General features: G+C 67.7%; 104 protein-coding genes, 2 tRNA genes and 4 pseudogenes (1 of these 110 running past the window's edge). 39 read left to right on the top strand and 71 right to left on the bottom strand.

Annotated elements, in window-relative coordinates; translation table 11 throughout:
* From ACWEQQ_RS37980 to ACWEQQ_RS37960, 5 genes are all read left to right on the top strand, one after another.
* Positions 1–224 carry the end of an alpha/beta fold hydrolase gene (locus ACWEQQ_RS37980; RefSeq protein WP_452341207.1) on the top strand. It extends 478 nt beyond the left edge of the window, so the window shows 224 of its 702 coding nt (coding positions 479–702); the start codon falls outside the window, past its left edge; its stop codon occupies positions 222–224.
* Between the two features lie 311 nt (positions 225–535).
* Positions 536–1,366, top strand: coding sequence for an LppX_LprAFG lipoprotein (locus ACWEQQ_RS37975; RefSeq protein WP_452351583.1), 831 nt, complete (start codon positions 536–538; stop codon positions 1,364–1,366).
* A 377-nt stretch (positions 1,367–1,743) separates the two neighbouring features.
* Positions 1,744–3,153 carry a fatty acid desaturase gene (locus tag ACWEQQ_RS37970; RefSeq protein WP_354846237.1) on the top strand — a complete coding sequence of 470 codons (1,410 nt, stop codon included), beginning with the start codon at positions 1,744–1,746 and terminating at the stop codon, positions 3,151–3,153.
* 137 nt (positions 3,154–3,290) lie between these two features.
* Positions 3,291–4,457, top strand: coding sequence for a type III polyketide synthase (locus tag ACWEQQ_RS37965; RefSeq protein WP_452341226.1), 1,167 nt, complete (start codon positions 3,291–3,293; stop codon positions 4,455–4,457).
* 36 nt (positions 4,458–4,493) lie between these two features.
* The gene (locus ACWEQQ_RS37960; RefSeq protein WP_452351582.1) at positions 4,494–6,416 is read left to right on the top strand and encodes an ATP-binding cassette domain-containing protein; all 1,923 of its coding nucleotides are present in this window, start codon (positions 4,494–4,496) and stop codon (positions 6,414–6,416) included.
* 71 nt (positions 6,417–6,487) lie between these two features.
* On the opposite strand, the gene uvrA is transcribed toward ACWEQQ_RS37960, so the two are convergent.
* Positions 6,488–9,487, bottom strand: a complete 3,000-nt coding sequence (gene uvrA, locus ACWEQQ_RS37955) for an excinuclease ABC subunit UvrA (protein WP_452341203.1) — start codon at positions 9,485–9,487, stop codon at positions 6,488–6,490.
* Between the two features lie 107 nt (positions 9,488–9,594).
* Complete coding sequence (locus ACWEQQ_RS37950) at positions 9,595–10,437, bottom strand: sigma 54 modulation/S30EA ribosomal C-terminal domain-containing protein (RefSeq protein ID WP_452351581.1); 843 nt, start codon at positions 10,435–10,437, stop codon at positions 9,595–9,597.
* A 253-nt stretch (positions 10,438–10,690) separates the two neighbouring features.
* Here ACWEQQ_RS37950 and ACWEQQ_RS37945 point away from each other — a divergent pair, with 253 nt between their 5' ends.
* Both ACWEQQ_RS37945 and ACWEQQ_RS37940 read left to right on the top strand, forming a co-directional pair.
* Positions 10,691–11,338: a response regulator transcription factor gene (locus ACWEQQ_RS37945; RefSeq protein WP_452341201.1), complete on the top strand. Its 648-nt coding sequence runs from the start codon at positions 10,691–10,693 to the stop codon at positions 11,336–11,338.
* Between the two features lie 72 nt (positions 11,339–11,410).
* Complete coding sequence (locus ACWEQQ_RS37940) at positions 11,411–13,141, top strand: GAF domain-containing sensor histidine kinase (protein WP_452351580.1); 1,731 nt, start codon at positions 11,411–11,413, stop codon at positions 13,139–13,141.
* Between the two features lie 70 nt (positions 13,142–13,211).
* Here ACWEQQ_RS37940 and ACWEQQ_RS37935 read toward each other — a convergent pair whose 3' ends face one another.
* Positions 13,212–14,408 carry a beta-ketoacyl synthase N-terminal-like domain-containing protein gene (locus ACWEQQ_RS37935; protein WP_452351579.1) on the bottom strand — a complete coding sequence of 399 codons (1,197 nt, stop codon included), beginning with the start codon at positions 14,406–14,408 and terminating at the stop codon, positions 13,212–13,214.
* A 176-nt stretch (positions 14,409–14,584) separates the two neighbouring features.
* Here ACWEQQ_RS37935 and ACWEQQ_RS37930 point away from each other — a divergent pair, with 176 nt between their 5' ends.
* Positions 14,585–15,916 carry a diguanylate cyclase domain-containing protein gene (locus ACWEQQ_RS37930; protein ID WP_452351589.1) on the top strand — a complete coding sequence of 444 codons (1,332 nt, stop codon included), beginning with the start codon at positions 14,585–14,587 and terminating at the stop codon, positions 15,914–15,916.
* Between the two features lie 161 nt (positions 15,917–16,077).
* Positions 16,078–18,354, top strand: coding sequence for a HelD family protein (locus ACWEQQ_RS37925; protein ID WP_452351578.1), 2,277 nt, complete (start codon positions 16,078–16,080; stop codon positions 18,352–18,354).
* A gap of 89 nt (positions 18,355–18,443) precedes the next feature.
* Here the strand turns inward: ACWEQQ_RS37925 and ACWEQQ_RS37920 are convergent, their stop codons facing one another.
* The 3 genes from ACWEQQ_RS37920 to ACWEQQ_RS37910 form a co-directional block, all read right to left on the bottom strand.
* Positions 18,444–18,896 carry a universal stress protein gene (locus tag ACWEQQ_RS37920; RefSeq protein ID WP_354846161.1) on the bottom strand — a complete coding sequence of 151 codons (453 nt, stop codon included), beginning with the start codon at positions 18,894–18,896 and terminating at the stop codon, positions 18,444–18,446.
* A gap of 460 nt (positions 18,897–19,356) precedes the next feature.
* Positions 19,357–19,773, bottom strand: a complete 417-nt coding sequence (locus ACWEQQ_RS37915; RefSeq protein WP_452351577.1) for a DoxX family protein — start codon at positions 19,771–19,773, stop codon at positions 19,357–19,359.
* 87 nt (positions 19,774–19,860) lie between these two features.
* Positions 19,861–20,757, bottom strand: coding sequence for an AraC family transcriptional regulator (locus tag ACWEQQ_RS37910; protein WP_452351576.1), 897 nt, complete (start codon positions 20,755–20,757; stop codon positions 19,861–19,863).
* A gap of 56 nt (positions 20,758–20,813) precedes the next feature.
* On the opposite strand from ACWEQQ_RS37910, the gene ACWEQQ_RS37905 reads away from it, so the two are divergent.
* Positions 20,814–21,284, top strand: coding sequence for a VOC family protein (locus ACWEQQ_RS37905; RefSeq protein WP_364619470.1), 471 nt, complete (start codon positions 20,814–20,816; stop codon positions 21,282–21,284).
* Between the two features lie 200 nt (positions 21,285–21,484).
* Here the strand turns inward: ACWEQQ_RS37905 and uvrB are convergent, their stop codons facing one another.
* Entirely contained in the window at positions 21,485–23,650 is a 2,166-nt protein-coding gene (gene uvrB, locus ACWEQQ_RS37900) for an excinuclease ABC subunit UvrB (protein ID WP_364619473.1), read from the bottom strand.
* Positions 23,651–24,279: 629 nt separating this feature from the next.
* Between uvrB and ACWEQQ_RS37895 the strand changes: the two genes are divergently transcribed.
* Positions 24,280–24,657 (top strand): DUF402 domain-containing protein, encoded by a 378-nt coding sequence (locus ACWEQQ_RS37895; protein WP_354846149.1) that lies wholly within the window; start codon positions 24,280–24,282, stop codon positions 24,655–24,657.
* Between the two features lie 66 nt (positions 24,658–24,723).
* Here the strand turns inward: ACWEQQ_RS37895 and ACWEQQ_RS37890 are convergent, their stop codons facing one another.
* On the bottom strand, positions 24,724–25,146 hold the full coding sequence (locus ACWEQQ_RS37890; protein WP_354846146.1) for a hypothetical protein: 423 nt from the start codon (positions 25,144–25,146) through the stop codon (positions 24,724–24,726).
* A gap of 210 nt (positions 25,147–25,356) precedes the next feature.
* On the opposite strand from ACWEQQ_RS37890, the gene ACWEQQ_RS37885 reads away from it, so the two are divergent.
* Complete coding sequence (locus ACWEQQ_RS37885; protein ID WP_452351575.1) at positions 25,357–25,881, top strand: DUF402 domain-containing protein; 525 nt, start codon at positions 25,357–25,359, stop codon at positions 25,879–25,881.
* 100 nt (positions 25,882–25,981) lie between these two features.
* On the opposite strand, the pseudogene coaE reads toward ACWEQQ_RS37885, so the two are convergent.
* Positions 25,982–26,929 (bottom strand): annotated as a pseudogene (gene coaE, locus ACWEQQ_RS37880) (dephospho-CoA kinase); the annotation flags it as partial.
* Between the two features lie 268 nt (positions 26,930–27,197).
* On the opposite strand from coaE, the gene ACWEQQ_RS37875 reads away from it, so the two are divergent.
* Positions 27,198–27,416 carry a hypothetical protein gene (locus ACWEQQ_RS37875; RefSeq protein WP_452351574.1) on the top strand — a complete coding sequence of 73 codons (219 nt, stop codon included), beginning with the start codon at positions 27,198–27,200 and terminating at the stop codon, positions 27,414–27,416.
* 144 nt (positions 27,417–27,560) lie between these two features.
* Here the strand turns inward: ACWEQQ_RS37875 and ACWEQQ_RS37870 are convergent, their stop codons facing one another.
* Positions 27,561–29,084 carry a phospholipase C gene (locus ACWEQQ_RS37870; protein WP_452341194.1) on the bottom strand — a complete coding sequence of 508 codons (1,524 nt, stop codon included), beginning with the start codon at positions 29,082–29,084 and terminating at the stop codon, positions 27,561–27,563.
* Between the two features lie 233 nt (positions 29,085–29,317).
* On the opposite strand from ACWEQQ_RS37870, the gene ACWEQQ_RS37865 reads away from it, so the two are divergent.
* Positions 29,318–31,573: an MMPL family transporter gene (locus ACWEQQ_RS37865; protein ID WP_452351573.1), complete on the top strand. Its 2,256-nt coding sequence runs from the start codon at positions 29,318–29,320 to the stop codon at positions 31,571–31,573.
* Here ACWEQQ_RS37865 and ACWEQQ_RS37860 read toward each other — a convergent pair.
* Positions 31,519–32,151 carry a TetR/AcrR family transcriptional regulator gene (locus tag ACWEQQ_RS37860; protein WP_452351572.1) on the bottom strand — a complete coding sequence of 211 codons (633 nt, stop codon included), beginning with the start codon at positions 32,149–32,151 and terminating at the stop codon, positions 31,519–31,521. The genes ACWEQQ_RS37865 and ACWEQQ_RS37860 overlap by 55 nt on opposite strands.
* A 78-nt stretch (positions 32,152–32,229) precedes the next feature.
* Positions 32,230–33,693, bottom strand: a complete 1,464-nt coding sequence (gene rpsA, locus ACWEQQ_RS37855; RefSeq protein WP_040856871.1) for a 30S ribosomal protein S1 — start codon at positions 33,691–33,693, stop codon at positions 32,230–32,232.
* 281 nt (positions 33,694–33,974) lie between these two features.
* On the opposite strand from rpsA, the gene ACWEQQ_RS37850 reads away from it, so the two are divergent.
* Positions 33,975–34,847, top strand: coding sequence for a class I SAM-dependent methyltransferase (locus tag ACWEQQ_RS37850; RefSeq protein WP_452351571.1), 873 nt, complete (start codon positions 33,975–33,977; stop codon positions 34,845–34,847).
* Between the two features lie 88 nt (positions 34,848–34,935).
* Here ACWEQQ_RS37850 and ACWEQQ_RS37845 read toward each other — a convergent pair whose 3' ends face one another.
* From ACWEQQ_RS37845 to ACWEQQ_RS37835, 3 genes are all read right to left on the bottom strand, one after another.
* Complete coding sequence (locus tag ACWEQQ_RS37845; RefSeq protein ID WP_196054659.1) at positions 34,936–35,094, bottom strand: hypothetical protein; 159 nt, start codon at positions 35,092–35,094, stop codon at positions 34,936–34,938.
* Entirely contained in the window at positions 35,094–35,972 is an 879-nt protein-coding gene (locus ACWEQQ_RS37840; protein ID WP_354846126.1) for an SPFH domain-containing protein, read from the bottom strand. The genes ACWEQQ_RS37845 and ACWEQQ_RS37840 overlap by 1 nt, the downstream gene beginning before the upstream one ends.
* 128 nt (positions 35,973–36,100) lie before the next feature.
* Positions 36,101–37,465, bottom strand: a complete 1,365-nt coding sequence (locus ACWEQQ_RS37835) for an FAD-binding oxidoreductase (protein WP_452351570.1) — start codon at positions 37,463–37,465, stop codon at positions 36,101–36,103.
* 71 nt (positions 37,466–37,536) lie between these two features.
* Between ACWEQQ_RS37835 and ACWEQQ_RS37830 the strand changes: the two genes are divergently transcribed.
* A complete protein-coding gene (locus ACWEQQ_RS37830; protein WP_452351569.1) occupies positions 37,537–38,457 on the top strand; it encodes a LysR family transcriptional regulator in 921 nt (306 codons plus the stop codon).
* Between the two features lie 7 nt (positions 38,458–38,464).
* Here the strand turns inward: ACWEQQ_RS37830 and ACWEQQ_RS37825 are convergent, their stop codons facing one another.
* Positions 38,465–38,929, bottom strand: a complete 465-nt coding sequence (locus tag ACWEQQ_RS37825; RefSeq protein ID WP_452351568.1) for a DUF4383 domain-containing protein — start codon at positions 38,927–38,929, stop codon at positions 38,465–38,467.
* 135 nt (positions 38,930–39,064) lie between these two features.
* Between ACWEQQ_RS37825 and ACWEQQ_RS37820 the strand changes: the two genes are divergently transcribed.
* Together ACWEQQ_RS37820 and ACWEQQ_RS37815 are read left to right on the top strand one after the other, a co-directional pair.
* Positions 39,065–39,496: a helix-turn-helix domain-containing protein gene (locus ACWEQQ_RS37820; RefSeq protein WP_354846114.1), complete on the top strand. Its 432-nt coding sequence runs from the start codon at positions 39,065–39,067 to the stop codon at positions 39,494–39,496.
* Positions 39,493–40,332: an alpha/beta fold hydrolase gene (locus ACWEQQ_RS37815; RefSeq protein WP_452351567.1), complete on the top strand. Its 840-nt coding sequence runs from the start codon at positions 39,493–39,495 to the stop codon at positions 40,330–40,332. Before ACWEQQ_RS37820 ends, ACWEQQ_RS37815 begins: the two co-directional genes overlap by 4 nt.
* A gap of 75 nt (positions 40,333–40,407) precedes the next feature.
* Here the strand turns inward: ACWEQQ_RS37815 and ACWEQQ_RS37810 are convergent, their stop codons facing one another.
* From ACWEQQ_RS37810 to ACWEQQ_RS37795, 4 genes are all read right to left on the bottom strand, one after another.
* The gene (locus ACWEQQ_RS37810) at positions 40,408–41,160 is read right to left on the bottom strand and encodes an amino acid ABC transporter ATP-binding protein (protein ID WP_452351588.1); all 753 of its coding nucleotides are present in this window, start codon (positions 41,158–41,160) and stop codon (positions 40,408–40,410) included.
* A gap of 90 nt (positions 41,161–41,250) precedes the next feature.
* Positions 41,251–42,201 carry an amino acid ABC transporter permease gene (locus ACWEQQ_RS37805; RefSeq protein ID WP_354846108.1) on the bottom strand — a complete coding sequence of 317 codons (951 nt, stop codon included), beginning with the start codon at positions 42,199–42,201 and terminating at the stop codon, positions 41,251–41,253.
* 6 nt (positions 42,202–42,207) lie between these two features.
* Positions 42,208–43,116, bottom strand: coding sequence for an ABC transporter substrate-binding protein (locus ACWEQQ_RS37800; protein ID WP_452341183.1), 909 nt, complete (start codon positions 43,114–43,116; stop codon positions 42,208–42,210).
* Between the two features lie 153 nt (positions 43,117–43,269).
* Complete coding sequence (locus tag ACWEQQ_RS37795) at positions 43,270–44,355, bottom strand: isocitrate/isopropylmalate dehydrogenase family protein (protein ID WP_452351566.1); 1,086 nt, start codon at positions 44,353–44,355, stop codon at positions 43,270–43,272.
* An 89-nt stretch (positions 44,356–44,444) separates the two neighbouring features.
* Between ACWEQQ_RS37795 and ACWEQQ_RS37790 the strand changes: the two genes are divergently transcribed.
* Positions 44,445–44,960 (top strand): 2'-5' RNA ligase family protein, encoded by a 516-nt coding sequence (locus ACWEQQ_RS37790; protein ID WP_452341181.1) that lies wholly within the window; start codon positions 44,445–44,447, stop codon positions 44,958–44,960.
* Positions 44,961–45,041: 81 nt separating this feature from the next.
* Positions 45,042–45,407, top strand: a complete 366-nt coding sequence (trxA, locus tag ACWEQQ_RS37785) for a thioredoxin (protein WP_120739276.1) — start codon at positions 45,042–45,044, stop codon at positions 45,405–45,407.
* 144 nt (positions 45,408–45,551) lie between these two features.
* Here the strand turns inward: trxA and ACWEQQ_RS37780 are convergent, their stop codons facing one another.
* Together ACWEQQ_RS37780 and polA are read right to left on the bottom strand one after the other, a co-directional pair.
* Positions 45,552–45,983 (bottom strand): 2-isopropylmalate synthase, encoded by a 432-nt coding sequence (locus ACWEQQ_RS37780; RefSeq protein WP_379402160.1) that lies wholly within the window; start codon positions 45,981–45,983, stop codon positions 45,552–45,554.
* 573 nt (positions 45,984–46,556) lie between these two features.
* A complete protein-coding gene (gene polA / locus ACWEQQ_RS37775; RefSeq protein WP_452351565.1) occupies positions 46,557–49,316 on the bottom strand; it encodes a DNA polymerase I in 2,760 nt (919 codons plus the stop codon).
* 122 nt (positions 49,317–49,438) lie between these two features.
* Between polA and ACWEQQ_RS37770 the strand changes: the two genes are divergently transcribed.
* Positions 49,439–49,511, top strand: a tRNA-Trp gene (locus ACWEQQ_RS37770).
* Between the two features lie 62 nt (positions 49,512–49,573).
* Here the strand turns inward: ACWEQQ_RS37770 and ACWEQQ_RS37765 are convergent.
* The 6 genes and pseudogenes from ACWEQQ_RS37765 to ACWEQQ_RS37740 all read right to left on the bottom strand — a co-directional run bounded on the left by ACWEQQ_RS37765 (position 49,574) and on the right by ACWEQQ_RS37740 (position 55,805).
* Complete coding sequence (locus ACWEQQ_RS37765; protein ID WP_364619648.1) at positions 49,574–50,269, bottom strand: ABC transporter ATP-binding protein; 696 nt, start codon at positions 50,267–50,269, stop codon at positions 49,574–49,576.
* Positions 50,270–50,440: 171 nt separating this feature from the next.
* Positions 50,441–51,382 (bottom strand): annotated as a pseudogene (locus ACWEQQ_RS37760) (ABC transporter ATP-binding protein); the annotation flags it as partial.
* Positions 51,379–52,611, bottom strand: coding sequence for a branched-chain amino acid ABC transporter permease (locus tag ACWEQQ_RS37755; RefSeq protein WP_452341178.1), 1,233 nt, complete (start codon positions 52,609–52,611; stop codon positions 51,379–51,381). The pseudogene ACWEQQ_RS37760 and the gene ACWEQQ_RS37755, both read right to left, overlap by 4 nt.
* Complete coding sequence (locus ACWEQQ_RS37750) at positions 52,608–53,648, bottom strand: branched-chain amino acid ABC transporter permease (protein WP_357002979.1); 1,041 nt, start codon at positions 53,646–53,648, stop codon at positions 52,608–52,610. The genes ACWEQQ_RS37755 and ACWEQQ_RS37750 overlap by 4 nt, the downstream gene beginning before the upstream one ends.
* Positions 53,649–53,723: 75 nt before the next feature.
* Positions 53,724–54,935, bottom strand: coding sequence for a branched-chain amino acid ABC transporter substrate-binding protein (locus tag ACWEQQ_RS37745; RefSeq protein WP_452341223.1), 1,212 nt, complete (start codon positions 54,933–54,935; stop codon positions 53,724–53,726).
* A 246-nt stretch (positions 54,936–55,181) separates the two neighbouring features.
* On the bottom strand, positions 55,182–55,805 hold the full coding sequence (locus ACWEQQ_RS37740) for an ANTAR domain-containing response regulator (RefSeq protein ID WP_387460346.1): 624 nt from the start codon (positions 55,803–55,805) through the stop codon (positions 55,182–55,184).
* Between the two features lie 222 nt (positions 55,806–56,027).
* Between ACWEQQ_RS37740 and ACWEQQ_RS37735 the strand changes: the two genes are divergently transcribed.
* Positions 56,028–56,114 (top strand) — tRNA-Leu (locus tag ACWEQQ_RS37735).
* A gap of 225 nt (positions 56,115–56,339) precedes the next feature.
* On the opposite strand, the gene ACWEQQ_RS37730 is transcribed toward ACWEQQ_RS37735, so the two are convergent.
* Positions 56,340–56,750, bottom strand: coding sequence for a winged helix-turn-helix transcriptional regulator (locus ACWEQQ_RS37730; protein ID WP_452351564.1), 411 nt, complete (start codon positions 56,748–56,750; stop codon positions 56,340–56,342).
* Positions 56,751–56,856: 106 nt separating this feature from the next.
* Between ACWEQQ_RS37730 and ACWEQQ_RS37725 the strand changes: the two genes are divergently transcribed.
* The 6 genes from ACWEQQ_RS37725 (at position 56,857) to ACWEQQ_RS37700 (ending at position 61,639) form a co-directional block, all read left to right on the top strand.
* Entirely contained in the window at positions 56,857–57,345 is a 489-nt protein-coding gene (locus ACWEQQ_RS37725) for an SRPBCC family protein (protein ID WP_452351563.1), read from the top strand.
* 545 nt (positions 57,346–57,890) lie between these two features.
* Positions 57,891–58,901, top strand: a complete 1,011-nt coding sequence (locus tag ACWEQQ_RS37720; protein ID WP_452351562.1) for a glycosyltransferase — start codon at positions 57,891–57,893, stop codon at positions 58,899–58,901.
* A 279-nt stretch (positions 58,902–59,180) separates the two neighbouring features.
* A complete protein-coding gene (locus ACWEQQ_RS37715) occupies positions 59,181–59,510 on the top strand; it encodes a hypothetical protein (protein WP_452341173.1) in 330 nt (109 codons plus the stop codon).
* A gap of 145 nt (positions 59,511–59,655) precedes the next feature.
* Positions 59,656–60,333: a phenylacetaldoxime dehydratase family protein gene (locus ACWEQQ_RS37710; RefSeq protein WP_452351561.1), complete on the top strand. Its 678-nt coding sequence runs from the start codon at positions 59,656–59,658 to the stop codon at positions 60,331–60,333.
* Positions 60,334–60,393: 60 nt separating this feature from the next.
* The gene (locus ACWEQQ_RS37705; protein ID WP_452341171.1) at positions 60,394–61,083 is read left to right on the top strand and encodes an arsenate reductase/protein-tyrosine-phosphatase family protein; all 690 of its coding nucleotides are present in this window, start codon (positions 60,394–60,396) and stop codon (positions 61,081–61,083) included.
* Between the two features lie 193 nt (positions 61,084–61,276).
* Positions 61,277–61,639 (top strand): hypothetical protein, encoded by a 363-nt coding sequence (locus tag ACWEQQ_RS37700; protein ID WP_379402149.1) that lies wholly within the window; start codon positions 61,277–61,279, stop codon positions 61,637–61,639.
* Between the two features lie 153 nt (positions 61,640–61,792).
* Here ACWEQQ_RS37700 and ACWEQQ_RS37695 read toward each other — a convergent pair whose 3' ends face one another.
* The 11 genes from ACWEQQ_RS37695 to ACWEQQ_RS37645 all read right to left on the bottom strand — a co-directional run bounded on the left by ACWEQQ_RS37695 (position 61,793) and on the right by ACWEQQ_RS37645 (position 73,331).
* Positions 61,793–62,656: an acyl-CoA thioesterase gene (locus ACWEQQ_RS37695; protein ID WP_379402199.1), complete on the bottom strand. Its 864-nt coding sequence runs from the start codon at positions 62,654–62,656 to the stop codon at positions 61,793–61,795.
* A gap of 61 nt (positions 62,657–62,717) precedes the next feature.
* Positions 62,718–64,142 (bottom strand): pyruvate kinase, encoded by a 1,425-nt coding sequence (gene pyk, locus ACWEQQ_RS37690; protein WP_364619557.1) that lies wholly within the window; start codon positions 64,140–64,142, stop codon positions 62,718–62,720.
* Between the two features lie 90 nt (positions 64,143–64,232).
* Positions 64,233–64,901 carry an amino acid ABC transporter permease gene (locus tag ACWEQQ_RS37685; protein WP_452341170.1) on the bottom strand — a complete coding sequence of 223 codons (669 nt, stop codon included), beginning with the start codon at positions 64,899–64,901 and terminating at the stop codon, positions 64,233–64,235.
* A gap of 21 nt (positions 64,902–64,922) precedes the next feature.
* Positions 64,923–65,678 carry a transporter substrate-binding domain-containing protein gene (locus tag ACWEQQ_RS37680; RefSeq protein WP_452341169.1) on the bottom strand — a complete coding sequence of 252 codons (756 nt, stop codon included), beginning with the start codon at positions 65,676–65,678 and terminating at the stop codon, positions 64,923–64,925.
* Positions 65,679–65,868: 190 nt separating this feature from the next.
* Positions 65,869–66,330 carry an NINE protein gene (locus tag ACWEQQ_RS37675; RefSeq protein ID WP_452341168.1) on the bottom strand — a complete coding sequence of 154 codons (462 nt, stop codon included), beginning with the start codon at positions 66,328–66,330 and terminating at the stop codon, positions 65,869–65,871.
* A 20-nt stretch (positions 66,331–66,350) separates the two neighbouring features.
* Positions 66,351–67,529: a prolipoprotein diacylglyceryl transferase gene (gene lgt / locus ACWEQQ_RS37670; RefSeq protein WP_452341167.1), complete on the bottom strand. Its 1,179-nt coding sequence runs from the start codon at positions 67,527–67,529 to the stop codon at positions 66,351–66,353.
* 193 nt (positions 67,530–67,722) lie between these two features.
* The gene (gene trpA, locus ACWEQQ_RS37665; protein WP_379389802.1) at positions 67,723–68,523 is read right to left on the bottom strand and encodes a tryptophan synthase subunit alpha; all 801 of its coding nucleotides are present in this window, start codon (positions 68,521–68,523) and stop codon (positions 67,723–67,725) included.
* The gene (gene trpB, locus ACWEQQ_RS37660) at positions 68,520–69,830 is read right to left on the bottom strand and encodes a tryptophan synthase subunit beta (RefSeq protein ID WP_452351560.1); all 1,311 of its coding nucleotides are present in this window, start codon (positions 69,828–69,830) and stop codon (positions 68,520–68,522) included. Before trpB ends, trpA begins: the two co-directional genes overlap by 4 nt.
* Positions 69,831–69,838: 8 nt before the next feature.
* Positions 69,839–70,657 carry an indole-3-glycerol phosphate synthase TrpC gene (trpC, locus tag ACWEQQ_RS37655; RefSeq protein ID WP_452341165.1) on the bottom strand — a complete coding sequence of 273 codons (819 nt, stop codon included), beginning with the start codon at positions 70,655–70,657 and terminating at the stop codon, positions 69,839–69,841.
* Between the two features lie 149 nt (positions 70,658–70,806).
* The gene (locus ACWEQQ_RS37650) at positions 70,807–71,799 is read right to left on the bottom strand and encodes a TIGR02234 family membrane protein (RefSeq protein WP_452351559.1); all 993 of its coding nucleotides are present in this window, start codon (positions 71,797–71,799) and stop codon (positions 70,807–70,809) included.
* Positions 71,796–73,331, bottom strand: coding sequence for an anthranilate synthase component I (locus ACWEQQ_RS37645; RefSeq protein ID WP_452351558.1), 1,536 nt, complete (start codon positions 73,329–73,331; stop codon positions 71,796–71,798). The genes ACWEQQ_RS37650 and ACWEQQ_RS37645 overlap by 4 nt, the downstream gene beginning before the upstream one ends.
* A gap of 230 nt (positions 73,332–73,561) precedes the next feature.
* Between ACWEQQ_RS37645 and ACWEQQ_RS37640 the strand changes: the two genes are divergently transcribed.
* The 4 genes from ACWEQQ_RS37640 (at position 73,562) to ACWEQQ_RS37625 (ending at position 75,882) form a co-directional block, all read left to right on the top strand.
* The gene (locus tag ACWEQQ_RS37640) at positions 73,562–73,867 is read left to right on the top strand and encodes a hypothetical protein (protein WP_452341162.1); all 306 of its coding nucleotides are present in this window, start codon (positions 73,562–73,564) and stop codon (positions 73,865–73,867) included.
* Positions 73,868–74,045: 178 nt separating this feature from the next.
* On the top strand, positions 74,046–74,501 hold the full coding sequence (locus ACWEQQ_RS37635) for a peroxiredoxin (RefSeq protein ID WP_452351557.1): 456 nt from the start codon (positions 74,046–74,048) through the stop codon (positions 74,499–74,501).
* 99 nt (positions 74,502–74,600) lie between these two features.
* Positions 74,601–75,194: a permease gene (locus ACWEQQ_RS37630; protein WP_452351556.1), complete on the top strand. Its 594-nt coding sequence runs from the start codon at positions 74,601–74,603 to the stop codon at positions 75,192–75,194.
* Between the two features lie 190 nt (positions 75,195–75,384).
* On the top strand, positions 75,385–75,882 hold the full coding sequence (locus tag ACWEQQ_RS37625) for a MarR family winged helix-turn-helix transcriptional regulator (protein WP_379402198.1): 498 nt from the start codon (positions 75,385–75,387) through the stop codon (positions 75,880–75,882).
* A 60-nt stretch (positions 75,883–75,942) separates the two neighbouring features.
* Here the strand turns inward: ACWEQQ_RS37625 and hisI are convergent, their stop codons facing one another.
* The 5 genes from hisI to ACWEQQ_RS37600 form a co-directional block, all read right to left on the bottom strand.
* Positions 75,943–76,314, bottom strand: coding sequence for a phosphoribosyl-AMP cyclohydrolase (gene hisI / locus ACWEQQ_RS37620; RefSeq protein ID WP_452341159.1), 372 nt, complete (start codon positions 76,312–76,314; stop codon positions 75,943–75,945).
* Complete coding sequence (gene hisF, locus ACWEQQ_RS37615; protein ID WP_402770748.1) at positions 76,311–77,084, bottom strand: imidazole glycerol phosphate synthase subunit HisF; 774 nt, start codon at positions 77,082–77,084, stop codon at positions 76,311–76,313. Before hisF ends, hisI begins: the two co-directional genes overlap by 4 nt.
* 16 nt (positions 77,085–77,100) lie before the next feature.
* A complete protein-coding gene (locus tag ACWEQQ_RS37610; RefSeq protein WP_452351555.1) occupies positions 77,101–77,922 on the bottom strand; it encodes an inositol monophosphatase family protein in 822 nt (273 codons plus the stop codon).
* 4 nt (positions 77,923–77,926) lie between these two features.
* Positions 77,927–78,658: a bifunctional 1-(5-phosphoribosyl)-5-((5-phosphoribosylamino)methylideneamino)imidazole-4-carboxamide isomerase/phosphoribosylanthranilate isomerase PriA gene (gene priA / locus ACWEQQ_RS37605; protein ID WP_452341157.1), complete on the bottom strand. Its 732-nt coding sequence runs from the start codon at positions 78,656–78,658 to the stop codon at positions 77,927–77,929.
* Between the two features lie 168 nt (positions 78,659–78,826).
* Entirely contained in the window at positions 78,827–79,282 is a 456-nt protein-coding gene (locus tag ACWEQQ_RS37600; protein WP_452341156.1) for a MarR family winged helix-turn-helix transcriptional regulator, read from the bottom strand.
* A gap of 99 nt (positions 79,283–79,381) precedes the next feature.
* Between ACWEQQ_RS37600 and ACWEQQ_RS37595 the strand changes: the two genes are divergently transcribed.
* On the top strand, positions 79,382–79,855 hold the full coding sequence (locus ACWEQQ_RS37595; RefSeq protein ID WP_452341155.1) for a nuclear transport factor 2 family protein: 474 nt from the start codon (positions 79,382–79,384) through the stop codon (positions 79,853–79,855).
* 52 nt (positions 79,856–79,907) lie between these two features.
* On the opposite strand, the gene hisH is transcribed toward ACWEQQ_RS37595, so the two are convergent.
* From hisH to ACWEQQ_RS37555, 8 genes are all read right to left on the bottom strand, one after another.
* Positions 79,908–80,546, bottom strand: coding sequence for an imidazole glycerol phosphate synthase subunit HisH (hisH, locus tag ACWEQQ_RS37590; protein WP_379402130.1), 639 nt, complete (start codon positions 80,544–80,546; stop codon positions 79,908–79,910).
* Positions 80,543–81,172 (bottom strand): imidazoleglycerol-phosphate dehydratase HisB, encoded by a 630-nt coding sequence (gene hisB, locus ACWEQQ_RS37585; RefSeq protein ID WP_354846012.1) that lies wholly within the window; start codon positions 81,170–81,172, stop codon positions 80,543–80,545. The genes hisH and hisB overlap by 4 nt, the downstream gene beginning before the upstream one ends.
* On the bottom strand, positions 81,169–82,323 hold the full coding sequence (locus tag ACWEQQ_RS37580; RefSeq protein ID WP_452351554.1) for a histidinol-phosphate transaminase: 1,155 nt from the start codon (positions 82,321–82,323) through the stop codon (positions 81,169–81,171). Before ACWEQQ_RS37580 ends, hisB begins: the two co-directional genes overlap by 4 nt.
* Entirely contained in the window at positions 82,320–83,657 is a 1,338-nt protein-coding gene (gene hisD, locus ACWEQQ_RS37575; protein ID WP_452341152.1) for a histidinol dehydrogenase, read from the bottom strand. Before hisD ends, ACWEQQ_RS37580 begins: the two co-directional genes overlap by 4 nt.
* A gap of 194 nt (positions 83,658–83,851) precedes the next feature.
* Positions 83,852–84,628, bottom strand: coding sequence for a membrane protein insertase YidC (gene yidC, locus ACWEQQ_RS37570; RefSeq protein ID WP_452341151.1), 777 nt, complete (start codon positions 84,626–84,628; stop codon positions 83,852–83,854).
* 106 nt (positions 84,629–84,734) lie between these two features.
* Positions 84,735–85,031 (bottom strand): DUF6412 domain-containing protein, encoded by a 297-nt coding sequence (locus ACWEQQ_RS37565; protein WP_452341150.1) that lies wholly within the window; start codon positions 85,029–85,031, stop codon positions 84,735–84,737.
* A gap of 171 nt (positions 85,032–85,202) precedes the next feature.
* A complete protein-coding gene (locus ACWEQQ_RS37560) occupies positions 85,203–85,490 on the bottom strand; it encodes a putative quinol monooxygenase (RefSeq protein ID WP_452341149.1) in 288 nt (95 codons plus the stop codon).
* A gap of 52 nt (positions 85,491–85,542) precedes the next feature.
* Entirely contained in the window at positions 85,543–86,589 is a 1,047-nt protein-coding gene (locus ACWEQQ_RS37555; protein ID WP_452341148.1) for an aldo/keto reductase, read from the bottom strand.
* A gap of 122 nt (positions 86,590–86,711) precedes the next feature.
* On the opposite strand from ACWEQQ_RS37555, the gene ACWEQQ_RS37550 reads away from it, so the two are divergent.
* Positions 86,712–87,596 (top strand): helix-turn-helix transcriptional regulator, encoded by an 885-nt coding sequence (locus tag ACWEQQ_RS37550; RefSeq protein WP_452351553.1) that lies wholly within the window; start codon positions 86,712–86,714, stop codon positions 87,594–87,596.
* 67 nt (positions 87,597–87,663) lie between these two features.
* Here ACWEQQ_RS37550 and ACWEQQ_RS37545 read toward each other — a convergent pair whose 3' ends face one another.
* The 4 genes from ACWEQQ_RS37545 to ACWEQQ_RS37530 form a co-directional block, all read right to left on the bottom strand.
* A complete protein-coding gene (locus tag ACWEQQ_RS37545; RefSeq protein WP_452351552.1) occupies positions 87,664–89,247 on the bottom strand; it encodes a serine/threonine-protein kinase in 1,584 nt (527 codons plus the stop codon).
* A 267-nt stretch (positions 89,248–89,514) separates the two neighbouring features.
* Positions 89,515–90,411: an arylamine N-acetyltransferase family protein gene (locus ACWEQQ_RS37540; RefSeq protein ID WP_452351551.1), complete on the bottom strand. Its 897-nt coding sequence runs from the start codon at positions 90,409–90,411 to the stop codon at positions 89,515–89,517.
* 80 nt (positions 90,412–90,491) lie between these two features.
* Positions 90,492–91,436, bottom strand: coding sequence for an NAD-dependent epimerase/dehydratase family protein (locus tag ACWEQQ_RS37535; RefSeq protein WP_452351550.1), 945 nt, complete (start codon positions 91,434–91,436; stop codon positions 90,492–90,494).
* Between the two features lie 96 nt (positions 91,437–91,532).
* A complete protein-coding gene (locus tag ACWEQQ_RS37530) occupies positions 91,533–92,507 on the bottom strand; it encodes an alpha/beta hydrolase family protein (RefSeq protein ID WP_452341143.1) in 975 nt (324 codons plus the stop codon).
* A gap of 107 nt (positions 92,508–92,614) precedes the next feature.
* Here ACWEQQ_RS37530 and ACWEQQ_RS37525 point away from each other — a divergent pair, with 107 nt between their 5' ends.
* From ACWEQQ_RS37525 to ACWEQQ_RS37515, 3 genes are all read left to right on the top strand, one after another.
* On the top strand, positions 92,615–93,793 hold the full coding sequence (locus ACWEQQ_RS37525; RefSeq protein ID WP_452351549.1) for a winged helix DNA-binding domain-containing protein: 1,179 nt from the start codon (positions 92,615–92,617) through the stop codon (positions 93,791–93,793).
* Between the two features lie 280 nt (positions 93,794–94,073).
* Positions 94,074–94,571, top strand: coding sequence for a tellurite resistance TerB family protein (locus tag ACWEQQ_RS37520; RefSeq protein ID WP_452341141.1), 498 nt, complete (start codon positions 94,074–94,076; stop codon positions 94,569–94,571).
* Between the two features lie 84 nt (positions 94,572–94,655).
* On the top strand, positions 94,656–94,838 hold the full coding sequence (locus tag ACWEQQ_RS37515) for a hypothetical protein (protein WP_364626387.1): 183 nt from the start codon (positions 94,656–94,658) through the stop codon (positions 94,836–94,838).
* A gap of 60 nt (positions 94,839–94,898) precedes the next feature.
* Here ACWEQQ_RS37515 and nadC read toward each other — a convergent pair whose 3' ends face one another.
* From nadC to nadA, 3 genes are all read right to left on the bottom strand, one after another.
* Positions 94,899–95,759: a carboxylating nicotinate-nucleotide diphosphorylase gene (gene nadC / locus ACWEQQ_RS37510; RefSeq protein ID WP_452341140.1), complete on the bottom strand. Its 861-nt coding sequence runs from the start codon at positions 95,757–95,759 to the stop codon at positions 94,899–94,901.
* A gap of 121 nt (positions 95,760–95,880) precedes the next feature.
* Complete coding sequence (locus tag ACWEQQ_RS37505) at positions 95,881–97,599, bottom strand: L-aspartate oxidase (RefSeq protein WP_452351548.1); 1,719 nt, start codon at positions 97,597–97,599, stop codon at positions 95,881–95,883.
* A 33-nt stretch (positions 97,600–97,632) separates the two neighbouring features.
* On the bottom strand, positions 97,633–98,673 hold the full coding sequence (gene nadA / locus ACWEQQ_RS37500) for a quinolinate synthase NadA (RefSeq protein WP_354845966.1): 1,041 nt from the start codon (positions 98,671–98,673) through the stop codon (positions 97,633–97,635).
* Between the two features lie 77 nt (positions 98,674–98,750).
* Here nadA and ACWEQQ_RS37495 point away from each other — a divergent pair, with 77 nt between their 5' ends.
* Positions 98,751–99,509, top strand: coding sequence for an NUDIX hydrolase (locus ACWEQQ_RS37495; protein WP_452351547.1), 759 nt, complete (start codon positions 98,751–98,753; stop codon positions 99,507–99,509).
* A gap of 18 nt (positions 99,510–99,527) precedes the next feature.
* Here ACWEQQ_RS37495 and ACWEQQ_RS37490 read toward each other — a convergent pair whose 3' ends face one another.
* The 10 genes and pseudogenes from ACWEQQ_RS37490 to ACWEQQ_RS37445 all read right to left on the bottom strand — a co-directional run bounded on the left by ACWEQQ_RS37490 (position 99,528) and on the right by ACWEQQ_RS37445 (position 112,066).
* Positions 99,528–100,991, bottom strand: coding sequence for an MFS transporter (locus tag ACWEQQ_RS37490; RefSeq protein ID WP_452351546.1), 1,464 nt, complete (start codon positions 100,989–100,991; stop codon positions 99,528–99,530).
* Between the two features lie 44 nt (positions 100,992–101,035).
* Positions 101,036–101,849 (bottom strand): annotated as a pseudogene (locus ACWEQQ_RS37485) (ABC transporter permease).
* The gene (locus ACWEQQ_RS37480) at positions 101,846–103,009 is read right to left on the bottom strand and encodes an ABC transporter substrate-binding protein (protein ID WP_452351545.1); all 1,164 of its coding nucleotides are present in this window, start codon (positions 103,007–103,009) and stop codon (positions 101,846–101,848) included. Before ACWEQQ_RS37480 ends, ACWEQQ_RS37485 begins: the two are co-directional and overlap by 4 nt.
* Positions 103,006–103,668 (bottom strand): ABC transporter ATP-binding protein, encoded by a 663-nt coding sequence (locus tag ACWEQQ_RS37475; RefSeq protein ID WP_452351587.1) that lies wholly within the window; start codon positions 103,666–103,668, stop codon positions 103,006–103,008. The genes ACWEQQ_RS37480 and ACWEQQ_RS37475 overlap by 4 nt, the downstream gene beginning before the upstream one ends.
* A 133-nt stretch (positions 103,669–103,801) precedes the next feature.
* On the bottom strand, positions 103,802–104,431 hold the full coding sequence (locus ACWEQQ_RS37470; protein WP_452351544.1) for a class I SAM-dependent methyltransferase: 630 nt from the start codon (positions 104,429–104,431) through the stop codon (positions 103,802–103,804).
* Positions 104,432–104,465: 34 nt separating this feature from the next.
* Positions 104,466–105,890 (bottom strand): cytochrome P450, encoded by a 1,425-nt coding sequence (locus ACWEQQ_RS37465; protein ID WP_452351586.1) that lies wholly within the window; start codon positions 105,888–105,890, stop codon positions 104,466–104,468.
* Between the two features lie 18 nt (positions 105,891–105,908).
* Positions 105,909–106,613, bottom strand: coding sequence for a class I SAM-dependent methyltransferase (locus tag ACWEQQ_RS37460; RefSeq protein ID WP_452341133.1), 705 nt, complete (start codon positions 106,611–106,613; stop codon positions 105,909–105,911).
* Positions 106,614–106,662: 49 nt separating this feature from the next.
* A complete protein-coding gene (locus ACWEQQ_RS37455; RefSeq protein WP_452351543.1) occupies positions 106,663–109,914 on the bottom strand; it encodes a thiamine pyrophosphate-binding protein in 3,252 nt (1,083 codons plus the stop codon).
* Complete coding sequence (locus ACWEQQ_RS37450; RefSeq protein ID WP_452341131.1) at positions 109,902–110,999, bottom strand: aminotransferase class I/II-fold pyridoxal phosphate-dependent enzyme; 1,098 nt, start codon at positions 110,997–110,999, stop codon at positions 109,902–109,904. The genes ACWEQQ_RS37455 and ACWEQQ_RS37450 overlap by 13 nt, the downstream gene beginning before the upstream one ends.
* Entirely contained in the window at positions 110,999–112,066 is a 1,068-nt protein-coding gene (locus ACWEQQ_RS37445) for a UbiA family prenyltransferase (RefSeq protein ID WP_452351542.1), read from the bottom strand. The genes ACWEQQ_RS37450 and ACWEQQ_RS37445 overlap by 1 nt, the downstream gene beginning before the upstream one ends.
* Before the next feature lie 291 nt (positions 112,067–112,357).
* Here ACWEQQ_RS37445 and ACWEQQ_RS37440 point away from each other — a divergent pair, with 291 nt between their 5' ends.
* Complete coding sequence (locus ACWEQQ_RS37440; RefSeq protein ID WP_452351541.1) at positions 112,358–113,218, top strand: haloalkane dehalogenase; 861 nt, start codon at positions 112,358–112,360, stop codon at positions 113,216–113,218.
* Between the two features lie 84 nt (positions 113,219–113,302).
* Here the strand turns inward: ACWEQQ_RS37440 and ACWEQQ_RS37435 are convergent.
* Positions 113,303–114,023, bottom strand: a pseudogene (locus tag ACWEQQ_RS37435) (Fe-S oxidoreductase); the annotation flags it as partial.

Raw genomic sequence — 114,023 nt, 5'->3', positions numbered from 1 at the left:
CGCTCGGCGATTCGGCTGCGCGACTGAAGGTTCCGACCACCGTGATCTGCTGCAGCTTCCCCTCCGAGCTGGTCCAGCAACTCCGCGACGCCGGCGAGCCGCCGCTGTTCCGGGAGCTGCGCAACATCGATGCGGAGTACGTGGACCTGCCGACCGGACACTGGCCGATGTGGTCGAAACCGGAGGAACTCGCCGAGCTGATCCACGAGACCGCACAGCACTGATACCACTGAAATTTCAAGAATCAATTGGCTAATCTCCAGCGACAGAACTGCGCGCAAATCAGCGGGCGCTCGGCTTGCCGCGGGCGCAGCGACGCTGTTAACGCTCGCCGACACGTGGGAAATACTGGGTTGCGGGGTAATCGCCTGCGCGGCTGGATGATCTAAAACTTTGGCGTCACGCAGGTGGTGCTGGTTGGATGCCGGAGTATCGCCTCGTTCGACACGGACGCGGGCGAAGTCCTGCATACTACGACGGGCAGCGGCAAGGCTGTCCTCACAACGAGATCGAACGGAATCTTCGGGGGTTGTACATGAATGAACTGATGTCCCAAGGCAAGCGCACCACTGGACGCCGTGTCCGGCGCAGCGTCCTTCCGATCATGATCGCCGCCGCCGCGGCCGCCGCGCTGGTGTCGGGTTGCTCCTCGTCCTCCAGCTCGGACAGCAAGGCCACCACCTCGCAGGCGGCCCCGCCGTCGCAGCTGCCCGACGGCGCGCAGATCGTCGCCGAATCCGCCAAGACCACCCAGACCCTGCAGTCGGTGCACGTGGTCATGGATGTCCAGAACCTCCCGACCCTCCCGGTCGAGAGCCTGAAGGCCGATGTCACCAACCAGCCGCAGGGCCAGGGTCAGGCCATCGGTGAGGCCAAGGTCAAGGTCAAGCCGGACGCCGACTTCACCGACACCAAGTTCATGGTCGTCGACAAGACCCTCTACACCGGCGACGGCAGCAAGTACTCCCCCGTCGGCCCCGCCGAGAAGATCTACGATCCGGGCGTCCTCCTGGACAAGGACAAGGGCCTGGCCAATGTCATTGCGCAGGTGAAGAACGCGAAGGCCGAGAGCCGCGAGAAGATCGACGGCGTCGACACCGTGAAGGTGAGCGGCACCATCGACGCCTCGGTGTTCGACCCGGTCGTGCCGCAGATCGGCAAGGACGGCGGCACCTTCCCCATCACCCTGTACATCAAGGACGTCGCTCCGCCGAGCGGCGCCGGCACCACGCTGCCGTCCACGGCCGCCTCGCCGGGCACCGGTCCCAACCTGGTGCGCGCCGTGGTCACCAAGGACACGGGCACCGTCACGGTTACCCTGTCCGACTGGGCGAAGCCGGTCCACGTCACCAAGCCCGGCAGCTGATCGCACACATCCCTGTCATGTGAGTTCGGAGCCGGTTCGGGGAAAAAGCAACGGCGGCAACGCCTGTCGTCCGCCCTCCCCGGACCGGCTTTCGCATTTCGGCACACGGTCCGAAATACCCATTGCTTACAACCAATTCCGGCTCGCTCCGCGAGCCGGTTAGTCCGCAGCTATCTCGGCTGCACGCTTAAGAGATTGTTCAGTGAAATGCAAGGCGCAGCAGCGACGATTTCGTCTGAAAGTTCAAACGTCGGGCCTGTGTGTGGAGGGATGAGATGACGATCGAACGACCAGAGGCCGAGGCGACGATCGAACGCCCAGAAACCGCAGTGACGATCGAACGCCAGGAACCCGAAGGGGAGTTCCGCCGGCCCCCGATGGACGGCCCACCGCCGGTATCGAATGTCTGGGTCTACAACGGCAAAGCCTACGACCTCAGCGACTGGATTTCCAAGCATCCGGGTGGCGAGTTCTTCATCGGCCGGACCAAGAATCGCGACATCACCTCGATCGTCGGTTCGTACCACAAGAATCCGGAGGCCATCGGCCGCATCCTGAAGAAGTACGCGCTGGATCGCGACGCCCTGCCGGAGGACATCCACCCCAAGGCCAACGCGCCCGCCTTCCTCTTCAACGAGGGCTTCGACAGCTGGCGCGACACCCCGAAGTTCACCTTCGACAACAAGGATGACCTGCTCCACCAGGTGAAGGCCCGGCTCAAGGAACCCGAGCTGGCCGCCCGCATCCGGCGCATGGACACCTACTTCAATATCGTGGTGGCCACGCTGGCGGTGCTGTACTTCGCGGTGCAGGGCCTGCGGCTGTTCGAGCGCAGCTGGATGCCGCTGCCCGTGTTCGTGATCGCCATGGTGCTGCTGCGCAGCTCGCTGGCCGGCTTCGGGCACTACGCCATCCACCGCGCCCAGAAGGGCATGAACAAGATCTACACGAATGCCTTCGACTTCAATTACGTCGCACTGGCTTTCGTGACCGCGGACGGCCACGCGCTGCTGCACCACCCGCACACCCAGAGTGAAGTCGACATCAAGAAGAACGTCTTCACCATGATGATGCGGGTCCCGCGGCTGTACCGGGTGCCGATCCACACCCTGCACAAGTTCGGTCACACCATCACCGGCATGACCATCCGCCTGCTCGACGTCTGCCGCCTCACCCGCAAGGTGGGCATCAAGGACATGTACGGCACCTGGGGCGGTGCGCTGCCGCACTTCATCGGTTCCTTCGGCGTGCGCTTCCTGCTGCTGGGCGAGCTGATCGTCTTCACCGTGATGGGCGACTTCTGGGCCTGGGCACTGCAATTCGTGATCACGCTGTGGATCTCCACCTTCCTGGTGGTGGCCAGCCACGACTTCGAACTGGAGACCGAGGAGATCGAGTCGAACTCCGAGGACTGGGGTGTCAACCAGATCGAGCAGGCCTACGACCTCAAGGTGGTCGGCAACCGGTACGTCGACTGCTTCCTGTCCGCGGGCCTGAGCTCGCACCGGGTGCATCACGTCCTGCCCTACCAGCGCAGTGGTTTCGCGAATATCGCGACCGAGGACGTGCTGCGCGAGGAGTCCGCGAAGTTCGGGGTGGAGTGGCTGCCGGCCAAGAGTTTCTTCACCGACCGCTTCCCCAAGCAGATCCGGACCTACATTCTCGCGCCGTCCGACGACGCGGTGGAGCGCAAGTGGGGGTTCGTCAAGGAGCACTTCTCACCACTTGCCCTGAAGACCTGCGCCGTCTACACGGTTCAGGGCTTCACCGGAATCGGAACCGTCTGAACCGATTCCACTAACGCGGTGCGTCCGTACATGCGCCGGCCGCACCGCGGGTCGTCATATCGAAACGAGGGGAGAATTTCGTGTCAATCACCATCGATGAAGGGGGCGCCCGCCCCTCGGCGGCGGCGACCCGGCTCGTGGGGGGCGAGCCCGGCTCGGCCTTCCTATACCGGGAAGGCTTCGCACCCGCACCGCTGCCGCCGACCCCGCCGACCACCGTCGGCGTCATCGAATCCATCGCGACCGGTTCGCCGAGCCAGATCTTCTCGCAGGCCGACGCCGCCGCCCAGGTGGCCGGACTGTTCAGCGATCCGGCGCAGCAGGCCCGGATTCCGCGGATCTACCAGAAGACCCGCATCACCACCCGCCACCTCGCGGTCGACCCGATCGACCCCGAATTCCTGTCCTACAGCAAGGAAGTCGGCACCATCCGGGACCGCATGAACACCTTCTACGAGCACGCGGTGCCGCTGGCCGTGGATGTGGCCGGACGCGCCACCGCACACCTGGAGGACCGGGCGTCGGAGATCGGCATGCTGGTCTTCGCCACCAGCACCGGCTTCATCGCACCCGGCGTGGACGTGGCCGTGGTCAAGCAGCTGGGCCTGTCCCCCGCCGTCAACCGCGTCATCGTGAACTTCATGGGCTGCGCCGCGGCCATGAACTCGGTGCGCGCCGCGGTGGACTACGTCCGGGCGCACCCGGACAAGAAGGCGCTGGTCATCTGCATCGAACTCAGCTCGGTGAACGCCGTGTTCGACGACGATATCAACGATGTCATCGTCCACAGCCTCTTCGGAGACGGCTGCGGCGCGGTGGTCATCGGGGCCAGCCAGCCGCACCAGCCGCTGCCGGCCGGCGCGGTGGTCATCCGCGACAGCTTCAGCTACCTGTTCGACGACGCGGAGGACGGAATCGTCCTGGGCGTCAACGACAATGGCATCACCTGCGAGCTGTCGGAGAACCTGCCGCAGTACATTCTGCGCGGCGTGGACCCGGTGGTGACCAGCGTGCTGGCGCGCAACGGCATGACCAAATCCGACATCGACCTGTGGGCGATCCATCCGGGTGGCCCGAAGATCATCGAGGAGTCCGTGCGCTCGCTCGGCCTCGGCTCCGAGCAGGCGGCGACCAGCTGGGACGTGCTCGCCGAGTACGGCAACATGCTCAGCGTCTCGCTGATCTTCGTGCTCGAGCAGATGATCGCGCAGCAGGCCACGCAGCCTATCTCGACCGGGGTGGCGTTCTCGTTCGCGCCCGGCGTCACCCTCGAGGGTGTCGTCTTCGACATCATCCGCCCCTGATCCGGGCATAGTTTCCGTCCAGAGAGCCCAGCAGCCATGCAACTCATCAGATTCCTCATCTCCATCTCGTGGATGCGGATCGCCGGCGTCATCGCCTCCGGTCTGGTCTGCGGTGCGGCCAATACCTACCTGGTGACATTGATTCGGGGAGTGGTGTCACCGGAACCGCATCCGGGCGTCACGGTCCAGGCGTTCGTCGCGACCGCGCTGATCATCCTGATCAGCGGCGTGATCTCGCAGGTGCTGCTGATCCGGCTCGCGCAGGAGGCCATCTACCGCCTGCGCGCGGACCTGAGCGCCCGCATCGTGTCCGCGCCGCTCGAACACCTCGAGCGGCTCGGGCAGCACCGCCTCATCGCGACCTTGACCGAGGATGTGCGGTCACTGTCGCAGGCGGTCACGGCCATTCCGAGCATCTGCATCGACCTGGCGACCATCATCGGCTGCTTCGTGTTCCTCGCGATCGTGTCCGGCCCGATCTTCGCCACCACCGTCGCGGGTACCCTGCTCGGAATCGCCTGTGTCGAAACGGTTCTCAAGAAGGTGCGGCACCTGTACCAGGCCGCCCGCGAGAACGAGGACGGCCTGCTGCGGTCCTTCCAGGAGGTGTCGCTGGGCATCAAGGAGCTCAAGCTGCACCGCGGGCGGCGGCGCGACTTCATGGATCGGCAACTGCTCGGCTCCGCCGAGAAGCTGCGGGTGCAGAACGTCGACGCCGGCTCCAAGTTCACCTTCGCCCAGGGTTTCGGCCAGCTGCTGCAGCTGGGCACCATGGCCCTGATCCTGTTCGGCCTGGCGCGCGCCCTGGACCTGCCGCAGAACGTCATGGTCGGCTACGTCCTGGTCACCACGTTCCTCTCGATGCCCATGCAGAACTTCATGCACCGCATTCCCGACCTGCTGCGCGGTGACGTGGCACTGGCCAAGATTCGCTCGCTGAATCTGTCCATCCAGACCGCGCACGACGAATCCACGCTGCCCTACACCGAGCGTCCCGCCGCCACCGCAGCGCGGCTGGAACTCAACGATGTCAGCTACAACTACCTGAGCGAGGCGCCGCCGGCCTTCCCGCCCGTGCCGGGTGGTCCGCCGCCCGGTACCGGAGCCCACCCGGGTGGCGGTGCGCGGCCGCACCCGGGCGGCGGTGGGCGGCCCGGCGCACCCGGTGCGCCCAAGGGCGGACGCCCCGGCCCGCATCCGGGCGGACGCCCCGGCGGCCCGCCGCCCGGCCACGGCCCGCGCGGCACCGATCGGCCGGATGTCAACGGCCACCGGTTCGTCGACCACGGCGGCCACCCCGTCCCGATGGGCGCGCCCATGGCGCCGCCGCAGGCCGACGGGTCCGGCTTCCACCTCGGACCGCTGGACCTGACCTTCTCACCCGGTCAGATCAGCTTCATCGTGGGCGGCAACGGCAGCGGCAAATCGACACTGGCCAAACTGATCACGGGCCTGTACGTCCCGCAGCACGGCCACCTGTCGCTCAATGGCGAGGCGATCGACCACGAGAACATCGAGTGGTTCCGGCAGAACTCGTCGGCGGTCTTCACCGACTTCCACCTGTTCGAGGACTACCTGGGCTTCGACGAAGGCGTCGACGACGAGGTCCGCAAGTACCTGAAGGAACTCCAGATCGACCACAAGGTCACCGTGGAGAACGGCCGGCTGTCGACGATCGCGCTGTCCCAGGGGCAGCGAAAGCGCCTGGCGCTCTTGACCGCTCTGCTCGAGGATCGCCCGATCTACATGTTCGACGAGTGGGCCGCGGACCAGGAACCGAAGTTCCGCGACGTCTTCTACCGGGAAATCCTGGTGAAGCTCAAGGAACGCGGCAAGACCGTCATCGTGATCACCCACGACGACCGCTACTTCGACTGCGCCGACCAGATCGTGAAACTCGACTTCGGCCACATCGCCGAGGTCAAGGAACTCAGCCCGCCCCTGGCGGCCGCCGAGTAGGCACGAAATACGAAGGCCCCGCACCGATTCCGGTGCGGGGCCTTTCGTCTGCGGTCCGCAGTCTCTCGGCGTCAGCGGAGGGCGGCAGCCTTGCGGCGGGCGGCGGCTGCCTTCTTGGCGGCGGTGGCCTGGGCGTCGGTCTTGGGGGCCGCCTTCTTGGCCGGAGCCTTCTTCGCTGCCTTCTTTGCCGGCCTGGGTTCGGCGAGGGAGGCGGGCTGGGCGGCGAGGACGTGCTTCAGGAACTGGCCGGTGTAGCTTTCCGGGACTTCGGAAATGTCCTCCGGGGTGCCCTGGGCGATGACCGAGCCGCCGCCGGAGCCACCCTCGGGGCCCATGTCGAGGACCCAGTCGGAGGTCTTGATGACGTCGAGGTTGTGCTCGATGACGATGACCGTATTGCCCTTGTCGACCAGGCCGTTGATGACCGCCAGGAGCTTGCGGATGTCCTCGAAGTGCAGGCCGGTGGTGGGCTCGTCGAGGATGTAGATGGTGCGGCCGGTGGAACGCTTCTGGAGTTCGGCGGCCAGCTTCACCCGCTGCGCCTCACCGCCGGAGAGCGTGGGGGCGGACTGGCCGAGGCGGACGTAGCCGAGGCCGACATCCACCAGGGTCTTGAGGTAGCGGTGGATGGAGGTCACCGGCTCGAAGAACTCCGCTGCCTCCTCGATCGGCATATCGAGGACCTCGGCGATGGTCTTGCCCTTGTAGTGCACCTCGAGGGTCTCGCGGTTGTAGCGCGCGCCGTGGCAGACCTCGCAGGGGACGTAAACGTCCGGGAGGAAGTTCATTTCGATCTTCAGGGTGCCGTCACCCGAGCATGCCTCGCAGCGGCCGCCCTTCACATTGAAGGAGAACCGGCCCGGCTGGTAGCCACGCACCTTGGCCTCGGTGGTGGCCGCGAACAGGGTACGGATCTTGTCGAAAACGCCCGTGTACGTAGCCGGATTCGAGCGCGGCGTACGGCCGATCGGCGACTGGTCGACCTGCACCAGCTTGTCCAAGTGATCCAGGCCGTTGACGCGGGTATGACGACCCGGAACCTGCCGCGCGCCGTTCAGCTTGTTCTGGAGCACGGTCGCCAGAATGTCGTTGACCAGCGTCGACTTACCCGAACCCGACACGCCGGTGATCGACGTCAGCACGCCCAGCGGGAAACTCACGTCGATGTTCTGCAGGTTGTGCTCGACCGCGCCGACCACCGTGAGCTGCTTACGCTTGTCGACGGGTCGCCGCACCAGCGGCACCTCGATCTGCTCGCGGCCGGAAAGGTAAGCGCCCGTGAGCGATCCCTTGTCCTTCAGCAGCCCCTCGTACGGACCCGAGTACACCACCTGACCGCCGTGCTCGCCGGCCAGCGGGCCGATGTCGACCACCCAGTCCGAGGCGTGAATGGTGTCCTCGTCGTGCTCGACCACGATGAGCGTATTGCCGAGATTCTTCAGCCGCGTGAGGGTTTCGATGAGCCGGCGATTGTCGCGCTGATGCAGGCCGATGGACGGCTCGTCCAGCACATAGAGCACACCCACCAGACCGGACCCGATCTGGGTGGCCAGGCGAATGCGCTGCGCCTCACCGCCGGACAGCGTGGCCGCGGCGCGCGAGAGCGTCAGGTACTGCAGGCCGACATCCAGCAGGAAGCCCAGGCGCGCCTGGATCTCCTTGATCACCTGCGCCGCGATCGCCGCCTGGCGATCATCGAGTGTCAGGGTGTTCAGGAACTTCGCGGCATCACCGATGGACAGATCCGACAGGTCCGCAATGGATTTGCGCTCCGGGCCCGCCGACAGCGTGACCGCCAGAATCTCCGGCCGCAGTCGCGCGCCATTGCAGACGGGGCACGGGATGTCCCGCATGTACCCGTCGTAGTGCTCCTTCATCGCCTCCGATTCGGTGGCGTCCATGCGCCGCTGCAGGAACGGCATCACGCCCTCGAAATCGGCGTAGTACGAACGCTTGCGGCCGTAGCGGTTGGTGTAGGAGACGTGCACCTGCTCGGAGCTGCCCTCCAGCACCGCCTTGCGGGCCTTGAGCGGCAACTGATTCCACGGCGTGTCCATGGAGAAGCCGATCGCCTCGGCCAGGCCCGACAGCAAACGGGTGAAGTATTCGGCGGTCTGCCCGCGCGACCACGGCGCGATCGCGCCGTCATTGAGGCTCAGATCCGGGTCCGGCACAACCAGATCCGGATCGACCTCCTTGCGGATACCCAGACCCGTGCAATCCGGGCAGGCGCCGTAGGGCGAGTTGAAGGAGAACGACCGCGGTTCCAGATCCTCGATATCGAGCGGGTGCCCGTTCGGGCAGGCCAGCCGCTCGGAGAAGCGCCGCTCCCGATCGTGGGCGTGCTCGTCGCGATCCACGAAGTCCAGCACCACGATGCCGTCGGCCAGCCGCAGCGCCGTCTCGATCGAATCGGTCAGGCGCTGTTTGGAACTCGGCTTCACGGCGAGGCGGTCCACGACCACCTCGACATCGTGCTTCTCCTGCTTCTTCAGCTTCGGCGGATCGGTCAGCGGATGCACCACGCCGTCGACCCGGACGCGCGAGTAGCCCTGCGAGTTCAGCGACTCGAACAGGTCCACGAACTCGCCCTTGCGGGTGCGCACCACGGGCGCGAGCACCTGGAACTTGGTGCCCTCCTCCATGGCCAGCACCTGATCCACGATCTGCTGCGGGGTCTGCTTGGCGATCAGATGACCACAGACCGGGCAGTGCGGGGTGCCCGCGCGCGCGAACAGCAGACGCAGATAGTCGTAGACCTCGGTGATGGTGCCGACCGTGGACCGCGGATTGCGGTTGGTCGACTTCTGGTCGATGGACACCGCCGGGGACAGCCCCTCGATGAAATCCACATCCGGCTTGTCCATCTGGCCGAGGAACTGCCGCGCATACGCCGACAGTGATTCCACGTACCGCCGCTGGCCCTCGGCGAAAATCGTGTCGAAGGCGAGCGAGGACTTTCCGGACCCGGACAGACCAGTGAAAACGATGAGACTGTCGCGAGGTAGGTCGAGATCGACCCCTTTGAGGTTGTGCTCCCGCGCTCCGCGCACCGTCAGGCGATCCGCCACTGGCCATCCTTCCAACGTTTCAGCATCCAGACATACCCCCGACGCCATGCTAGGGGCACCCACCGACAAGTTTGGCTACGCGTGCTGAAACGCTGGTCACAGTGTGTTTATTGCGAGATGTGACTAGGACCGCCGATCGGCCGCACGGCCGTGACGCCCGCCACACCGGGCAGCGCCCGACGGACACAGCTCGTGATGGCCCGCGGCTGCAGCACCCGATCCCGGTCCCGATCGCGCGAGCGGTCCTCGGCGCCGGCCGCGGTGACCAGCGCGAGATCGCCGTCGAAGCGCCGATACAGCAGCCGGCCGCGGCGGGTATCGGCATCGGTGAAGAACAGATAGGGCAGCCCGCCCAGGCACAGCCGGGCCACTGCCTCGTCTTCGAGCAGGACCGGCACACCGTCGCGCATCCGGCCCAGGGTCCGCACCCCGAGCGGACCGGTCCAGCAAACCACCGCCTCGGATCCGGTCTCGGCATCGATGAACAGGTGCGCGTCGTAATCCATGGCATCGAGCACCCGCGCCGCCGCGGCGGGTGTGGCCACCTGTAGTCGACAATCCTTGCGCCGCACGATCGGTCGTGGCTCGGTCACCGCGGACAGCGACGGCCGCGCGGGATCCGGCCAGGGCCGGGACAATTCGTCCGGCGGGCGGCCCAGCCGCAGATCCAGCCGCTCCAGCGCGAAGGTGGACGCGAACCGTCCCGGCCCGGCGACCTGCACCCGGAATGCCTTCCCCAGCGTCCGGACACCCGCCTGCACCAGCGTCGTCTCCTCCTCGGCGGCGGGCCAGCGCAGGCGTGCCCGCACCGGCCCCGCGACCCCGTGCCGGCGCAGGATCCTGCCCAATCCGCGCACCACCCGGGTCACCTCCCCCGACGGGACGGGCCCGTGCGTGGTCACCACGAAATCCGGATCGATTCCACTCGACCACACATCGAATGCGCCCATAGCCGACCCCGCTCTCCCTGTTCCGCCCCGGCAACCCGTCTCCATGGCAACACACCCATGTCACCCCCGACAGTGCCGAAAGTCCCGAACCAGACCACTTTCGGGGAAAATTCTCCGACAAAAATAACCGGACAAATTCCGGACGGTCCGGACACCGGAAATTAGGGACCTTCGGCGGTATCCGGGCGTCTTCCCGCGAGATACGTTTGCCACTACCGTTTCGCGCGCCCGCGACCCGAGCTTGGAGGCCGTCGTGATCAAAGTCTTCCTGGTCGACGATCACGAGATCGTCCGCCGCGGTCTGACCGACCTGCTGGAGGAGGATCCCGAACTGACCGTCGTCGGCGAGGCGGGTGACGTCGCCCAGGCGCTGGCCCGGATCCCGGCGCTGCGCCCCGACGTGGCGGTGCTGGACGTCCGCCTGCCCGACGGCAACGGCATCGAACTGTGCCGCGACCTGCTCGCCGACATCGACGACCTGCGCTGCCTGATCCTCACCTCCTATACCGACGAACAGGCCATGATGGACGCCATCCTGGCCGGCGCCAGCGGCTACGTGGTCAAGGACATCAAGGGCATGGAGCTGGCCAAGGCCATCAAGGAGGTGGGCGCGGGCCGTTCGCTGCTGGACAATCGCGCGGCGGCGGCGCTCATGGACCGGCTGCGGCGCAGCACCGAACTCGACGGCCCGCTGGCCGGTTTGACCGATCAGGAGCGCAAGCTGCTGGACCTGCTCGGCGACGGCCTCACCAACCGGCAGATCGCGGAACGGATGTTCCTGGCGGAGAAGACCGTCAAGAACTACGTGTCCCGGCTGCTGGCCAAACTCGGCATGGAACGCCGCACCCAGGCCGCCGTGCTGGCCTCGAAATTGCGTACGGGACAGTCACGTTCGGCATGACAACCTCTCGGCAACCTCGGCTCGCATAGAATTCCGCTTGCCGTGTCGTATCCGCCGGACCGCAGGACAACCATGCACGACACACCCCGCACCGGTCCCTACTCGGTGCGTGAAACGCTGTCTCAGCTGCGATTACGCGAATTGCTCACCGAGGTCAAGGACCGGGTCGAACAGATCATCGACGCCCGGGACCGCATCGACGGGCTGGTCGAGGCGATGCTCGCGGTCACCTCCGGCCTCGATCTGGACCAGACCCTGAGCACGATCGTGCGCGCCGCCACCATTCTGGTCGACGCCCGCTTCGGGGCGCTGGCGGTGCGCGGGCACGAACAACAGCTCAGCCAGTTCGTCTTCCACGGCATCGACGAGCAGACCCGGGTGCGGATCGGCGCGCTGCCCGAGGGCCACGGCGTGCTCGGCCTCATGCTCGACAAGCCCGAATCGCTGCGCCTGGACGATCTCGCGCGCCATCCCGCCGCGACCGGATTCCCCGAGCACCATCCGGTCATGCGCACCTTCCTCGGCATGCCGGTGCGGATCCGCGGCGAGATCTTCGGAAACCTGTACCTCACCGAGAAATCCGGCGGGCACCCCTTCACCGAGGACGACGAGGTGCTGCTGCAGGCGCTGGCCGCCGCGGCCGGTATCGCCGTCGACAATGCCCGCCTCTACGAGCAGGCCCGCACCCGGCAGGCCTGGATCGAGGCCACCCGCGATATCGCCACCGAATTCCTGGCCGACACCGAACCCAGCAAGGTGCTGGCCCACGTGGTCGAGCACGCCCGCGAGCTGACCGCCTCCCAGCAGGCGCTGCTGGCCGTGGTCGCCGATCCCGACGACGCGCCCGAGGATGTCGCCGAACTCGTTGTGGCGCAATGGTCCGGCCCCGACGAGCCACCGGCCGGACACGCGGTGCGCACGGCGGCCACCGCCGTCGGGCAGGCCCTCACCACTCGCACCCCGCTGCGCTTCGACGACGCCCGCCACATCGACCTGGGCACGCCCATCGCCGATATCGGCCCGGCCCTGGTGCTGCCGCTGCACACCCCGGACTCCACCCTGGGGGTGCTGATCACGCTGCGCGCCGCCGAATCCGCGCCCTACACCGACGAATTGGTGGAGCTGATCGCCGCCTTCACCGATCAGGCCGCGCTGGCCATGCAACTGGCGGTGGCGCAGCGCCGGATGCGCGAACTCGACATCCTCACCGACCGCGACCGGATCGCTCGCGACCTGCACGACCACGTCATCCAGCGGCTGTTCGCCATCGGGCTCTACCTGCAGGGCACCGTGCCGCGCGCCCGGGTGCCCGAGGTGCAGAAACGGCTGGCCGATGCCATCAACGATCTACAGGACGTGGTGGAGGAGATCCGCACCTCCATCTTCGATCTGCACGGCGGCGACGGGCACAGCACCCGGCTGCGCCAGCGCATCGAACGCGCGGTCAAGCAGCAGACCACCGCCACCGACATCCGGGCGCTCATGCACATCACCGGACCGCTGTCGGTGGTCGAGCCGGCACTCGCCGATCATGCGGAAGCCGTGGTGCGCGAGGCGGTTTCGAACGCGGTCCGGCATTCCGGGGCCGACACCATCACCATCGACATCGGCGTGGCCGACGATCTCACCATCGTGATCTCCGACAACGGCCGCGGCATTCCGGACGACATCACCCCCAGCGGGCTGACCAACCTGGCCCGGCGCGCCGAACAGTCCGGCGGCAGCCTGGCGGTGTATCCGCGGCGCGATCCCAGCGGCGACGGCACCGGCACCAAACTGCACTGGTCGGTGCCACTGCATTGACTCGCCGAGATCGTGCTGCATCGACTCGCCGAGAACGAGCGTTATCGACTCACTGAGATCTCGGATCTCGTCAGCCGACCGGGCCGAGCACCACCGCGGAGTTGTTGCCGCCCATGCCGAGCGCGGTCTTCACCGTGATGCCGTCGACGCCGCGCCGGACGCCGTCGACCAGATTGGGATGCGCGGGCGCCACGATCGGGGCGGACACCAGCAGCCCGCGCTCGTAACCCAGTGCCGCGACGGCCACTTCGACCCCGGCCGAGGCGGCCTGGCAGTGCCCGGCCAGCGGCTTGAGCGCCACCACCGCCGGGCGATCGTCGAAAAGCTCCGCCAGCAGCGCGGTTTCGGCGGCGTCGCACTGGGCGGTGCCGGAACCGTGCGAATTGAGGTACGCGACCTCGCCGGGATGGACATCGGCGCCGACCAGGGCGCGGCGCACGCACTCGAAGATCTGGGAGTAGGACGGCTCGACGGAGATCACGTGGTGGCCGTCGTTGGACATGGCCCCGCCGAGCATCGCCGCATAGGGCCGTTCGGCGTCACGTGTCGCCAGGAACGCGACCGAGGCCTCGCCGAAACCGAAGCCGCGACTGCCCTGCTGGAAGGGACGGCAGGCGTCGAGGGGGTCGGTGTCGTCCACCGCCGCGCCCAGTACCACGAACGGCTGCACCATCTCCGGAATCCCGGACAGGTCGGTCGCGACCACCAGCACGTCGTCGGCGATGCCCTGGGCCAGCCACAGCTGCGCGGTGACCAGGGCCACGTTCGCCGAGGAGCAGGCGGCGGTCACATTCATGGCCGGGCCGTGAAACCCGAACTCGCTCATCAGCATCGACACCGGGGTCGAGGGAAGTAGTCGCAGATAGTCGCGCGAGCGCCGCTGCCCGCCGTCGACGGTGTAGAAGTCCCGCCACTCGCAGGCGTCTCCGAGCACGATCGCGTGCAGCAGGCCGACCGTCCGGCCGGGCCGCCAGCCGCGTTCGCGCGCATCGGCCACCGCCTCGCGCGCCGAGCCGATGACCGCGCGTAGGTAGCGGCTGGGCGGGAGCTCCGGATCGCCGCCGTCCGGCACGCGGGCGATCCACCCCTGCCGATCGCGTTCGGGCCCGTACCCTGGAAAGAGCCGGGCTGCGGGTTTGCCGGTCAGCAAACCTTTCCAGAGGGTTTCGCGGCCCCAGCCGTACCCGGTGACAGCGCCGATGCCGGCCAGGGTCATATGATCTTGATGCCGACCTGCGGTCATCGGGACGGGGATGATGCCTGGCATTTGCATCGCTCCTCTCGGGCCGTTGCCCGTAATGGTCACCACTCGCGGGCCGATGCTGTGCCGAACTGCAGCTCATTCAATACGGTCGGCAAGGGGCACCAGCAAATTTATAGATAACAGAATGGTGCCGTGCTCCAGTGACGTGTCGGAACGACGATCAGGGGGTGCATGACGTGATGGGTAACGATCGGGCAAATGACTCGGCCAATGCCGAACAGCTGGCCCAGCGATACCGGTCCCTGGTGGATTACAGCCCCGACGGGGTCGTGGTCCACGAGCGTGGCACCGTCGTCTACGCCAACCCGGCAATGCTGCGGCTGCTGGCGGCCGCAGATCCTGACGACGTGATCGGGCAACCGGTCACCAATTTCGTCGAACGAAGTTCCGTCCCTCCCATGCTCGACCGCATCCGCCGTCTCACCATCGCGGGCACCGCGTCCGACCCCGCCGAGATGACACTGATGCGATGCGACGGCGGCTGCGTCGACGTGGAGACCGTGTCGGTGCTCACCGCCTGGCACGAACACCTCGCCTACCAGGTGGTGGTGCGCGATCTCACCGCGCAGCGCCGCGCCGAGGCCGCCCAGCAGCGCGCCGAACAGTTCTTCACCACGGTGGTGTCGCAACTGGATGAGGGGGTGGTGGTGATCGACCGGCACGGGCGCATCGAATCCGCCAATCCGGCCGCACGACGCATCTTCGGCTACGACTCCGACGATCTCGTCGGCACCCACATCTACGACATCCCGCTATCCCTGCTGGACGCCAATGCCCAGCCCATGCCCACGTCCTGGTATCCGGTGATCCGTACCCTCGCCACCGGAGAGACGGTGACCCGCTTCGTGTTCGGGCTCGACCGGCCCGACGGGCAGCGGCGCTGGCTCTCGGCCAACAGCCGGCTGCTCAATCCCAGCGATCCGGAGTCGGCGGCGGTGTCGTCGTTCAACGACATCACCGAATTCCGGGCCAGCCGAAGGCAATTGGAGTACCAGGCCACCCACGACCCGCTCACCGGGCTGGCCAATCGGGCGCTGGTGCTGTCGCGGCTGGCGGCGGCGCTGGGCACCACCGAGACCCTGCCGGTGTCCAGCGTGCTGTTCATCGACCTCGACGGGTTCAAGGCCATCAACGACACCCTCGGGCACGCCATCGGCGATACCGTGCTGCAGATCGTGGCGCAGCGACTGCAGCGCGGGCTGCGCTCCGAGGACATCGTGGGCCGGATCGGCGGTGACGAATTCCTGGTGCTGCTGTCCGGCCGCACCCTGGGCGACGATATCGACACGCTCATCGCGCGGCTGCGCCAGACCATGGCCGAGCCGATCATCGCGCGCGGGCACCGCATCCAGGTCGACGCCTCGATCGGGGTGACGGACCTGTGCGTGGGGGACGATCGCAGCCCGGAGGCCGTCCTGCACGATGCCGACGTGGCCATGTACCAGGCCAAGCCGCCCAACCATCAGAACGGAACCCTCGGACGCCGCAGCGACAGCACCCACGCCTCCTGAACCTGGCAGTTTCAGGGCCTGTTACCTGGCGGTACGGCGCGCGAGGGAATCGCGAACTAGAATCGACAACTCTGTTCTCGATGCTTCGCGCCCCGTACCCAACACGGCGGACGTGGTGAACAAGGAGTTCCGTTTTGCCCGACCTCACCGAGGAGCGTTCCGTGTCCGATTCCGCTAACGCGGCTTCCCCGGACCTGGAGCGCGAGCAGCAGTACCTCACGAAGCTCTACGAACAGCTCGACGGCATGCGCGCCTACGCCCAGCGGCGGCTGCGCACCGTGCTGCTGGAGACCGGCGGCACGCCGCAGGCCCGTAGTGAGCGCGAGTCGTTCACCCAGCTCTACTCCGAGGACCTGGCCAAGTACGACGCCGCCGAACACGGCCTATGCTTCGGCCGCATCGACATCGCCGAGAACGGTGACAGTGAGCACCGTTACATCGGGCGCATCGGCATCCTCGACGAGAGCGCCGATTACGAGACGCTGCTGCTGGATTGGCGCGCTCCCATGGCCCGCCCCTTCTACCTCGCCACCACCGCCGCGCCCGACGGCGTGACCCGGCGGCGGCACATTCGCTCGCGCAACCGCACGGTCACCGGGGTCAACGACGAGTATCTGGACCTGGATGCCGCGCAGCGCGCCGGGGTGATCGGCGGCGAGGGCGGCGTGGGCAGCGAGAGCGCGCTGCTGGCCGCGCTCAATGCCGCCCGCACCGGGCACATGAACGACATCGTCGAGACCATTCAGAGCGAGCAGGACGCCATCATCCGCTCGGAGCACAAGAGCGTGCTGGTGGTGCAGGGCGGGCCCGGCACCGGCAAGACCGCGGTGGCACTGCACCGCGCGGCCTACCTGCTGTACACCTACCGGCAGCAGCTGGACAAGGCCGGCGTGCTCATCATCGGCCCGAACTCCACGTTCCTGGATTACATCGGCCAGGTGCTGCCCTCGCTGGGTGAGACCGGCGTGCTGCTGTCCACCGTCGGCAACCTGTATCCGGGAGTGCAAGCGACACTGGAGGACTCGCTGCGCGCCGGGGAGCTGAAGGGCTCGCTCGACATGCTCGAGGTGCTCAAGAAGGGGGTGCGGGACTGGCAGGAGGTGCCCCGGGAGCCGATCCAGCTCTACTTCGACGGCCACCAGCTGGAGCTGGACCGCAAGATCGCCACCAAGGCCCGCGGCCGCGCCCGCTCCTCGCGCCGCCCGCACAACCTGGCCCGGCCCGTCTTCGCCGCCGCCGTCGTCGACGCGCTCACCGATCAGCTGGCCGCCGCCATCGGCTCGAACCCGCTGGGCGGGCGAAACCTGTTGAGCCAGACCGATCTCACCGAGATCCGCGACGAGATGCGCGCCGATCCCGAGATCCAGCGCGCCATCGCCGGACTGTGGCCCATCCTCACCCCGCAGCAGGTGCTGGGCGGGCTGTGGGCCGACCCCGAGCGCTTGGCCGATGCCGCCGGGCAGCTGAGCCGCGCCGACCGGGCCGAGCTGTACCGGTCCGACAGCGGCGAGTTCAGCGACGCGGACGCGCCCCTGCTGGACGAGCTGGCCGAACTGCTCGGCATCGACGACAGCGAGGAGCGCGAGCGCTCCCGCCGCCGCTGGCGCGCCCAATTGGCCGAGGCCCAGGACGCGCTCGACATCCTCACCGGTTCCGCGCCCCAGGATCTCGAGGACGACCTGGATCCCGAGCTGCTCATGGCCTACGACCTCATCGACGCGTCCCAGCTGGCCGAACGCCAGCAGGTGCGCACCCGGCAGACCACCGCCGAACGCGCCGCCGGCGACCGCACCTGGACCTACGGCCACGTCATCGTGGATGAGGCGCAGGAGCTTTCGGCCATGGCGTGGCGAATGGTCATGCGCCGCATCCCGAATCGCTGGATCACCGCCGTCGGCGACGTGGCCCAGACCGGCGACCCGGCGGGCGCCTCGTCCTGGCAGCAGGTGCTGGAACCCTATGTGGCCAAACGCTGGAAGCTCACCGAGCTGACGGTCAACTACCGCACCCCGTCGGAGATCATGGCGGTGGCGGCGGACGTGCTGACCGCCATCGACCCGGCCGCGCCTGCGCCGCGCTCGGTCCGCGACTCGGGCTTCGAGCCCACCGCGACCCGGGTGGCGGCCGCCGAGCTGGCCGACGAGATCAAGCGGCTGATCGCCGCGGAGGCCGAGCATCCCGGCACCACCGTGGTCATCGCGCCGCACGACCTGGCCCCGGAACTCGCTCACCTGACCGATGATTCGGTGCGCGTGCTCACCGTCCACGACGTGAAGGGCCTGGAGTTCGACGCGGTCATCCTGGCCGAACCGCACCGGATCCTCGGCGAATCGCCGCGTGGCCTCAACGACCTGTACGTGGCGCTCACCCGCGCCACCCAGCGCCTGGCGGTCGTGCATTCCGCCGACCTGCCGGAAGTCCTGCACCGGCTGCGCTGACCAGGACGGCGAACAGCGAAGCGGCCGAGCCCACATGGGGCTCGGCCGCTTCGCTGAAAGGGGTCCGCTCTCCTGGAACGGAGGTTCGCTCAGCGCACGGTGTGCACGATCAGCACGTCGCAGCGGGACTTGCGGGCCACGTCCGACGGCACCGAGCCGAGCAGGCGGCCGGCCAGGGTGTTGAGGCCGCGGTTACCGACGACGAGCAGGTCGGCCTCCACCTCCTTCACCAGGTCCAGCAGCGACTCGACGGGCTCGCCGACGACGGCCTTCTCCACCACGTTCACCGCGCCGACGGCGACGGCCTTGTCCCGCGCGACGCGCAGGATCTCGCTGGTCGGCGCGGAGCCGCGCACCTGGTAGGCCTCGTCCTTCAGCACGTCCGCGGCCGCGGCCACATCGCGGTCGTCGGTCGGGAAATACGCGCAGGCGATGTACAGCGTGGCGCCCTCGTCGCCGGCCAGAGCCGCGGCCCGCTCGACGGCGACGTACGACGAGTCCGAGCCATCGGTACCGACGACGATCGTCCGGTAGGCGGTCATTTCTCCTCCAAGTACAAGGGTCGGGGCCGCGGAATCCTCGACGGTGGGGTTTTCACCGCGGCAACTTCGCCTGACAATAGCGGCATAACCGGCGGAAATATTCGATATCGCAACACATCACACTTCCGTGGCGTGATCGGATCCGGGCACATTCCGGTTCCCGCCGCGAAGACAGCCCGGGCTACCAGCGAATTTCCCGAGCGCCGCGACGTAGCCCACAATATGCCAACGGTGTTGCCTCCCTGGGAGATTCGTCACAAGCCCGATATCCCCCGGACCGGCCGCGGGCCGTTCGTTGTGACACCGCACAACGAACGGCCCGCGATACAGTGACTTGGCCTTACCTCACAGCTCGCGATATTCGGCCCACAACCAGCCGAGAATCGCGCTGAGGATGGACATGCGATCCTCTTCTCTCCGGCCGATCAATGACGCGCAATACTAACGCGCCCGGATCGGATCAGAGGCTGAAAAGCGGTCCGGTGAGCGTCAATCCGAGATCCCCGCCGGTGTGGGCGAAGAAGGCGAACAGCATCAGCGCCGCGCCCGCGAGCGCGATGTCCTTGTTGAAGTTGACCATCTCGGTCTGCTTGGCCTCCGCGTCGGTCTCCTTCCAGAAGGGATGCATGAGGAGGGCGGTCGGCACCAGGAAGACGAGCAGCAGCAGCGTGCCCAGGTCGGCCCAGACGCCCAGCAGCACGCTCAGCCCGCCGGCCAGCAGCAGCACACCCGATGCGGGCACCGCCAACTCGGCCATGGGCACCCCCTTGAACTGCGCGTACTGCACCATCGTCTTCCGCTGCGCGAAATGCCCGAAGCCCGAGCCGAGGAACAGCAGTGCGAACAGGATCCGTCCGATCAATACCAGCACGTCCATAGCCCGCTCCTTCGATGATCGATATGTCATTGGGTGACACGGCAACCAACTTCTGGGGTACCGACATTATTCCCGGACCAGCAGTTGTCAGGATGGTAACGAGATGCGGGCGTATTCGAGCGGAGGCAGCCCGATCTCCTTGGCGAACTCGTTGGAGAAGTGCGCCTGATCGAAGTAGCCGAGCTCGACGGCCAGCGCGGCCAGGTCCGAGGTGCGGCCCTCGGCCAGCAGATGTGCGCCGTCCTGGAGGCGATAGCGGCGCAGCACCCATTTCGGGCCCGCACCGACATAGCGGCGGAACAGCCTTTGCAGGGTTCGGACGGGAATGCCGAAATGCTCGGTGACCTGGTCGACCCGGGTCAGATCGCGATCATGCTCCATGGCCTCGATGATGGCCAGCACCTGGCGGTAGGCGGTGTCGTCGCCCCCACCGGCCTCCTCGCGCCGGACCCCGACCAGGAAATCCTCGATCAGATCCCGGCGGCGTTCGGCATCGGCGGTCGCAAGCACGGCCTCGGCGAGGGCGTCGGCCGCCAGGAAGATATCGGTTGCCGGGACCGAGGTATCACTGAGTGCCCCGACGTCCAGGCCGGTGAACGCGCCGAAGCCGCCGGCCCGGAACTTGACGCCGAAAGTCTCACCCTCCCCGGCCAATTCCCGCACGTACTTGGTGGTCCACACGCCGGTGACGAAGGCGCCGGTGCGTTCGTGGGTGCGCTCGAAGGTGAGGTTCACGCAGGGGTACGACAGCACCTCGGCCTGGAAGGGCGGCTGGCCCCGGCGATCCCAGCGCACCGCCCAGTACCACTCGACATAGCGGGACACCCGCGGGCTCGCGGGCAGCCGGGAGTGATTGTTGGCCTGGTTCTGCTGACGGGGCCGCAGAATGCCCTTGGCGGTCTCCGGCGGCGGCACCGGCCGCGGCGAGAACCGGCCTCCGGCAATGCTTCCACCGCCTCCTTCGGCAGTGTTTCCACTGGTCATCGCGCCTGTCGCTTTCTTACAAGACCATCGCCGCCGCGGCGGCGAGAGTAGTGCGCATGAGCAACGCAGTGAATCCGATCCCCGAGGGCTACCACTCCATCACCTGCTTCCTGGCCGTCCCGGACGCCAATGCGGCCATCGAGTTCTACTCCGCCGTCTTCGGCGCGAAGGTGCTGAGCCGCAACGATCTTCCCGACGGCCAGGCCGCGCACGCCGAACTCCTCATCGGCGACTCCACCATCCAGGTCGGCATGCCCATTCCCGACGAGGGCCTGCGCGCCCCCGCCGACGACTGGGTCCACACCAGCGTCGTCCACTACTGCCCGGATGTGGACGCCGTCTCGAAGCTGGCCTCCGAGAACGGCGCCCGCTTCGTCGCCGAACCCGCCACCTTCGTCACCGGCGACCGCTTCGGCCGCGTCATGGATCCGTTCGGCCACCGCTGGATCGTCATGACGCGAGTTGAAGACGTCTCCCGCGAAGAGGCCGAACGCCGGGTAAACGAATGGATGGCCCAGCAGGCCTGACAAAGCGACTCCCCCGCCCGGCAGACCATCTGCCGGGCGCGGAGCCTTGTCCGTCATCCGCGTGTGCGTTCGGCTGGAATCCAACCGATTTGCCGTGAATCCCGGCCGAGAGCATGTGGTCATGACAAGGGTCACTGCCGTCGGTCGCGCGGCCGGCCGGCCACCTGCCCGCCGAAGGTCCTTGCGCCGCAGGCTTTCTCTCACGACAGGCCGGCGGCGTCCATGCCGCGTAGTTCCTTCTTCAGATCGGCGATCTCGTCGCGGAGTCGTCCGGCGAGCTCGAACTGCAGCTCACGGGCCGCGTTCATCATCTGCGCGGTCATGTCCTTGATGAGATCGGCCAGTTCGGCGCGCGGCATGTTCTTCACGTCGCGGCCCTCGTAGACACCGGCACTCACCGCCCGCCCGGGCTCGCCCTGGGCGCGGCGGCCGCGGCTGACATTGCGGCCCGAGCCGCCCACCTCGACCTCGGTCTCCTCGGCCTCGCGATACACCTGGTCGAGAATGTCGGCGATCTTCTTGCGCAACGGTTTCGGGTCGATGCCGCGCTCTTCGTTGTAGGCGATCTGCTTGGCCCGGCGGCGTTCGGTCTCGTCGATGGCGTGGCGCATGGAGTCGGTGATCTTGTCCGCGTACATGTGGACCTCGCCCGAGACATTGCGCGCCGCACGACCGATGGTCTGGATGAGGCTGGTGGCCGAACGCAGGAAGCCCTCCTTGTCGGCATCGAGAATCGCCACCAGTGAGACCTCGGGGAGGTCCAGTCCCTCACGCAGCAGGTTGATGCCGACCAGTACGTCGTATTCGCCCAGCCGCAGCTGCCGCAGCAATTCGACACGGCGCAGGGTGTCGATCTCCGAGTGCAGATAGCGCACGCGCACACCGAGTCCCAGCAGATAGTCCGTGAGATCCTCGGCCATCTTCTTGGTCAGAGTGGTGACCAGCACGCGCTCGTCGCGCTCGGTGCGCAGCCGGATCTCGTGTACCAGATCGTCGATCTGCCCCTTGGTCGGCTTGACCACCACCTGCGGATCCACCAGGCCGGTGGGCCGAATGACCTGCTCGACGAATTCGCCTCCGGTCTGGCCCAATTCGTACGGGCCGGGCGTGGCCGACAGGTACACCGCCTGCCCGATCCGATCGGCGAACTCCTCCCAGGTGAGCGGCCGGTTGTCCACCGCCGACGGCAGCCGGAAGCCGTACTCCACCAGGTTCCGCTTGCGCGACATATCGCCCTCGTACATGCCGCCGATCTGCGGCACGGTCACATGCGATTCGTCGATGACGAGCAGGAAATCCTCGGGGAAGTAATCCAGCAGCGTGGCCGGCGCGGTTCCGGCGGCACGGCCGTCGATATGCCGCGAATAATTCTCGATACCGGAGCAGAAACCGACCTGCTTGATCATCTCCAGGTCGTACTGGGTGCGCATCCGAAGTCGTTGCGCCTCCAGCAATTTGCCCTGCTTCTCCAAATCCGCGAGCCGCTCGTCGAGCTCCGCTTCGATATCCCGCACGGCCCGCTCCATGCGTTCCGGGCCCGCCACATAGTGGGTGGCCGGGAAAATCCGGACCATATCCACCTGACGCACCACATCACCGGTGAGCGGGTGCAGATAGTAGAGCGCCTCGATCTCGTCCCCGAAGAATTCGATGCGCACCGCCAATTCCTCGTAGGAGGGAATGATTTCGACGGTGTCGCCGCGCACCCGGAAACTACCGCGGGTGAACGACATGTCATTGCGGGTGTATTGCACATCCACCAGCAGGCGCAGCAGCCGATCACGATCGATCTCGGTGCCGACCTCCAGCTGCACCGACCGATCCAGGTACGACTGCGGCGTGCCGAGGCCGTAGATGCACGACACCGACGCGACCACCACCACATCCCGCCGCGAGAGCAGGCTCGACGTGGCCGAGTGCCGCAGCCGCTCGACATCGTCGTTGATCGAGCTGTCCTTCTCGATATAGGTGTCGGTCTGCGCGATGTAGGCCTCGGGCTGGTAGTAGTCGTAGTACGAGACGAAGTACTCGACCGCATTGTTCGGCAGCATCTCGCGCAGCTCGTTGGCCAGCTGCGCGGCCAGGGTCTTGTTCGGCGCCATGACCAGCGTGGGCCGCTGCAACCGCTCGATCAGCCAGGCCGTGGTGGCGGACTTACCGGTACCGGTGGCCCCCAGCAGCACCACATCCTTCTCGCCGCCCCGGATGCGCCGCTCGAGCTCCTCGATGGCGGCGGGCTGGTCACCGGCCGGCCGATGTTCGCTGACGACCTGGAACTGCCCGTCGACGCGCTCGACGTCGCTGATGGGCCGGTGCTCGGAATGAGCCAGCGGCAGGTCGTCCGGGATCTCGGTTGCAAACGCCATGACCCCAGCCTAGGACCCCCCACCGACAATCCCGCCTCGCAATCCCGCCTCGCAATCCCGCCTCCCCGCGTCTTCAGCGGACGGCTGAGAGCCGTTGACAGTGATAACCCGTGCCGGCGGTTGGGTGCCGAACCGATTCTGGTCGTCCCCGGCGAGTTACCCTCGGCTCACGAAATCAGTTGTCGCTTCGGGCGCGGTTGCCGGGGGTCTAACTCCGAGTCGGCGGCGTCGCCGCTGCTCGGTTCCCCATGGCACGCACACGGTTTCGTAAACCATCGGTAAATGTCCGAATTGACCGTTACCCCAAGGGTTTTCGTGTCGGCGGTGTCGCGTAGATCTCAGTCGGTTCACGACGGTTTGAATCGCGGTTCCCGGGTGTACTCTGAGCTCGCTGGTCGCACGATTCGAGAAGAGGCAGGGCGATGACCGGTCTGCATACGCCACAGCGGAATTCCACTAATGGCGCACACCCCTACGGCACGATCGGCAACACCCCTGCGGTGTCTCCGCATCGCCCAAGACTCGAATACTTCAATCTCGCGGATCTGTCGTGGACCGATTATCGCGGGTTTCTCCACCCCGTGGAGCGTTTACATGCAGAACCGTTCGGTCTGTATATCGAACGGACAGTGGACAACCCACGTTTCCACTACATCGAGTCCTGGCTGCTGCCCGAGCTCACGCTGCGCGCCACGGTCTACCACCTGCGGCCCGGCCACGATCGCAGCCAGACCTACTACCTCGACATCGGCGAGTACGGGCCGTGCGAGGCCAAGAAGTGGCGGGCCGAGAGTCACTACCTGCACGTGGTGGCGCGCCGGGGCCAGGCGCCCGAGCTGGTCGGCATCGACCAGCTGCTGAGCGCCCATGCCGCAGGGCATTTCGACACCGCGCGCACCCATCTCGCCATCGAGCGGGCCACCGCCGTGGTGGACGGCATCGCCGGCTGCGGTCACGATGTCGACCGCTGGCTGGCCGGCCAGGGCATCACGCTCAGCTGGCTGTAGAGGCAAACGCGCCCGGTCCGTGCGGCACGGACCGGGCGGGCTCGAACGGGTCTGTCCGTCCTCCGACTAGCCGGACAGGCTCGGCAGCAGTCCGTTGAGGCCGCAGCCGAAGCTACCGAAGCTGCTGGCCGGATCCACCTGCACGGTGATCGACTTCGAGATGAGGGTCTGAGTGGCCTTCAGCTCGTGCGAACCGGCGGTGCTCGGGGTCCAGTTGATGGTGACCTTGTTGCTCAGCAACGAGGGCGACACCGGGCTGCCCGTCAGCTCGACGCCATTGTCGGTGAACGACACCGAGGTCAGGCGGTCGACCTCGACGCTCGCGGTGAGCGTGTAGGAGCAGCCGACATTGTGGGTGGAGCCCGAGACCTCCAGATTGGACGGCCAGGCACCGGCCTGCGGAGCGACCAGGACGACGGTCCCGGCCACCGCGCCGAAGGTCGTCAATCCCATGCCGACCCGGCGAGCACGGGTTGTGTGTGCGTTCATGCAGTACTTCCCTTGGGTTGAGGCACCCGCCCAGGCGCGGCGAGTGTCGTGCGCGACGAAACGGCGCAGCCGCACATTAGCGAAACACGACCGCTTCAGATCGCGTTTTCGGAAAATTCGCCCCGGTCGGCGCCGGATTCCAGCAATCTGTCGGCGACGCGACATTCGCTCCCCTGGACGACCGCCGCCCGACACGCGATGCTGAATGGCATGACTCGGGCACCCGCGGTAGATCTGCACCGACCCAAGGTGGAGTACTTCAATATCGACGAGCTCACCAATATCGATCCCAAGGGTTTCGTGCGGCAGGTGGAGCGGTACCAGGTCGAGCCATGGGGGATGTACATGGCCCGCACCTCCGACCATCCCGAGTTCCACTACATCGAATCCTGGCTGCTGCCAACGGTGTCCATCCGCGCCACCGTGTTCCACTTCACCCCCGCGCACCGGCGCGACCAGGACTACTACATCGACATCGGCGAATTCGCGCAGGTGGGCCCGAAGCAGTGGAAGTCCGTCGACCACTACCTGGATCTGGTGGTACGCCAGGGCCGCGAGGTCGAGCTGCTCGACGTGGACGAGCTGCTCGCCGCGCATGCCGCCGGCTACGTCACCCTGTCCGAGGCTCAGCAGGCCATCGAGTCGGCGACCGCGACCATCGACGGAATCGCCGCGCACGGCCACAGTTTCGAGGACTGGCTGGCATCCGAGGGCATCACGCTGACCTGGATGTAGGCCCGAGACAGAGGGGCCGTCCGCACCGAGGGGTGCAGACGGCCCCTCTACCGTCGAGGCGGCGTCGGCGGCCGGGTCAGACGCCGAGGATCAGATTGACCGGGCGGCCCGGGTCGGCGTTCGCGTGCAGCCGCTCCCCCGCCGCAAGATCCACCCCCGATGCGGCGAGCAGCCCGTCCCCCGCGGCGACCGGCGGGAAACCGATGTCCGTCAGCCGATCCCGCAGGCCGTCCACGGCGGCGCCGTCGGCGACCGTGATCCGGATGTCGAGGACATCGGCGGCCGGTTTGCCCGCCACCGCGGTCGGCCCGACGTGTTCGATGCTTCGCGCGTCCGCGCCGCACGCCACGGCGAGCCGCGCGATCACCCGCCGGGCCTGCGCGGGCCACTCCGGATTCGCCTCCGCCACGGGCAGTTCCGGCCGAGCGGCGGGCGTGCGGGTGCGCAGGTTGCGTTCGAAGGGAACCAGGCGCTCGTCCCACAGCCGGTGCACCGCGGCATCGATGAGGCCGGTCGCGCCATTGTTGTCGAGCAGCACGTCGGCCACGGCCCGGCGCTGAGCGTCGGTGGCCTGGGCGGCGATGCGGGCGCGGGCATCGGCCTCGTCGATGCCGCGGAACTCCACCAGGCGGCGCAGCCGGGTCTCCTCGGCGGCGTCCACGATGACCACCAGGTTCATGAAGGGCGCGAGGCCGTTCTCGACCAGCAGCGGGATGTCCTGCACCACAATGCCGTCCGCGGGGGCGGCGGCGATGAGCTCGGCGGTGCGCCGGCCGACCAGCGGGTGGGTGATGCCGTTGAGGGTGGCGCGGGCCTCGTCCGAGGCGAAGGCCTTGGCGGCCAGAGCCGGTCGGTCGAGGCTGCCGTCGGCGGCGAGGATGTCCGCACCGAAGGCCGCGACCAGGGCCGCCAGCCCCTCGGTGCCGGGCGCGACCACCTCGCGGGCGATGACGTCACTGTCCACCAGTACGGCTCCGCGCTCGGTGAGAATGCGGGCCACGGTGGATTTGCCCGCTCCCATGCCTCCGGTGAGACCGATTCGCAACATTCGTTCAGTCTCGCATCAGCGCCGGTCATCGCGCCCATCAGGGTTACCCCCTCCGGGCTGCGGTTTCACCTGCAAGTGCAGTAGTTGGCCATTCCGTGACACCCGTGAGACCGTTTCGCAACTTTTTCGGCGAATACGGACCGTATGTCGGCAAGATTCCGACACGCCGGGGTGAATGTCGCGCAATATTCGGTGACGCACACTTTTGTTCGGCTATGGTTCGCCGCAGGCGATCTTAGGCCGGTAACACGCAAGAGAAGGAACATCAGTGGGCACCAAAAAACTCCAGACGGGTCGCCACCGTCTGGGCCTGGCGGGCACCGTGCATTGCATCGAGATCCCCGCCGTCGCAGCCGCTCTCGTCGAGCACCGTCGTTCCTGGCTGAGCACTCTGCTCAACCCGGCCCGGCACAGCGTCGCGGCCCAGCGGAAACGGTCGCCCGAGACTCGCGTCGCGCGGCGCTGGGTACCCGCCACCGCCGGCTGATCCGGCGCGGCCGGCCAATCCGCCGCCCGGGTTGATCCGCTCCCCCGAAACACGCAGTGGCCCGGTCCGATTCGGACCGAGCCACCCTTTTGCGTGCGTGTCACGTGATGCCGCTCAGCCGTGCACCCAGCGACACCGGAACTCCTACACGATTCCGCTGGGCCGCCGCCGTGTGCCGGGATCCTGCTTGGGCATGGAGTTCGGCGGCACCGGATAGGGCGTGCCGACGGTCGCGGTGCCCAGGGCGATATTCGGCCCGCACTGCGCCACAGCCGCATCGACCTTCCGATTCGCCGGGGCGAAGGCGGGTTTCGTGGCGTCCGGGGCCGAGGCGAAGTCGAAGGCCGAGGTCATATCGCCGGTCACGCTCCGCCGCCACGCCGTCAGGTTGGGCACGTCGACCCCGAAGCGGCGCTCGATCAGGCGCAGTTGCGAGGTGTGGTCGAAGGTCTCCGAGGCCACCAGGCCGCCGCGGCTGTAGGGCGAGATCACAAAGCACGGAACGCGATAGCCGAGGCCGATCGGACCGGTGATGCCCTCGAACTTCTTGTCCGTCGGCACCGTGACGAACTCACCCGGCGTGCCAGCGGGCGCGGTCGGTGGGGTGACGTGGTCGAAGAAGCCGCCGTTCTCGTCGTAGGACACGATGAGCGCGGTCTTCTCCCACACCGCCGGGTTGGAGGTCAGGATGTCGAGCACCTGCATGATGCCGACCGCACCGAAAGCCGGTGGCAGCGCAGGGTGTTCGCAGTTCAGCAGCGGCGGGATCACCCAGGAGACCGAGGGGAGCGTACCGGCGGCCACGTCGGCGGCGAAGTCCTTCGGGTACTCCGGGGCCTTACCGCGCCGCGCCAGTTCGGAATTCGGGTCGGCGGCCTGCTTGAAGCAGCCCATCATGCCGTCCAGCAGCACCGAGGACAGCGGGCCGATGTCGCGGTTGTTGTAGATCTTCCAGCTGACGCCGGCCTCGGAGAGGTTCTCCGGCATGGTGCGCCAGCTGTAGGCGTTCTGCGGAATCAGCGTCGGGGTCTCGAGCAGCGGTCCGCCGTTGAGGCCGTCCGGATCGATGGTCGCCGAGACCCAGTACAGGCGGTTGGGGTCGGTCGGGCCGAGCACCGAGCAGTGGTAGCTGTCACAGAGGGTGAAGGCATTGGCCAGGTCCCAATGCACCGGGATGTCGTCCTGGGTGTAGTAACCCATTGCGGCAGGGCCGTTTCCGGCGCCGACGGAGGCGATGGACATGGGCATCCAGCCATCGTTGCGGCCGTTGTTCCACGCCTTGTGCATGGCCGGCCAGCTGTGGTCGGGGTCATTGATGCATTCGCCGTCGAGGGTCGCGCCGCGGGTGGTGTCGAGGCGGAAGGGGTTGATGAAGCCGTCCGCGGTCGGGCCGACGCCGGGCGCGTACCCGTACTGGTTCCAGGCTGGGGACGGGTCGTCGAAGCCGCGCACGCCGGACATGGCGCCGAAGTAGTGGTCGAAGGACCGGTTCTCCTGCATGAGCAGCACGATGTGCTCGATGTCGCCGAGCCCGCCCATGCCGGCCGGATCCGCGGCGTAGGCCCGCTCGATGATCGGTCCGGCCAGTGCGGCGAGCGAGGCCGCACCGCCCGTGGCCATGGCTTTCGCCAGAAAGTCGCGCCTGTTGATTCCGGCGAACACGCCCATGCTCCGGTAGTGCCTTCCCGCTAGGAGTGAAAGGAATTGAACGCGGCGAACACACCCGGTCGCCCGTCCAGTTCGCATCCAACCTTCGAATGGTGACGGCTCAGCGAACCATTCGTAACCGTAGTGAGTCCAGTCGTGGATTCCTGACAGTGACTTGCACCTCATTGCCGGGTCGGCCTAAGCTGTCGGCCATACCTGAGAGTGACTTTCAGGTATCGACCGTGGGAGCCTCCATGACCAGTCCGGCGCTCGCCGACCCGCCCCGATTCCCGGACTCCGCACCGCGATTCGGCATCGTCGGACGCTGGGGCGAATTCATGGCCCGGCATTCCCGAATCGTGATCGGCGTGTGGCTGGTGCTGATCGTGGCGTGCGGCGCGGCGTATCCGGCCCTGCACGCGCGACTGGGCGCACCCGACTACAGCGTGCCGGGATCCGCGTCGGCCACCACCGAAGACCGCGTGGCACAACACTTCTCGCAGCTCGGCGCGGAGCAGGACCTGATCGTGCTGCATTCGGACCGATACACCGTGGACGACCCGCGCTTCCGGGCGGCCATCGAGCGCGTGCTGGGCGCGGCCCGCGGGGTGCCCGGCGTCGCGGGCGCGATCGGGCCGTTCGAAGGCGACGCGAGACAGCAGATCTCCGCCGACCGGCACACCGCGCTGGGCATCGCGGGGATCGACGGCGGCATGTCCGACCGGATCGACGTAGCCGCCCGCCTGCAGACCGCGCTGACCGCCGCCTCCGATGCGGAGGTGCGGGCCGGCCTGACCGGATACTCACCGGTCGAGGGCGAACTGATCCGGATGGAGACCGCCGACATCACCCGCGGCGAGGCCATCGGCCTGCCGATCGCGGCGGTCGTGCTGGTGCTGGCGCTCGGCGCGGCCGTCGCCGCCACCCTCCCCATCTCGGTCACCGCCGCCGGGATCGCGCTCGCCGTGGGCGTGCTGTTCGGGCTGGCCGGTCTGCTGACCTTCGACTCCTTCGTGCTGTCGGTGGCGACCATGATCGGCACCGGCACCGCCATCGACTACGCCATGTTCCTGGTGAGCCGATTCAACGAGGAACTGACCCGGCGCGGGGTGCGGGATCGCAAGGCTCGCCGGGAGATTCGGGCCGCCGTCGGCGCGACCTTCGATACCACGGGCCGCACCATCCTGGCCTCCGGGCTCATCGTCATGATCTCGCTGTGCTCGCTGACCGTGGTCGGCCTGCCCATGCTCGATGGTGTGGCGCTGGGGGTGGTGACCGCCGTGACGGGCACCCTGGCCGCCGCCTTCACGCTGCTGCCTGCCCTGCTGTCCGTACTCGGCCCGGCCGTCAATCGGGGTGCGCTGCCCGCGCGGTTGCGCCCGGCCGAGACCCGATCGACGGCGGCGTCGAGCGCCTGGGCGCGCTGGGCGCACCTGGTGATGGGCAGACCGGTGGTGTTCGGCGTGCTCGGAATGGCGCTGCTGGTCCTGGCGGCACTGCCGATCGCCGGCATCCGCTACGGCATCGACATGGGCCTGAACTCGCTGGGCGATCGGCCCACCGGGCAGGCGACTCGCCTGGTACAGAACGACTTCGGCCCGGGTCTGCTCTCCCCCATCCAGGTCGTCGCCGCCGGACCCGGTGACACCGCGCTGTCCGCCGACGGCCGCACCGAGGTGCTGCGCCTGGTGACCGATCTGGCCCGGGATCCCCGGGTGGCCACCGTGCTCCCCCAGCAGGCCGATGGCCGCTACCTGGCGACCATCGTCCCCAGGGACGCCTTCGACTCGACGACCGTCGGCACGCTCACCGCCGATATCCGTTCCCGCGCAGCGACTGTCGAGTCCGCCGAGGTCCTGGTGGGTGGAACGCCGGCGATGTTCACCGATGTGTCGCAGTTGATCTCACGTGGCTTCCCGTGGGTCATCGCCCTGGTCCTGACCGCCTCGCTGGTCTTCCTGACGGTAACCTTCCGCTCGATCGTGCTGGCGCTCAAGGCGATCCTGCTGAATCTGCTGGCCACCGGTGCGGCCCTGGGCATTACGGTCACCGTCTTCCAGCACGGTGTCGGCCAGGCCGTGCTGGGTTTCCACAGCGCCGGCTTCCTCCAGGTCTTCCTGCCCATGCTGGTCTTCGCCGTCCTGTTCGGATTGTCCATGGACTATGAGGTTTTCCTCATCCGGCGCATGAAGGAGGCCTGGGAGCGCACCCACGACAATGCCACCGCCGTCGCCGAGGGCCTGCAGCGCACCGCCCGGCCCATCACCGCGGCGGCCGCCATCATGGTCGCGGTGTTCGCCAGTTTCCTGAGCGCGGATGTCATGGAGCTGAAGGAGATCGGCTTCGCCCTGGCGGTCGCGGTCGCCATCGACGCGGTGATCGTCCGCCTGATCCTGGTCCCGGCCTGCATGCGGCTGCTGGGCCGCTGGAACTGGTGGCTGCCGGCTCCGCGCCGTCAGCGGAACATGGCCTCCAGCGCGACCACGATGGATTCGACGACGTCACGGTAGACGTCGCGCAGCCGCACGGCGAAACCCGTTCCGGCCCAATGATCCAGCGCCGCCATGGATCCCCAGATGGCGATCGCGGCGGCCAGCCGCATCTGCACGTCGTTGCGGTCGCGACCGGTACGGTCGGCGAGCAGGACCCGGAACTGGTCCTCGAGCTCCCGCATCTGCTGCGCCTGGCCGAGTTTCACCTCGGGAATGGTCCGGACATAGCCCATGCGCAGCCGCGTCCGGTACTCGACCTCATCGGTCACGATCTCGTCGATGAGGACGGGGATGAGCGGCCGCGCGGCCGCCAAAAGGTCGAGAGGAGACCGGGTTTCGCCGCCGCCGACCGTCCGCACGATTTCCAGGAGCTTCGGATCGGTCTCGTCGTAGAGGACCAGATTCTCCTTGGTCCCGAAATAGCGGTAGATCGAACTCGGTGACACCCCGGCGGCACCCGCCACCCGCTCGACGGTGACCTCCCGATAGCCGTGCTCGTCGAACAGCTCCAGCGCTACCCGCTGGATACGGCCCATGGCCTCGATCTTGCGGCGCTCCCACAGCGATGGGCTCGACTCGACGGTGGATTCGGACATGTCACTTCCGAGAATAGCGAAGGTCCCCGAGCCATCGGCTCGGGGACCTTCGACTATCGCTTATCGCGTGTCAGCGAATCAGGCGTTGCCCGACAGCTTCTCACGCAGCGCAGCCAGCTGGGCGTCGCTCGCGAGCGAGCCACCGGCCGGCTCGGAGGACGAAGCCGCAGCCTGCGAACCCGACTCCGAGGAGTAGTTCGACGGACCACCGTTGGCAGCCTCGGCGGCGGCGTCGGCGGCCATCTTCTCCATCTGAGCAGTGTGCATCTTGTGGCGACGCTCGGCCTCGGCGTACCGGGTCTCCCACTCCTCACGCTGCTTCTCGAAGCCCTCGAGCCATTCGTTGGTCTCGGAGTCGAAGCCCTCGGGGAAGATGTAGTTGCCCTGGTCGTCGTAGCTGTCGGCCATGCCGTACTTCGACGGGTCGAACTCGGCGGTGTAGTCCTCGTTGGCCTGCTTCAGCGACAGCGAGATCCGGCGACGCTCGAGGTCGATGTCGATGACCTTGACCATGGCGTCGTCGCCGACGGCCACAACCTGGTCCGGGACCTCGACGTGGCGCTCGGCCAGCTCGGAGATGTGCACCAGGCCCTCGATGCCCTCTTCGACGCGCACGAACGCACCGAACGGAACCAGCTTGGTGACCTTGCCCGGCACGATCTGGCCGATCGCGTGGGTGCGGGCGAACTGACGCCACGGGTCTTCCTGGGTCGCCTTGAGCGACAGGGAGACACGCTCGCGGTCCAGGTCGACGTCGAGAACCTCGACGGTGACCTCGTTGCCGACCTCGACAACCTCGGACGGGTGGTCGATGTGCTTCCAGGACAGCTCGGAGACGTGCACCAGACCGTCCACGCCACCCAGGTCCACGAAGGCACCGAAGTTGACGATGGAGGAGACCACACCCTTGCGGACCTGGCCCTTCTGCAGCTGGTGCAGGAACTCGCTGCGGACCTCGGACTGGGTCTGCTCGAGCCAGGCGCGACGCGACAGGACCACGTTGTTGCGGTTCTTGTCGAGCTCGATGATCTTGGCCTCGATCTCCTTGCCGACGTACGGCTGGAGGTCGCGCACACGACGCATCTCGACCAGCGATGCCGGGAGGAAGCCGCGCAGACCGATGTCCAGGATCAGGCCGCCCTTGACGACCTCGATGACGGTGCCCTTGACGGCCTCGTCCTTCTCCTTGAGCTCCTCGATCGTGCCCCAGGCCCGCTCGTACTGAGCGCGCTTCTTCGACAGGATCAGGCGGCCTTCCTTGTCCTCCTTGGTGAGAACGAGGGCCTCGACCTCATCGCCCACGGAAACGACCTCGGCCGGGTCGACATCGTGCTTGATGGACAGTTCGCGAGACGGGATCACGCCTTCGGTCTTGTAACCGATGTCGAGAAGGACCTCATCGCGATCGACCTTGACGATGGTTCCTTCGACGATGTCGCCATCGTTGAAGTACTTGATGGTCTTGTCGATGGCGGCGAGGAAGTCCTCGGCAGTGCCGATGTCGTTGACGGCAACCTGCGGCGAGGTGACAGTGGTGGGCATGTGTTGGGAGGCTCCGGACGGATTGTGGTCGGTAGTGGACATGTGGACTTTCGGTATTGCTGCGAACAGCAGGCGTTGGAACTAACGTTGGTCATGCACAGCACACCGCTGCGACGCTGCACAACGCTGCCCTGAAAAGCATGCGGACCCACAGCACGATTGTCTGCTCTACGCGGTCTCGAGAAACCGGGTACAGAAGACACTCGCGGAAAACAGCGTACGCGACGGGTGTTGTACCAAGCAAACATGGGTCCCGGCGCGCGGGTCGATAGGGTGAGCCCATGTCCGAAGATCACTCCGTCACCACCGACGATGCCCGGCACGCCGAAGCCAACACCCTCCTCGGGACGGTGGGAGTGACCCGGACCAAGGTCGGCTCGCAGTCCAGTCAGCGCGCCAGCCGCAAGTGGTGGGACGCCGACGCCGCGGCCTACCACGAGACCCACGCCGACTTCCTCGGCGTGGACTCCCCCGCCGGCGAATTCGTGTGGTGCCCGGAGGGATTGCACGAGGGTGACTGGCATCTGCTGGGGGACATCGCCGGCAAGCGGATCCTGGAGATCGGCTGCGGCTCGGCCCCCTGCTCGCGCTGGCTCGCCTCGCACGGCGCGCACCCGGTCGGGCTGGACATCTCCCGCGCCATGCTCGACCGCGGTCTCGCCGCCATGGCCGCGGGCGGCCCCCGCGTCCCGCTCATCCAGGCGGGCGCCGAGGAATTGCCCTTCGCCGACGAGTCCTTCGATCTGGCCTGCTCCGCTTTCGGCGCGGTGCCCTTCGTCGCGGACTCCGCTCAGGTGATGCGGGAGGTCCACCGTGTCCTCGAACCCGGTGGCCGCTGGGTCTTCTCGGTGAACCACCCCATGCGCTGGATCTTCCCCGACGACCCGGGCCCCGAGGGCCTGCGCGCCACCATCCCCTATTTCGACCGCACCCCGTACGTCGAACTCGGCTCCGACGGCGAACCCACCTACGTCGAACACCACCGCACCATCGGCGACCGCGTCCGCGAAATCGTCGCCGCCGGTCTGATCCTCACCGACATCATCGAACCCGACTGGCCCGAGTGGCTCGACCGCGAGTGGGGCCAGTGGAGCCCCCTCCGGGGCGAGATCTTCCCCGGCACAGCCATTTTCGTCACCGAGAAGCCGCGCTGACGGCCGGAGCGGGACCGAGCTGCGGCGGGCGCAGCCGGTCCCGCTCGGCGGGGGCTATCCGATCGACGGTTCGAACGTGGTGTCGTGACTATTTCGGTTCGCGCCCAACCTGTTTCAGGGCCAGGCGCAGCGCGAATTCGATTTGGGCGTTGATGCTGCGGAGATCGTCGGCGGCCCACTTGGCGATGGCTTCGTGGACCGCCGGATCGAGCCGGAGCAGCACCTTTTTCGGCTCGCGCTTGACCATCAGGAGTAGAGGGTTCCGGCGTTGACGACGGGTGCGGCGGAGCGGTCGCCGCACAGGACCACCAGCAGGTTGGACACCATTGCCGCCTTGCGCTCCTCATCGAGTTCGACCACGCCCTGGTCGGCCAGTCGGTCCAGGGCCATGCCGACCATACCGACCGCGCCCTCGACGATGCGGCTGCGGGCGGCGACCACCTGGGCGGCCTGCTGGCGAACCAGCATGGCCTGGGCGATCTCCGGCGCGTAGGCGAGGTGGGTGATGCGGGCCTCGATGATCTCGATGCCGGCCAGTTCGGTGCGGGCGCGCAGTTCGGTGGTGAGCTCGCCGGCCACCTCGGACCCGTCCCGCAGGCTGGCGGTGTTCGCGTCGTCGGACTGGTAGGGGTGGGTGGTGGCCAGGTGCCGGACCGCGGTCTCGGACTGGGTGCGGACGAAGTCCTCGTAGTCGTCGACGGCGAAGGCGGCCTTGTAGCTGTCGACCACCTGGTACACGACCACGGCCGCGATCTCGACCGGGTTGCCGTCCAGATCATTGACCTTCAGCTTCTGGGTCTCGAAGTTCCGGACCCGCAGCGAGATGCCGCGGCGGCTGGACAGCGGGGTGACCCAGTGGAAACCGGATTCGCTGACCGAGCCGATGTACTGGCCGAAGAACTGGATCACCTTGGCCTGGTTGGGATTCACCACGATGAACCCGCTCGCCGCCAGCACCGCGGCCAGCAGCGTGACGGCCAGCGCCACACCCAGGACGGCCGACGAACCGCCATCGCCGCCCCGGGTATTCAGCGTGTGCGCCTCGACGGCGATCGCGATGATCAGCAGTATCAGGACCCCCAGCATGAGGAATCCGTTCAGCCGGAAGGCTCGACGCAACTCCATGACACTCTCCTAGTATCGAAGTGATATCACGACGATAGCGCGCAAGGGAGCCGGAACCAAGCCCGGAAACACGGCTCGCCCCGCCACGGACGGGTGTGACGGGGCGAGCACGCGCGGATCCGACGCGGTCAGCGCGGACGGATATTGCGGTTGTTGCGGAACAGGTTTGCCGGGTCGTACTTCGCCTTCAGACCCGACAGCCGGTCGTAGGTGGCGGCGCTGTATCCCGCCCGGGTCTGGTCCTCATCGGCCTGATCGCCGCCGCCGTAGAGGAAGTTCAGGTTCTGGCCGAGAGTCCAGGGCTGCAGGGTCTTCAGCACGAGCGACAGCCGGTCGTCGATCTGGTCCGCGTTGTCCGGGTTCGGCATTGTCAGAATGCGGGCGATGTACTCGGCGTCGCGGTGGTCCATGGCGATGCCGTTCGGCCCTGGGCGGCCCAGCGCGCCGCCCAGATGGCGCAGACCGGCGATCACCGGCACCGGCGACTCGGGGCCGGTGGCCTCCAGGAAGGCGTCGGTGGCGTCGGCGGGCAGGTCGGACAGCAGCGCGTTGGTGGCCAGGTAGGGGTGCGGGTGTTCCGGATCCCGGTAGATGGCATGGCTTTCGGTGTACGGCATGGCCCGCAGGTCGTCGGCCATCCGCGCGCCGACCGCGCGCAGCGGGGCGACCAGGCGCTCACCCTCTTCGGCGGAACCGGTGAACGCGATATTGATGGTCGCGACGTACCGGCCGCGCAGGTGCGGCGGGAATGCCGGAATGTCGGGGAAGGCCATCATGGTGATGGCCGAGGTCATCTGCTCGGGCACGTCCCGGGTCCACAGTCGCCACGCTTCCAGCGCGGGTCCGACCAGCGGGGTGTCGAATTGCAGCTGGCCGCCGTACACCGTGGTGATCGGCAGCAGCGCCAGCTCCAGTGCGGTGACCACCCCGAAGTTGCCGCCGGTGCCGAGCACCGCGCCGAACAGCTCGTCGCCGGGCTCCAGCCGGCGCAGCCGGCCGTCGGCGGTGACGATCTCGATGCCGCGCACATGCTCTGCGGCATAACCGAATTCGCGGGCCAGGATGCCGATGCCGCCACCGAGGGTATAGCCGACCACGCCGACCGAGAGCGACGAGCCGTTCAGCGGCGCGAGACCGTGCGCGGCGGCCGCCTCGATCAGGGCTCCGGCCTGGACGCCCGCCGCCACCCGGGCGGTCCGGGCGTCGGCGTCGATGCGGATGTCGGTCATGCGGCGGGTGGTGATGAGCACGCCGCCGTCCGTGGCGACCGAGAGACCGTGGCCGGTGTTCTGCACGGCGACCGGAAGGCCGTGGCGCGCTGCGTATTCCACGGCGGCGCGGACGTCCTCGGCGTGTGCCGCGCCCACGACCACGGCGGGACGGTGGGTGTAAGCGGTTTGGAATCCGGCGATCTCGGCGTCGTAGCCGGTGTCGCCGGGCTGGAAGACCGGGCCGGTGGTGGCGGGCAGTTCGGTGATCGCTGTCTTCGTCATGGCACCAACTCTGCTCGGCTCCGATCAAGAACTCCAACAGATAGTTTTTCTCGTTGCTAGAATCAACAGTTATGGAACTGCGCCAGCTGCGGTACTTCGTGACGGTGGCCGAGGAGGCCAACTTCACCCGGGCGGCCGCCCGGCTGCACCTGGCGCAGCCGGGGCTCAGCGCGCAGATCCGGCAGCTGGAACGCGAACTGGGACAACCACTTCTGGACCGTTCCAGCCGCTCGGTCACGCTCACCCCGGCCGGCGCGGCGGTGCTGCCGCTGGCCCGGGCGGCCCTGGATCAGGTCGAGCGCATCACCCACACGGTGGACGAATTCACCGGGCTGCTGCGGGGGCACGTGCGGGTCGGGCTGATCTCCGGCGCGGCCGGCGAGGAGATCGACATCGCCCAGGTGCTGGCCGACTTCCATCGCGACCATCCGCAGATCGTCATCTCCCTGACCGAGGACACCTCCGAATCCATGCACGCAGCGGTCCGCCGCGGTGACCTGGATATCGGGGTACTCAGCGTTTCCGGCGACCTGGATCCGGGCATCGGCACCGAAACCGTCTACGACAGCGCCATTGTCGCGGCGGTGGCGGCCGGGGCCGAGGGCTTCGGCGAACGAATCACGCTGGCCGAGCTGTGCACCCATCCCCTGATTTGCCTGCCGAGCGGCACCGGCCTGCGCGGGCTGCTCGAAAATGCCTGCGCTGCAGCAGATCTCGTCCCCAATGTGGCCTTCGAGGCCGCCGCTCCCCCACTGCTCATCCGGCTGGCCGCGCACGAGCTGGGCGTGGCCGTCATCCCGCGCGTCCCCGCCGACGAGGCGGCCCAATCGGGGGTGCGCACCCTGGAGATCGATCCGGAGATGCGGGGCCGTTTGGTCCTGGCCTGGAGTACCGAACGGCCACTGAGCCCGGCCGCGAAAGTCCTGCTCGGACAGCTCCGCATCGCGTTGGCGCGCTGGAAGGATCCGGCGCCGATGCCCGCCAAGCCATAGCGGTTCGTCACGCCCCGGCCGCGAACAGCGCCCGCAGGCCGCCGTCCCGGATCGCCTGGACACCGACCAGCACCAGCAGCACCACACCGGTCACGATGTGCTCGACGGCATCGCTGCGGTGATTCGGGAAGCTGAGCATCAGCACGCTGTGCGCGAACAGCGCCCAGACGCCGACCACGAATCCGCCTCCGATAGCGGCGATCACGCAATACCAGGCGGCCCAGCGCTTGCGCAGCGCGGCCACCAGCGCGGGCGTGAACAGCAGCAGTCCCGCGAGCCCGTGCCAGCCGTTGTAGTCCATGCCGAGCACGGGTGTGGCCGGGGCGTGCTCGCCCATGGCGAAGCTGGGTTCGGCGACCCAGCCCGCGATCGCCCAGACGATGTGGACGGCTCCGACCGCGAGGACCGCCCATTGCAGGAAGCTCCACCGCGTCGATTCGACCGGATGCTCCGCTACCGCCGTGAACCCCATGTCGCTGCCTCCCACAGTGCGACCGAATGCCTACTACACAATGTAGTTTAGTTTTGCGGCCACCGTAAGGCCCATCACATAGTTACCTAAACTTCCCCATTGCGGACATCGATAGGGATGTTTAAGGTAGTTTTCGTGACAGATCGTCTGTACTCCGTCGACGAGGTAGCCGAGCGTCTCGGCCTGCACGTCCGCACCGTCCGCGGCTACGTGCGCGACGGGAAGCTACCCGCCACCCGTATCGGCAAGCAGTACCGCATCGCCGCCACCGATCTGGCGGCCTTCACGGGCCTGCCCGAGCCCGGCAGCCCGCGCGAATCGGTTGCCCGGCACCGGCATTCGGAAGCGTCGACCATCATCGAGGTCGACGCCGTGGATCCCGGCACCGCCGACCGGGTCAGCACCCTGCTGACCGGCGCGGCGGCGACCCGGGGACCGGACGGGCAGCCCCTGCGGATCCAGACCTTCCACGACCGCGAACGCGCCCGCCTGAAGGTCATTCTCGTCGGCGGCCTGGGCGATACCGCCCGGCTGCTCGAATACATGGAAGGAGTCCTCGCGTCGTGAACGCGATCTACAAATCCGAGGCCGGCCGCGCCGCCATCCAGGCCCGCTACCGGGATGTCCTGCGGCAGTGGCCGGTTCCCGCCGAGCAGCTGCACCTGGCGACCCGCGAGGGCGACACCTTCGTGCTCGCGTCCGGCCCGCAGGACGCCCCGCCGGTGATCCTGCTGCACGGCTCCGGCTCCAACAATTCCGCCTGGCGCGGCGATATCGCCTCCTGGACACGGGATTTCCGGGTCTACACGGTCGACCTGCCCGGCGAACCCGGTGGCAGCACCGAATCGCGCCCGGCTCTCGGCTCCGAGACGCTCGCCCAGTGGCTCGACGATGTCCTTGCGGGCCTTCAGCTTTCGTCCGCGAGCTTCGTCGGCATGTCCCTGGGCGGCTGGATCGCGCTGGACTACGCCGTCCGCCGGCCCGACCGCGTCACGAAGCTGGCCCTGCTGTGCCCCGGCGGCATCGGCAAGCAGCGCTTCGGCTGGATCTTCAAGAACCTGGTCGACCACCTGTTCAGCAATCACGACCTGCGCCGCTCCGCGGCCATTGTCACCGGCCTGAACCTGACCGACCACGCGGAGATCCTGGACGATGTGACCCTCACGTTCACGCACTTCACTCCGCGCACGGGCAAGCTGCCGATCTTCACCGACGACCAGCTGCGTAGCCTCACGATGCCGGTCCTGGTGATCGTCGGCGAAGACGACGTCATGTTCAAGTCCGCCGACACCGCGCGCCGCGCAACGCAATCCATCCCGGATGCGACCACCCTGGTCCTCCCCGGCGTCGGCCACGCCATCCTCGGCCAGACCGCCCCCATCGAGGAGTTCCTCCGGAAATAGCACGATCAGGGAGCTGTCACCGCGGGGAATTCGGGTGAATTCCGCCGGGGACAGCTCCCTGATCGTGTTGTGCGCCTACAGAATGCGCGACAGGAAGGCCTTGGTCCGGTCGTGCTGGGGGTTGGCGAGCACCTCGCGCGGGTTGCCCGCCTCGACGACGACACCGCCGTCCATGAAGACCAGCTGATCGGCCACCTCACGGGCGAAGCCCATTTCGTGGGTCACCACGATCATGGTCATGCCGGATGCCGCGAGTTCTCGCATGACGCCGAGGACCTCGCCCACGAGCTCAGGGTCCAGCGCCGAGGTGGGCTCGTCGAAGAGCATGAGCTTGGGGTCCATGGCCAGGGCCCGCGCGATGGCCACGCGCTGCTGCTGACCGCCGGAGAGCTGGGCGGGGTAGGCATCGGCCTTGTCCGCCAACCCGACTCGGTCCAGCAGCTCCCGGGCCCGGGCGACCGCGGCGGGGCGCTTGAGCTTCTTGACCTGGGTCGGCGCCTCGATGATGTTCTCCAGCGCCGTGCGGTGCGGGAACAGGTTGAAGTGCTGGAAGACCATGCCGATGTCGCGGCGCTGCTTGGCGGCATCGCGCGGGTGCAGCTCGTAGAGCTTGCCGGCCTTCTCGCGGTAGCCGACCAGATCGCCGTCCACATAGAGCCGTCCGGCATTGATCTGCTCGAGATGGTTGATGCAGCGCAGGAAGGTGGACTTGCCGGAACCGGACGGACCGATCAGGCAGAGCACTTCGCCGCGCTTCACCTCCAGCGTGATGCCCTTGAGCACCTTCAATGCGCCGAAGTTCTTGGCGACCCGGTCGGCGCGCACCATGGGCACGCCCGAAGGCGGCAGCGCGTCTTCGACGAGCGGAATCGGATCCTTGGAGAACGACATCGAGTCCTCGGACATATCAGCGTTCACCTATCCCGTTCCGCCGGCGACTTGCGCCTGAGCCAAGGCGCGCAACTGCTTTGCCGTCAACTGCCGCGACGAACCCCGCGAGTAGTACCGCTCCAGGTAGTACTGGCCGATCATGAGCACGCTCGTGATGAGCAGGTACCAGGTGGCGGCCACCAGCAGCAGCGGAATCGGCTGGAAGTTGATGCTGTAGATGTCGCGGGCCCGGCCGTAGAGGTCGGTGGTGAGCGGGATGGCCGTCACCAGCGAGGTGGTCTTCAGCATGGAGATCAGCTCGTTGCCGGTGGGCGGGATGATCACCCGCATGGCCTGCGGCAGCACCGTGCGGGTCATGGTCTGCGACCACGACATGCCCAGCGCCACCGACGCCTCGCGCTGCCCCTCGCCCACGGAATTGATCCCGGCGCGCACGATCTCGGCCATGTAGGCCGCCTCGTTGAGACCCAGGCCGATCATGGCGAAGAAGAACGGCGCGGACCAGTGCTGCACATCGAAGTGCGTCAGCGACGGCCCGAACGGCACGCCCACGGTCACGGTCTTGTACAGCGAGGGGAACAGACCCCAGAACACCAGCTGCACATAGACCGGGGTACCGCGGAAGATCCACAGGTACGCCCACGCCACCGAGCGCAGCACCGGATTGGGCGACAACCGCATGACCGCCAGCAACACACCCAGCACCACGCCGATCACCATGGCCAGCACGGTCAGTTCCAGAGTGACCAACGCACCCTTGGCGATTCGCTTGTCACCCAGGTACTTGAAGTAGGTGTCCCAGTGGTACGCCTCGTTGGTCTTGGCGCCCCAGACGAACAGGGCCAGGGCAATCAGAATGATCGCGGCGGCGATCCACCGGCCCGGCCGTCGCAGCGGAATCGCTTTGATCGGCTCGGGCTCGGTGCTCGCGACCGCCGACGCAGCCGAGGCTGCGGAATTGGTCTCGTCCTGCGACATAATTCTTTAGCTCGTCGCCCCGTTGATGCCCGACTTGGTGATCGCGCCCTCCTGGACACCCCAGTTCTCGGCGATCTTCTTGTACTGCCCGTTGTCCATCAGGTACTGCACGGCTTCCTGCAGCACCGGCGCGAGCGGCGAGCTCTTCTTGACCGGCCAGCCGTAGGGCGCGGAGTCGAAGATCTTGCCGGCCGCCTCGATCTTGTCGCTGGCCTGCTTGATGGCGTACGCGGTCACCGGGGAGTCGGCGGACATGGCGTCGACCTGACCCTGCACCAGCGCGTTGGCGGCGGCGGACTGCTCGTCGTAGGCGACCTTCTGGATCTCCGGCTTGCCCGCGTCGGTGCAGGCCTTGGACTTGGCCGGGATCTCGTCGGTGTCCTGAACGGTGGTGCGCTGCACCGCGACTCGCTTGCCGCAGGCATTGTTCGGGTCGACCGGCTTGCCCTTCTGCTGGGCCCACTGGCTGCCCGCGGAGAAGTAGTCGACGAAGTCGGCGGTGGCCTCGCGCTCCTTGTTGTCGGTGAAGGAGGACATGCCGAGATTGAAGGTGCCCGCCTCGATGGAGGGGATGATCTTCTCGAAGTCGGCTTCCTTGTAGTCGGCCGACAGGCCCAGCACCTTGGCGACCGCGTCCATCAGATCGACGTCGAAGCCGACGATCTTGCCGCTGCTCGGATCCCGGTACTCGTTGGGCTGATAAGGCACGTTCACACCGACGATCAGCTTGCCGGAGGACTTGATGTCGGCGGGCACCTTGGCGGCGATGGTGTCGACCTTGGTCACATCGACCTTGGCCACAGCGGGGCCGCTGGACTCGGAATTGCTGGTACACGCGGTCAGCGCGAGAGCGCCGCCGGCAACGACGACAGCGGCCCGCAGGACACGCCCGCGAAGAGAGTTACGAACAGACACAGCAGTCCTCCACAGTTCGGGTGCGCGACATCCGGGTGTCGCCCGCCGTTTGAAATGTAAGCGAGTGACACCGTCCGTGTCGGTCGGTAACCGAACATTAATCGGCGACACGCCATCGCGTGGCCGAACACGCCCGGTCCCGGAAGTGCGCGCTCACCAGCGGTGCAGCCGGGCGCGCACCTGCTCGGTGAATTCGGAGGTAGAGGCTAGCCCACCCAAATCGGACGTCGCAACACCGGCCCGCAACGTATCCGCAACCGCGTGTTCCATCCGGTCGCCCACTCGCCGCAGGGCGCTGTAGCGCGGGGTCCGGCTCATCCAGCGCAACATGCCCGCGGCGGAGTTGAACAGCGCCACCGGATTCGCGCGATTGTGCCCGGCCAGCGTGGGGGCCGCGCCGTGCACGGCCTGCGCCATGATCTGCGTGTCCGAACAGTTCACCGACGCCGCCATGCCGAGCGAACCGCTCAGCTCCCCCGCCAGATCGGAAAGGATGTCGCCGAAGAGGTTTTCGGTGACGATCACGTCGTAGTCCTGGGGCGCGCGGACCAGATGCGCGGCCGCCGCGTCGACGTGCTCGTCGCCCACCTCGATGTCGGGATACTGCGCAGCCACCTCGTAGCAGACGTCGCGGAACATGCCCATGGTCATGGGCAGCACGTTCGCCTTGTGCACGATGGTCACCTTCTTCGAGCGCTCACCCGCGATCTCGAAACTCAGATGCGCGATGCGTTCGATCGCCGGGCGGGTGAACACGCCGACGGCCAGCGCCACGTCCGGCGACGGCTGGAATTCGCCGGAGCCCGCGGCCATATTGCGGTCGGCGTAGAGGCCCTCGGTGTTCTCGCGCAGGATCAGCAGATCCATGTCCGGGGCGACCGAGCGCACGCCCTCGAGGGTGCGGGCCGGGCGGATATTGGCGTAGAGCCCGAAGCGTTTGCGCACCGCCCCTGCCGGCGGCAGGCCCGTGCGGTGCTCGGGCGCGTAGGAGGCGCTGTCGTGCGGGCCCATGATCCAGGCGTCCAGTCCGGCCAGCCCGTCGAGGGTCTGCTCGGGTACCGGGTTGCCGTACTGCTCGATCGCCGCGTGTCCCAGCGGCAGCGTCACCCATTCCACCGGCGGCAGACCCGTGGCCTGGAAGGCGTCGTCGACCACATCCCGGGTGGCGCGCACGATTTCCGGACCGATGCCGTCGCCCTCCAACAGGCCCAGGCGTACTCGAGTGTCGCTGTCGCTCATGGGAGCCATCCTCGCGCAACCCCCGCGGCGGCGGCGCTCCGGCACACGGCCGCGCGTGTTTCGAGATCTCGGCGTAGGTTCGGGACACCATGGTGCAATCGGTGGAGCTGGTGCTCGACGTGACGGCCGAGGCCGAGGTGCGGCGGCAGTGGGCGCTGCTGCGCGAAATCGGATTGCACGCGCCCGGGCCCGAGCACCGGCCGCACATCACCCTCGCGGTCGCCTCCGAGATCTGGCCGCGACTCGATAAAGTCTTGGCGCGCCAGGAGTTTCGGCCCTTTCCGATCCGGCTGGGCGGACTGCTGGTGTTCGGCGCACGCACGCCCATTCTGGTCCGGGCCGTGGTGCCCTCCGCAGCACTGATCGCCCTGCAGCACAGGCTGTTCCGCGTCATCGAGGAGTGCCCGGGCATTCCCGCCAACGTGCGCCCGGACATCTGGACGCCGCACGTCACGCTCGCGCGGCGGCTGCGGCCGGGACAACTCGAGGCGGCGCTCGACGCGGTGGCCTGGGACAAGGACTTCCGGGCTACCGTAGAGGGCATCCGTCGATGGGACGGTGACCGGCGTGACGAGTGGCCCGTTTCCGGGACCGAACGACTCTGAACGACCGACCGGCCGATCAGCCAGGGAAGATAACCAGCGGGCCCCGTGTTGGACCGGGGGACATCGATACGAGAGGAAACCATGGCCACCCAGACCCTGACCGAGCAGAACTTCGACGAGGTAGTCACCGGCAACGACGTCGTTCTCGTCGACTTCTGGGCATCGTGGTGCGGCCCGTGCCGCAGCTTCGCCCCGACCTTCGAGAAGTCGTCGGAGACGCACCCCGACGTGGTGCACGGCAAGGTGGACACCGAAGACCAGCAGGGCCTGGCCGCCGCCGCCAATATCCGCTCGATCCCGACCATCATGGCCTTCCGCGAGGGCGTGCTCGTCTTCGCCCAGCCCGGCGCGCTGCCCCCGGCCGCCCTCGAGGACCTGGTCACCCAGGTGAAGGCCCTCGACATGGACGAGGTCCGCAAGCAGATCGCCGAGCAAGAGTCGAAGTAGGCCGCGCTCCCCGCGAACTCAGCGCCGCAACCCCGGAAGGAGTTGCGGCGCTTGGCTTTTCAGCCGCCATCTCACGGCTTTCAGCAGACATCTCACGCAACCCGGCCCCGCTGCCTCAGCAGCGGGGCCGGATTCCCGCGTCGCTCAGAAGTGCGAACCGAGCCGGTTGATGCCGGCGATCATGGCGCGGATGGTGGATTCGGCCGGATCGTCGGCGAGGGCGGCGCCCCAGCCGCGGCGGCCGTTGAACTCGCACTGGATGAAGGTGGCCATGCCGTCCGCGGTGCGGCGCTGGTGGAACGCGAGGATCTCCACCGGGTAGCCCTCGTCGTAGAGGGCCGAGGTCAGCGCCGCCACCGGGCTGCCCGTCGCCACGACGGTGCGCAGGTGATCGGCGATCTCCAGGGTGGCCGTGCCGGCGCGGTGGCCGATCGGAGTCCAGTCGCTGAGCTTGACCGGGCCCGTCGGGGCGCAGTACCGGTCGTGGAACTCGGCGGGGGTCAGGCCGATGCACTCGGTCCGCAGACTCGCGGGGGCAGCGGCGATGAACGCGGCGGTATCAATGGTGATGGTCATTGAACTAGGTCTTCCCGACTTCTTCCGAAGAAAGTGACAGAGGGGACCAGCAAGAAAAGTTCATTCGGCCGCAGCGAGGGGCCGGTCCGAATCAGACCCCGCTACGGCGGAGAACTACGAGTACGCGCGCGCCAGCCACACTCGCGGTGAGCGAAGTGAGCGCGGCGCGGTCGCGGTCGGCGACTTCGAGCGCTGCGCTGCGGCTGTAGGCGGGATTCGGCACGGAGTCGAGCATAGGGGGACACCCTCGCAATGGCAACCATATTCGCAATCGACCCATGAGTAACTTCGCCGCAGGTCACCGGATATGCGACGGGCACCACACCGGCCGAGAAAGAGTGCGAGCAAACACCATGGGGCCCGCAGACATCCGATACGTGAACATGCCCAGCTCACGGCCGGTCCGCCTCCCCGAAACTTCAGCGGACGGCAGTGTGCGGTCGGAGTCACACACCCGTGCCCTGCGGTCAGTCGGGTACCCGAATTTCGGACGTACCCGGCGAGTTACCCATGGCGCAGCGAAATCAGTTGCTACGCGCCGAACGCCTCGACAGCGCCGGCCGCGCTTGCCTCCTAGTGCGCGGCCGAATCCCAGCTGCGGCCCACGCCCACCGAGACCTCGAGCGGCACCGAGAGTTCGATGGCATTGGACATGTGCTCGCGCGCAAGCGATTCCAGTTGCTCGCGCTCGCCGGGAGCGACCTCGAAGACGAGTTCGTCGTGAATCTGCAAGAGCATCCGGGACTTCAGCCCGGCCGCCCGGATCGCCTGCTGGGTGTCGATCATGGCGACCTTGATGATGTCGGCCGCCGTGCCCTGGATGGGGGCGTTGAGGGCCATCCGCTCGGCGGCCTCGCGACGCTGCCGGTTGCTGGAATCCAGATCCGGCAGATAGCGGCGGCGGCCGAAGAGGGTCTCGGTGTAGCCGGTCTTGCGGGCCTGCTCGACGGCGTCGCGCAGATAGTCGCGGATGGCGCCGAAACGGTTGAAGTAGATGTCCATCTGGACCTTGGCCTCGTCGGCGCTGATCTTCAACTGCTGGGACAGACCGTAGGCGGACAGGCCGTAGGCCAGGCCGTACGACATCGCCTTGATGCGGCGGCGCAGTTCCGGATCCACGTCGGAGATGGGGATGTCGAAGGCCTTGGAGGCGACGAAGTTGTGCAGGTCCTCGCCGGAGTTGAAGGCCTCGATCAGGCCCTCGTCCTTGGAGAGGTGGGCCATGATCCGCATTTCGATCTGGCTGTAGTCGGCGGTCATCAGCGACTCGTAGGCGGTGACACCGTCGGAGCCCGCCCCGGTGCCCACCACGAAGGTGTCGCGGATGCGGCGGCCCATATCGGTGCGGATCGGGATGTTCTGCAGGTTGGGCTCGGTCGAGGAGAGCCGGCCCGTGGCCGCGACCGTCTGATTGAAGGTGGTGTGGATGCGGCCGTCGTCGGCGACCGATTTGAGCAGCCCGTCCACGGTCACCTTCAGCCGGGTGGCGTCGCGGTGCTCGAGCAGGTGCTGCAGGAACGGGTGCTGGGTCTTCTCGTAGAGGCCCTCGAGCGCGTCGGCGTCGGTGGTGTAGCCGGTCTTGGTGCGCTTGGTCTTCGGCATGTCGAGCTCGTCGAACAGCACCACCTGCAGCTGCTTGGGCGAGCCCAGGTTGATCTGCCTGCCGATTTCACCGTAGGCGGCGTTCGCGGCGTCGGCGACGCGGTCGGCGAAGTCTCGCTGCAGCTCTTCCAGCTGGGCCGTATCGACGGCGATGCCCGCGGCCTCCAGATCGGCCAGCACGCTCAGCAGCGGGAGTTCCATATCGCGCAGCAGGGCGGTGGACTCGATGCGCTCGAGTTCGGTGTCGAACGCGTCGGCGAGGTCGGAAACCGCACGGGCGCGCAGCATCTGGGCATTGGCGACCTCGGCGTCGACCTGCTCCTCGTCGTCGAGCAGCGACAGCTGGCTCTCGCCCACATTGTCGACGCGCAACTCCCGGCTCAGGTAGCGCAGCGACAGGTCCTCCAGGTTGAAGGTGCGCTGGCCGGGCAGGATCAGGTAGGCGGCCAGCGCGGTGTCGCTGGTGAGCCCGCCCAGCTGCCAGCCGCGGCCGCGCAGCGCGTGCATGGCGGTCTTGGCCTCGTGCAACGCCTTCGGGATCTCGGCGTCGGCGAGCCAGGCGCCCAGCGCCTTCTCGTCCTCCGGGGTGAGGGTGTGCACATCGATGTAGGCGCCCTCGCCGTCGGCGGCGGCCAGCGCGATGGCCTGGGTGTCGCCGTTGATCGGCGAACCGGTGCCGACCACGGAAACACCGTGCCGCACACCGGTTCCGGCGTGCTCGGCCAGCCAGTCCGCGACGGTACCGGCCGCGAGGGTGCTGCCGCTGATCTCGAAACCGGCCTCGGCCTCGGGCTCCACCGGAGCCAGGGTGTCGAAGAGGCGATCACGCAGGACGCGGAACTCCAGCTCGTCGAACAGGCGGTGGATCTTCTCCCGGTCCCACGGCTGCACGGCCAGCTGCTCCGGGGTGTAGGGCAGCGGCACGTCCTTCACCATCTCGGTGAGCTGACGGTTGAGCACGACGCTGGACAGGTTGGCGCGCAACGCGTCTCCGACCTTGCCCTTGACCTTGTCCACCTGGTCGACCAGCGTGGCCAGATCACCGTATTCGCGCACCCACTTGGCGGCGGTCTTCTCCCCCACGCCCGGGATGCCGGGCAGGTTGTCGCTCGGGTCGCCGCGCAGCGCCGCGAAGTCCGGATACTGCTGCGGGGTGAGCCCGTACTTCTCCTCCACCGCCGCCGGGGTGAACCGGGTCAGCTCGGAGACGCCCTTCTTCGGGTAGAGGACGGTGACGTTGTCATTGACCAGTTGCAGCGAATCGCGGTCACCGGTGACGATGAGCACCCGGAAGCCCTCGGGTACGGCCTGCGTGGTGAGGGTGGCGATCAGATCGTCCGCCTCGTATCCCTCGATGGCCATCACCGGAATCCCCAGTGCCCCCAGCACTTCCTGGGTGGTCTCCACCTGGCCCCGGAACTCGTCGGGCGTGCTGATCCGGTTCGCCTTGTACTCGGGGAACGCCTCGGTCCGGAAGGTCTTCCGGCTCACGTCGAACGCGGCGGCCACATGCGTGGGCTTCTCGTCCCGCAGCAGATTGATCAGCATCGCCGTGAATCCGTACACGGCATTGGTGGTCTGCCCGCTCTGCGTCTTGAAGTTCTCCGCCGGCAGCGCGTAGAACGCGCGATAGGCCAGCGAATGCCCATCCAGCAGCAGCAGGGTCGGCTGCTCCCCGGACGCAGATGCGGGCACAACACCAGGACGCTGATCAGTAGAGGCAGGGGTCACCCGACAGAGTCTAGGTATCCCCTCCGACATCCGTGGGCAGCGGGCATACTCGGCCCGTCGCCGCAGGTCAGCAAAACCGATTTCATCGCGGCCGGGCTACCTGGTAGCGTATGCCCTCGCCAAGGGGTGTAGCTCAATTGGCAGAGCAGCCGTCTCCAAAGCGGCAGGTTGCAGGTTCGATTCCTGTCGCCCCTGCAGAAGGCTTCGGGCCGGTCACCGGAAGGTGACCGGCCCGAATGCTTTTCGGGGCCCGGCCGTCAGCCGACGCCGAGGTAGGCGGATTTGACGGCGGGATCGTGCAGGAGGGCCCGGCCGCCGCCGGTTTTGGTGACCTCGCCGGTTTCCAGGATGTAGGCGCGGTCGCTGCGGGTCAGCGCCTGCTGGGCGTTCTGCTCGACCAGCAGGACCGTGGTGCCCTGGGCGTTGATATCGGCGATGATGCGGAAGATCTGCTGGATCACCATGGGGGCCAAGCCCATTGACGGCTCGTCCAGCAGCAGCAGCTGGGGGCGGGCCATGAGGGCGCGGCCGATGGCCAGCATCTGCTGTTCGCCGCCGGAGAGCGTGCCGCCCACCTGGCGCCGGCGTTCGAGCAGTCGCGGGAACAGCTCGTAGACCCAGTCCAGGGTGTGGGTGTAGTCGGCCTTGGCCTTGAACGGTCGTGCGTGGCAACCCATGTCGAGGTTTTCCTGGACCGTCATGCCGGGGAAGACGCCGCGGCCCTCGGGTGCCTGGATCAGGCCCGCCACGACGCGTTCGTGGGCCTTCATGCGGGTGATGTCGCGGCCCTGGAACATGATGCGGCCGCGGGAGAGCGGCAGCAGGCCGGACAGGGCACGCATGGTGGTGGTCTTGCCCGCGCCATTGGCGCCCAGCAGGGTCACCAGCTCGCCCTGGCCGACCGACAGCGAGATGCCGTGCAGGGCTTGGATTCTGCCGTAGTTGACCACCATGTCCTCGACCGTCAGCAGGGGCTGATCGGACGGGGTGTCCGGCACATCCGGCACTGGGATGGGCTTGGCCAGGTCCGGAATCGGTTGTGCGCCAGGCTTGCCCGGGTTCACCTCGGCGCCGGCGGCCGACGCGGCTGCGGCCTGCTCGGCGCCGCTGTCCGCGGCCTCCGCCTCGTCGGGCACGCCCAGATACGCGTTGATCACGGCCGGGTCCTGGCGGATCTGGTCCGGCAGCCCGTCGGCGATCTTGCGGCCGAACTCGAGCACCACGATGCGGTCGGTCACGCCCATGACCAGCCGCATGTCGTGCTCGATGAGCAGCACGGTGTAGCCGTCGTCGCGGATCTTGCGGATCAGATCCATGAGCGCCGACTTCTCGCTCGGGTTGAAGCCGGCGGCCGGCTCGTCCAGGCACAGCAGTTTCGGTTCCGTCGCCAGCGCGCGGGCGATCTCCAGGCGGCGCTGATCGCCGTAGGAGAGATTGCGCGCCTTCTCCACCGCGTGCGCGGCGATGCCGACGAATTCCAGGAGCGCCATGCCTCTTTCGAGCGAGTCGCGCTCCTCGCTCCGGTGCCGGGCGGTGCGGAAGATGGCGCCCGGGACCGAGGTCCGGTGCCGGGCGTCCGCGCCCACCACCACGTTCTCCAGCGCGGTCATCTCGCCGAAGAGCCGGATGTTCTGAAAGGTGCGCGCGATACCCAGGCGGGTGATCTCGTTGCGCTTGGTCTTGGTGAGCGGCTTGCCGTCGAAGTAGACGGTGCCGCCCGACGGCCGGTACACGCCGGAGATGGCGTTGAAGCAGGTCGTCTTGCCCGCGCCATTGGGTCCGATGAGCCCGAGGATCTCGCCGCGGCGGATCTCGAAGCTCACGGCGTCCAGCGCGGTGAGACCACCGAACTTCACCGTCAGCCCGTCGGTGCGCAGCAGCGGCGCGCCGATCGCGGTCTCGATCTCCCGGTGCGGCGCAACGACTTCCGCGACCACCTCGTGGTCCTTGTAGACCGGCAGCACCTCGGTCACGTCCAGCGTGCCCGCGCTGGGCTCGACCTCCGGCGCCGCGTACCCGGCCGCCATGTCCTCGTTGTCGAAGAGCGCGTCGCCCGGCCCCGTCATTGCCCCGCTCCCGTCGCCTGCGCGGCCACCACCGGCCGTCGCACCGCCCGATACACCTGCCGCCCGTAGGCGAGCAGTTTCTGCCGAGCCGGGAACAGACCCTGCGGCCGGAAGATCATCACCACCACCAGCGTGAGTCCGAAGAACAGATACTTGTAGTCGCCCAGCGACTGCCCGCCCACGTTCACCGACATGAACCGGTTGGGCAGATACACGATCAGGAACGCACCGACGATCACGCCGAGCTTGTTGCCCTGGCCGCCCAGCACCACCGCGCACAGGAACAGCATCGAATTGATGACGTTGAATCCGGCCGGGTTGATGAACTGCACCTGGCCCGCGTACAGCGCGCCGGACAGGCCGCCGATGGCCGCGCCGATGGTGAAGGCCCACAGTTTGAACTTGAAGGTGGGCACGCCCATGATCTCGGCGGCGTCCTCGTCCTCGCGGATGGCCACCCAGGCGCGGCCGACACGGCTGCGCTCGAGATTGCCGACCAGCATCAGCACACCGACCACCAGCACGATGCCGAGCCAGTACCACCAGGTGCCGGAGTTGGCCCGGTCCAAGGGATTCCAGCTGCTCGTGTCGCCCAGGTTGCCGGAGGAGAAATAACCGCCGGGGTGACTGTCCGACTCACCGAGCTTCGGATACTGGATCCGCGACAGCCCGAGGCTGCCATTGGTGATCTCGGGCAGATTGTCGGCCAGCAGCCGCACGATCTCACCGAAGCCGAGGGTCACGATGGCAAGGTAGTCGCCACGCAGGCGCAGGGTGGGCGTACCCAGGATGAGCCCGGAGATGGCCGTCAGCAGAATCGCGATCGGCACACACGCCAGCCACGCCCACTTGGGGTCGAGGAAGCCGCCGTTGGTCTGATTCCACGGGCTGTTCGGGCTGGTGAGCAGACCCACCGAATACGCGCCGACCGCGTAGAAGCCGACATAACCGAGGTCGAGCAGACCCGCCTGCCCCACAACCACATTCAGGCCGATGGCGATGAGGGCGTACATGGCGAACTGCGCCATCACCCCGCCGAAACTGGTGCCGGGGGTGTCCAGCAGCGGCAGCTTGAACAGCGGCAGCACGGCCAGCACGATGACCGCCGGTACGCCGAACGCCCACTGCGCGGGACGGGACAGCCCGCCCCACCAGTTGCGGATGGCGTCGCCGACGCCCCGTCCGGCGGGCGAATGCTGTGGCACGGGGGCCGGTTTCGTCGTCGTCATGCCCGCGCCCTCCCCAGGCTCTCGCCCAGAATGCCGGTCGGGCGAATCATCAGCACGCCGACCAGCACCACGAAGGCCACCACATCACGCCACTGCGTGCCGAACAGGATCTGCCCGTAGTCCTCGGCCAGACCCAGCAGCAGGCCGCCCAGCAGCGCGCCGCGCAGGTTGCCGATGCCGCCCAGGACCGCGGCGCTGAACGCCTTGATGCCCAGAATGAATCCGCCGTTGTAGATGATGCCGTTGGGGATCTTGAGCGTGTACAGCAGCGCGGCCGCACCCGCGAGCACGCCGCCGATGAGGAAGGTCAGCATGATGACCCGCTCCCGGGAGACGCCCATCAGCGTGGCGGTATCGGGGTCCTGCGCCACCGCGCGAATGCTACGGCCGAATTTCGTTTTATTGATGAGCAATTCGGTGGTGAGCGCGAGCGCGATCGCTGCCAGCACGATCACCAGCGAGATATTCGTGACCGAGGCGCCGAAGATCTGGAATTGCTCGGTGGGCTTCACCAGCACGATCGGCTGCTGCGCATTGGTGCCGCCGAGCTTGTTGCTGGTCAGCTTCGGCAGCACGTAGTGCACGAATTCCTGCAGTACGAACGACATTCCGATCGCGGTGATCAGGAAGATCAGCGGTTTCGCGCCGCGTTTGCGCAGCGGGCGGTACGCGACCCGCTCCAGGCCCACCGCGGCCGCGCCGGAGACCAGCATGCCGAAGACCATGGCGGCGCCGAGATAGATGACGGTCGAGACGACGCCCTGGGAATACACATCGCCACTGGCGGCGAATCCGAAGACCATCAGCCCGACCAGCTGGCCGAACATGCCCAGCATGAAAACTTCCGAATGGGCGAAATTGATCAGGCGCAACACACCGTAGACCAGTGTGTACCCGACCGCGACCAGGGCGTAGATCGAACCGTAGGTCAAACCTTCGACGGTCAGCCGCCAGAATTGATCGACTACGCCGGAGACATTGAATTCGATGGAACTGCTCGCGAGGAGGGTCACATCGGCCAGAGCGGGTGCAGACATTCGTTACTTTCGCCGTCCGAGGAAAACAGCGTGCGCCGAAAACGATTCGGCACACGCTGTTCCGAATAGTGAGTGCTACTTGACCTGGTACATCCAGATCAAAGCGTTCGCCAATTCACCGGTGGGGCCCCACTTGTATTCGCGGGCCAGGCCCTGGCCGTCGTAGTTGCGCACGAAATCGACCAGATCGGGGCGGGTGACCTTACCGGCCTCGATGCCCTTGAGCACGATGGTGGTCAGGTCGTAGCCCTCGGTCGAATAGGTGCCCGGGTCATAGTTGTTGAATGCCTTGTAGGCGGTGGTGAACTTGTCCGTCGCCGGACCACACGGGCACGACAGCAGCGCGTCCTTGGAGGCATTGCCCGCCTGCTTGACGAATTCGACGTCCTTGGTGCCGTCATCGGAGATGAAGGTCGCGGTCACGCCGCCATTGCGCAGCTGGCTGACCAGCGGGGACGCCTCGGCGTAGTAGCCGGCGTAGAAGATGGCGTCCGGCTTGGCCGAGGCCATCTTGGACACCGTCGCGGAGAAGTCCTTGTCCTTCTGCTTCACGTTGGCCGCGCAGCTCGGGTCGGCGATCGAGCCCAGGCCCTCGGTGACGGTCTTGGCCAGGCCGGTGCCGTAGTCCGAGTCGTCGGCGATGACGCAGATCTTCTTGAACTTGCCGGTGCCCTTGAGGTATCCGGCCACCGCCGGACCCTGGATGCCATCGTTGCCCAGGCCGCGGAAGAAGTTGTTCCAGCCGTTGGTGGTGAGGGTGACGTTGGTGGCCGACGGCGTCAGCGACAGCAGATTGGCCTGGTTGAGGATCGCGCCGGTCGCCTTGGTCTCACCGGAGAAGGTCGGGCCGATCAGGGCCACGATCGACGGATCGCTGACGATGGTCGGGATGACCTGGGTGGCCTTCTGCGGGTCGCCCTCGGTGTCGAATTCCTTGACCGTCACCTGACAGCCCGGGTTGGCCTTGTTGTGCTGGTCCAGCGCCAGTTTCACGCCGCGGATGATATTCAGGCCGAGGTTGGCGTTGTCACCGGTGAGCGGGCCCGCCATCGCGATCGTCTGGGATGCGCATTTCCCCTTGCCGTCGCCGGCCGGATCCGCGGCCGCGCTGGTGTCCTTCGCCGGAACTTCCTTGCCCTGGCCATCCACCTGCACGAGAGGCTGAATGGTCAGATTCGAGCCGCCACCCGAATTATCCGTTGATTTGCTACTGCATCCCGCCGACGCCAGAGCGAGTACGGCCGCCGCTCCGATGACCACCGCTCGCGCCGTGCGACTGCGTCGCAGGGACGACGTGCGCGTCAATGAACCAAGCACGATTCACCTCATGTTCTGTGCTCCCCCGGGGTGACCGAGGAGGGCCGCCCCATCGATCGGCCCGTCCAGAACATAGCCCCGCCACGTTAGCTCCGCATCACATTCGAACCATCCATGTAACATCGCAACAAAAGCAGAAGGCCCTGCTGTTACCGCACTGTTAATTCCTCCAGTGCTTTAGCGGCAACAACAGGGCGACGACGTGGCTAATGCGGCTTACTTCGGCGTGAGGTTCTCCAGCACCACTTCCGCGACCGCCTTCATGGTGGTGCGACGATCCATGGCCGTGCGCTGAATCCACTTGAACGCCTGCGGCTCGGACAGCCCCTGGGTCTGCATCAGCACACCCTTGGCACGCTCGACCAGCTTGCGGGTCTCGAGCCGGTCGGTCAGATTCGCGACCTCGCTCTCGAGCGCCGCGATCTCGTGGAATCGCGAGGCGGCCAATTCGATGGCCGGCACCAGATCCGACTTGGTGAACGGCTTCACCAGGTACGCCATCGCGCCCGCGTCGCGCGCCCGCTCCACCAGGTCGCGCTGACTGAAGGCGGTCAGGATGACCACCGGCGCAACGCGTTTCGACGCGATCTCCGCCGCCGCGTCGATGCCGTCCCGACGCGGCATCTTCACGTCCATGATCACCAGATCCGGCCGCAGCTCCTCGGCGAGATCCACGGCCTGCTGACCGTCTCCCGCCTCACCCACCACGTGATAGCCCTCCTCCGAGAGCATCTCCACCAGGTCCATCCGGATGAGCGCCTCGTCCTCGGCAACCACCACCCGCTTGGGGGCGGACGCTGCAGCGTCCTTCTTCGAACCGCCCCCTGCTGTCGTTCCCATAGATGAACCCCTGTCGCTTCCGAATACCGATACCCGATGCCACCTCGCCTTGCGCCACCCTCGCAGGACCAGCACGCATCGAGTCACCCCAAAGAGTACCGTTCACCCGCCCCCACAACCCACGTACCCAGCGCAAACCGACCAGTATCACAACCCGGCAGTCCCCCGACCCCCTCGATTAGTCTCTTCCCCCCTCCACCCGCTATCATTTCTTCCCGGTGCGCCGGGTTGGCGGAACTGGCAGACGCGACGGTCTCAAAAACCGTTGTCCGAAAGGACGTGTGGGTTCGAGTCCCACACTCGGCACCACGGTCGATCCCGACTCCAGGGATCATCTTCCGGCACTCCCCCGAACTGATATGCGGCGGAGTGTCCGGTTGCGACAAGACTTCGATGATCCGAAGATTGTGCGGCGCAATGTCTTCCGCCTGATTCACCTTCGCCCGGTCGTCCTGCGGAAAAGTGTCCGGCACCGATCCGCCTGCCGTTGCCGACAGCCGGTACCGATGGGGAAACGTTGAGAATCAACCGGATTCAGCCCTCCGGGGCGAATTCGGCATGCTTCTCGTCGTAACGCTGCCGTGCGGCTGCGACCTGTGGCGAGTATTCGATAATCGTGGACAGCAGTTCGCCGAGTGAGTCGACGACTGCCTCGCCAGTCGGGGTAAGGCTGTATTCAACGTGAGATGGAATGGAACGCACCAGCTTCCGATCCACCACGCCGTCACGCTCGAGGACCTTCAAGGTCTGCGACAACCTGCGCTCGCTGACGCCGCCCACGGTGCGCTTGAGTTCGTTGTAGCGGAGCGTGCCATCGCGCAGCGCGATCAGAATGAGCAGCGACCAGGTGTTGGCAATGGTGTCGAATGCCTCCCGCACGGTGCCCGCACGCGCGAGCACCTCACCGACCGATACTCGACGCCCCGGCCGCCGTTCGTCACCCATCGCTCCCACGCTCCTTTCCGCGCATGCAGCCTACACTTTGCGTGTACCTCCAGATTGTATGTACTCTCACTTTGAGAGCGCAATTTCTTCCAAGGAGGTCTACGACATGGGCACCGAGTACAACGACTGGACCGTGGGCGACAGCAACACCGTCACCTTCCATGCCCCCGCCCACGCCGTCTTCGATCTGGTGACACAGGCCCGCTTCTGGCCCGAATGGCACGTCGCCAGCCACGACGTCGGTGGCGTCACCGAACGCCCCTACCGCGTCGACGATGTGATCTACGAACACGGCCGCCTCGAGGACGGCAGCGAACAACATCTCTACTGGCGCGTAGTCGACCAGGAGTACGCCAAGTCCTCCCTGATCGTCGACGACAACGTCGGCGCGGGCCTGCAGTACTCGCTCACCGAGAACGGCGACGGCACCACCACGTTCACCCGCCGCACGCTCTACCACCCCGACTCCCCGTTCTCCCCCGCCCAGCGCGCCCTCGTCGCCGAAGCCAGCGCCGAAAGCGTCCAGGGTCTGCACCGTCACATCACCGCGCTCCTGGACAAAGAGCACAGCAGCATCCCCGCAGCCTCCGCATAACCGACCACCGCGGGCGGCAGTTGCCGAGGGTCCCCCGCGAGCGCGCGGCCCCCCGAAGGGGCCCCTGACTGGTGAGGTTGCGCATTCCACCGTCGCCGGTTGCGGTCGATCATTCGGACCACTCGGGCGTCCGTTCGGCCACGCAGACGACGGACTACACCCCAGCAGCGAATATGCCGCCGAATCCGGCTGATGGACAACGAATTCGCCGCGTCGTTCAGCGAGCGAGGCGGACCATCGCAAGTTCGCATTCGATGCAATTGGTGGCACTTGTAGTAATCGGGTGAAATCCAACGAAGTTCGCGTAGTCGCCGAAGGCCAGTCCCCAAATGAGATCACTCGCGGCGTCGGCGCCGGCCCCGCGGCAGTCCAGGGCGAAGTGACGGCCACCGAAATCGACTGCGGTACAGGTCGTCTGGCATCGCTACGGAACATGCTTTCCCGCGGTGACGCACGACCGCATTGCAGGACGGGGTTGCGAGAAGTGGTGTCCAGCAGGGAGTTCAGGGATAGTCAACCCTGGGTTGACGCGTTAGGGTGGCGGGATGCGCCTTGTGTTTGCCAGCCTCGCGACTGTGGGGCATGCGTATCCGCTGGTGCCGCTGGCGGTGGCGGCTCGGGAAGCGGGGTGCGAGGTGCATTTCGCGGTGGGGGCGGGGATGCACGGTGCGATCGGGCGGCATGGGTTGCGGGCGTTTCGGCCGGGGGATTGTTTTTCCGAGATGTATGCGGAGGATATTGCGGGGGATTTGGAACGGCTGCGGCCGGATCTGGTGATTCATGAGTGGGGGGTGCCGGGGGCGGCGATTGCGGCGCGGCGGGCGGGGATTCCGGCGGTGTGGCATGGGTTCGGGCGGATGTTTCCGGAGGGGATCGGGCTGGAGATGCCGACGCGGATCGCCGGGGTCGAGGGGGTGCCGCATATCGATATTTGCCCGGTCTCGCTGCAGGACAAGGAATTTCTGAAAGAGGAACGGATCGAGTTGCGGCCGGTTCCTTACCCGGAGACGGGGGAACTCGGCGCGTTGCGGAACATACCGTCGTCTCGGCCACTGATCTACCTGACGCTGGGCACCGTGTTCGGCACACCGGGACTGCTCACGCGGGCCTTGTCCGGGCTCTCTCGGCTCGACGCCCAGGTCATCGTCGCTGCAGGGCGGCTGGATCCGGACGAGCTCGGTGCGCTGCCGGGCAACGTCAGTGCTCACGGCTGGGTGCCGCAGTCCCGGCTACTCCCCCACGTCGATCTCGTCGTGCATCACGGAGGCAGCGGTACCACGCTCGGGGCATTGAATTTCGGAGTGCCGCAACTGGTCCTGCCGCAGGGGGCCGACCAGTTCGCCAATGCGGATGCGCTGGAGGCGGTGGGTGCGGCGATTCAGCTCGGGGCGGGCGAGATCGACGCGGACACGATCGCCGATCGGGCGGCGCGGTTGCTGCCGCGACGGGGCAATTCTTATCGAGAGGCGGCCGAGGCGGTCGCGGCGGAGATCGCTCGGATGCCCGGGCCGGACGAAGTCGTCGATCGGCTGCGCGACTACGTCGTGGGCCGATAGGGGGACCGGAGCTCCCATATCAGGGTCGGATGGGGGATAAATCGGGGCGAACAGTCGGATTTCACTACGGCGGGCCGCCGCGTCGCGCATCATCGGTGTCCATAGGTCCGAGAGCATGGTGGAGGTTGCATGCGAATCCCGATATCCACGGTGGCGAAAGTGGGGCCGGCCGGGGTCGGCCTGGTGGCGGCGGTTATGGCGTTGTGCGCTGGGTGCGGGACGGAAACGGGCGGGTCGGCGGTACCAGCCGGGAGCGGATCTACGGCGGGAGAGACGACCGTGGCCAAGTCGACGTCGTCGAAAGCATCGAACCAGCCGTCGGACGGGCTGCCGGCGGCCGCGAACGGGACCGATCTCAGCGCCTGCGCCAACGGCAATTGCGAGGTCCGAGTCGACGGGCCGACCACGATTCCGGTTCCCGGATTCTCCCGGATCAACAATGTCCGGATCGAGCAGATCATCCCGGGCATGGTCACCGCGTCGACGACGGTGTTCGGGTTGCCGGTGTTCAGCTCGACCGCAGTCGGCGGCACCATCGCCCTGAACGGCCTGAACGTGAAGATCGTTGCCGTCCACGGCAACTCGGCCGTGCTGCGGCTGAGCACCTAGCAGGCGCGCCGACCGCATCCACGTTCCGGCCGCGCATCGCACGGCGGACTAGACTTCGGGCAGGACGAGGAAACAGCGCCTTCGAACCGCGAGCACAGCGGCGCCGTAGTCCCGCACAGATCAGCGAAACGTGCGGAGGTCACGAATGCGGGTGGAGAGAATGACCGCGGACCTGTCCGAATATCCGGATCTGGTCGTGATCCTGCTCGGAATGCGCGTGCGCAAGCCGCGTGGAATCCTGCGGCTGCTGGGCGTCGGCCCCAAGCTGTACCAGTCACATCACGACATGCCGGACGGGCTCCTGTCACACGAGGATGTGGTGTGGTCGCTGTGGCCGCCGCACTGGGGTGCGCGGCAGTACTGGCGGGATCTGGAGAGCCTGGAACGGTGGACGCGGTCGGACCCGCACCGGCAGTGGTGGCAGCAATTCCTGCGGGATTCCGGCGGCACCGGATTCTGGCACGAAGCCTATTTTGCCAGGGGCGGAATCGATTCCGTGTACGACGATATGTCCGCAGCCACCGGGCTGGCCCGGTTCGCACGAACCGTCCCTGCTCGGGGGCGGTTGTTCTCGACGCGCGGCCGGGTCGGCGACACGGTCCGGGCCGGAGATCGGGCCGTGCCCGAAATCGCGCCCGTGATAACGGAATCCGCGTTGTACGACACGGCGGACACCAATAGCTGTTCGGCTATTGATTTGCCGGACGCGAACGGGCATGCTCACATTCCAGGGGCGTTGACCTGTTGCCGAACGGACACTCCGGTAAACGAGAATCAACATCAGGTGAGCGACATTCGACTGCGCGATGAACATCGCGGTTGAAACGTGTGATTCGGTCACGGAACAGTTTCGAAGCGACAACGGCGGGCATAAGTTATCCGCATGCATGTGTTGTTCGTGTGCAGCGGAAATGTTTGCCGATCCGTCATTGCCGAGCGCCTCACCCTGGCGGTGGCCGCTGAACATGGACTACAGGAGCTGTCCGCCGAGAGTGCCGGCGTACGCGCGCTGGTCGGATTCCCCGTGGAACCCCTTGCCGCACAGACGATTGTGGGCCTCGGCGGCAATGCCGACAACTTCAAGGCCCGCCGCCTCAAGGCGGAGATGGTGCACCGCGCCGACCTGGTACTGGCCATGACCGAGAAGATTCGCGACCAGGTGCGCGAACTCGTGCCCGAGGCGCTCCCCCGCACCTTCACGCTGCTCGAGGCGTACCGGATCGCCAAGGTCAGCGGCGCGCGCACCGTGGTCGGACTACACGCCGCGCGCAACGATCTCGCGTACGTCGGCCGGGAGAACATCTCCGATCCGGTCGGCCTGTCGCCGCAACAGTTTTGCGATGTCGGCGACCGCATCGCCGAGGCGCTGGTGCCGCTGCTGCTCGCCCTGCACGCCCATCAGCATCCGCAGGCCACGCTGCGCCCGCGCAGCGCCGCGGACGGGCAGCCGCCGCTGCTGGTGATAGACGGCGGCCGGGGCGAGCAGGGCAGGCGAGCCGCGCACCCGCGGCCGGCCGAATACTCCGGGCCGGCAGTCGAACCGACCCGGCACGCGGCGGAATCCGCCGGATAGCAGGCAAATCCGGCAACCGAGCCCTGGACCGTCGCGTGTCAATGCACCTTGCTGCCTGGTTGGTCCGGTAAGGGATTACACTCTCGCGCGGAACACTTATCCGTTCCGCCGAACGCCACTGCCGGTGGTTCGACACAAGAACAGGACCAAGGACATGCCGAAGCGAATTTCGGATGTTTCGCTCCATGTTTACGTGACACCTCAGACCCTGCACCGCGTCACCGAGACGGTGTGCCGGGTGGTCGATGAATACGTCGCCGATCGAGATATCTTCGCGTGGCGCTTCACCCTCCCGGTGGAGTGCGACGAACCCACCCACACTGTGCTCGAAACCCAGTGGCGGCTGGACAATCCCGGCGTGGAGCCGGGTACCCGCCGCACCTACGAGATCGCGCTCAGCCTGGTGGGCGAGGCCCGTCAACTGACCAAGGCGGGCATCGCCAAGCTCGAGCAGCGCCTCGTGCTGGAACTGTCCGCCGACGAACCGATCCCCTACATCGTGCACGCCCTGCAGCGCGAGAACTTCGAGCTCGAAGAAAACCGCGAGCTGATTTAGGCCAACTCCCGGGACTGTCCGGCACGCCCATCACCCGGATCGCCCCGCCCCATCAGCTCGAACGCGTCACCGCATCATCTGAAACGCGCGTCGGGCCGCACCCCGAAGGGTGCGGCCCGAGCATGCATGCGTCGTTGTCCGAGCGATCGTGTGTCAGCGGCGCGCCGGGAAGTGGCGGATCACGCCCTCCTGCACGGTCGTCGCGAGCAGGTCGCCGTTGCGGGCGTAGAAGTGGCCGCGGGCCAGGCCGCGGGAACCCGCCGCCACCGGGGACTCGGTCGCGTAGAGCGACCAGTCGTCGAAGCGGAAGGGCCGGTGGAACCAGATGGAGTGGTTCACCGTGGCCGCGATGATGCGGTCCCAGCCCCAGGACAGCCCGTGCGTGGTGATGATGGAGTCCAGCACCGTGGTGTCGGACGAATATGCCAGCGCCGCAACGTGAATCAGCGGGTCGTCGGGCAACTGTCCGTCGGTGCGCATCCAGACCCGGTTGTGGCCGAGGCTCTCGCCCTTGCCCTTGAGGATCCAGGCCGGGTCGTTGGTGTAGCGCATCTCGATGGGATGCGGTGCGTCGACGAACATCTGGAGCTTGTCCTCCAGACCCGCGAACGATTCCTCCACGCGCGGAAGGTCGTCCGGCCCCGGGACGTCGGGCAGGGGCGCGCCGTGCTCGAGCCCCTTGCCCCAGTCCTGGAAGGCGGCGAGCATGACGAACAGCTCCTGCCCGTCCTGGTACGCCGTGACCGTGCGGTTGGCGATGGAGCGGCCGTCCCGATGCCGATCGACGTGGTATTCGATCGGCTGCTTCGGGTCACCGCCACGGACGAAGTGCGCGTTGACCGCGTGGATCGGACGCTCCGGACCCACCGTCCGCCCCGCGGCGATGATCGCCTGCGAGACCAGCTGACCGCCGAACGTGCGGCTCCACACCTTCTCGGGATGGTGTCCGAGGAAGATATCGGGGCCGTTCTCCTCCAGATCGAGCAGGCGCAGCAGCTCCCGCAGATCGTCGGACAGACCGGTCCCCTCGGGGTCCGCGACGACGTCCGAAGACGTCTCGTCCAGCGACGCACTCAAATTAGTGGTCCTCCTCGCCGATGCGATGCACGTGGATCAGGTTGGTGGACCCGACAGTACCCGGCGGCGAGCCGGCCACGATGACCACGAGGTCACCCTTCTTGTACCGGCCGATCGAGAGCAACGCGTTGTCCACCTGGTGGATCATCTCGTCGGTCGTGCCCACCGGAGGAACGATGAACGTTTCCACGCCCCACGTCAAGGCGAGCTGACTGCGAATCGCGGCCTGCGGGGTGAAGGCCAGCAGCGGCAGCGGGGTGTGCAGGCGGGCCAGGCGGCGCACCGTGTCACCGGACTGCGTGAAGGCCACCAGCGCTTTGGCATTCAACCGCTCGCCGATGTCGCGGGCGGCGTAGGAGATGACACCGCGCTTGGTCCGCGGCACGTGGGTCAGCGGCGGCACCCGGGTCGAGGACTCGGATTCCACGGCGTGCACGATGCGGGCCATGGTGCGCACGGCCTCGATCGGGTAGTCGCCGACCGAGGTCTCACCGGAGAGCATGACCGCGTCCGCGCCGTCGAGCACGGCGTTGGCCACGTCGGAGGCCTCCGCGCGGGTCGGGCGGGAGTTGGTGATCATGGACTCCAGCATCTGGGTGGCCACGATGACCGGCTTGGCGTTCTCGCGCGCCATCTGCACCGCGCGCTTCTGCACCAGCGGCACCTGCTCGAGCGGCAGCTCCACGCCGAGGTCGCCGCGGGCGACCATGATGGCGTCGAAGGCCAGCACGATGGCTTCCAGATTGTCGATGGCTTCGGGCTTTTCGAGCTTGCCGATGACCGGCACCCGGCGGCCCACGCGATCCATGATGTCGTGCACCAGCTCCACATCGGAGGGTGAGCGCACGAAGGACAGCGCGATGAAGTCCACGCCCAGGTTCAGGGCGAATTCCAGGTCGTCGATGTCCTTTTCGGACAGCGCGGGCACGGACACGTCCATGCCGGGCAGCGAGACGCCCTTGTTGTTGGAGACGGGGCCGCCCTCGGTGACCCGGCAGATGACGTCGTTGTCCTCGACACGCAGCACGGTCAGCCCGACCTTGCCGTCGTCCACGAGCAGCCGGTCGCCGGGCTTGGCGTCCTTGGCGAGGTGTTTGTAGGTGGTGGAAACCCGGTCGTGAGTTCCTACGATGTCGTCGACGGTGATACGGACTTCCTCGCCGGTGTTCCAGACGGTCTTGCCGTCGCCCTCGAACCGGCCCAGCCGGATCTTCGGGCCCTGCAGGTCGGCGAGGATACCGACAGCGCGGCCGGCCGTATCGCTGGCAGCGCGCACCTTCTTGTAGTTCTCGGCATGATCGGAGTGCTCGCCGTGGCTGAAGTTCAGGCGCGCAACGTCCATGCCACTTTCGACGAGCTCACGAATCCGGTCCTCGGATGACACTGCTGGTCCGAGGGTGCACACAATCTTCGTTCGTCGCATCACGCGTTCAACCCTAGACCTGTGACAACCCTCATGCCGACCCCGGCACACACATATACAGATCTCGTAAGCAGCCGTTCAGCTATCTCACGATCAACGCGCAACGTGCCGGGCCAGACGGGTTTCCAATCGAGTCTGACCGAAGCCGAGGACCAGGCATATTACCCAGTAGTAGATTGCCGCGACGCCATAGAGCGCGAAGAAGTCGAAGGTGGGTGCGGCGGCCATTTGCGCGGTGCGCAGCAACTCGGTCACCAGAATGGTGGAAGCGAGCGACGTGTCCTTCACCAGGGAGATGAGCGTGTTGGACAGCGGGGGCACCGCGATGCGGGAGGCCTGCGGCAGGATGACCAGCCGCAGCGCCTGCGCGTAGTTCATGCCGACCGAGTAGGACGCCTCCCACTGGCCCTGGGCCACCGAAAGGATCGCGGCCCGAATGATTTCCGCCGCATAGCCGCCGACATTCAGGCTGAACGCGATGATGGCCGCCGGAAACGGCTCCAGCACGATATCGAAGGCGGGCAGGCCGAAGAAGATGATGAACAGCTGCACCAGCAGCGGCGTGCCGCGAATGATCGAGATGTAGAAGCGCGCGGCCGCGTGCAGCGGCCACACGCTCGACATCCGGGCCAGCGCCACGAACAGCGCTATCGCCAGGCCGATCACGAAGCTGATGGCGGTCAGCGGCAGCGTCTTGGTGACCGTGGCCTCGAGCATGGGCCAGAGGTTGTGCCGTACCAGCGCCCAGGTGGCGTCGTCCATCGTCGAATTGCCCTGTGCCGCTTACTTGCTGACGTCGGTGCCGAAGTACTTGTCGGAGATCTTGGCGAGGGTGCCGTCGGCGCGGAGTTCGTCGAGTGCCTTGTTGACCTGATCGGTCAGCGCCTGCGAGTCCTTGCGGGCGGCGAAGGCCTGCTTGGAGACCTCACCGGTCTTGCCGACGACCTGGATGGTGCCGGTGCCCTGCTGCTTGGTGTAGGCGTTCACCGCGAGGGTGTCGTTGACGGTGGCGTCGGCACGGCCCGTCTTGAGCAGCTGTACCGCCTCCACGAAGCCGGGGATGGCCTCGACCTTGCAGCCGGCGCCCTTGGCGGTGTCGGCCCAGTTGGAGGTCTCGGACTGGGCGCAGGTCTTGCCGTTCAGATCGGCCAGGGCGTGGACGCCGTCGTTGCCGGTCTTGGTGACGATGACGCCCTCGGAGACGGTGTAGGGCTGGGAGAGCGAATACTTCTGCTCGCGTTCGGGTTTGATGGTGACCTGGTTGGCGATGAGGTCCACGCGCTTGGATTCCAGTGCGGCGAACAGCGAGTCCCAGGGGGCGGTGGTGAATTCCACCTTCTTGCCGATCTTGTCGCCGACGGCCTTGATGACGTCGACGTCGTAGCCGGTGAGGGCGCCGTTGTCCTGGTAGGTGAACGGGGAGTAGTTGCCCTCGGTGCCGACTTTGAGCGTGTTCGCGTCATCCTTGGTCGAGCTGCATGCGACGAGCCCTGCGGCGGCGACAACGGCGAGCATGACGGCGGCGAGCTTACGGCGCACGGCGGGGACCTCTCCTCGGGCGTGGCTGACCACGCGACGAAACAACCGACAAAGGGTACGCCGCGGACCGACCGGACGGCACGGCAACCATCATGATGCGCGAAACGCTGGCGCGAAATCGCGCCCGATGATATGCGCGAACGGCCGCCACCCGGTCGGGTGGCGGCCGTCGGACGCGGAAGTATCGCCGTCAGTCGCGCAGTGGACGTCCCTGCAGGTCGGGGACCTTGCCGGTGAGCATGAGAATGCCGTCGATCAGCGACCAGACCCCGCAGCCGCCGCAGGTGATCAGCTGCAGCACACCGATCGTGGTGTAGCCCAGGTAGAACCGGCCGACACCGAAGTGCCCGATGAAGATCTGCAGCAGGCCCGCGGTGAGCTTGCTCTTGTCCGAGAACGGAACTCCGAATTGGTCGCGGCCGAACGGCGCTTCCGGGTCACCGCCGTAGGGCCCGGCCGGGCCCGGGATCGGATACGGCATCGGTTGGTCGTACGGCTGACCCGGCTGCCCGTACGGCTGACCCGGTTGGGCGTAGGGCTGCTGGCCCGGGTACGGCTGCTGACCGTAGGGCTGCCCGTACTGCGGGCCGGTGCCTGGAACGCCGTACTGCGGCCCGTCCTGCATCGGCGGCTTGTCGAATGGGTCGGTCACTCACGTCCTCCTGATCGCGGTCAGGAGCCATTCTTGCCGGACTCGACCGTCTTCGCCTGGTCGACCGCGGTGGACTCCGTCTCCTCCGGCTCGGAATCGCCGGTTTCGGAAGAGATATCGCGCGCGGTCTCGGATTCGTTGCCGGCGGCCGCGGATTCCGCTCCGGTGTCACCTGCGGATTTTTCGGCGGTCGGTTCGTCGACCTGGGTGACGGCCGCCTTCGAATCCCCTGCCGCGGAACCGGTTCCGGCTGCCGCACCCGCCGCACCGAACGCCCGCAGCGCACCGATCTGCCAGGGCCAGGGCCGTTCCACGCCGGCGCGCAGCTGGTCGGCGGTCTCACGGCCCTTGGTGGCGAACAGGAAATAGGCCACGGCGCAGACGAATACGATCGCCGAGGTGAAGGTGTTGACGCGGAGGCCGAGGATGTGGGTGGCCTCGTCGTCGCGCAGCAGCTCCACGAAGAAGCGGCCGAAGCAGTAGACCGCCACGTAGAGCGCGAACAGGCGGCCGTGGCCGATGCGGAACTTGCGATCCACGTAGAGCAGCACGGCCACGCCGAGCAGGTTCCAGATCAGCTCGTAGAGGAAGGTCGGCTGCACGATCTTCTCCGCCGGGCCCGCGGCGGTGCCGTTCATCATGTCCAGCTGGCCGCTGTGGTCGTAGCGCAGGAAGATCTCCAGGCCCCACGGCACCTTGGTCTCGCGGCCGTAGAGCTCCTGGTTGAAGTAGTTGCCGAGCCGGCCGATGGCCTGGGCCAGCAGGATGCCCGGAGCGATGGCGTCGCCGAAGGCGGGCAACGGAATCCGGTACACCCGGCAGCCGATCCAGGCGCCGATGCCGCCGAGCAGCACCGCGCCCCAGATGCCCAGGCCGCCCTCCCAGATCTTGAGCGCGTTGATGGGGTGACCGCCGGCGCCGAAGTACTTCTGCCAGTCGGTGGCCACGTGGTAGAGCCGTCCGCCGATCAGGCCGAACGGCACCGCGAACATGGCCACGTCGAGCACCATGCCGGTCTGGCCGCCGCGCGCCACCCACCGCTTCTCACCCAGCCAGATGGCCGCGATGATGCCGAGGATGATGCAGATGGCGTACGCCCGCAGCGGGAACGGCCCAATGTTCCAGACCCCGCGCGGCGGGCTGGGAATGTAGGCCAGGACATCAGCGCCGGTGCTCTCGGCAAGGGCTCGTATGGTCACGAGTCCCCACCGTAGCCCAACAGTCCTGCGCCGTGCTGTCTCAGGTCAGCGCGCGCCGTGGGATTCGCTGCCATGGGTGGCACCGGCACCCGGTAACGCAACGGATATACGAAGCGGCGCGCATCCCCGCACTGCCGCACAATGCCCAAGGGTGCGTACCGAATTCGGTACGCACCCTTGGATATTGCCGTGGTTACGAGGAAACCGCCGCCGAACGGACGCCCTGCGCCAGCTCCGCCGTCAGCGTCCGGACCGCGTCCAGACCCTGCGCCGCCGCGGTCACCAGGGCCGAACCCACGATGACGCCGTCGGCGTAGGAGGCGATTTCGGCCGCCTGCGCGCCACTGCGCACACCCAGGCCGACGCCGATCGGAATATCGGAGTGGCTGCGCACCCGCGCGCACAGGGCCGGGGCCATGGACGACACCGCGTCGCGCGCACCGGTCACACCCATGGTCGAGGCCGCGTACACGAAGCCCTTGCTGGCTTCGAGGGTCTTGACCAGGCGCTCCTCGGTGGATGACGGCGCGACCAGGAAGATGCGGTCCAGATTGTGGGTCGAGGACGCCACGAACCAGTCGTCGGCCTCCTCCGGAATCAGGTTGGGCGTGATCAGGCCGAGGCCGCCCGCCGCCGCCAGATCGCGGGAGAAGCTGTCGACGCCGTACTTGAGCACCGGGTTCCAGTAGGTCATGACGACGGCCTTGCCGCCTGCCTGGGAGATGGCCTCCACGACCTTGAACACGTCGCGCACCCGGACGCCGCCGGCCAGCGCCTGCTCGGCGGCATGCTGGATGGTCGGGCCGTCCATCACCGGATCGGAGTAGGCGACGCCGACTTCGATGATGTCGCAACCGGATTCGACCATGGCCTTGCACACGTCGATGGAACCCTGGAGGTCCGGGTAGCCGGCGGGCAGGTAGCCGATGAGCGCGGCCCGGTTCTCCTCGCGGGCGGCTGCGAAGGTGTTCGCGAGGCGGGACTGCTGGCTCACTGCTTCTCCCCTGCGTTCTCTTCGGCCTTGTCGAACAGCCCGAACCACTCGGCGGCGGTGTCCATGTCCTTGTCACCGCGACCGGACAGGTTCACCACGATGATCGCGCCCTCGCCGAGCTCCTTGCCGAGTTTCACCGCGCCCGCGACCGCGTGCGCGGACTCGATGGCCGGAATGATGCCCTCGGCACGGCTCAGCAGCAGCAGCGCGTCCATGGCCTCGGTATCGGTGATCGGGTAGTACTCCGCCCGGCCGATGTCCTTGAGGTAGGCGTGCTCCGGGCCGACACCCGGGTAGTCCAGACCGGCCGAAATCGAATGGGATTCGATGGTCTGGCCGTCTTCGTCCTGCAGCAGGTAGGAGTACGCGCCCTGGAACGCACCCGGGGTGCCGCCGGTGAAAGTCGCTGCGTGACGGCCGGTTTCGACACCGTCACCGGCGGCCTCGTAGCCGACCAGGCGCACGCCCGGATCGTCGATGAAGGCGTGGAAGATGCCGATGGCATTGGAACCGCCACCGACACAGGCGGTTACGGCGTCGGGCAGGCGGCCGGTCAGGGCCTGCACCTGCTGGCGCGCCTCCAGGCCGATGATGCGCTGGAAGTCGCGCACCATGAGCGGGAACGGGTGCGGGCCCGCGGCGGTGCCGAAGCAGTAGTAGGTCTGCTCGGCATTGGTGACCCAGTCGCGCAGCGCCTCGTTGATGGCGTCCTTGAGGGTCTGCGAACCCGTTGTCACACTGATGACTTCGGCGCCGAGCAGCCGCATGCGGGCCACGTTCAGCTGCTGGCGCACGGTGTCGACCGCGCCCATGTAGATGACGCACTCGATGCCGAGCAGCGCGCACGCGGTGGCGGTCGCCACGCCGTGCTGGCCTGCGCCGGTCTCGGCGATGACGCGGGTCTTGTTCATGCGCTTGGCCAGCAGCACCTGACCGAGCACATTGTTGATTTTGTGAGAACCGGTGTGGTTCAGGTCTTCCCGCTTCAGCAGGATGCGCGCGCCGCCGGCGTGCTGCGCCAGGTTCCGGCACTCGAACACCGGCGACGGGCGCCCGGTGTAGTCGCGCTGCAGGCGATCCAGCTCGTCGAGGAAGTTGGGATCGACCCGGGCCTTGTCGTATTCGGCGGTGACCTCTTCGATCACGGCCATCAGCGCCTCGGGCACGTGCCGCCCGCCGTACACGCCGAAGTGCCCGCCCAGATCGGGTTCGTGGCTCTTGTGCGTGATGCCGTCACTGGCCTGCGGGAGGCCGAGAACGTTCTTGCCGGAGGCCATTTCGGAAGAAACTCCGTGAGTTTGCGTCATCGGCTCTTTCACCGTCCCCGGCGAACCGGCTTCGGGCACGACGGGTGGGTTCCGGCGGTCACCAGCTCGGCCACCGCGGCGCGCGGGTCGCCACTGGTCACCAGGCCCTCACCGACGAGCACGGCGTCCGCGCCCGCCCCGGCGTAGGCCAGCAGGTCGGCGGTGCCGCGAATGCCGGACTCGGCCACCCGGATCACTTCACTGGGCAGGCCGGGGGCGATGCGCGCGAACACATCCCGGTCCACCTCGAGGGTCTTGAGGTTGCGGGCGTTCACGCCGATCACGCTGGCGCCGGCCTCCAGGGCGCGGTCGGCCTCCTCCTCGGTGTGCACCTCGACCAGCGCGGTCATGCCGAGCGATTCGGTGCGGTCGATGAGCGAGGACAGCACGTCCTGTTCCAGGGCGGCCACGATCAGCAGGATCACGTCCGCGCCGTGGGCACGGGCCTCGTGGATCTGGTACGGGCCGACGATGAAGTCTTTGCGCAGGATCGGAATGTCCACCGCCGCGCGAACCGCGTCGAGATCCGCGAGGGAACCGCCGAAGCGGCGCTGCTCGGTCAGCACGCTGATGATGCGCGCGCCGCCGTCCTCGTAGGCCCGGGCCAGGTCGGCGGGGTTCGGGATGTCCGCGATCGCACCCTTGGAGGGGCTGGCCCGCTTCACCTCGGCGATCACTCCGATCCCCTCCGCGTGCAGGGCGGCCTTGGCGTCACGCGGGGATTTGGCCTGCGCGGCGGCTGCCTTCACCGCCTGGAAATCCAGAAGGGCTTCCCGAGCGGCCACATCCGCGCGGACCCCGTCGAGAATCGAGTCGAGTACCGTCATCTGGCTCGAATCCTTTCTGGGGAGACGGACTTGCTGCCTGAGAATCCCCCCAGGCGCTGTCTCACCGATGCTGATAAAGAGTAAATGGCTATGTTCCCGTGCTTGACAGCGGGGCGGGTACCGGCGGCGCTGCCGATCCCCCACCCAGCTCAGGGGCGGTTGTCACGCGCTGCCCCGTTACCCGGATCATCGTGCGCGGCAGGGTGATTGGTTTCATCGTCGGTCGGGTCGACACCCTCGTCGAGGGCATCCCACAGCACCCGGCCCGACAACTGCTTGTCGGCGGCGGCCGGGGTCCCGGATTCGTGGTCCTGAACCCGGGCCTGATGTGCGGCAACCTGCTCGGCCGCCGACAGCTTCCGTGCCGCCGGACTGTCATACTTACCGGACATCCGGGAGGTCCCGGACGACTGCCGGACCAGGAGCAGACCGGCCACGAACGCGGCCACCGCACCGGCCAGGCACACCACGGCCGGCAGCGTCGAGGTCGTCACCGCGCCCGCGTGGTCACCCCCGTGCAGTTCGGCCAGCCGGGTGGCGCGATCGGCGGTCCCCTTGTGCATGAGCAGGGCATACGCGGGCACCGCGGACACCGCGGCCAGGACCGCGACCACCACGCCGACGCCGCGCCGCCACCAGCCGTGGGTGGCGAACACGGCCGCGATGGTGGCCAGGAAGACCAGCGCCAGTGGTGTCAGGGCCCCGAACCAGACACCGCCGTTGAGATCTCGATGGCGCGGCAGGCCGTAGTCACTGGTGATCTCGAGCCGAGCCCACGTCATGCGGGACGACCCCCAGAGCAGCGCCGCCGAGATCGCCAGCAGCGCCACCGCGGCGATCGGCCGCGACCGCTTGCGCGCCCCCACGGCGTTCGTGTCGGCTTCCGCCGCAGCGGCATTCGCCTCGGCCTCGGCCAGGTCCGCCGCCCGCGCGCGTTCGGCAGTGCGGGCGGCGTCGGTCTCGGCGTGTGGATCGGTGCCGGCGGCACCGGTTTTCCCGGTGTCCGCCCCGGTGTCCGCTCCGGCGGGCTTCGAATCGGCTTGCGCCGCTGCGTTTTCCCGCTCCGCGCTGTTTTCCGGTGTTGCGCTGCCTTCGGGTGTCGCTTTCCGTTCCGGGCCCCTGTCCGGGTCCTGATCGCTCATTGATCCGCGCCGTTCGGGCGGTAGGCGCGCACGGTCTCGGCGGCGGCGATCGCCTTGAGGACAGCCATGGCCTTGTTGCGGGATTCGACGTCCTCGTAGTCCGCGTCGGAGTCGGCGACGATGCCGGCGCCGGCCTGGACATAGGCGGTGCCGCCCTTGACCAGGGCGGTACGGATGGCGATCGCGGTGTCGGCGTCACCGGCGAAGTCCAGGTAGCCGACCACACCCGCGTAGACACCGCGGCGGGTGGGCTCGAGCTCCTCGATCAGCTCCATGGCACGGACCTTGGGCGCGCCGGAGAGGGTGCCCGCGGGGAAGCAGGCCTGGACCGCGTCGAGGGCGATCTTGCCGGCGCGCAGGCGGCCGGAGACCGTGGAGACCAGGTGCATGACGTGCGAGTAGCGCTCGACGTGGCGGTACTCGGTGACGCGCACGGTACCGGGCTCGCAGACCCGGCCCAGATCGTTGCGGCCCAGATCGACGAGCATGAGGTGCTCGGCGTTCTCCTTCTCGTCGGCGAGCAGGCCCTTCTCGAGCAGGAGATCGTCCTCCTCGGTGACGCCGCGCCAGCGGGTGCCCGCGATCGGGTGCGTGGTGGCCACGCCGTCCTTCACCGTCACCAGCGATTCGGGGCTGGAGCCGACGATGGAGAACGCGGTGCCGCCGGAGCCGTCCGGGATGTGCATGAGGTACATGTACGGGCTCGGGTTCGAGGCCCGCAGCATGCGGTAGAGGTCCAGCGGGGTGCCGTTGTAGTCCATCTCGAAGCGCTGCGAGAGCACCACCTGGAACGCCTCGCCGGCCTCGATCTCCTTGACCAGCCGGCGCACGCCCGCACCGAATTCCTCGGAGGTGCGCTGCCGGCGGTAGTTGGGCTCGGGGCGGTCGAACACCGAGACGGTGGAGTCGGCGGGGGCGGCCAGAGCCTCGGTCATGCGATCCAGGCGGGCCATCGCGTCGTCGTAGGCCGCGTCCACGTGCTCGTCGGTGCCGTTCCAGTTGACGGCATTGGCGATGAGGGTGATCGCGCCCTCGTGGTGGTCGAAGGCGGCCAGGTCGGTGGCCAGCATCAGGACCATCTCGGGGACCTGCAGGTCATCGGTGGCGATGCTGGGCAGACGTTCGAGGCGGCGCACGGTGTCGTAGCCGAGGTAGCCGACCAGGCCGCCGGTCAGCGGCGGCAGACCGGGCAGGCGCTCGGTCTGCAGCACCTGCAGCGACTCGCGCAGCGCGGCGAGCGGATCGCCGCCCACCGGCGCGTCGGCGGGAGTCTGGCCGAGCCAGGCCGCCGCACCGTCGATCACGGTCAGCGCGCTGGGACTGCCCGCGCCGATGAACGACCATCGCGACCAGGAGCGGCCGGTCTCCGCCGATTCCAGCAGGAAGGTGCCGGGCCGGTCCGCGGCCAGTTTGCGGTAGGTCGAGAGCGGAGTCTCGGAGTCCGCCAACACCTTTCGGACCACCGGGACCACCCGGTGGTCGGCCGCGAGCGCCCGGAACTGTTCCCGGGAGGTGGTGGTATCGATAGCCACGTTCAGAGGCAAACCATGCGCGCCGTGCATTCACCCATCATTCCAGGCCCGCCCGGCGCGATCTAAATCGCTCTCCCCGCCCAGCCGAGCAAGCGGCTGCGGCGAATACCTGAAGCGGTCATCACTACACGCGCGGCGGTCTCCACATGCGGTGGATCGTCACTGCTCCGGCAGCAAGATGGAGAGGTCGTCCGCGGTTATCCCCCATTTTCGAGAGGAGTTCAACACAGATGTACCCCTCGCAACCGATGGCACCGGAGGGTCCACGGCACACCGCTCCGCAGCTGGCTCCGGGCGGGCTGCCCGGCCACCCGCCGCGGATGATGCCTATGAACCACGGCGGGAAGCACTCCGCCATCGCCTCGTTCGTCACACTGGTGAAGGCCCTGGAAGCGCTCGATCCGCGCAACTTCCCGGACGAGTACGCCGAGCACAGCGACCGCATCAGGGAACTCGAGCCGTTCCTGCGCGCCCACGGGATCCTGGACGTCATGAATATCAAGAACCCGGAGGTCGCCGCCCTCATCGGCGTGTGAGGTAGGACCGGCACCCGGCGCCGGGGGTGGTTGGGGCTCCGGGGGCTGTTCCCCGGACCCCCAGGCAGAGGACCGGTGGGGGCCCGGTTCGCAGAGGCGCCAAGCCCGAAGCCCAGCAAAGGATTTCATCCGGAGCTCTGATAGCTCGTGCACGATGAATTGGGGGTAGGGTGCGGGTATGAAGGTTGGTCAGCTCGCACCCAATTTCGAACTTCCGGACCAGTCGGGGACCGTGCGGTCGCTCGAGTCGCTGCTCGCGGACGGACCGGTGGTGTTGTTCTTCTATCCTGCGGCGAACACGCCGGTGTGCACGGCCGAGGCGTGCCACTTCCGGGATCTGGCAACGGAATTCAAGGCCGCCGGGGCGACCTGCGTGGGGATCAGCGCGGATTCCGTCGAGGTGCAGTCCGGGTTCGCGGCGAAGCAGGGACTGGGCTATCCGGTGCTGTCCGATCCCGGAGCCAAGGTGGCCGCCGAGTTCGGTGTGAAGCGCGGCCTGCTGGGCGCGCTGGTGCCGGTGAAGCGGACGACCTTCGTCATCGATCCGGACCGGACCGTCGCCAAGGTCATCAACAGCGAGATGCGCGCGAACGTGCACGCCGACGAGGCATTGAAGTTCCTGCGCGAGCGCTGAGCCGGTTTCCACGCCAGCGCTGAGCCGGTTCCCGCGCGAGCGCTGGCCCCCACCGCGTCGCTCCTGGGCGCGCCGACAATTCGGACATACGCTGAGCGCATGACTACGCCCAGCACCGACCAGGAGCGAAAGCCTTCAACCTTCGTCACGTGGCGCAATCGCATCATTGGCGGAGTGGTGGCCGCGGTCGTTTTGTGGCTGGTGTATCTGATGCTCGCCGCATTCATTCCACGGTGGTGGGCGCAGCGCATCGGCGAATGGGTGAGCGGGAGTTTCGCCAAGGGCATCTGGTACGGCCTGATAATGGGCGCGGTATGTACGGCTGTGCCACTTTTCCTGTTCCTGGCCGCAGGACTCCGCTGGCGTAAACGGGGCGGCATGTTCATCGCGGGCGGCGCGGCCGTTCTCGCGATCGTCATCGCCATCCCGAATTTGATGACGCTGACCATCGTGTGGGGCAACTCGAATGCCGCACACGCCGGTGAGCGCATTCTCGATGTCGACGGGCCCGGATTCCGCGGCGCCACGCTGGCGGGCGCGATCGTGGCCGCGCTACTGTTCCTGCTGGTGGCATTCCTCTTGGGGCGCAGGCGATTCCGCCGGTACCGCGCCGAACGTCGGCACGCCGAACCAGAAAAGCCACGAGTAGAGCCCGAAACTCCGACACCGCCGCCCGAACTCGGCGCGAACTGAATCCACTCGCGACACGCGTGATCGATGTCACGTCATTCGGCAACACCGTGACTGTCGAGCGAAATCGTGGCAAACTTTGACCTGCGAGTGACTCGTTCGAATCTGTTTCGCAGGCTCTTCCACGGGCCGGCACAACACGTCACTTGGCTGCTACGAGAGGGCGCGCACGGTGACCAAGTGGTTGAATCCCATGGAACAGCGAGCGTGGCGTACCCTTGTCGCGCTCACCACCAGACTCCCCGCCGCATTGGATACCCAGCTACAACGTGAGTCCGGGATTACCCATTTCGAATACTTCGTGATGACTCTGCTCTCCGAAGAACCAGGTCACCGGTTGCAACTGAGTGACCTTGCGCAAAAGGCAAACGCATCGCTATCCCGACTCTCGCACGTGGTCTCCAAACTCGAACGGCTGGGCTGGGCCGAGCGCGTCACCATTACCGGTCGCCGCGGCGCGCAGGCGGTGCTGACCGACGCCGGATATCAGAAGATCACCGAGGCGGCGCCCGGGTATCTGGAGTGCGTGCGCGGCCTGGTGTTCGACGGGCTGGACGCCGAGCAGACCAAGCAACTGCTGGAACTGGGCGAGACCCTGGTGGCACAGCTGGACAAGGGCATGGCCCGCGGGCTCGGCCGCGCGGGGCGGCCGATCTCGCATCTGGACATGGACCCGAACGAATCGGGTTGACGCCGAAGGCTGTTCGCCGACGCCGCAAGCCAGCTCGCCGAGGCCGGAAACCGTTGCCGCTCAGTCCTCGTCGGCGAGCAGCCGGTCGCCCTGGGACAGCAGCACGTCGGTGTCGAAGCAGGTGTGGGTGCCCGTGTGGCAGGCCGCGCCCTCCTGATCGACGACCAGCAGCACGGTGTCGCCGTCGCAGTCCAGCCGTACCTCGTGCACGTACTGGGTGTGGCCGGAGGTCTCGCCCTTGACCCAGTACTGCTGGCGCGAGCGCGAATAGTAGGTGCCCTTGCGGGTTTCCAGGGTGCGGGCCAGCGCCTCGTCATCCATCCACGCCATCATGAGCACATCGCCGGTGCTCTTCTCCTGCGCGATGGCGGCGAACAGCCCGTCGGAGTTGCGCTTGAGGCGGCGCGCGATCGCGGGATCCAGGGTGCTCATCGGACGGTGATTCCTTCCGCGCGCATGGCGTCCTTGACCTGGCCGATGGTGAGGTCGCCGAAGTGGAAGACACTGGCGGCCAGCACCGCGTCCGCGCCGGACTGCACGGCGGGCGCGAAGTCGGCGACCTTGCCCGCGCCACCGGAGGCGATGACCGGCACCGAGACCGCGGCGCGCACCGCGCGGATCATCGGCAGGTCGAAGCCCGCCTTGGTGCCGTCGGCGTCCATGGAGTTGAGCAGGATCTCGCCGACGCCCAGTTCGGCTCCGCGCACGGCCCATTCGACGGCGTCGATGCCGGTGCCGCGCTTGCCGCCGTGGGTGGTGACCTCCCAGCCGGACGGGGTCGCGGGCTGCCCCTCCGGCACGGTGCGGGCATCGACCGACAGCACGATGCACTGGGAGCCGAACCGCTCCGACATTTCACGCAGCACCTCGGGGCGGGCGATGGCGGCGGTGTTCACCGACACCTTGTCCGCGCCCGCGCGCAGCAGCCGGTCCACGTCCTCGACGGTGCGCACGCCACCGCCGACCGTGAGCGGGATGAAGATCTGCTCGGCGGTGCGGGTGACCACGTCGATCATGGTGCCGCGGTCGCCGGTGGAGGCGGTGACGTCGAGGAAGGTCAGCTCGTCGGCGCCCTGGGCGTCGTAGGTGGCCGCGAGCTCCACGGGATCGCCAGCGTCCCTGAGGTTTTCGAAGTTGACGCCCTTGACCACGCGCCCGGCGTCCACGTCCAGGCACGGAATCACGCGTACGGCCAACGTCATTTCATGACCTCTGTCTTCAGCATTGCTCTGCCTCTCCTCGGACCCGGTCCGCGGTGTCCGCGATCAGGTCCAGTAGTTCCTCGTGCACGCCGGGGGCGGCGGCCAGCACCGAACCGGATTCGATGGTCCAGCCCCGGCCCTGCAGGTCGGTGACCACGCCGCCGGCGGCCCGCACCAGGGCCACGCCCGCGGCGTTGTCCCACGGATGATGTCCGAACACCACGGCCCCGCCCAGAATTCCCGAGGCGGTGTAGGCCAGGTCGATGCCGGTGGAGCCGTACATGCGCTGGCGGCCGGACAGCCGGCTCAGCGCACCCAGCAGGTTGAAGCGGAAGATGCCCGGAATCCGGCCCGCCCCATCGATATTGAAGCTGCCGAAGCCGATCGGCGCGGTGGCGAGCTTGGCCGGGGCCAGGCTCGGCAGCGGGTTGCCGTTCAGCAGCAGCGGGCCGTCCGCGACCGCCGCGTAACGCTGGCCCAGGATCGGCAGCCAGGTCAGGCCGATGACCGGGTCGCCGTCGCGCACCAGCGCCAGCAGCATGCCGCACATGGGGCTGCCCGCCGAATAGTTGAAGGTGCCGTCGATGGGGTCCAGCACCCAGGCGGTGCCGGAGATCAGCTGCGGACCGCCGAATTCCTCACCGTGCACCGGGATTCCGGTGCGTTCGCCCAGCCGCTGCGAGATGGTGCGCTCGAGCTCCAGGTCGAGTTCGGTGGCGAAGTCGTTGCGCCCCTTCTCGACCGCGCTCGGCGCTCCGATGCCCTCGACGAAACGCGGTGCGGCGGAGTCGAGAACCGCACTGGCGATGCCGAGCAGTTCGGCGAGTTCGGCGGCCACGGCGCTAGCGAACCGCGGCCAAGGCTTCGGGCAGGGTGAACCGGCCCGCGTACAGGGCCTTGCCGATGATCGCGCCCTCGACGCCCTCGTCCACCAGCGTCGCGATGGCACGCAGGTCGTCGAGCTGGGAGATGCCGCCCGACGCGATGACCGGGGCCTCGCAGGCATTGGCGACCTGGCTCAGCAGGTCCAGGTTCGGCCCGGTCAGCGTGCCGTCCTTGGAGACGTCGGTGACCACGTACCGCGAGCAGCCGTCGCGCTCGAGGCGCTCGAGCACCTCCCAGAGGTCGCCGCCGTCGGTCACCCAGCCGCGTCCGCGCAGCCGCCACTCGCCGTCGATGAGCTTCACATCCATGCCGACGGCGATCCTGTCGCCGTACTCGCCGATGGCCCGGGCACACCACTCCGGATTCTCGATCGCCGCGGTGCCGAGGTTGACGCGCGCGCAGCCGGTGGCCAGCGCGGCCTTCAACGACTCGTCGTCCCGAATCCCGCCCGACAGCTCGACCTTCACATCGAGTTCGCCGATCACCTCGGCCAGCAGTTCGCGGTTGGAGCCCTTGCCGAACGCGGCGTCCAGGTCGACCAGATGCACCCACTCGGCCCCGGCGTGCTGCCAGGCCAGCGCGGCGTCGCGCGGCGAACCGTAGCTGGTTTCGCTGCCCGCCTCCCCCTGAACCAGGCGCACAGCCTCACCATTGGCGACATCGACGGCAGGTAGCAGCACAAGACTCACGGGGTAAGCCTAGTGGTTGCCCGCCGTCCCACCGACCGCAGGGTGAACCGCGTCAGCCGCCCACCGCGCGGCGGGAACGATTGTCGGGGCGGGGGCACGCGGGCGGGGGCACGCTGTTGGGAGGTCGGGGTCGTCGATCGACGGGAGCTCGCTGTGCTGGAGGCGGGGTCAGCCGTCTCGGGTATGGGACTCGAGGACGCGGTTCAACGTCAGGACGAAGTTGGCGCGTTCGGCGGCGGTGAAGCCCGGGAGTAGTTCTCGCTGGGCCGCTTCCAGGCGTTCGTCGAGGTCGGCCAGGTGGGCCCGCCCGGCGGGGGTGAGCGTGAGGGTGTTGCGGCGGCGGTCGGTGGGGTCGGGGGTGCGGTGGACGAGGCCGCGGTCGGCCAGGTCGTTGACCGCGGCGACCACGTCGCTGCGGTCGATGCCGGTACGGCGGCCCGCCTCGGCCTGGCTGAGAGGGCCGTGTTCGTCGAGGGTGGCGAGCAGGGCGTAGTGGTAGCGGCGGGAACCGGTGGGCTCCAGCGCTTTCTCGGTGCAGCGGTTGGCGATGATCGCGACCTGGCCGATGAGGCGGGTGGGAAGAGCGCGCAGCCGGCCGGAGGCGCCTTCGGGCGCGGTGTCCATGAGAGGAATCTAGCAACACTTGTTGGGGACACCCACAATCGGTTACATTGGTTTCACCAACATTGGAGCCACCAACAATCTCGTCGAAAGACCGTAGCCATGAACGCGATCGACACCACCACCCGGCAGTTCCAGGATCTGGCCGACAAATTCGAGATCACCGAGCTGGTCCACCGCCTCGGCCGTGCCCTCGATGAAGGCGACTGGGAGGAGCTCGCCGCGCTATACACCGCCGGTGCCACCGCCCGCACCCCCGGCGGTCTGGCCACCGGCCGCACCGCCCTGGTCACCCAGGCCGGCCGAAACCACTCCCCCGACCGGCAGATCCAGCACGTCATCAACGGCATCCTGATCGATCTGGACGGCGACACCGCCAAGGTCCGGGCCAACCTCCTGGTCGTCTTCGCCTGGGGTCCGGCCCAAGACCCGACCCTCGGCTCGCAGCCACGCCTGACCCTGGGCGAGGTCTATCGCTTCGACGCCGTCCGTACCCCCGACGGCTGGCAGTTCTCGAGCGTGGCCTCCAAGCCCATCTGGTCGGTCGGCACCCGGCCCGAGCCAGCGGCGGCCTAGAAACGCCGAAACCCCCGCCGGGAGCGGGGGTTTCGGTCGTTTCGGGGGCCGGTCAGATCGAGTCGACCCAGTTGCGCAGGAGCTGGGCTCCGGCGTCGCCGGACTTCTCCGGGTGGAACTGGGTGGCCGACAGCGGGCCGTTCTCCACGGCGGCGAGGAATGGGACGCCGTGTTCGGCCCAGGTCAGCTTGGCCGGGGCGATCTGGCTGCCGCCGTCGTCGGTCCAGGCCCAGTGCTGGGCGGCGTAGGAGTGGACGAAGTAGAAGCGGGTGTCGGCGTCCATGCCCGCGAACAGGACGCTGTCCTCGGGAGCCTTCACCGTGTTCCAGCCCATGTGCGGGAGGACGGGGGCGTCGAGACGCTCGACGGTGCCGGGCCATTCGCCGCAGCCCTCGGTTTCCACTCCGAATTCGACGCCGCGTTCGAACAGGATCTGCATGCCAACGCAGATGCCGAGCACCGGGCGGCCGCCGGAGAGGCGCCTGCCGATAATGCGGTCACCGCGCACGGACAGCAGGCCCGCCATGCAGGCCGCGTACGCGCCGACACCGGGGACCACGAGACCGTCTGCGTTCAAAGCGATTTCGGGGTCGGCGGTGATGGTGACGTCAGCGCCGGTGCGGGCCAGGGCGCGGCCGGCGGAGTGCAGGTTGCCGGAGCCGTAGTCGAGCAGGGCGATCGTCTTGGTCATAGCGAGCCCTTCGTGGAGGGGACGCCGGACACGCGCGGGTCGTATTCGACGGCGGCGCGCAAAGCCCGTGCCACGGCCTTGTATTCGGCCTCGGTGATGTGGTGCTGGTCGCGGCCGTAGAGCACGCGCACGTGCAGGGCGATGCGGGCGTTGAGCGCGATGGACTCGAACACGTGGCGGTTGATCACGGTCGAATACGACGCGGTCGGCGCCACGCTCGGAATGATGGTGTGCAACATGTGGTCCGGCTCGCCGGTGTGCACGCAGTACGGCCGCCCGGACACGTCGACGACGGCGTGCGCGAGGGTTTCGTCCATCGGGATGAAGCAGTCGCCGAAGCGGCGGATGCCCTTCTTGTCGCCGAGCGCCTGGCCCAGGGCCTGGCCGATGACGATGGCGGTGTCCTCGACGGTGTGGTGGGCCTCGATCTCGATGTCGCCCTTGGCCTGGACCGTCAGGTCGAAGCTGCCGTGCTGGCCGAAGGCGGTCAGCATGTGGTCGTAGAAGGGGACGCCGGTGGAGATGTCGGTCTTGCCGGAGCCGTCCAGATTGAGCTCCACCACGATGCTGGATTCGCGGGTGGTGCGCTCGACCCGGGCGATGCGGTCGGCACGGTCGGTGGTCATCGGGCGATCAGCTCCTCGGACGCCAGTTTCGCGCTGACGCGCAGGAATTCGTCGTTCTCGGCGGCCAGGCCGATGGTGGTGCGCAGGTAGCCGGGGATGCCGACATCGCGAATGAGCACGCCCTCGTCGAGGTAGTGCTGCCAGGCGCGCGGCGCGTCGGCGAAGCGGCCGAACAGCACGAAGTTGGCATCCGACGGGATGACCTCGTAACCCAGCTCGGTCAGCGCCGCCATGACCCGGTCGCGCTGCGCCGCCAATTCGGCCACGCTGCCCAGGGTTTCGTCCGCGTGCCGCAGCGCTGCCCGCGCCGCGGCCTGGGTGACCACGGACAGGTGGTAGGGCAGGCGCACCAGCAGCATGGCGTCGACGACCGCGGGTGCGGCCACCAGGTAGCCCAGCCGCCCGCCCGCGAAGGCGAACGCCTTGGACATGGTGCGGCTGACCACCAGCTTGGTGGGGTACTTGCCGATCAGGCTGATCGCGCTGGGCGCGGAGGAGAACTCGCCGTACGCCTCGTCCACCACCACGATGCCGGGCGCGGCCGCGAGGATGCGTTCCAGGTCCGCGAGCGGAATGCTGTGGCCGGTCGGGTTGTTGGGGCTGGTTACGAAGACCACATCGGGGTTCTTCTCCCCCACCGTCAGCACCGCGTAATCGATGTCGAGGGAGAAGTCGCCATTGCGCTTGGCCTCGATCCACTCGGTGTCGATGCCCTCGGAGATGATCGGGTGCATCGAGTACGAGGGCACGAAACCCAGTGCGCTGCGGCCGGGTCCGCCGAACGCCTGCAGCAGCTGCTGCAGGATCTCGTTGGAGCCGTTGGCGGCCCACACGTTCGCCGTGTCCACCGCGACGCCGGTCTGCCGGGTCAGGTAGGCGGCCAGATCGGCGCGCAGCCCCACCGCGTCGCGATCCGGGTACCGGTGCAGGTCGGCGGCCGCGGCGCGCACGGATTCGGCGACGTCGTCGACGAGGGCCTTGCTCGGCGGGTGCGGGTTCTCGTTGGTGTTCAGCTGCACCGGAACGGCCAATTGCGGTGCGCCGTAAGGACTCTTGCCACGCAGGTTCTCCCGCAGCGGCAGATCGTCGAGCGAGATATTCGATCCGGGGACGATGACGGTGCCTTCTTCCAGGCCGGCCTGGGCGCTCACCGCAGCTCTCCGAATCGCGCCTGCACGGCCTGGCCGTGTGCGGGCAGGTCCTCGGCATTGGCCAGTGCGACCACGTGCCCGGAGACGTCCTTCAGCGCCGCCTCGGAGTACTCGACGACGTGGATGCCGCGCAGGAAGGTCTGCACGCTCAAACCCGAAGAGTGCCGGGCGCATCCGGCGGTGGGCAGCACGTGGTTGGAGCCGGCGCAGTAGTCGCCGAGGGACACCGGCGACCACGCGCCGACGAAAATCGCTCCGGCGGAACGGACCCGGGCCGCGACCGCGGACGCGTCGGCGGTCTGGATCTCGAGGTGCTCGGCGGCGTAGGCGTTCACCACGCGCAGGCCCTGGGCGATGTCGTCGACCAGCACGGTGCCGGACTGCTTGCCCGACAGCGCCTCCGCGACGCGGTCGTGGTGCTTGACCACGGTCATCTGCGCGGTCAGCGCCGCGTCCACGGCGTCGGCGAGCTCGACGCTGTCGGTCACCAGCACGCTGGCGGCCAGCACGTCGTGCTCGGCCTGCGAGATGAGGTCGGCGGCCACGTGCACCGGATCGGCGGTGGCGTCGGCGAGAATGGCGATCTCGGTGGGCCCGGCTTCGGCGTCGATGCCGACCAGGCCGCGGCACAGCCGCTTGGCGGCGGTCACATAGATATTGCCCGGGCCGGTGATCAGGTCGACCGGTTCCAGCTGTGCGCCATCGGTGTCGGTGCCGCCGTAGGACAGCAGCGCCACGGCCTGCGCACCGCCGACCGCCCACACCTCCTCGACGCCCAGCAGCTTGGCGGCGGCCAGGATGGTCGGGTGCGGCAGGCCGCCGAACTGGGCCTGCGGCGGCGAGGCGACCACCAGCGAGTCCACGCCCGCGGCCTGCGCGGGAACCACGTTCATGACCACCGAGGACGGGTAGACGGCATTGCCGCCCGGGACGTACAGGCCGACCCGCTCCACCGGCACCCACCGCTCGGTCACGGTGCCGCCGGGCACCACCTGGGTGGTCTTGTCGGTGCGGCGCTGATCGTCGTGCACCTTGCGGGTGCGCTCGATGGCGACCTCGAGGGCCGCGCGCACGGCCGGGTCCAGCTCGGCCAGGGCCTTGTCCAGCTCGGCGGCGGGCACGCGCACCGCGGCGGGCCGCACACCGTCGAACCGCTCGCTGAATTCCAGCGCGGCCTCGACGCCCCGATCCCGGATGGCCTCCACGACCGGTCGCACATGATGCAGCACCGAGTCCACGTCGACGCCCCCACGCGGCAGAGCCGCGCGCAGTTCGGCAGCAGTGGGAGTACGTCCGCGCAGATCCACGCGGGCGAGCTCGATGCGGCTAGTCATAGCGCTGTGCAGTCCTTGTCTGTGCTGATGTCGAGGGGTTCGCGACACGGCCGAAACCGCTTGCGACCAGCTACCAGACTATCGGGTCACCGCCAGCGCTTTACGTCGCGGCCGAGCTCGCGCGGGTGTTCCCGGCCCGCGACCCGGGAACACCCGCCGGACCGGCGGTTATGAGACGCTGGCCGCGGCACCGCTCAGACCGTGCTGCGGGCGGCCTCGGGACCGAAGCGAGCAGCCACCAGATGCTGCTGGGCGAAGGTCCACGCGTTCTGGGTGACGAAGTAGAGCAGGATGGCGATGGGCATCACCGGGCCGACCAGCAGTGCTCCGGCGGGGAAGACCCACTGCGAGAGCGTGTTCATGATCCGGACCTGCGAGCCCGCCGCGCCTTCGGCGGGTTGCGGCTGCCGGGCGACGGCGGCGCGGGCGGTGAAATGGGTCGCGATCGCCGCGACGATCATCAGCGGAATCGCCACGGCGGCAACGGTTCCGAAGGACGAGCCGGCGGTGGACAGGGTGGCCTCCAGCGGTGCGCCGAACAGTTTGGCGTCCAGGAAGGACTGCACCTGCGTGGCATTGAACACGTAATTCTGAGTGTGACCTGGCTGGAAGGACCGCAGCACGTGGTAGAGGCCGATGAAGACCACCGTCTGGCCGATGATCGGCAGGAAACCGGTCAGCACATTGACGCCGGACTCCTTCTGCAGCTCCTGCATGGCCAGCGCCTGCTGCTCCCGGTCGCCCGCGTGCTTGCGCTTGATCTCCTGCAGCTTCGGCTGCATCTCGGCCAGCGCGCGGGAGAACTTCAACTGCGCGATGAACGGCCGGATCAGCAGGGCCCGCAGGGTCATGACGAGGAAGACGATGGCCAGCACCCAGGCCAGGCCACTGGTCGCGCCGAGCAGCGACGCGAAGGCGGTGTGCCACAGCCACAGCACGGCGGACACGGGATAGTAGATGAAATCGAGCACGGAGTACCTCGCTGCGCAGCGCCCGCACACGGGTGCGGGCGAAAGGAATTCGGGACGGCGGAGAACCCGACAGCGCGCACGACCGGGACAGGTCGTGCGGGCGCGGTCAGGCCGCGAGGACTCCGGGTGCGCGCGGCCGCGGGCGGCCCGGGGCGTCGGGATTGCTCTGCCGCAGGAACGCGCCGCGGCGCCGCCGTCCGGCCGATTCCGCCGGACCGGTGTGCGCGGTGGCCGCGAGCCGCGGACCGCGCGCCGACAGCACCGCCGCGGTCACCGCGACCAGCGCGGCCGCACCGAGGACGAGCAGCGAATCGGGGGTGGCGGCGGCCAGATACAGCACCGCCCACGCGGAGACCACGAGCGCGCACAGCAGCAGCGCCGTCGATCGAATCCGCGTACCCATGCGCCCGACCCTACCTGCGTTCCCCATCCCCGGCACCCCATGTGCCGGACGCGACATGCCCCGCCCCCGGACCGCACCGTATCCGGCTCGGGCGCACCCTGATCCGGGCCCCCGCGCGACCGCGCCCCCACCGGGGACACCGGCGGGGCGCGAGGATCGAGGGCTCGACCGCTATTCGGCGACGAGGCGGCGGATGATCATGGGCTCGGCCACGATGCCCTCCAGGACTCCCGCCACGTGCTGGAAGTGCTCGGTGGCGAAGTGCTTCTCCAGGGCATCGGCGTCCTGCCATTCCTCCACCACGACCATGTGGGCCGGGTCGTTCGGGTTGGTGAAGGGCTGATAGGACAGGCAGCCGGGTTCGGCCAGGGAGGGTTCGATCATGGCTTCCAGGGCGGTGCGGAGGCGGTCCTCCTGGCCGGCGGCGGCGTGCAGTTCGGCGACGACGTGCAGGGTCATGGTGGTGTGCTCCTTCGGGAGTGGATGCTCGGTTTTCGGATCTTGGTGACGCTCAGTGCTGGATCGGGCCCTCACCGGCGCCGGTGGTGCGCAGCGCGGTCGCGATGGCGTCCAGGTCGGCGGGAGTCAATTCCAGTGCGGCGCCGCCGATCCACCCGTCGACCTGCTCGGGCCGGCGGGCGCCGGCGATGGCGCCGGTGACGCCGGGCCAGGTCAGGGTCCAGGCGATCGCGACGGCGGAGACGGTGGTGTCGTGGGCCGCCGCGATCGGACGCAGTGCGTCCACCAGCGCGAGATTGCGGTCGAGTTCGGTGGTGAACTCCGGGAAGCCCTTGCGCCAGTCGTCATCCGGCAGGCTCGCGACGCGTTCGGCCGAGAAGGCGCCGGTGAGCAGGCCGGAGTGCTGCGGCTGGTAGACGATGCCGCCGGTGTGATGCGCTGCGGCCCAGGCCAATTCGTCCGCCGCGCCGCGCTTGATCAGCGAGAACTGCGGCTGGATGGCATCCACGTGGGCAATGGACTCGGCGATCTCCAGTTGCGGCACATCGTGATTGGACAGGCCGATGGCGCGCACCTTGCCCGCCCGCACGAGGTCGGCCATGGTCTGCCAGTACTCCGCGAGCGGGGTCGCGGAGGCAGGGTCGACGCCGTCGGGGTCCGAGAAGTCCAGGGAGGCACCGGTATCGGGCCAGTGCACCTGGTACAGGTCGATGCGCTCGACGTTCAGCCGGCGCAGCGAGTCCTCGACCTCGCGGCGCACGCTGGCGGCGGCCATGATCCGCTTGGGCGCGGCGGCGCGGTCGTTCTCGTCCCAGACCAGCCCGGCCTTGGTGAAGACGAACGGCCGATCGGCCTCGGGCAGTCCGCTGATCGCCTTGCCGACCACCTCCTCGGAGTGGCCGAGTCCGTAGACGGCGGCGGTGTCGATCCAGTTGACGCCGGCCTCGACGGCCCGGCGGATGGTGGCGATGGAATCGGCGTCGTCCTGTGCGCCCCAGGTGTAGCGCCAGCCCGAACCGCCGACGGCCCACGCGCCGAATCCGATCCGGCTGATGTGCATGTCGGTGGTGCCGAGCTGACGGGTGGGGAGAGAGGTCATTGTGTGCTCCTCGTGTGGCTTTCGCCGTCCGTTGCGGCGCTGAGCACTACTTTCGCCGGATGCGAGCGGGGCAAACAGTGCCGCGTCTGCCTGGGCACCGCATGACCAGGATGCGGCGCCGGATGGAATTCGCCGCGCTCATGGTTACCGAAGGCATGACCTTGGACCGTCGCGCCGAACTCGGTGAATTCCTGCGCTCCCGCCGCGCCCGGCTCAGCCCCGCGGAGGTGGGCCTGATGGATCACGGTGCGCGCCGCCGTGTTCCGGGCCTGCGCCGCGAGGAGCTGGCGCTGCTGGCCGGGGTCAGCGTGGATCACTATGTGCGCCTGGAACAGGGCCGCAGCCTGCAGTTCTCGGAGTCGGTGCTGGATGCGGTGGCGCGGGCACTGCGACTGAATCAGGTTGAGCGCGACCATCTCTACCGCCTGGCCCGCCCGTGGTCGGGTGAGGAACCGCCCGCCGTGCAGGAGGTGCGCCCGGGTCTGCGCCGGCTGCTGGACGCCGCCCACGACGTCCCGGCCTACATCGTCGGCCGCGGTGTCAGCGTCCTGGCGTGGAATCGGCTGGCGGCGGCCCTGATCACGGATTTCGGCGCGCTCCCGCCCGCGCAGCGCGACTTCCTGCACCTGGTCTTCCTGGACGAGGGCGCGAAGGATCTCTACGAGGACTGGGACGACAAGGCCGCCGACACCGTGGCCTACCTGCGCCTGGATGCCGCCCGCAATCCCGGCGACCCGCGCATCACCGCCCTCATCGGCGAAATGAACACCCGGAGCGCGGAATTCGCGGAGCTGTGGCAGCGGCACGAGCTCAAGGACAAGACCCACGGGCGCCATATCTACCGCCACCCGATCGTGGGCCGTCTGGAGCTCGGCTTCGAAACCCTCCGTCTCCCCGACGATCCCGATCAGGCGCTGGTCGCCCACCACGTCGAACCCGGCTCCCCCAGCGCCGACGGACTACGGCTGCTGGCCTCCCTCGCCGCCGATCCGGCGAAGCTCTGCTGAGCAAACCCACCCCTGTAACGCAGTGCGCCGCACCGGAAAACCGGTGCGGCGCAGTGTGCTGCCGGAATTACTTGGTGTCGCTGTCGATCTGCAGGCTGCCGCCGCCGGCGTCGATCACCCGCATGCTCACCGATTTGGTCGGGCCGTTCTTGGTCTGCAGCGAGTCCAGCACGATATCGGCCGAACCATCGGGGTCGACCGTGCCGCCGCCATTGGCGCCCCGGATGCTCGAGTACTTCTGGACCGGGTTCCCGGTCCAATACGTCTGGAATGCCTGCTGACTGCCGTAGACCTGCTGAGCGGCGGGGGTCAGCAGCTTCCAGGCATCCGAATACCGGGTGTAGGTCACGTCGTCCCAGAAGGACTGCACCGCGTCGACGGCGGCGTCGAAGCTGACCGTCCCGGCGCTCTTGGTCTGGCCGAGGCCCGAGGGCACGCCCTTGGTGGCGCTGGCCGTGACCGACGCCTTCACCGAGCTGCTGTTCGTGCCCGCGCCGGAGGTGCTGCTCGAACCGGAGTTGCCGAACAGGCCGTACGCGATGCCGCCGGCCACTACGACCACCGCGGCCATCAGGATCAGCACCAGCTTCTTCTTGGAGCCGGAATCCGAATCCGGTTCGGGCGCCGGATGATTGCGGGTCGGCGGGCCGGCGTTCATGGGCGGGCGCGGCGGCGGGGTCTCCAGCAGCTGTGCCTGGCTCATGGCGCCGGTCGGGATGTCGGCCGACTGACGGCGCTCCATCTGCCGGGTGGTCTGCCGGGGCGTGGAGCGCTGGGCGGCGCCGGCCGACGGGGTGGCCGGGCCCGAGCGCCGGGCGGCCAGCACCCGGGTGGCCTCGGCATCCGGGCCGACCTCGGCGAATTCGGCCATGATGTCGCGCACGTCGAGCATGCTCGGCCGGTCCTCCGGCTCGAAGCTGAGCAGGCTGAGCAGCAGATCGCTGAGCGGTCCGGCATTGCGCGGTTCGCTGATCTGGCCGTTGGCGGCCGCGTACAGCAGCGCCAGCGGATTCGGGTTGGTGCCGTAGGGCGGTTCGCCTTCCAGTGCGTGGAAGAGCGTGGCGCCCAGGGCGAATACGTCCGCGGCCGGCGTCGGTTCCGCTCCGCGCGCGACCTCGGGGGCGAGGTAGGCGGCGGTGCCGGAGATGAGTCCGGTGGCGGTCAGCGTGACATCACCCTTGGACTTGGCGATGCCGAAGTCGGTGATCTTCACGGCGCCGTTGTCGCCGAGCAGGATGTTGCCGGGCTTGACGTCGCGATGGACGATCCCGGCGCGATGCGCGGCGATGAGCGCGGATGCCACCTGTTCGCCGATGCGGGCGACCTGCGGCAGCGGCAGCGTGCCCTGCGCGGACAGCACCACCGCCAGACTCTGCGACGGCAGATACTCCATGACCAGGCACGGGTCACCCTCGTGCTCGGTGATGTCGAATACGACGATGGCGTTCGGGTGCTGGAACCGGGCCGCGTTGCGAGCCTCGCGTGCGGCGCGCTGCCGCACGATGTCCTTGTCTGCATCCGACAGGCTCGGCTGGGTGAGGATCTGCTTGACCGCCACGGAACGTTCGAGCCGCTGATCCACGGCTCGCCAGACGACACCTGTGCCGCCGCTACCAATCCGTTCGACCAGGCGGTAATGCCCTGCGATCACTTGGCCGGTTTCGATGGCACTACTCCGAAGTTCTCCGAGATGACTGTGACAATGCGGTTGCCCGCGCGTTTCCCCGCACGAGTGTAGCGGGCGTCGCGCGGATCTCCGACGTCAGCGTGAGATATGAGCGAGATCTCGGTGAGATCTACACCGCAATCGAGTGACCGCCGCGTAACCGGTTAGGCGAACCCGCTGGTCGAAGCCCATCTATGACGGGACATAGACCAATTGGTTTGGTGCGTGTTTGCTCCCACACACCGACGGCGTTCAGCTACCTTTCACCCCCGAAGCCGGGGCGGGGACCGCCGCGGGCCACTCGGCGCGCGTCAATTGCGCCGCGTCCGCCTGGTCGAGCTCGACGTCGAAGACCTCGGCGAGCACCTTCGGCAACTCGGCGACCTCGAGTTCGCGCACCTCCTCCGAGCCGTCCGGGTAACTGGTGGTCCAGGTGGTGCCGTCCAGCTGGTGGTGCACCTCGGCGTGGAAGCGCTGCACGAACGGCCGCGTGGTGAACGGCGAACGCGCCGAGGTGGACACGTAGTGGTTCCCGACCGCGAAATCGACGCGGTACTGCGGGGTGGTGACGAAGGTGTGGCGGTCCACCCAGCCGTCCCGGCCGAACTGGTACAGCGTCCACAGCTCGCCGCCGGCCGCGTCGACGGACCGCTCCAGCCGGAAACGCCATGCGCCCGCGCTGAATTCACCGCGATCGGGAGCCAGCTCGATCGGTTCGACCGGCCCCCACCCGAAGCCGACATCACACAGCCAGCGGCGATCGTCGTCCACGGCCTTGACCCGCAGCAGCGCGTGGGTGGCCGGGCGCAGGTTGGTCGCGCCGCGCGTGACGCGGGCCGACATGGCGGTGAACTCGAAGCCGAGCCGCTCCAGCGCGGCGGCGAACAGGCCGACGTTCTCGTAGCAGTACCCGCCGCGCCGCCGCCGGATCAGCTTGTCCTGCAGCGCTTCCGGATCCAGCGGGATGCCGCGGCCGAGAATGATCTCCAGGTTCTCGAACGGGATGGTGGTGGTGTGGGCGCGCACCAGTTCGCGCAGGGTGGCCAGGGTGGGCATGCGCTCGCCGGTGAATCCGATCCGGGCCAGGTAGGCGTCCAGGTCGAGGTCCGCGCCCTGCCAGGTGTACGAGGGGTCCGCCGGTGTGGTCATCGCTGCCTTCCTGTTGCGCCGAATTCGCCAAGATCAACGGTATTCGGCGGGAAAGTGTTCCGGCGGCAGCGGGTGCCGGATCAGCGCACGGAGTCGGCCAGGGTGGGCAGGCCCTCGCGATAGGTGGGGTACATCGGCTTCCAGCCCAGGTCGGCGCGCGCCTTGGCGTTCGAGACGCGGATGGAGAAGTCCAGCATCTGGGCGGCCGCCAGCGGTGAGGCCATGCGCACCAGGCGGGCCGGGAGCCGGCGCGGCGGCCGCGCGCCGACGGTCTCGGCCATGGCGTCGAACATGGTGTCCCAGGTGATCGGCTCGTCGTCGACGATGTTGTACGCCTGGCCGGCGCCGCCGCGTTCGAGGGCGGCGACGGTCGCGGCGGCGGCGTCGGCGAGGTGGACGAAGCCGACGTATCCGGTCCCAGTGCTCGGCAGCGGGAACATGCCCAGCCGCAGCGCCCGCACGAAGCTCTCCGACGCGCCGGGACCGTAGAACAGGCCGTAGCGCAGGGCGATTCCGTCGATGCCGGGTGCGCGCCAGGCGCTCGATTCGGCCTCGTGCAGTGCGCCGATGATGCCGTCGGTGACATCGCCCTGGATGCGGCCGAACGGGTCCTGCTCGGTCACCAGCCGCGAGCCGTGGTCGCGCAGACCGTATCCGACGATCAGCGACTGGGTGAGATAGCGCCGCGCCCCGGTGCGCTGGGCCAGCTCCACCAGATGCTTGCTGCCGATCTCGCGTAACGCGTTGGTGCGCAACAGACCCGGCGCGTGATAGTGGGTCGGCGGCGAGTACCGGTAGGAGGTGAGCTGGTGGATGACCGCGTCGGCGGTCAGTCGTTCGGTGGCGCGCATCAGGTCCGAGCGGTCCATGACATTGGCGACCAGCGGGGTGGCCCCGAGCGAGCGCGCGACCTCGGCGCCGCGACCGCCGCGGGTGAGCGCGTACACCTGATGCCCGGCCTGCCGCAGCGCCGTGACCAGTGGCCGCCCGATCGCTCCCGTCGCACCAGCCACCACGACTTTCATTGCGCCTCATCCCGTCTCACCGCGCCGATATCGACTGCGAGCCTACTGTCCGGGGACGGGATCGGGTGGATCGTGGTCAGCACCGAACGGCCGCGCTCAGGCCGCGCATTTGGCGTTCGGAGGCGCGGGCGGGGCGGTGTTCACGCCGGCCGCGACATCGACGAGGTAGTCGTGGTCGCCGCCCAGCGGCTCACTGCCGAGCAGCAATCGCTGGACCGCACAACCGGATTCGAAGAACACCGGATTGATGCCGTGGTCGCCGGGCACCACGCGGCCCTCCAGATCACGGCCGCTGACCACGGTGTACATGGAGACCGGGTGGCCGGAGAGGGTCAGTGAGGCGCGCATTTCGAGCGACTGGGTGTAGGGCACCAGGGGGTCGGCGGTGCCGTGCAGCAGGACCGCGCGCTTGACGTCCATGCGGTTGGTCATGAGCGCCGGCGACCGGTCGAGGTAGGACTGCAGGCAGGCCGCCGGGGTGCAGCCGCCCGCGTCACGTTCGATCTCGGCCCGCAATTGTGGTCCGGCCAGGCCGGATTCGAGCCAGGCGGTGACGTCGTCGGCGTGACCGAAGGTGTCGACCCAGTAGTCGTAGGTGCCGGACGGGGCATAGGCGGCGGCCAGCCCGCTGGTCACACCGCCCTGACTCCAGCCCCAGAGCACCGTGGGACCGATGCCGGGGTGCTCGCCGCGGTACCACTGGGTGGCCGCGACGGTGTCGCGCCAGCCCGCCCAGACGTTCCACTCCCCGGTCCGCCAGGTGCCGGCGTCGGAGCGCTGATCCATGGTGACCAGGGCCGCGCCGGTCTGCCGGACGATCGAGGCCAGGTAGTCGGGGAAGTCGCTCGCGCTGCCGGCGTGGCCGTGCACCGCCACGATGAGTCCGCGGGCGCCGCCGTCGGGTTCGTAGACCCGGCCGGTGGCGGTCTCACCGTCCACCGTGAGCGTCACCGGCCGCATCGACACGTCGCCGGGCGGCTCGCTCGAAACCATCGGGGCCGCAACCACCGTCGCCGCGAACACGCCCGCGACCGCACCGACCACCCGCATCCCTCGCCAACGGACACCCACGCCCGGCATCGTCGCATGTGCGCGGGGCCCGGCCGGGTACCCACGCCGGGCGATTTCCCGGGCGCGGGGTGCCCGCGGATTCGGATGGCGGAGGCTAGGATTCGACCATGCGTTCGATGGATGCCGCGGAGCGGCGGGCTCGGCTGGGGGTGCGGCACCGGCTGGCCGCCGGGGTGCGCGGCGACGCGGTCGAGCAGATCGTGCGGTCGATGGTGGTGCTGCACGCCACCGATCCGGCCACCGTGTACCTGTCCGTCGCGGCGCGCGGAGTGGGGATCGAACCCGGGCACGTGGAACAGGCGCTCTACGACGATCGGACGCTGCTGCGCATGCTGGCCATGCGGCGCACCATGTTCGTCGCGCCGGTCGACCTGGTGCCGGTGCTGCAGGCGTCGGTGGCGGATGCCTTGGCGCACAAGCAGCGCAAGACCTACGGGCGGTACATCGAACAGTCCGGGGCGGTGACGGGCAATGTCAGCGCTTGGCTGAACGAGGTCGAGGCGGAGACGCATGCGGCGCTGCTGGCGCGGGGCAGCGCGACCGGGGCGCAGTTGAGCAAGGAGGTGCCGCGCCTGCGGACCCAGGTCGACACCGCGCCGGGCAAGCCGTATTCCAAGCCGACCAATATCACCACCTGGGTGCTGGTGACGCTGGGTTGCGAGGGCCGGATCGTGCGCGGGCGGCCCAATGGGAGCTGGGCCAGCAGTCAGTACACGTGGGCGCCCATCGAATCCTGGCTGCCGGAGGGGATTCCGGCGGTGCCGGTGGACGAGGCGCGGGCGGATCTGGTCCGGAAGTGGTTGCGCGCCTTCGGTCCCGCACCGGTGAGCGATCTCAAGTGGTGGACCGGGTGGACGCTGGGCGAGGTCCGCAAGGCGCTCGCGCCGGTGGATACCGCCGAGGTCGACCTGGGTGGCGAGACCGGCCTGGTTCTCGCCGACGATCTGGAATCGACGCCCGCCCCGGAACCCTGGGCCGCGCTGCTGCCCGCCCTCGACCCCACGCCGATGGGCTGGCAGTCCCGGGACTGGTACCTCGGCCCGCACCAGCCCGCGCTCTTCGACCGCAATGGCAATGTCGGCCCGACGGTGTGGTGGGACGGCCGCATCATCGGCGGCTGGGCGCAGCGTCCGGACGGCGAGATCGTCTGGCGGCTGCTGGAGGACGCAGGCTCCGACGCCGAGCGCGCCATCGCCGCGGAAGCCGAACGCATGGGGGCGTGGTACGGCGATATCCGCCCGATTCCCCGATTCCGAACGCCGCTCGAACGCGAGCTCACCGCCTGAGCCGCGCGCCGGCACTCCGTCGAATACCGCCGCGCCGGTCCGCGATCCGGGCCGCAGATCGGCTGCGAGTTTGCGATCGAATGTCGATCTCATTGCACGGCAGGGTATTCGACGGTTGTGGCCCGGCCCGGACACTACTGTGAGGTTGCTGCCCACGAGTATTCGGAGAAATTCTGCGGGCCTACCGGGCGGCAGGCTGTTACTGTCGGCATTGTTATTCGCACGATCCGGGCCGGGATACGGGGAGATCCAGGGGTTCGGCGAGTTTTCGGAGTGTGTCATGGCGTTGACGAATCGGCTGGTCTCCCCGGCTGCACCGCACATCGATTCGGCCGGCGCGCCGCACGGTAACTCCGCCGAGGGGCGGCCCGCACCCGCGCCGCCGCGAAACGACCTGTGGGGCGACGCCTTCCGGGATGCGGCGCTGGGTATGTGCGCGGTGCTGTCGGCGACCGACGGGCGCATCGATCCCGCGGCGCGCATGCGGGTCGCGCAAATGGTCGGCGCGCACGAGGTCCTGCGCCTGCGTTCCCCCGAGGACCTGCGAAATCTGTTCGAGGACAATTGCGCCCGGCTCATCATGGACCCCGCGTTCGGGCACGCCTACGTGATGGCGCAGATTTCCAAGGCCACCGATTTTCCCGAGCAGGCGGCCGCGGTGGTGCGGATCGGGCTGGTCGTCGGGCAAACCGACGGCGAACTCGGCGCACACGCGCTCACGGTGATTCGCGAGGCTTGTCAGGTTTTGCGTCTGGACCCGCACGAATTCGGTCTGTAAAGCCCTCTGGCTTTTGCTGGACATTGCCCGGAGCCGTCCCGCATTCTTGGAGCGTTTGCTGCCTAGCGAGGGGATTCACTCTGCATGGCGATCCAAGGGTTCCTCAATATTCTGCTCGACACCGTCCACCCCAATCGGGGCTGGCGGTACTGCGGCTGGTGCGAAGGCACCGGGGCCGCAGGCTATTCCGACAGCGGGTCGGCGATCCTGTGCACCGGCTGCGGCGGCATCGGCTGGCTCGTCGATCCGCCCGTGTACCGGCGCTGACCAGACGATTCACCCCCGGCGGAGTGGCACACCGGGGGTGAATCGACGGAAAGGGCTGTCTCACATATCGAGTCCGAGGTCCAGTACTCGGACCGAGTGGGTGAGCGCGCCGACGGCCAGGTAGTCGACGCCGGTGCGGGCGTAGTCGGCCGCCATGTCCAGCGAAAGTCCGCCCGAGGACTCGAGTTTGGTGCGCGGCGACCGGGTGTTGCGGCGCTGTACGGCCGCCTGGGTGGCCCACAGCGGGAAGTTGTCCAGCAGCACTAGTTCCACGTCCTCGGCGAGGACGGCGTCGAGCTGGTCGAGGCTGTCCACCTCGACCTCGCACTCGATGTCCGGGTTCAGTTCCCGCACAGCGCGCAGCGCGGCAACCACCGAGCCCGCGGCCACCACGTGGTTGTCCTTGATGAGCGCGGCATCGCCCAGCCCCATGCGGTGATTGACGCCGCCGCCGACCCGCACCGCGTACTTCTGCAGGGCCCGCAGGCCGGGGAGGGTCTTGCGGCTGTCGCGGATGCGGCAACCGGTGCCCGCCACCGCGTCCACCCACTGGGAGGTGGCGGTGGCGATTCCGGACAAGTGGCACACCAGGTTCAGCAGCGTGCGCTCGGCGGTGAGCAGCCCGCGGGTGGGTGCGGCCAGGCTGAGCACGACGTCACCGGGCTGCACCCGGGTACCGTCCGCGACGCGGCCGGTGACCTCGTAATTGCCCGCGCCCAGCACCTCGTCGAGCACGAGCAGGCCGACATCCAGCCCGGCCACCGTGCCCGGCTGGCGAGAAGCCATGTCCGCCTTGGCGACCGCGTCCGCGGGCACCGTGGCCAGCGTGGTGATATCGGGCCCGTACCGCAGATCCTCGTCGAGGGCGGTGCGGATGAGCGCGACCACCGCGTCGCGGTCCAGTCCGGCGTCGAGGGTCATTGCTGCACTCCTTCTTCGATGACGTGTCCTGCGCCCCGGGCGATGCGGTTCCGGACCGCAATGTCGTTCCTGACCGCGAAGCCGTGCGAGACGGCGAGCCCCGGCATGACGGCCGGGCCCGTCACGAGGCGACGGGCACGGCGGCCCGGCCCCACGCCTGCCCCGGCTCGATGCTGTCGGCAACGAGCTTCGGCCGCCCGTCGGACCCGAGCCGCACCGCGATGCTGCGCCGCAGTTCCTCCCGCGGCTCCGGGTAATCCGACCGCGTATGGCAGCCGCGGCTCTCGGTGCGCGCCGCCGCCGCGACCAGCAGCGCCCGCGCGGTCAGCGTGAGCGCGGAGTCCTCCAGCTCGCGAATGATCGCCGCCGCCGAATCGGAGTGCGCGACTGCGCCATCGCTGGACGCGTCCACGGCATCGTCGGCCCGGCCGACAGCTGCGCCGTTCCCGTTCAGCGCCCATTCGACGGTGATGCCGGGCGCGGCATTGTCGGCGACCAGGCCGACCATGCGCAGGACGGCGGCGCGCAGGCCGTCACCGTCGCGAACGACCGAGGCGTGCTCGGTCATCAGCTCCTGCAGCAACTTTCGATCCGCACGGGGGAAGCGTAGCGGGCCGACCTCGGCGATCGGGCGGGCCGCGCCCCGGCGTTCGGCGGCCGCCACGCCCGCGCGCTCGCCGACCACCAGGCCCTCGAGCAGGCTGTTGGAGGCCAGGCGATTCGCGCCGTGCAGGCCGGTGCGGGCCACCTCACCGGCGGCGTACAGACCGGGCACCGTGGTGCGGCCGGCGGTGTCGGTGAGGATGCCACCGCACTGGTAGTGCGCGGCCGGCGCGACCGGGATCAGATTTGTGGTGGGGTCGATGCCCGCGGCCAGGCACGAGGCGGTGATGGTCGGGAAGCGTTGCGGGAAGCCCTCGATCGAACGGCCGTCGAGGTACACGTGGTCGGTGCCGAGCTCGTGCATGCGGGCCGCGATGGCGCGGGAGACCACGTCGCGCGGGGCCAGATCGCCGCGCGGGTGCACGCCCGCGGTCACCGAATTGCCTTCGGAATCCACGAGAATCGCGCCCTCGCCGCGCACCGCCTCGCTGATCAGCGGGCGGCGCCCCAGGCCGCCGGGCGTGAACAGCACGGTGGGGTGGAACTGCAGGAATTCCAGGTCCGCCACCAGCGCCCCGGCCCGCAGCGCCAGCGCGATGCCGTCGGCGGTGGCCCCGGCGGGATTGGTGCTGCACGCGTACAGCTGGCCCAGCCCGCCGGTGGCGAGCAGCACGGCGGGCGCGTGCACGATGCCGAAGCCCTGGCCCGACACCACGATGACACCGCGCACGCCCTCGGGCCCGGTCACGATGTCGAGCACGACGGCCCCGAACAGCACCGGCAGTCCGGCCGTGTTCAGCGCCCGCTGCACCTCGGCACCGGTGGCGTCTCCGCCCGCGTGAATGATGCGGCGGGTGCTGTGGCCACCCTCGCGTGTCCGCGACACCTGACCATCGCGCCCGAGATCGAACACCGCGCCCAGATCGGTCAGCGCGGCCACCGCGTGCTGCCCGCCCTCGACGATGGACCGCACCGCGTCGGCGTCACACAGTCCGGCCCCGGCGACCACGGTGTCCTGCACGTGCGATTCCACCGAATCCCCGTGCGGTGCAACGACCGCGATCCCGCCCTGTGCGTACTGCGTGGAGGTGTCGGTGGGCCCGCCCTTGCTGAGCGTCAGCACCCGCAGCCCGCGTAGGGACGCGGTCCGCGCGGCGGTCAGGCCGGCCACCCCGCCACCCACGACGACGAGATCCGCCTCGGCTTCCCAGGTGATGGAAATCGATGTATTCACCATTGCTCATCCCTCCCCTGACGGGGGACGACGTGGCTACTCGCCGCCGCCGGGGTTGCCGATCTCGATCATGCGCTGCACCGAATTGCGGGCCAGGGCAGCGGTTTCGGCATCGACGTGGACCTCGTCGCGGTTCTCCACCAGGCAGCGGAGCAGGGCGGCGGGGGTGATCATCTTCATGTACTGGCAGGAGGCCCGGTCGTTGACGGGCTGGAAGTCGATGCCGGGGGCGGCTTTCCGCAGCTGGTGCAGCATGCCGACCTCGGTGGCGACCAGGACCTGGTTCGACTTGGCCGCCTTCGCGGCGTCGATCATGCCTCCGGTCGAGAGGATGTGCACCCGGTCGGCCGGGAACTCGCCCGCGCCCGCCAGATAGAGAGCCGAAGTGGCGCAACCGCATTCGGGGTGCACGAACAGCTCGGCGTCCGGGTGGGTGCGGGCCTGCTCGTTGAGCTCGTCGCCGTTGATGCCGGCGTGCACGTGGCACTCGCCCATCCAGATGTGCATGTTCTCGCGGCCGGTGACGCGCTTGACGTGCGCGCCCAGGAACTGGTCCGGCAGGAACAGCACCTCGCGGTCCGGGTCGATGGAGGCGACCACGTCGACGGCATTGGAGGAGGTGCAGCAGATGTCGGTCAGCGCCTTCACCGCGGCGGTGGTGTTCACGTACGAGACCACCAGCGCGCCCGGGTGCTCGGCCTTCCAGTCGCGCAGTTCCTCGGCGGTGATGGAGTCGGCCAGCGAGCAGCCCGCGCGCTGGTCCGGGATGAGCACGGTCTTCTCGGGGCTGAGGATCTTGGCGGTCTCGGCCATGAAGTGCACACCGCAGAAGACGATGGTGTCCTCCGGCGCCTCCGCGGCGATCCGGGACAGGGCCAGGGAGTCGCCCACGTGGTCGGCGATGTCCTGGATCTCGGGCAGCTGGTAGTTGTGCGCCAGGATGGTGGCATTGCGCTCACGCGCCAGCCGCTTGATCTCCGCCGCCCATTCGGGGGTGGCCTCCACACCGGAGTATCCCGACGGGCCGTCCGTGATGCGCTCGGTCAGCGTCATCGTCGCGCCCACTGCTGCAGCCATGGCATGGCTCCTTCTCTCATGCGCCCGGCAACCTCGCCGATTCGCATCCAACCGGTTTTCGACTTAGAATCGAAAACGTGGCCCATCGTAGCACCATCCACGAAACACTCACCGCGGTGTTCCAGGTTCGTCGCTTCCCTGACACCATCCGTGCAGGTGAGAGCACTAGCGTGGGTGGGATTGCCATCTCCGACCGCTGCCCGCCGGGTCAGCGCACCGAACTCGCGGTGCTGTTGTGGGAACGCGCCCTGGACCCCGCCAAGGGCACCTGGTCACTGCCCGGCGGCCGCCTGCGCGACGACGAGGATCTCGATACGTCCGCGGCCCGCCAGCTCGCCGAGAAGGTCGATGTCCGCGAGCTGACCCACCTCGAGCAGGTGTGGGTCTTCAGCGACCCCGACCGGGTGCCCGGCGACCGCCGAATCGCCTCGGCCTATCTGGGTCTGGTGCCGTTGACCGCCGAACCGGTGCTTCCCCACGACACCAAGTGGCACCCGGTCTCGGATCTGCCGGACATGTCCTTCGACCACGGCACGGTCGTCCGCCACGCGCGAAACCGCTTGGCCGCCAAGCTGTCCTACACCAATATCGCCTTCGGCCTGGCCCCCGCCACCTTCACCATGTCCACCCTGCGCGAAATCTATTGCGCCGCACTGGGCTACGACGTGGATACCACCAACCTCCAACGAGTGCTGACCCGCCGCAAGGTGATCACCCCCACCGGCGCGACCTCCTCCCCCGGCCGCGCGGGCGGGCGGCCGGCCGCCGTCTACCGCTTCACCGACTCCGGGATCCGCGTCACCGACGAATTCGCCGCCCTCCGCCCGCCCAGCTAGCCGCGCGGACCGACCCGCCTAGGCCGGTATTGTCGCCGCCCGGTCCGGATCGGTCACCGGGTCCAGCTTCCGGACCCGGATCGTGATCGCGACCACGATCGCCGCCAGCACGAAAAAGCCTGCGCCCCAATAGAACCCGACATCGTAGCTGTGAATCGCGGCGCGCGCCGGCAGATCCGGGGTGGGCGCGTGATTGCGCGCGTATCGCGTCGAGACCTGCACCGCGATCGTGGTGAGCAGCGCGGTTCCGATCGAGGCGCCGATCTGCTGCACGGCGTTCAGCAGGCCGCTGGCCACACCGGCGTCGCGATCGTCGATCGCGTACAGCGCGGTGGCCTGCATGGCCACGAAGATCTGCGCCATGCCGAGCGCTATCACGATCTCGGCCGGCAGCACGGCCGCCCAGTAGGGGTACCCGGCCCGCAACTGCGCCAGATAGATCAGGCCACCCGCCCCGAGTTGCGCACCGGCCAGCATCAGCACGCGCGGCCCGACCTGGGGCAACAACTTGCTGGCTATACCCGCGGAAACGACGATGCCGAAAGGAAAGGGCAGGAAGGCGATTCCGGCCTGCAACGGCGAATACCCGAGCGTCTGCTGGAAGTAGTAGCTGAGGAACAGGAAGACCGCGTACATCGCGACCGGAACCAGCAGCGCGACCAGGTACGAGCCGCCCCGATTCATCTCGCCCGGAATACGCAGGGGCAGCAGCGGATTGGCGACCCGCGCCTCGATGGCGACGAAGGCCAGCAGCAGGCAGACACCGGTCACCAGCAGCGCGACGGTGCCGGCCGCGCCCCATCCCGTCTGCGCCGCACGATTGAACCCGTACACGACGCTCGCCAGTCCCGCGGTCACGAGAACCACACCGGGCAGGTCGTAGCCGCCCGCCCGGCGGACCGGCACGTCCCGCACGACGACCAGCAGGGCCGCCGCCGCGGTGGCGGCCGCGATCGGAATGTTCACCAGCAGGCACCAGCGCCAGGACGCGTACTCCGTCAACGCTCCGCCGCCGATGAGCCCGACCGCGAACCCCGCTCCGGACACACCCCCGAAGACGGCGAAGGCGCGAGCCCGCTCCTGCGCCGCGGTGAACGTCACCGACACCAGCGACAGCGCCGAGGGCGCCAGCAGTGCCGCGAACATGCCCTGCAGCGCCCGGCCGGCGAACAGCATGCCCGGGCTCACCGCCGCCCCGGCCAGCGCCGAGGCCATCGCGAACCCGACCAGGCCGATGAGGAAGATCCGCCGCCGTCCGACATAGTCGGCCAGGCGGCCGCCCAGCAGCAACAGGCCACCGAACATGAGCGTGTAGGCCGTGAACACCCATTGCTTGTCGGCATCGCGGATGCCGAGGTCGGCCTGCGCGTAGGGCAGCGAGATCGTCACGATCGTCGCGTCCAGGACGACGAGCAATTGCGCGATCGACAGCACCAGCAGTGCCCACCAGCGACGATCGGATGCCGCCCGTTCTTCGGACATGAAGCTCACCCCTTACTTGTCGGTTTCCTGCGACCGCGCCGGTCTCACGCGACCGCGCGATTGGTGAAGGTCCGCCCGGGAAGGCGGCTCGCCACGAAATCCACCGCGGATCCGAGCACGCCGATGACGAGGATGATGGCCACAACCTGGTTGTAGGCCAACTGATCTCGGGCATTGAGGATCTGATAGCCCAGACCCGACCGGACCCCGAGCATCTCCGCGGGTACCAGCACGATCCAGGCGGTACCCAGACCCAGGCGCAGACCGGTCCGGACATGATCACGCACGGCCGGAATGATCACGACCCGCAGCTGTTCCACCCGCGTCGCGTGAAACGACCGCGCCACGTCCAGAAAGCCGCGGTCGATGGCGTGCACCCCGGAGACGGTGTTCAGCAGGATGGGCCACACGGCCGCGGCCGCGACCAGGAAATAGACCGGCTGATTGCCGATTCCGAACAGCGCGATGGCGATCGGCGTCCAGGACAGCGGCGAGATCATGCGCAAGAACTGCACGATGGGCGTGGCCGCCCGCTCGATCCGCATGCTCAGGCCGATCAGCAGACCCGCCGGGACTCCGATCACCATTGCGATGGCCAGGCCGATGACCAAGCGCCACAGGCTGATCGCCGCATCCCGATACCAGCACGCCGCGCTGATACAGATCGACGATCGCCGGTAGCACCCGCTGCGGGGCGGTCTGGCGCAGCAGCGAATGCTGCGGCGCCAGTACCGAAGTCGCCAGCCACCAGAGCAGAACGGTGAGGATGATGGCCGCGGCCGCGGGCCACGCCTTGGCGACGGCCGACCGGGATGCGGTGCGGGCGGTCGGGGCGGTTCGAACGAAGGTAGAAGTCACAGCAGTTGCACCTGTTCAGCTCTGACGAGGTCGGCGGGCAGACCCAATGCCTGTGTCCCTCCGTGTGCGGCAATCGAATTCAGCACGAAGGTGTCGTCGACCAGCCCCGCGTGCGCCGTGCTCGGATCCAGGTCGTCCAGAAAGCCGCGGTCGCCGTCGACCACGGTGTCGTGCATTGCCTCGACCAGCTTCCGGGTGAAGCTGGGATAGGGGTACGGCTGGAATCCCACCAGTTGCGGTGACCAATCGGGGTGTCGCAGTTGATAGGGCGGCGCGGGATAGGTCAGCGCCGCCCGAACCGCGGGCAGTGGCTGGGGCAGGTAACTACCGGACGTCAACGCTCCGGCGGATCCATTGCGGTCCGCGGTGATTCGCACTTGGGCGGCAACCACCGCATCCGTGACCACCTGCACCGCGGACGGGCGCTCCGCGATCACGTCGTCCCTGGTGACCAGTACGCAGCAGGCATGTTCACGCCACACGTCGCCCAGAAAGGTATGGATCCGCCCGATCCCCTCGAGCTGCGCGATGGCATTGAACGGGTCCGCCACCACGTACCCGGCGATGGAGCGATTCGCCAGGGCGGGAACCATATCCGACGGGCTCATGACGACGAGTTCGACAGTGCGCTGGGATCGCGACGCACTGCGCCGCACCACCGGAGTGATGTCGTGCGCTCGCAGCAGTTGCTGGAGGACGATGTTGTGGATCGACCACCAGAACGGGATGGCGACCTGGGTTCCCGCCAGCTGCTCCAGATCCGTGATGTCCGGGGCGACAGTGAGTGCCGAGCCATTGGTGTGATTCCAGCCCAGGACTCGCACCCCCGCACCCAGAACGCGCTGGAGCTGCAGCGCCATCGGCATCAACAGATGCGCGACATCGATCTCACGAGAGACGAACGCCTCCGCCAGCCCGGCCCAACTTCGGAACATCACCGGCTTACCGCTGCTCACCCCGGAGGAATAGAGGCCCGCCGAATGCGCGATCAGCAGCGGCGCCGCATCGGTGATCGGCAGGTAACCGATGCGAAGCGCGCTCTCCCGCCGTCGCCCGATGGTGGCCGCGCTGTGGACGAGGTCCGCCGAGCCGAAGAGCCCGGCGGCGACGGTGAGCCCCGTCGCGCCCGCCAGCAGGTACCGTCTCGAAATATCCGTCAAAGAACCGCCACCTCGTCCGGGTGGTACTGCTGGAGGATGTCGTCGCGCAGCGCCGGCGTATCGCCGGTTCGGACGTCCCGCCATTCACGGCGCACGCTGCCCCGGTCGAGCAGCACGATCCGATCCGACAGCGCGATCGCTTCGTCGACGTCATGCGTGATGAGCACGACCGTGGCCGCGAGTTCGGCGACGAGTTCGGCCAGCCACTGCCGCAGGTCGATTCGGGTCGCCGGGTCCAGGGCACTGAACGGCTCATCGAGCAGGAGCAGCCGTGGCCGGGTCGCGACCGCCCGCAGCACGGCCACGCGCTGCGCCTGGCCGCCCGACAGCTCGCTCGGATATCGGTCCGCGAGGCCGTCCAAACCGAAACGCCGCAACAGGGTTTCCGGATATCGATGGTCGAATTCGTGCCGGTGAGCGGCGAATCGCCGTGCCACCGAGATGTTCTCGATGACCGTGAGCCAAGGCAGTAGCAGGGACTGCTGGAACACCACCCCGGTGCGCGGGCGAGCGCCGTCCGCGCTCCAGCTCACCGTTCCCGCGGTCAGATTCTCCAAGCCCGCCAATATCCGCAGCAGCGTGGACTTTCCGCTGCCGCTCGGGCCCAGCACGGCGAGAAACTCACCGCGATCGATCGAGATGCTCACGTTGTCCAGCACGAGATTGTCGCCGAACTTCTTCGTGCCGCAATCGAGGGTCAATTCATTTCGCAAACAAGGACACCTTCGTGAGCGGAATCGAGCGAGCGCGCCGACCATCGGCGACAGCGCTCACTCGCTTCCGGGGTTCGCGCTATGCGCCCTTTACGCCGGTCAGCCGCGTGTACATGCCGCCGTGCACGCTGTCGACGACCACGTCGCTCAGCTGTTCACGGAATACCCGCTCGAACGGCTCGAGCTTCTTGTAGTGCGATCCGACGATGAACGACTTCAGGAAGTTGTACCCATTGATGGCGGGGTACCCGAATCCGGAGGTTCGCGGCAGGGCATCGATGATGCGCACACCGGTACCCGGCTTCAGGTTCGCGAGGAGCTCTTCCAGTTTCCGCGAAGGGTCCGGAACGCAGCTCATCGCAATGCAACTGAAGACCACGTCGACGTCTCGAAGCAGCGGTGTCGTCGCGATGTCGTCGACCACGAGCTTCACATTGTTCCACCCGTTCGCCGCCACCCGCTTCTCCGCCTTGGCGAGAATGGCCGCGTTGTTGTCCAACCCGATCACCCGGCCCGACGGGCCGATCGCGTCGATCAGAGCCGGGAAGGCAAGTCCGGTACCGCATCCGAGATCGGCCACCGTCTTACCGGACAGGTCCATTCCGGCGACCAGGGCCGGGTGCAGCTTGTCGATTCCACCGAGTGACAGGACCCACGCGGTCCGGTCGTAGATCGGTGCCGCGATATCGTATCGTTCTGCGAATTTCATACCCACTCCCTCAGGTTCTCTTCGGCCGAAGCAGTTATCGTCGAGTCAGTCGAACTCGGAAGCCGCCCTTGATCACCGGCGCCAGGCCGGGATCCTCGCGAAGTGACCACTGTGGCGGCACTTCGATCTTGTAGCGGCTGAAGATCAAGGCCACGAGGTACGGCGCGATCAGGTACCCCAATTGGGCGCCGGTGCATCGGTGTGGGCCCGCACCCCACGCCAGATAGTGCAACACCCGAGGCTGATCGACGCGTTTGCTCTTGTCGTAGAACCGATTCGGATCGAACGTGTCGGGATCGGTCCACCAGCGCGGGTCGCGGTGGATCGTCGAGATCGGAACGCCCAGCATCGTATTGGGCGCGATGTCGAATCCTTGGAAGTTCGCGCCGGTCGAGGTGAATCGGAGCAGGAGCGGAAGCCCTTGCATTCGCATCGATTCCTCGAAGCAGGATTTCACCCAATGCAGGCTGCGCACCGACTCGATGGACGGTTGTGAAAGATCGACAGTGCCACTCTCTTCCACGAGGCGATCCGTCGCTTCGGCGTCGAGGACGGTACGAACGACCGTTTGGGTGATCGCGCCGGCGGTAGTGCCATACGACGCGCTGGTCATGGTCGCCACATCGAAGCAGAGGTCCCAGAAGGTCATGGGGGTCTTCAGCTTCTCGTACCCCGCGAGCATGCCGTCCAGGACATCGCCGTAGGTTCCCAGAGCCGGCGAGTTCTGCCGCTCGACAACGCGATTCTTGACGATCTTCGCCGCGGTGTACACCGCCCAGGGCCGGATCTTGTACGGACCCCACGGGCGCACCAGATTCGGCGGATCAGCGATCTTCAGCGTCGATCCGAGGAACTTGGTGAAGGTCGAGAGGCCGTTGTGCAATTCATCGATCTCATGGGGAGTGAAGGGCTCGGTGAACGTCTGCTTCAGCACTCCTCGCAAGAGGGTCTGAAAAATCGCCTCCTGCAGATCGGTGACCCCCTCGGCGTCGGTCGCCACGGCGATGTTCGCATCGAGGCTGTCGAGATAGGCTTCGACATTGGCATTGAACGTGCTCTTCAGACCGTCCCGGGTGACCAGCGGACTGACGATCCGACGTCTTTCCCGGAAGAGCTCTCCCTCGATGAACGACAACCCGTTCTGCCGCTTCGCAATGACGGGATGATAGTTACCGAACTTGCTGTAGTCGCCGGAGGTATCACCCATGGCCGCGTGTGCGTCCTGCGGGTTACCCAGGACGACCAAGTCCCGCAGCGGGAACCTGATTCGGCTGACATCTCCGTACTGCCGGACAGTGTCCCGCAGGAACTTGTTGCGGTCCTTCGCGAACTCGGGGTATGAACCCATGAAACGGTGTCCCGGCGGCCCGGGCAGGTGCTCATTCGAGAAACGGCGGCTGATTATGCTGGTTTCAGAATGCACCTTCGGCGCCTCGACGTGCGGGCATTTGCTGGACATGAACAACCTTTTCCATCTCTACTTGCGGAACACATAGGCGCGAACCATGCCGCCGTGGTACCGCGCTCGGGAATCCAATGTGAGGCCGGCCTTTTCGCAGCGGGCTATGGTGTATTCCGCGCCGCGGTCCATCTCCACCTCCCTGGTCATGTGGGCGACGGGCGCCGAACCGAGAAGTCCCGCGATCCGGCGAATCAGCAACAGGCGGTACTTCAGCACCGTGCGCAGCAACTCGCTGTCCGGCAGGGCGAGTTCGATGAGCAGAAAGCGTCCGCCGTCGCGGAGCACCCGTACCGTCTCCGCCAGCGCGGCCGACGGGTCGTCCATGTCATCGAGCGCGAAACACATGACGACGGCGTCGAAAGTCGACGACTCGAAGGTCAGCGCCTCCGCGCTTCCGTGCACCAGGGCCCACTCGCTCCGCGGCCACTCCTGCCCCAGCCGCGCCAGCTTGCGCTCCGCCACCGCCAGCATCTGCTCATTGAGATCGACGGCGCAGTAGGACATCGGAAAGCGATATTCGGCGGCCAGCGCGGACGCGATCTCGGCCGTCCCCGCGGCGACATCGAGCACCCTCGAACCGGCCTCGAGCCGGAGCAGGCGAACCGCCTCGCGCCGGAGCCGCTTGTCGCCACCCAATGTGAGAATCGAATTGACCAGGTCGTAGCGCGGGGCTATTTCCGTGAACATCGCCTGCGGCGTAGCCGGACGTGTCCCGACCATTCGCGTCCCTCCTCTCTGATTGCCTGACAGTTTCTGATTGCCTGACAGTTCATTCGCTTCGCCCTACCCGGCGAATCAGCTGGACAGCCGCGTCGGCGCCCACCGCCTTCACCATCGACCACGCGCCGGATCTCGCGGCCTTACCGTCGCGCAGCCAGCCCGACACCAGTCCCACGACCTGGCGGACATGAATGCGTCCCGCCAGCGCGGGAGCCTCCACCGCGGGGATACGCGCGTCGATGAGCATCGGGCCCTCGGCGCGAAGCGCGGATCGGAAGGCATTCCCGAATTCCTCGGATGTCCGCGCCGTCACCGCGGGCAGCCCGCAATGCCGCGCGAAGCTCGCGAAATCCACTGGCGCGAATTCCGATGAGGTATCCGGCCATCCCATGATCCAGCTCTCGAACTTGATGGCGGCCAGCGCGCTGTTGTTGAAAACGACGATCACCGTTGTCGATTCGACCTTCGCGGCATTGCGGAGCTCGGCCAGCGTGATGCCGATCCCGCCATCTCCCACGATCGCCACCGAGATTTCCTTCGGTCTGCGTGCGGCGACGTCCACCGCGGCCGGCACCGCGAATCCCATGGTGGCGAAGGATGCGGTCCACAGATATCTGGACGCGGACCGTACGTAGCGGTAGGCCCAGAGCGTGTTGATACCGACATCCACGCTCAGGGTGGATGCTCTATCGGCTTGCGCGAGCTCATGATCGATGATCTGCGCGGCCGTGGCCGCGCGCAGTTCCCGCGCACTCTCCCGCGGTCCATTTCGCCGCGATGCGCCGGGCCGGGCGATATCGCGCACGGCGACAGGATCATTCGACGATCCGATCAGCGCCTCCAGCAACTCCCGTGCGTCTCCGAGCAGGCCGATCGATTCGGGTGGGAGACGAAGAAAAGTCAGTGGATCGGCATTGATCGACACCACCGGACCGTTTCCGACGAGCTCGAATGCGGAGCCGCGCCAGGACACGCCCACCAAAACGACAAGCCGGCTCTGCCGGATGTTCTGCATCGCTTCGTCATGGCCGGATGTCCCCACCAGGCCGTCGCAGTGTTCGCCTAGAACATCCGCGGCCAAGGCACCCATGGTGCAGTAGAGCGGAGCTCCCGTGCGTGACGCCAACTCGAGCAGTTCACGCCGTGCGCCGGCTGCGCCACGGCCCACAACGATCGAGACATTCTCGGCCGCTTCGAGCAGTTCCGCGGCCCGCGCGATCTCGTCGCGGGCGGCCATCGTGCTACCGGGAAGCCCGATCAACGACGTCGGAATCCCTTGCGCGTTCGAACTTTCCACGAGCGCCGCACTGTTGCCCGCCGCTATCGCGGAGCTGGCGACGTGAATGTGCGTCACGCCCTTACCCCCGGCGGCCACGGTCTGCAACGCGTCTCGAAGGCGAGTCGAATCCTTGGCGGTGCCGTCCAGAACCACCGATATCGCCGATATCTCCCCCAGCACGTCCACCGGATCCAGGAACCAGCGGTCGATTTCGAAGGAGACCAGCAGCACCGACGCGCTGTCGAACGAAGCGTCGTAGAGCCCGTTCAGCTGCGCGAGCAGTTCCGCGGGCGAGGTCACCAGGGCACACGCCGTGGTCCCCTCGGCCTTGAAGGCCGCGGTTGCCCGCATGGCGGCCGCCTGCGTATCGGCGACGACATGCACGTCGAGGTCGGTCGATTCACTCGCCGAACCGAGCCGCGCACAGCTGCTTCGCGAGAGATACACCGAGTCGACGCCGCGACCCGCTATCGCACCGAGCAGATCGCTCGCGAACCGGACGGCATCGGCGTCGACCCTCCCGCCGGACAGCGCCGGTTCCATTTCCAGCGCGGAGGTCAGGATCACGACCGGACCGTGCTCGCGGCCGGCCTCTTCCAGCCTCGAATTCAGCTCACTCGGGTTTCCGGCCCAGAACACCGGGATTCCGAAGGCCTGAGCCAGATCTCGGATCGTCGCACCGGATTCCGCTGCGCACACGACGGTGACGGGAACCGCGTAGCGTGCGGCGGTGGACAGTTCCGCGATGTACTGGTCCAGGGACGCGAGGTCGGTCAGCGCATAGCATCGATCACCGGCCGCCAGCGCGAGACCGATCGACATCGGCAGCGCCGACCCCTCGGCCTCCAGATTCCAGGCACTGTGGACATTCGCGTGCTCGCTCAGGAATCTGCGCGACAGCCGCTGGATCGGTCCTGGGTCGACGGCCACCGACGCACCCGCCAGTCGCCGTGTGAGCACCGCCCACCCACCGGGCAGCTCGGCGTCGCCCGGTGTGCCGGAGGGCTGCTCCGATGATGCTTGTGCCGGAACGTCTTTGCGGCTCGACACCGCGGAGGTCAGGGACTCCAGAATCGCCGGAATATCACCCGCGATTCCAACCCGCCGGCATCCGGCGTCGAACCCGGACGTGGCGAGATCGGTGATTTCGATCAGGATATTCGCCGCGGGAAAGTACCGCTCCACTCCGACGGTTCGCCGCCCGATCAGCAGCACGGTGCCGTCGGCCGCGGATGTTTCACGGTCGTCGACCGGGGTTACCAGCGCCTCCGGGATTCCCGACTCGGGCAGGGCCACCAGTGGAGCCGCCAGCGCGTGTGCGAGCAGGCGCGCGCGATCGACCGATTTCCTGCTGCCGGAACCCAATACGATTGCCGTCGGGTTCGCGCACAGGTGGTCGGCGAGGTCGTCGATGCGTTTCTTGTCGACCTTCGTGGCACTGCGGCGATCCAGCCGATACGGGCTCGCCTGTTCCCTCTCATCGACCGGTGCGTTCAGCAGATCCGACGGGACCGCGACATGAGCCGACGTCTGCTCGAGCCGTATCGCGAGCATGATCTGGTCGAAGACGCCGATCTGGTCGGCCGACATGATGTCCGATGAGCGCCACGTACCGTCCCGGAACAGCCGCGAGGATTCGATCTCCTGGAACGACTTCGTCCCGACACCGGCCAGCGGAACCTGTCCGGATATCGCCAGCACCGGCACCCGGTCGTAGAGCCCGTCATAGACGCCGGGCAACAAATGCGTGGCGCCGGGGCCGGCCGTACCGAAGCACACACCCACGGTGTCCGAACCGCGCGCGTAACCGACGGCCATCCAGGAGGCCGCGCTTTCATGGCGAACCGCGATGAGCCCGATCTCTTCCCGCCGCCCGACCGCGTCGACGAGGCAATTCACCGATTCCGCGGGCATCCCGAAGATGTAGCGCACATCGTTGCGGACCAATCGATCCACCAGCGCATCGGCGAACCGGGGACGGCCCATCAGATCGGCCCCCAGGTGCGGATTCATCTGTGGCATGGGCTTGCCTCCATTCCGCGGTATCCCTCCGCGAGTACATCGACAATGTCGGCTAGGTGCTCGAGTGCGGGCACGGTGATCCGGACGCCGAGGTCCGGATATTCACGGACGGCGATCCCCGAGCGGGCGAAGCAATCGACAAGAGAGGCCGTGTGCGGCATGGGCATCCAGAGAAAGTTGCCGCCCGATTCGGGGACGGCGAGTCCGTGCTCGCGAACCGATTCGGTGAACAACGACCGGCACTGCACGACCGAATCGACCTGGGCGGCAAGCTCGTTGCTCACCTCCAGCGAGGCGATCGCCGCGGCCACCGCCATCCGGTTCACACCGAAGGGCAATGCGGCCGTTCGACAGGCACCGATCAGATCTCTATTGCCGACGGCGTATCCCACGCGGAGCCCCGCCAGCCCGTAGGCCTTCGAGAAGGTCCGCATGACAACAAGATTCGAATACAGGCGAGTCAGCCGGAAGATCGCGGCAGGATCGACGGTTCGATCGAAATCGATATAGGCCTCGTCCACCACGACGACCGTGTGCCGCGGAGCCGTCCGGAGCACCATCTCGATCTCGTCGAGACGCACCCGCTCACCCGTCGGGTTGTGCGGCGAACAGATCAGGATCGCGGCCGCGTCCGATCCGGCCGCCGCCACCATGGAATCCAGTGGCTGCCAGCGTCTTTCCGTGCCCGGCACCGGCACCGGCGTGCCGCCGGAGTCCACGACGACTCGCTCGTACGCGTCGAAGGCCGGAACCGCGAAGACGACCCGGCCACCATCCCCGGCAACCCGTCGCAGCACGTATCCGAGCACGCCTACGCTGCCCGGCCCGACGATGACCTGATCGGCGGCGCAGCCCACGAACTCGGCGATGGCTCCCCGCAGCGAGCCATACGACGCGGAAGGGTAGTCCGCGGCGCGGTCCACCTCTGCCTCGATCGCCTTGCGGACGCTCGGCAATGGAGCAAAAGGCAACGCATTGTTCGAAAGGTCCAGCGCGACTACCGAATAGTTGTTCTCCTCACCCGAGCGATACTCGTTCCACACGACACCCGGACGCGCCTTCATCAACCTTTCCACCGCATCCATCAGGCGACATCCTTCTTTCTGCGGGTATCGAGCTTCAGCGCATCCATGAGGAAAATGACGACCAGCGACCCGGCCATGATGCTGATCGATGAAACGGAGGGATCCATCAGCAGGATCCAGGTCGACAAATACCCCGTCGATACCACCATGTCGAAACGAAGCATGTTGTTCGCCGACTGGCTGTCGTCACGACGGATCATCCGCGCGCACTGAACGCATACGACCGGGAACCATACGAGGGCCAGCAGATACTTCTCCCCGAACTGATCGGCGGCCACCAGGAATACCGGACCCAGGTAGACGATGATCGTCCCGGCCGAGGCCACGATCGCGGCTTGCAATCGTGTTCGGCTGATGGTCGCCGAGGTCGTCAGACCGGCAGCCCTGTCGCCGTAATAGTCGGGCAGATTCTTCACCAGCCCCTTGGCCGCGAACCACACGAACAAATATGCGGCCATGCTGATGAAGGGCCAATTCCCGAGAACCGCCGGTCCGTGCTGCGCGACGGCGGGAGCCATCAGGAACGGGAAGGCGACATCCAGCGCGAAGAGGCAGATCGACAGCACCGGCCGCGCCTTCACCCGAAACGGCGGCAGGGAGTACTGGTGTGCGATGAGAACACAGATCGCCGTCATCACGACGAAGACGGGGCTCACCAGCGTCGCCAACCCCAGCATGATCGCGCACACGACATAGGAACTCAGCAGCAGCCGCCGCCGGCCGTAGAGGCCGAGCAGGTACAGGCGGGCCGGCAGGTTCTCATTGTCTTCCGCGACATCGGAATAGCCGTTGAACAGATTCGCGACCGCGCTGTACAGGAAGGTGATCGCGAAACCGATCAGCACATCGAGGTCAACCGTCAGACCGAGGAGTTTGCAGGAAAGGCAGAACGCCAGCATTCCGGGTAGGCATGTACGCGGGCGGGCGAACGAAAGGAACAGCTCGATCCGCCCCAGAATTCCTCTCGTGTATCCCTCGGACGAATGTACCCAATCGAGTCTCTCTTCTGCCGACTTGTCCAGAAATTCGTCAAGTGTCGGTATCGACATAGTTTCAGCCACGATCACAGCTCACTCGTCATGCGCAGTTGGATATTGCCCGCCCCGGGCCCCCAGCTCCTGAAACCGAAACCCTTGCCCCACGATCGGCACTCAGAACACAACTCGTCAATGCTTATACGGTGTATTGCGATTCCACCGGTGTGAGCATACACGAAATCCGTTGTCGCCCAAGGGTGTTCAACCGCTGCTTTCATCAGTTGCACACCCCCATGCGCGGTCGAAAACCGTTGGCAATTCCCGTGATTCCGCGTGGGCGGGGTATATCAGACGTCGTCTCGTATCGCAGAGAGGGTTTCAATGCTGATCGACTTCGTTCCCGACCGGAATCTGTACCCCTTCGACTCTCGCTGGTTCGACTCGTCCGCCGGCCGGGTGCACTACATCGACGAGGGGTCCGGGCCGGCAATCCTGTTCTGCCATGGCGTTCCGACGTGGAGTTTCCTCTACCGCCACATCGTGCGGGAGCTGCGCGACCGGTATCGCTGTATCGTCGTCGACTACCTGGGGTTCGGATTGTCCGAACGTCCGCAGGGATTCGGTTACACGGTCGCCGAGCACATCTCGGTCCTCGGCGAGCTGATCGATCACCTGCGACTCGACGACTTCATCCTGATGGGACACGACTGGGGCGGACCCATCGGCCTCGGGGCGGTCACCACGCGCGCGGATCGGCTGCGCGGAATCGTGCTGGGCAACACCACGTTCTGGCCGCCCGAAGCGCGGGCGAATCGGGTCTTCAGCATGCTCATCCGCACCCCCCTGATGCAGCGGCAAGTGCTCGAGCGGAACTTCCTCGTCGAGCGCGTCCTGCTCGGCGAGCTGGGGCGCAAGCTCAGCGCGGCCGAGGCCGACCACTATCGCGGGGTGCAGCCCACCCACGCGGCTCGGCCCGGCCTCGGCGTGATCGCCAAACAGATTCGTGACGCCCGGCCGCTACTGGAGCAGCTCTCCCGAGACGTGCCCGCCATACTCGCCGACAAGCCGACCCTTTTGGTCTGGGGCATGCGGGACCTCGTCTACCGCCCGAAGGCCCACATCCCCCGAATGCGAGCGACATTCACCGACCTCGAGGTAGTCGAGCTGCCGAGCGCACAGCAGTTCATCCAGGAGCACGCACCCGATGAGATCGCGACGGCGATCGCGAAGCGGTTCCCCTGAGCCTGGTGAAACGATGGGCGGCGCCACCACTCGGTAGCGCCGCCCACGTCGATCAGGCTCGGCCGCGTGCCATTTCGAGCGCGCCTAGTTCTTCCGGCCCGGCGCCTTCATCCCCGACTTGAACCCCAGACCACCCGGCTTGGCGGCCGGCGGCGCGACGGAGCCATTCCCTTCCGGCGTGCCATTGCCCTCCGTCACGGCCGGAGCGGCGGGCTCGGCTGCCGGAGCTGGAGCCTTGGCCGGGGCTGGAGCGGCCTCGGCCGGAGCCGAATCCACCGGAGCCGCAGGCGCTTCCGGAGCCGCAGCGGCGGCCGGAGCCGCAGCCGCGGCGCCCGGGGCCTTCGGGCCGGGACGCTTGAGGCCGGACTTCATGGCCAGGCCCTTGGGCGCGATGGACGGCTTGGCCTCGGCGGCCGGAGCCGACGCGGCCGGAGCCTCGGTGGCCGGAGCCTGGGTGGCCGGTGCGGCAGCCGCGGCCGGGGCGGCGGCCTGCGCCACGGTCTCGGCCGCAGCGGCGTCGGTGGCGGGCTTGGCGCCCGGCGCCTTGGCGGCACCCTTCATCTGCAGACCTTTACCGCCGGGAGCCTTGAGGCCGCCCTTCATCGCGAGCCCGCCCGGCTTGGCAGCCGGAGCCGCCGGAGCCTCGGCAACGGCCTCGGCGGGAGCGGCTGCGGCGGGAGCGGCTGCGGGGGGAGCGGCTGCGGCGGGAGCGGCTGCGGCGGGAGCGGCTGCGGCGGAGGCGGATTCGGCGGCGGGAGCCTTCGCACCCGGCGCCTTCAGACCGCCCTTCATCTGCAGACCCTTG

The organism is Nocardia sp. NPDC004123, assembly GCF_053603795.1.
Note: the sequence above shows the minus strand (reverse complement) of the source record. Positions and strands in the feature narration are given on the sequence as shown.

Excerpts from the sequence above, each read along its gene's own strand:
- trpB (WP_452351560.1), bottom strand. The coding sequence starts at position 69,830 with ATGACGCAAACTCACGGAGTTTCTTCCGAAATGGCCTCCGGCAAGAAC.
- ACWEQQ_RS37535 (WP_452351550.1), bottom strand. The coding sequence starts at position 91,436 with ATGAAAGTCGTGGTGGCTGGTGCGACGGGAGCGATCGGGCGGCCACTG.
- ACWEQQ_RS37550 (WP_452351553.1), top strand. The coding sequence starts at position 86,712 with ATGGAATTCGCCGCGCTCATGGTTACCGAAGGCATGACCTTGGACCGT.
- ACWEQQ_RS37560 (WP_452341149.1), bottom strand. The coding sequence starts at position 85,490 with ATGACCCTGCACGTCGTCGCCGAACTGCACGCCGCCGCCGGCCAGGAG.
- trxA (WP_120739276.1), top strand. The coding sequence starts at position 45,042 with ATGGCCACCCAGACCCTGACCGAGCAGAACTTCGACGAGGTAGTCACC.
- ACWEQQ_RS37465 (WP_452351586.1), bottom strand. The coding sequence starts at position 105,890 with ATGTCCAGCAAATGCCCGCACGTCGAGGCGCCGAAGGTGCATTCTGAA.
- ACWEQQ_RS37515 (WP_364626387.1), top strand. The coding sequence starts at position 94,656 with ATGGCGATCCAAGGGTTCCTCAATATTCTGCTCGACACCGTCCACCCC.
- nadA (WP_354845966.1), bottom strand. The coding sequence starts at position 98,673 with ATGGCTGCAGCAGTGGGCGCGACGATGACGCTGACCGAGCGCATCACG.
- ACWEQQ_RS37750 (WP_357002979.1), bottom strand. The coding sequence starts at position 53,648 with ATGTCTGCACCCGCTCTGGCCGATGTGACCCTCCTCGCGAGCAGTTCC.
- ACWEQQ_RS37630 (WP_452351556.1), top strand. The coding sequence starts at position 74,601 with ATGACTACGCCCAGCACCGACCAGGAGCGAAAGCCTTCAACCTTCGTC.
- ACWEQQ_RS37795 (WP_452351566.1), bottom strand. The coding sequence starts at position 44,355 with ATGAGCGACAGCGACACTCGAGTACGCCTGGGCCTGTTGGAGGGCGAC.
- ACWEQQ_RS37740 (WP_387460346.1), bottom strand. The coding sequence starts at position 55,805 with ATGGGAACGACAGCAGGGGGCGGTTCGAAGAAGGACGCTGCAGCGTCC.
- ACWEQQ_RS37595 (WP_452341155.1), top strand. The coding sequence starts at position 79,382 with ATGAACGCGATCGACACCACCACCCGGCAGTTCCAGGATCTGGCCGAC.
- ACWEQQ_RS37600 (WP_452341156.1), bottom strand. The coding sequence starts at position 79,282 with ATGGACACCGCGCCCGAAGGCGCCTCCGGCCGGCTGCGCGCTCTTCCC.
- ACWEQQ_RS37455 (WP_452351543.1), bottom strand. The coding sequence starts at position 109,914 with ATGCCACAGATGAATCCGCACCTGGGGGCCGATCTGATGGGCCGTCCC.
- ACWEQQ_RS37540 (WP_452351551.1), bottom strand. The coding sequence starts at position 90,411 with ATGACCACACCGGCGGACCCCTCGTACACCTGGCAGGGCGCGGACCTC.
- ACWEQQ_RS37470 (WP_452351544.1), bottom strand. The coding sequence starts at position 104,431 with ATGAAATTCGCAGAACGATACGATATCGCGGCACCGATCTACGACCGG.
- ACWEQQ_RS37910 (WP_452351576.1), bottom strand. The coding sequence starts at position 20,757 with ATGACCAGTGGAAACACTGCCGAAGGAGGCGGTGGAAGCATTGCCGGA.
- ACWEQQ_RS37860 (WP_452351572.1), bottom strand. The coding sequence starts at position 32,151 with ATGTCCGAATCCACCGTCGAGTCGAGCCCATCGCTGTGGGAGCGCCGC.
- ACWEQQ_RS37555 (WP_452341148.1), bottom strand. The coding sequence starts at position 86,589 with ATGACCTCTCTCCCCACCCGTCAGCTCGGCACCACCGACATGCACATC.
- ACWEQQ_RS37920 (WP_354846161.1), bottom strand. The coding sequence starts at position 18,896 with ATGACCGCCTACCGGACGATCGTCGTCGGTACCGATGGCTCGGACTCG.
- ACWEQQ_RS37765 (WP_364619648.1), bottom strand. The coding sequence starts at position 50,269 with ATGGTGGTCAACTACGGCAGAATCCAAGCCCTGCACGGCATCTCGCTG.
- ACWEQQ_RS37650 (WP_452351559.1), bottom strand. The coding sequence starts at position 71,799 with ATGAGCGATCAGGACCCGGACAGGGGCCCGGAACGGAAAGCGACACCC.
- ACWEQQ_RS37845 (WP_196054659.1), bottom strand. The coding sequence starts at position 35,094 with ATGGTCAAGCGCGAGCCGAAAAAGGTGCTGCTCCGGCTCGATCCGGCG.
- ACWEQQ_RS37960 (WP_452351582.1), top strand. The coding sequence starts at position 4,494 with ATGCAACTCATCAGATTCCTCATCTCCATCTCGTGGATGCGGATCGCC.
- ACWEQQ_RS37825 (WP_452351568.1), bottom strand. The coding sequence starts at position 38,929 with ATGGGGTTCACGGCGGTAGCGGAGCATCCGGTCGAATCGACGCGGTGG.
- nadC (WP_452341140.1), bottom strand. The coding sequence starts at position 95,759 with ATGACCCTCGACGCCGGACTGGACCGCGACGCGGTGGTCGCGCTCATC.
- ACWEQQ_RS37835 (WP_452351570.1), bottom strand. The coding sequence starts at position 37,465 with ATGACGAAGACAGCGATCACCGAACTGCCCGCCACCACCGGCCCGGTC.
- ACWEQQ_RS37790 (WP_452341181.1), top strand. The coding sequence starts at position 44,445 with ATGGTGCAATCGGTGGAGCTGGTGCTCGACGTGACGGCCGAGGCCGAG.
- ACWEQQ_RS37850 (WP_452351571.1), top strand. The coding sequence starts at position 33,975 with ATGTCCGAAGATCACTCCGTCACCACCGACGATGCCCGGCACGCCGAA.
- ACWEQQ_RS37805 (WP_354846108.1), bottom strand. The coding sequence starts at position 42,201 with ATGTCGCAGGACGAGACCAATTCCGCAGCCTCGGCTGCGTCGGCGGTC.
- ACWEQQ_RS37460 (WP_452341133.1), bottom strand. The coding sequence starts at position 106,613 with ATGGTCGGGACACGTCCGGCTACGCCGCAGGCGATGTTCACGGAAATA.
- ACWEQQ_RS37685 (WP_452341170.1), bottom strand. The coding sequence starts at position 64,901 with ATGGACGACGCCACCTGGGCGCTGGTACGGCACAACCTCTGGCCCATG.
- ACWEQQ_RS37505 (WP_452351548.1), bottom strand. The coding sequence starts at position 97,599 with ATGGTGAATACATCGATTTCCATCACCTGGGAAGCCGAGGCGGATCTC.
- ACWEQQ_RS37870 (WP_452341194.1), bottom strand. The coding sequence starts at position 29,084 with ATGGGCGTGTTCGCCGGAATCAACAGGCGCGACTTTCTGGCGAAAGCC.
- ACWEQQ_RS37905 (WP_364619470.1), top strand. The coding sequence starts at position 20,814 with ATGAGCAACGCAGTGAATCCGATCCCCGAGGGCTACCACTCCATCACC.
- ACWEQQ_RS37440 (WP_452351541.1), top strand. The coding sequence starts at position 112,358 with ATGCTGATCGACTTCGTTCCCGACCGGAATCTGTACCCCTTCGACTCT.
- ACWEQQ_RS37940 (WP_452351580.1), top strand. The coding sequence starts at position 11,411 with ATGCACGACACACCCCGCACCGGTCCCTACTCGGTGCGTGAAACGCTG.
- ACWEQQ_RS37780 (WP_379402160.1), bottom strand. The coding sequence starts at position 45,983 with ATGACCATCACCATTGATACCGCCGCGTTCATCGCCGCTGCCCCCGCG.
- ACWEQQ_RS37865 (WP_452351573.1), top strand. The coding sequence starts at position 29,318 with ATGACCAGTCCGGCGCTCGCCGACCCGCCCCGATTCCCGGACTCCGCA.
- ACWEQQ_RS37730 (WP_452351564.1), bottom strand. The coding sequence starts at position 56,750 with ATGGGTGACGAACGGCGGCCGGGGCGTCGAGTATCGGTCGGTGAGGTG.
- hisD (WP_452341152.1), bottom strand. The coding sequence starts at position 83,657 with ATGACTAGCCGCATCGAGCTCGCCCGCGTGGATCTGCGCGGACGTACT.
- rpsA (WP_040856871.1), bottom strand. The coding sequence starts at position 33,693 with ATGCCCACCACTGTCACCTCGCCGCAGGTTGCCGTCAACGACATCGGC.
- uvrB (WP_364619473.1), bottom strand. The coding sequence starts at position 23,650 with ATGGCGTTTGCAACCGAGATCCCGGACGACCTGCCGCTGGCTCATTCC.
- ACWEQQ_RS37885 (WP_452351575.1), top strand. The coding sequence starts at position 25,357 with ATGACTCGGGCACCCGCGGTAGATCTGCACCGACCCAAGGTGGAGTAC.
- hisI (WP_452341159.1), bottom strand. The coding sequence starts at position 76,314 with ATGAGCACCCTGGATCCCGCGATCGCGCGCCGCCTCAAGCGCAACTCC.
- ACWEQQ_RS37830 (WP_452351569.1), top strand. The coding sequence starts at position 37,537 with ATGGAACTGCGCCAGCTGCGGTACTTCGTGACGGTGGCCGAGGAGGCC.
- ACWEQQ_RS37810 (WP_452351588.1), bottom strand. The coding sequence starts at position 41,160 with ATGGTGCGCGCCGACCGGGTCGCCAAGAACTTCGGCGCATTGAAGGTG.
- ACWEQQ_RS37725 (WP_452351563.1), top strand. The coding sequence starts at position 56,857 with ATGGGCACCGAGTACAACGACTGGACCGTGGGCGACAGCAACACCGTC.
- ACWEQQ_RS37950 (WP_452351581.1), bottom strand. The coding sequence starts at position 10,437 with ATGGGCGCATTCGATGTGTGGTCGAGTGGAATCGATCCGGATTTCGTG.
- ACWEQQ_RS37970 (WP_354846237.1), top strand. The coding sequence starts at position 1,744 with ATGGACGGCCCACCGCCGGTATCGAATGTCTGGGTCTACAACGGCAAA.
- ACWEQQ_RS37640 (WP_452341162.1), top strand. The coding sequence starts at position 73,562 with ATGTACCCCTCGCAACCGATGGCACCGGAGGGTCCACGGCACACCGCT.
- trpC (WP_452341165.1), bottom strand. The coding sequence starts at position 70,657 with ATGACGGTACTCGACTCGATTCTCGACGGGGTCCGCGCGGATGTGGCC.
- ACWEQQ_RS37490 (WP_452351546.1), bottom strand. The coding sequence starts at position 100,991 with ATGTCCGAAGAACGGGCGGCATCCGATCGTCGCTGGTGGGCACTGCTG.
- hisB (WP_354846012.1), bottom strand. The coding sequence starts at position 81,172 with ATGACCACCGACCGTGCCGACCGCATCGCCCGGGTCGAGCGCACCACC.
- ACWEQQ_RS37635 (WP_452351557.1), top strand. The coding sequence starts at position 74,046 with ATGAAGGTTGGTCAGCTCGCACCCAATTTCGAACTTCCGGACCAGTCG.
- ACWEQQ_RS37520 (WP_452341141.1), top strand. The coding sequence starts at position 94,074 with ATGGCGTTGACGAATCGGCTGGTCTCCCCGGCTGCACCGCACATCGAT.
- ACWEQQ_RS37915 (WP_452351577.1), bottom strand. The coding sequence starts at position 19,773 with ATGGACGTGCTGGTATTGATCGGACGGATCCTGTTCGCACTGCTGTTC.
- ACWEQQ_RS37710 (WP_452351561.1), top strand. The coding sequence starts at position 59,656 with ATGCGGGTGGAGAGAATGACCGCGGACCTGTCCGAATATCCGGATCTG.
- hisF (WP_402770748.1), bottom strand. The coding sequence starts at position 77,084 with ATGACGTTGGCCGTACGCGTGATTCCGTGCCTGGACGTGGACGCCGGG.
- ACWEQQ_RS37930 (WP_452351589.1), top strand. The coding sequence starts at position 14,585 with ATGGGTAACGATCGGGCAAATGACTCGGCCAATGCCGAACAGCTGGCC.
- ACWEQQ_RS37720 (WP_452351562.1), top strand. The coding sequence starts at position 57,891 with ATGCGCCTTGTGTTTGCCAGCCTCGCGACTGTGGGGCATGCGTATCCG.
- ACWEQQ_RS37840 (WP_354846126.1), bottom strand. The coding sequence starts at position 35,972 with ATGGAGTTGCGTCGAGCCTTCCGGCTGAACGGATTCCTCATGCTGGGG.
- ACWEQQ_RS37625 (WP_379402198.1), top strand. The coding sequence starts at position 75,385 with ATGGAACAGCGAGCGTGGCGTACCCTTGTCGCGCTCACCACCAGACTC.
- ACWEQQ_RS37890 (WP_354846146.1), bottom strand. The coding sequence starts at position 25,146 with ATGAACGCACACACAACCCGTGCTCGCCGGGTCGGCATGGGATTGACG.
- ACWEQQ_RS37565 (WP_452341150.1), bottom strand. The coding sequence starts at position 85,031 with ATGGGTACGCGGATTCGATCGACGGCGCTGCTGCTGTGCGCGCTCGTG.
- ACWEQQ_RS37705 (WP_452341171.1), top strand. The coding sequence starts at position 60,394 with ATGCATGTGTTGTTCGTGTGCAGCGGAAATGTTTGCCGATCCGTCATT.
- ACWEQQ_RS37935 (WP_452351579.1), bottom strand. The coding sequence starts at position 14,408 with ATGCCAGGCATCATCCCCGTCCCGATGACCGCAGGTCGGCATCAAGAT.
- ACWEQQ_RS37450 (WP_452341131.1), bottom strand. The coding sequence starts at position 110,999 with ATGGATGCGGTGGAAAGGTTGATGAAGGCGCGTCCGGGTGTCGTGTGG.
- ACWEQQ_RS37975 (WP_452351583.1), top strand. The coding sequence starts at position 536 with ATGAATGAACTGATGTCCCAAGGCAAGCGCACCACTGGACGCCGTGTC.
- ACWEQQ_RS37755 (WP_452341178.1), bottom strand. The coding sequence starts at position 52,611 with ATGACGACGACGAAACCGGCCCCCGTGCCACAGCATTCGCCCGCCGGA.
- hisH (WP_379402130.1), bottom strand. The coding sequence starts at position 80,546 with ATGACCAAGACGATCGCCCTGCTCGACTACGGCTCCGGCAACCTGCAC.
- ACWEQQ_RS37525 (WP_452351549.1), top strand. The coding sequence starts at position 92,615 with ATGCGTTCGATGGATGCCGCGGAGCGGCGGGCTCGGCTGGGGGTGCGG.